Genomic DNA, 115,343 nt, shown 5'->3' on the forward strand with positions numbered 1-115,343 from the left:
GATTCCTTTCCATTCAAAGCTGATGCGGTTGTACCGTTCGGGAATGGTGCCTTCTTCTATCGATGCAGCGGTTTCAGGCAGTTCATGTTTGCTCTTGACTAAAAACGGGCATTCGCTCACCAGGTGGTCGGATTGCTGTTCGAGTGCCACTTTGGCCGAGAGAAACTCCTGAGCCAGCGCACCGGCTTCAGCGATGATGGCTTCCGTTTTCTCCAGTTCGGAATCCGCCTCTTTAAAGGACAGGCTTTCTATTCCGACGCGGGCGGGCATTTCATGATGTACAGATCCGCAGACCGGACAAGGCTCTCCGTCTTTGAGCTGCTTTGCCAGTTCGATTGCCAGCTGATCACGGTTTGCCTGTTCCCGTTTTGCCGCAATCTCTTCTTTTTTTTGAGATGCCACACGGATGGTCTCAGAGAGCGATCTGTCTGTTTCGCAAACGAGCGCGTACGCTCGTTCGACAGCGGCAAACAATGCCTCAATGCGTTCGGTTTCAGCTTTTACCTTTTGATCCACCGCTTGCTGTTCTTGCTGGAGCTCTTTAATCAGCGTCTCCTGCTGACCAAGCCGTTCCTTTTCTAAAGCGGCATCGTTGTTAAGCTGTTGAATGTGAAAAGCAAGCTGATTGGCATTTCGGCAGTTTTTACGCTCTTCGCTAGATACCTGGACAGATTTCAGCTCCGCTTTCAGCTGATTCTGCTTGGCTGTCCCGCGTTCAAGCAGACTTTTCACCTTGGCCAGCTCGTCTGCCGCATGCTTGATTTCCTCTTCTTTCAAACGCTGTTCGCGCTGCTTCTTCTCGGCCTCGGCCTGTGCGGCTAGCCGCTTGTTTTCAATTTCCTTCAAAGCGGTGAGCTGTTCTTCTTGCTTGAGAAGCTCCGGTTCCTTTTCATTTTTAAGACGCCTGAAATCCTCGTACTCGCGTTCTGTTTTTTTATGAAGCTCTTCATATTGTTCTAATTGTTCCCGCGCTTGTTTTTCTTCCCGGTGTGCGCGTTCGGCATCTTCCCGCGCTGCCAGCAAGGCGTCTGCATAAGGCTTGAGCGTATTTGCCGTTTCGGCGAGGTGCAGGCGGCTTTCTTTTTCCTGAATCTGTTCCTGTTTCTTTAAAAGCTCCGCCTCTTTTTTCAGATAGCTTTCTTTTTCCTGCTGCAGGTTCCAAATCTCCTGATACTCCGCAAAGCGCTGCGCTTCTGCGTCTCGTTCGCGCTTCTTGCTTTGCAAAAGGCTTTCAGCTTCTTCGAGATGCTGTTCCGCCTGTTTCAGCGCCTCTTCCCCCGCATCGCCCAATCCAGCCTGCTCGGCAAGCATCTCATTTTTTCTGGCCTGCGCTGTTTGCGCCTGTTTCTTCAGTTTTTTGACGAGCCTGTCCCCGTATTGTTCGAGGTTGAACAGGCGCTGAAGCATCTGCCGCCGCTCCGCTCCTTTTAAGGAAAGAAATTCGGCGAATTTACCTTGCGGCAGGACGACTGCCCTTGTAAAATCGTCGATCGTCAAGCCCAGCAGCTCTTCGATTTTCCGGTTTACTTCATTCGCTTTATCGGCCAGAACGATTTGTTCCTCTTTCATTTCAATGAAGCGGCAGATCGATGTTTTGACCTTGACGGCATCTGTCCGCTTAAAGACCCGTTCCACTTTATAAGCCGTCTCATGGCCTGTCTGCAGCTTAAACGTAAACGATACGGCAAGCTCATCTTCGGCATGATTCAAAATACCGTGCGTATTATTGGCGGCCCGCTCCACCTTCCCGTACAAAGCGAGAGTCATCGCGTCAAGAATCGACGACTTGCCGCTTCCGGTCGGCCCGAAGATACCGAATACACCGGCATCGCACAGGCGCTCAAAATCGATCACCTGCTCCTGCCTGAAACTGTGCAGCCCCTTAATAGACAGAGAAATCGGCTTCATGTTTCATCACCCTCTTCCTGTTCCGATCCTGCGGCGAGCTCCAGAAACAGTTTGACGGTTTCCTCATCGGGAACCGCTCCACCGGTTTGTCTTTCATAAAACGCTATAAACCGTTCTTCAATCGGAACGTTTCTGGACCGGATCTTCTCTTCATCCGAGGCGGCTTCCTCAAAAACCGGACGAATATGGATGATGCCTTGATGCGCTTTTCTCAAACGGTGAATTTCTTCAATCGACAGCTGGTCTGTCAGATGGATTTCAAGGTCGATCCACGCGTTTTTGTCCCGCTCTTCCTCCAGCCAGCTGTATACTTGGGACATCCCTTTTTCCGCCTTCCATTTAACGAGCGGTTTTCCACTCGTCAAATGGACCTCTTCCCATGATGCCGTTTGACCGGGTGCGGCTTCGACAATGGAGACCGATTTTGCGTATCCCGCTTCAGAAAAGCTGTAGGCAAGCGGTGAACCTGAATATCTGGCAAGCGTGCGGGCCCGTTTGATCGTCTGCGGGCGATGAAGATGCCCGAGCGCCACATAGGCGGCGTTTTCCGGCAGGCTTTCCGCAGCCACCGTATATGCGCCTCCGACTTCGATCGGCCGCTCAGAATCCGTCTGGCTGCCGCCCGCCACATAAATATGGCTTGCCGCAATCTGCACCGCATCCTTTCTCGCCTTGCCGCACATACGCTGAAAGGTCTGCTTGATTTTCTCATCATACTGGTCGCGCAGCAGTTTTTCGTCAAATGTTTCCGACAGCACTTCATTCAGTCTGGACTCGGAAGGATAGGCGAGCGCTGCGACTGACAGGATCTCCCCACTAGAAGCGACTTCTATTTCAACTGGCTCAGTCTTCGGGTACCCGATCAAGTGGATGCCATGGTCTGTCGTTAACGGAGAGGCCGCGGAAAGGCGGTCCGGATTATCATGGTTGCCGGCAATCACGACGACCGGACGGTTTCCTTTGTCAGACAAGGCGGAGAGGCTTTCATAAAAAAGCTGTTCAGCCAGTGCAGGCGGATTCACTGTGTCAAATGCGTCTCCGGCCATGATAACGGCGTCGATCTTTTCATCTTTTACGATCCTTGTGAGCTCTTCAAGAAAGTCCGCCTGTTCTTTCAGGCGGCTTCTCCCTTCAAGCGTTTTTCCTAAATGCCAGTCCGCTGTATGTAAAATTCGCATGTGTGCCTCACCTCTCTTTTCATTAAAGCTCCCCCCGAAATCGTCAGGGGGACGCCGGTTTCATATTAAAATAAGAGCACATGTCCTCCGTCAAAAAAGTACAGTGCACGCCCTTTGAGCGGCATTTTAATCATCGTTTCAACGGCTCGTGCATAAAGCTGAATTTGTGTTTCGTAACGCTTCCTTAAAATCGGTTCGGCCCCTTCGAATCCGTTTCGGTACTTTCCGTGTATCCGGTCGGTTTTGTAATCAAGAAGGTAAAAACCGTCCTCCGTCTCGAATAAACAATCGATAATTCCCTGTATCAATACAGTTTCGTCGGCTGACTCAAGATCAGGATAAACCTCTTTGGCGGACAGCGTCATGTTAAAGGGAACTTCCCGTTCGACGCGGCGGGCGCCGAGAAGCTTTTGTCCGATTTCCGTATCAAAGAATGCGAGAATATCGTCTTCCTCAATCGCTGCCCGCTGGTCTTCTGTTAATAGCTCTTTCTCAACAAGCCTGTCTAGGAGGCGGCTGAGCTCATTCATTTCAAGCGCACGGGTCAGCGGAATATGCTGCATGACGGTGTGCATCGCCGTCCCTCGTTCGGCCGCGGTCAGGCCTTTTGCCATCATAAAGGACGGCCGTTTAAACAGGAGAGCATCCTTAGTTGGGCGAATCAGCGAGCGGTCGCCGTACTCATACTCCTTCTGCCTTTTCATTTCTGAGACAGACTGTTTTGTTCGGACTTTGGCGGCGTCTTTGTATGGATATGACCATGTCAGCCTTTCTCTGACTTGTTGCTCATACTCAAACGAACCATCGATCGGAAGCCCCATTTGAATTTGGGAGAGCCGGCCGTGTCTTTCTTCACCGGCCTGATCAATATCTTCTGCTTGAAGATCCGCGGCCGACAGCCAGCTGACCTGAAAGCGCGCCGGATGTTCACGGATCTCATCAATCACCAGCGGCGCGCCGGATTCATCCATATCTCTGTGTCTCATCAAAGCAGGTCCGATGAAATCCAGGTAAGATTTCGCCTGAAACCGTTCATAATCCGGAAGCAGCCACTCAGACCCCGCCGCTTGTGACCGCCAGTCGGCAAGCAGCTTTTCTTTATCCTTAGCCGTCCCGACCAGGTACAGCTTTTCCTTGGCCCGGGTAAGAGCGACATACAAGACGCGCAGCTCCTCTGATAAAAGCTCGCGGCGGAGCTTTTTCTTCATCGCGATCAGCGGCAGCGTCGGATAGCTGATCCGCCACTTCGGATGAATAAACTTCGTTCCGAAACCGAGTTCTTTATCCAGCAGATAAGACTTGTTCAAGTCCATCATATTAAAATTCCGTCCGAGACCGGCGGTAAATACGACAGGAAATTCAAGCCCTTTGCTTGAGTGGATCGTCATCAGCCGAACAACGTCTTCCTGTTCGCTCAGAGCTCTTGCCGTTCCGAGATCATCACCCCGCTCCTGCATCCGCTCAATAAACCTTAAAAAGCGGAACAAACCGCGGAACGATGTCGCTTCATAGGATCTTGCCCTGTCGTAAAGCGCGCGCAAATTGGCCTGTCGCTGTTTTCCGCCCGGCATTCCGCCGACATAATCCAAATACTTCGTATCCCGGTAGATTTCCCAGATCAGCTCTGCCACAGAGTGGTTTTTCGCATACGCTCTCCACTTTTTGAGCAGGGCGTCAAAGCGGCGAAGCTTTTCGCTGAGCCTTTCATCGCCATCTGCTGCAGCAAGGTATGCTTTCATCGCTTCGTAAAACGGCGCTTTTTTATCCTTGATTCTGATCAAGGAAAGCTCATTTTCATCAAGACCTACAACAGGCGATCTGAGAACGGACGCAAGCGGGATGTCCTGATAAGCATTATCGATGATTTTTAATAAAGACAGTGTGACCGATACTTCTGTCGCTTCAAAATAACCCGTTGAGAGGTTCGCGTATACCGGGATCCCCTGCTGTTTAAACTCGTCCATAATTTGCGGCGCCCAAGGCATCGACCGCAAAAGCACCACGATATCACGGTACTGGATGTTCCGTGACGCTTTCGCTTTGGCATCATATACTTGAAATTTTTCTGTTATCAGCCTGCGGATTTGTCCGGCCATCGCTCTTGCTTCAAGCTGGACCGCCTCAAGCTCTTCAGCCTCTTCATCCTGCGCGCCGCTCTGGTTTTCGATGAGCAGAAGCTCCGTTATTGTCGCTTTGTTCGACGGATAAGACGCGCCAAGCTTCAATTCGGCCTGTTCGTCATATTCGACTTCCCCGACCTTTTCTCCCATGAGCTGCTTGAATAAAAAGTTCGTGCTGTCCAAAATATCTGAACGGCTTCTGAAGTTTTTATTTAAATCGATTTTTTGACCGGAACCCGAGCCATTGTCTGTAAAGCGTTTATATTTCGAGAGGAACAAAAGCGGTTCTGCCAGGCGGAACCGGTAAATCGACTGCTTGACATCGCCCACCATAAACAGGTTCCCCTCATGCTCCTCTTTGGCGACGAGCTTTAAAATCGCTTCCTGGACCAAGTTCGTATCCTGATATTCATCAACAAGCACTTCATGGAACTGATGGCGGTAAAACTTCGCCGCTTCGCTCGGCACGGCTTCGCCGGCTTGGTTTTTCCCGGATAAAATCGCAAGGCAGTCGTGTTCAAGGTCTGAGAAATCGACGATCGCTTTTTCCTTTTTCGCGTCCGCAAACCGCTTGCCATACTCCAACACGAGCTGGACGAGCGTCTGAATGACCGGCTTCATTTCCCTCAAGCTCTCAAGGTGCTGCTCGGGAGTTCGCATAAAATAATCGCTTTTCAGCTTTTCAAGTTGCTTTTTCGCGCTGTTGCGGAGATCTGCGGCCTCATCAACCAATCGAGGATCGTACGCATCTCCTTTGCACGGCTTCAATCTTTGAAACGAAACGGCCGGTACAAGCTCGTACAGAGCCGAAAAATCATTCTGCTGCTGAATCAGCCTGTCAATCTGCGCTAAATCATCGAGGAAATTTTCGGCGCGCGGCGCAGGCCCCCTTGGCTGCTTTGTCAAATCAAGCGCACGCGTCAGCTTTTGCCGCATCCCCTCCAGAACGAGTGCGATGTCTTCTTTAATGTAAGAATAAAACGGCAGAGCCTCAACTTTCGTATCTGAAGCCGCGTCATACAGATCAACAAATGTGTGAAGCCAGCCTTCCGGATCGGGATGCGAACGGGAAAACTCGTAGACCCGCTTGACGAGATGCTGCAAATCGAGGTCATGACGGTCTGTCGTATATCTGTCCACAAGTTCAAAAAAGGCCGGATCTTGCTTTTTGTATTCTTCTTCAAACAGCTCGTCCAGCACCTCATCGCCAAGCAGCTCGCCTTCCGTCTGATCGGCGATCCGGAAAGCCGGATCAACATCGATCAAATAATAGTATTTGCGGATGACTTGAAGACAGAATGAGTGCAATGTTGATATGCTCGCTTTGTTTAATAAAGCAAGCTGTCTGCGCAAATGAAGCGATCCCGGATTTTCGGCAAGCTCTTTTTCGAGCGCTTCGCCGATCCTGTGCTTCATTTCAGCCGCAGATGCATTCGTAAAGGTGACGACAAGCAGCCTGTCGACATCTACGGGATGTTCCTGATCCGTTATTTTCCGAATGATCCGCTCAACCAGCACGGCCGTTTTTCCGGAGCCGGCCGCTGCCGCAACTAAAATGTCCCGGCCGGATGAGACAATCGCCTTCCATTGGTCATCAGTCCAATTGCTGCCCTTCGGTTTAGAAATCTCCATCTGTCTCATCCTCCTTTTTCAGCCGCTCCAAAATCACGTTGTCTTTTTCGGGTTTTAATATCCGGTATTCGTTTTCCTCAAGCGATTCGTCAAACTGGCAGAATGACCGGTACGAACAATATGTGCACGGTGTCCGGTCTTTTAGCTTGTAAGGCTCGATCGACACTTTACCGTCTGTGATCTCCTCGCCGGCCTTCTGAAATGTCCGGCGGATATGGCGCCTTAATACATGAAAATCCTCTTCTGCAATAACGTCAGAGTCCGAACGGAGCGAGCCGTCTTTTTTTAAGCCTGCGCTGATCATGTTCGACCTGCCTTGTTCCAGCGTGGTATCCATCAGCTTGACCGCTTCCTGGTCTCCCAAGAGCAGCCCTTTCATCTTGAACTTTTTGAAAATCTCTTTTTCTATTTCATCAAGGCCGAGCGGCACTGAAGCCTGGATCATCGGATCGTGCACATGAAAATAAAGCACGCCTGCAGGGGATGCCTCCATGCCGAGCCAATCGGTTGAATGTGTGATCGACAAATCGAGATATGTCAGCATTTGCAGGGCGAGGCCGTAATACACCTCGGCCAAATCGAGGCCTTTATCGCTTGATTTATAGTCGACAATCCTAAGCAGCAGCCCTTTTGAGCTCTCCGCTTTATCCACTCTGTCGATCCGGCCGACAAGCTCCATTGTGCAGCCGTTCTTCAAGGTAAAACGCATTGGAGGAAGCGGACCTTTCCCCCCGAATCCGAGCTCGATGCCGACGGGGGCAAACCCGCTTGCTTTTGCATGCTCGCTTAAAATGCCCGATACCCTGGCAATGATTTTTTGCAGCTTCTGCTTCACGTAATGATGACGGTTCGAACTGAGCAAAATCTCTTTTTGCAGCTTTGGCGCGAGCCGTTCAACTGCATCGCTTGACAAAGTCTCGCATTGGGCTTTCGTTAAGTCGCGCCAATCCAGTTTAAGCTCGTGAAGCCGATCTGAAATCAGCTTCAGCGCCGAGTGGAACAGCTGACCGATATCCGGAGCTTCAAGCTTGAAAAATTGACGTTCCTTCAGCTTTAAACCGTGCGAAGCAAAATGGGAAAACGGACAGGCTTTGAACGTCTCCATCCGCGACACGCTTCCCTGAATGTGCTCCCCATATAAATCGCGGCTCACATGCCGGTTCAAGTTTTCGACCTTGTTTCTGAAAAACAGGCTGGACAGGATATTTTGAGAAAAGATGCGGTCAGGCTCATTCATTAAAAAGTTGTATGTACTCCACCATACATCGCTGATCGCATACTGCCTCGTCCAAATGCCGAGCTGCCCTGCCAAATGGCTCAAGGCGGCGCCTTTATTCACGAGAAATTCAAGCTGGGCTTCGTCGTCCAGCTGCTCGGGTTCATGAATCAGCATCTTCTCTTCGCCGTCCGGGAACAGCTCATTCAGCCGTTTCACTACTGTTGAAGGAAGCAGCGTCTTCCCTTCCGAATCTGCGATCGGATAGGAGACATAGAGCTTTTCAGACGGGCTGGAAAGCGTCATATAGATCAGAAAATTCTCATCCAAGAGCTGCTCTCGACCCGTCGCAGCCAGCTGTGCGCCGTTTCGTTTCAGCCACTCCCGGTCATCGTCTGAAAGCACGCCGTCGTCCGCAGGCCTCGCCGGAAGTATACCGTCGTTTACACCGATGAGAAATGTGCATTTCGTGCCGTACATCCTTGAAAGGTCCATATTGCCGATAAACACTTGATCAAGAGCGGGCGGAATCAGCGCGAATTTCAAAGACTCCAAGCCGGTTTCAATCATTTGCTGAAATAAAGCAAACGATATCCGCTCTGTGCCCATCATTTCAACAAACTCGTCCAACAGTTGAATAACGGCATCCCATACTTGCTCATGCTGGCGCGACTCTGCAATCCTACCGCTTTCTTCGGCCAGCCGCCTTTCCTGTTCAAGCTTCATCGGAACATCGGCTTCTTCAAGATAAAGGTAAACGGCTTCGGCCATTTCCCTGACGGTTTCAGCTTTTTTCAAGCGCTTCTGCAGCCTGTGGATCGGTGGAACGATCCAGCCCTTTAGTTCATTGAGCATATTTTCCGTTTCAATCTCTTTGTCTGTCTTGGCAAAATCCTCATCCAGTGAAGCGTACCTTCTGTAAACAAACGGATCTTTGCTTGTCCATCTGTCTCCTTTAATGCCATACGCAATACAGTAGTTTTCAAGCTGGTCAATCTGTTCGCGCAGCCGTTCCTTCGGCTGTCCTTCCGGGAATAAAAGTTCCGTTTTGACACAGCGGAACACCGCTTCATACCGCCAGTTTCCTTTAATGATATCAAGCGTCGAACGGATCAGCTCAATGAGCGGATGATTTTGCATCGATTCCTTGCCGTCTATGAAAAAAGGAAGTTCACAGTCTTTAAAAACTTCTTTTATCGTATCTTTATAATCTTCAACATTGCGGGCAATAACGGCGATATCCCTAAGCCTGAAGCGGCCCTGGCGAATTAAAGAATGAATCTCGCGCGCAATTCCTTCAATCTCGGTTCTTCTGTTCGACGCCTGCATGATGCGGAGCGATTCCGTCGGTCCGCGATACGGTTTTGCAGGACGCTCGTCAAAATAGCGTTCAAGGTGCCGGAGCTCCGAATGTTGCTGGTGCCGTTTCGTTTCTTCCAGCCGCACTTCTGACGGATCAAGGCCAAGTTCCTTCGCCTTCTGGTAAAGGTCATAGTACGCCTTCCCGGTCATTCTGAACAGATGGAGATCATTCGGGCTGTTTGCCGTAAACGGCTTATCCGCCGTCAGCGAAAACGTGATCTCTTCGGCATGTACCATCAGCTGTTCTAGTACGCTCATCTCCTGAGGCGTGAATTGGTGAAATCCGTCAACGTAAACGGCAGCGTTTCTAATCTCTTCCGCATACGGAATCTGTTCGGCTAAAAGGGTCAAATAATCTTCAGATTGAACATATTGATTCTCCAGATTTTCCTCAAGCTTGCTGTACAAAATATATAAGTCGTGCAATTTATCGGAAAGAATCCGTTCATCTTCGTATTCCGACTTGCCTGTCCCTTCCATCATATCCCGGATGCTTTGAGGCGGCAGACAGTGCCGTTTAAATTCGGTCAGCATCCGTTCCACCTGCTCCGTAAATCCGCTTTTATCGCTTGCGTTTTGATAGACTTTAAACTCGCCCTTATGCTCTTCAATCAGTCTCCGCAGCAGCATCTGAATGCCCGTTCCCGTCAAGAACGGCCGGTTCATGCCTCCGGTGTGTTGGAGCACTCGCCAGGCAAGCCGTGAAAAACTGTACACTTGGGCGCGGATGGTGCCGCCCAAATCTGGTGTTTTGCTAAGCTCGTATTCCATTAAAAACGTCATTTGATCCGGGACTAGAAAAATGATCGGTTTTCCGAGCGGTTCATCGCGAAGTTTTTCTCTGATTTCATTCAGGATAAAGGTCGTTTTCCCACTCCCGGATCTGCCTGATAAAAATACTGCTCCCACTAAGCCCGTCTCCTTTCTGTTTCTTACTCTTTATTCTATCGAAACATCCGCAAAATAACCATTCTCCAAAACTGTGAAAAAACCGTATGAGCACTTGCACCCCATACGGCTATTTTTGCTTGAACTGCACAAAAAACAGCATCAAAAACGAGATGATCGCGATAGAGGCGACCCACATCCATGCCAGCGTCATATTGCCCGAATCGATCGCCAAGTATATCGCCGTCGGCACCGTCTGCGTCACCCCCGGGATAATGCCCGCAAACATCAGCGTTGCGCCAAACTCGCCAAGCGCCCTCGCAAAGCTGAGCACAATCCCCGTCATGATTCCATTGGATGCAAGGGGAACGGTGACAAAGAGGAACACCCTCCATTCGTTTGCTCCGTCAACCCTCGCTGCATCCTCGATGTCGCGGTCGACAGCCAGAAATCCGGATTTTGCAGACTGATACATTAACGGGAACGCGACAACCGCCGCGGCGATCACAGCTGCCCACCAGGTAAAAATAACCGGCGCTTGAAACACGTTTTCAATCAAGCGTCCGATCACGCTCTGCCTTCCGAAGATCACAATTAAAAAAAATCCGACAACGGTCGGCGGCAGAACGAGCGGCAGCATCATCACCGTCTCGATAATGGACTTGCCTTTAAAGTTTCTGTTCGCCAGGAGCCTCGCTGCAGCAGTTCCAAGCAAAACGGCGATGATGCCCGCTGCGGCTGATACTTGGATGGAAATTTCAATTGGGGATAAGAACTCCTCAAGCATAACGGCGGTCAGCCCTTCTTAAATCCGTACTTTTCCATCGCCTTGACGGCTTGGTCGCTTTGCAGGAATTGATAAAATTCCTCAGACTGTTCCCTGTGCTTTGTATTTTTCACAATTCCGAGCGGATAGACAATCGGTGTATGCAGATCGCTTTTCGCCGTCTCTACGGTCTCGACCTGATCTGATGAAAGGGCGTCCGTCCGGTAAACGATTCCGGCATCCGCGTTGCCTGTTTCGATATAAGAAAGGACCTGCCTTACATCTTTGCTGTAGACGACTTTAGATTGCACTTTAGACCATACGTCAAGGTTCGTCAACGTTTCTTTTGCGTATTTTCCGGCTGGCACTGATTCAGGTTTGCCGATCGCAATTTTTTCGACTTTGTCATCCGCCAAATCCTTGAAGCTGTTGACATGCTGACTTTTTCCTTTCGGCACGATCAGCGCCAGACTGTTTTCGACCAGCTTGACAGAGTCTTTTTTGTCAATTAAACCTTGATCAACTACTCTATTAAATTTGTCTTCAGCAGCAGAAAAAAACAAATCAGCAGGAGCGCCCTGTTCGATCTGCTGCTGCAATGCACCCGATGAACCAAAATTAAACTTTATGGAGACATTCGGATGATCTTTCTCATATACGGAGGAAAGTTCCGCTAATACATCTTTGAGACTCGCAGCCGCGGAAACCGTAATTTGAACTTTTTCAGACTTCCCCTTGGCTGATCCCCCTTTTTCCGCCTGGCAGCCGGCGAACAACACAACCGACATCAAGACGGCCACGGCCGTCAATATTACCTTTTTCAATAGTCTCACTCCATTTTGATATGTATATCACCAATTCGGCACTAACAACCATTTTACGTCAAACTTCATTTTTTTAAAATAGATTGTACTCACCGCACATCATTTTGACACATGTTCGAGGCTCAAACTTTACCATAGGCACATGCAAGCCATCACATACATATAATGGCAGGACGTCAAATATAAAGTGTTGAGGTGAAAAACATGTGGTATGTTCAGCCGTATCTTCCCGCATATCCCGCCAGGCAAAACGACAGGCTGGTCAAAGATCTTGAAAAAGCGATAAACGGAGAGCACAGCGCGGTCGTCTGCTACCAAAAAATCGCCCAAAAGGCGCCGGATTCCGAAACAAAAAAGCAGATTTTAGAAATCAGAGAAGATGAAATCCGCCACTTTAATGTGTTCCTAACATTTTATACGTCTCTTACCGGCCGAAAGCCTGACATTTCCATTACGGAACCTTGTCCGGAACAGTATCGAAACGCGCTGGAGTCCGCATTTAAAGACGAACAAGAAACGGTTGATTTTTATTTGGACATCGCAGACTATGTGAAAGACCGGGCGATACGGGAGGCGTTCAAGCGCGCGGCAGCTGACGAACAAAACCATGCAGTCTGGTTTTTATACTTCTTGTCAAAGAGGTGATCCCGTTCCTCCCGCCTTGATCAATATACCCTTATAGGGTATATTTTTTAAGTAGCGGACTTTTATTTTGACTAAAGAGGTGCTAAAACATTGAACGTGCTGCTTGTAGATGATGAAATCCGGATGCTCGATCTGCTGGAGCTTTATTTAGAACATTATTCATGCACAAAAGCCGCCACCGGAAAAGAAGCCCTGGATTTAATAAAAATGAGCCATTTTGATCTTGTTATTCTCGATATTATGATGCCTGAGATGGACGGATGGATGATTTGCCAAGAGATCCGAAGATTGACAAGCGTTCCGATTATCATGCTCACCGCTAAAAACGGGCAGGATGACATTGTGCGCGGACTGAACTGCGGCGCAGACGATTATTTAACAAAACCGTTCAGCGAAAAAGTGCTGCTTGCCAGAATAGAAGCCGTCCTGCGCAGAACCCGCCGGTTTCATGAAATCCGGTTCCGCGGTTTAATCTGGAATAAACAGCATCATACCTTGCATGTCAATCAACGGGAAATCGGCATTACGCCAAGTGAATTCGATCTGCTCGGAACGCTCTTAAACCACACGGATCAAGCGCTTTCGAGAGACCAATTGATTGAGAACATCTGGGGGTTCAACTCTGATATCGAGGCCCGAACCATCGATTCGCACATGAGAAATTTGCGAAACCGATTGAAAAAAGCGGGCTTTCCGGTTGAAGATCATCTCCGGACCGTCTACGGCGTCGGCTACAAATGGACAAGCAAAGTAACCGGCGCATGAAAAAGATTTCATTTAAGCTCGCAGGTTCATTTTTCATTTTAATCCTTTTCATCGAAGCCATCCTTTTTGCGGCGCTGTATACAACGATTATCAACACAAGAATAAACGAAGAAATCCGCGCGCTCCAACTAAGGGGCAACAGCCACAGAGACGTCCTCGAAAAACATTTTGACAAAAGGACGATAGACCACGTCACCCTGATGGAAACCGAAGCCCGGACAAACGTGATCATAACGGACCAAAATAGACGCGTATTGGCGCAGTCTGCCCCGGGAGACATGACGGAACACCTTCATTTCGAAGAAAAAAACATCCCGAGGAAAGGGACCGCTTTATCGTCCCATTGGAATACATCAAAGTACATTTGTACGATCAGTCCGATCATGAACGGGCGGAAAACGGCCGGCTACGTCTTCATGTATTTGGAGACCTCCTCGATAAAATCCTTGGTGACAAGCATTACGAAGCGGTTTTTCCTCAGCTTCGGCTTAACCGGCGTCTTAACGGCCGCAGCTATTCTTTGGTTCAGCCGTGTATTAGCGAAGCCGATTATTAAACTGAAGGAGGCAACCGAAGGCATCAAAAACGGTCAAGCTTCGATTCCGCTTGATATCAAAAGGAACGATGAACTCGGCGAGCTCGCCGCATCGATCGAAAGCCTTTCTTCAAATCTCAGCAGGCTTCAAAAAGAACGAAACGATTTTCTGTCAAGCGTCGCTCATGAGCTGCGGACTCCGATCACATATATAAAAGGTTACACAGATGTCGCGATGAGAGATAAACTCGATCCACAAGCCAGAAATCAGTATTTGTCGATCATCAAAGAGGAAGCGGACAATTTAAACACCCTTGTTGACGATTTATTTTTGCTGACAAAACTGAAACAGCCGGGATTTCAAATCAGTAAGAAACAGGTTCACCTGCACACATTCATAAAAAAAGAAGTTCAGAAAGCGGCGGTCGCTTTTTCAGAAAAACGAATCAGCCTTTCATTCGACATCCCGACGGCTCTTTATGTCTCAGTCGATGAAGTCCGTTTTTCACAAGTGGTCTCAAATTTGCTGAACAACGCCCGCCAATACTCCGATCCTGATTCAACAGCGGTCGTCACCGCAGCAAAAGCAGAGGACCAGGTCAAGATTACGGTAGCGGACGAAGGCTGCGGCATTCCGGAAGAAGAACGGGATTATATTTTTGAGCGCTTTTACCGGGTCGATAAGTCGAGATCCAGACAAACCGGCGGTACCGGGCTGGGCCTGGCCATCGTGAAAGAAATCATCGAGCTTCACGGCGGGCAGATTGCAGTGAAAAACAGAACCCCGAAAGGAAGCGAATTTATCATCACGCTGCCTTCTAATGTGTAACAAATGTCGAGATGTCTGCACCAGTTTTGCACATTTCCCGGGTATACTACTCAGTAATCTGAACCAAAAAGGAGGAAAACACCATGAAATTGAAATCCGGTTTACTTTTTGTCATGCTTGTTTTCGCGCTTCCGCTCGCAGCATGCCAAAATTCCGGCTCGGGAAACACGGGCGGACATGAGGAGCATCATACGAAGAATCATTCGGAGATGAAAGAAAAAGACGCCGCTTCTCTTCCGAATGATTTCAATAAGCGGGCGGAAGAAGGGCTTCTGGTGAAAAACACAAAGAACACGACAAGACTTGACGCAAATACACCGGAAGAAATGAGCATCAAAACCTCTCAAACGATATGGCCGGCCACTCATAAACAAAACAGGCCGGGCGCAGTGATTTTAGTTTCGGGCGGATCATGGCAGGCAACTCTTGCATCAGCTGATCTGATCCATCACCCGAATAACGGACCTGTTTTAATCGCAGAAAAAGGGAAAATCTCCGGGCAGATTCAGAATGAAATCAAGCGCTTGAACCCGACGGGCACTTCAGACGGAACGCAAATCATGGCTGTCGGAGAGTTCGAGTCAAAAGCGCTTCAAGCTTTGAACTCTTTTAAAATAAAAGAGCTGAAAGGGAAGAACGAGGCTGATCTGGCAAAAGAGATTGACAAAGAATACGCGGATGCAGCCGATGAGTATCCGAAAAGCGTTATCATCGGATCATCTGAGGAAGATGCGGAACTTTATTCGCTCCCGGCTGTAAACTGGATCGCCCACATGCCTGAGCCGATCCTGTACGTGAACAAAAAAGGCATTCCCGAAGAGACGGCCGCAGCATTAAAGAAAAGGGACGGCAAAGCAAACATCTATATTCTCGGCCCTAAAAAAGCCGTTTCAGAAAAAACGGAGGATGCATTAAAGGAATATGGAACAGTCAAAAGAATTTCCGGAGATACGCCTGTCGCAAATTCGATTGCGTTTGCGAAATTCAGCGATAAAAACACCGGTTTTGGGTGGGGAATCACAGATCCGGGACACGGACTGTCGTTCGCATCAACGGCCGCGCCCGAGCTGGCGCTTGCCGGAGCGCCATTTTCCCATTTGGGAAAACACGCTCCTCTGCTTTTACTCAAAAATGGACAGGCAGACAGTACGATGTACAGCTATTTATCCGAGATCGAGCCTTCTTTTCGGGACAGACCGCAGGACGGCCCTTATAACCATGCATTCATTCTCGGATCAGAAAATGAGATTTCATTTCGAACGCAAGGCGTTCTTGATGACATATTGGAAATTAAGTCAGTGGATGGAGGACATTCCGGTCATTAAGAAACACAATGGAGGGGCTCTTACAGAAGAGCCTCTTTTTTGTACCAGATGCCGTAAAAATCAATCCATCCTTCTTCGTTAAGCACAATGCCTTGAATGGCTACCCCGCTTTAACGCGAATATTGTTTTGATATAGCGGAATCGTGTAAACCTCTTCTGCCAAGGCGCGGTCCGCCTCACACAGAAGGCTGATCCGCTTGGAATGCTCATCAATGAAACGAAGCTGATCCCTCATCAAGGCGGACTTCCTCTGCCATTCCCCCGGCATATGGACGTGTAAAAAGCTGTTTTCCGTTAAAAGGAGGTGAAGCCAGCTCATTTCTTCCGAACGTCCGAATGTCGCACTGTCGTGAATCAAATCGGCTTTTGCGATCACTTCTTCCTTCATGAGCTCATCCGCTTTCATATAACAAACCTCTAGTGCGATGCCGTACCGCCTGCACCTCTTTTGGATCCATGACGCATCCTCCCGGTGATCCGGTTCGGAAAACGTATAAAGCCGAAGCGGATCGCCTTTGTAATGGCCTTCCATAAGCAGCTTGCCGATGTCGTCGTCCCCGTATTCAGGCGGAAGATCCCGGTTTAGAAAGCCTCCCGCCGGAGCCGTCCGTTGTCCGGCTAATTCACTGACCATATGTGAAGGGGAAATGATTTGCCGCAAAGCCTTCCTGAACGCCTTATGCTTGAGAGGCCCCGATTTGTTTGCATTCACCGAGATGTACTGAACATTCCTTTCCTCGTGCCATTCATCGAAAACCTGACTTTGTTCTTCTTTTTCCATATAAAAACCGTAGTCGACAAGAGAAAAATTGCCATCCATATACCATAGTTCGATCCGGTCTAAAAAAGCCCGCCCTTGAAAATATCGCTCATGCGCTTCAAGCGCGAGAATCCGGTCATCCCGGCGGACAAGTCTGAAAGGACCCGTCCCGATCAACAGTCCGTCATTCTGATGGCGGTTTAAAATAGACAGCCTTTCATCGCAAAGATGATGCAAAAACAGCGAGTTTTTTGCCTTTAAACAAATATCAAAACTATATTCATCCCTGACCGCAACATTTCCGATATCCTCTGCGAGCCATTTGCATTTATTTTCATCATCCAGCATAAAACGCTCAAACGAGTATTTAACATCCTCAGCTGTCAATGTTGTGCCATCATGGAAATAGATCCCTTTCCTCAAATAGAACGTCCACGTTTTTTGGTCGGCGTCACATTCCCAGTGGTGGGCAAGATGCGGCATAAAACCTCCTTCCTTTTCATTAAAACGGATCAATGTATCACATACCTGCTTAACGACATGGCTCTCTGAACGCAGATAAATACGGCACGTATCAAGACGCTTAAAATGCTCTGGCTCCATCGCGGTCATGAGCCTCAGCACATCTTTTTGCTTGCTGCCCTCCGATTCGGTCTGAAAGCCGAAAACGCGCTCAAGCCACTCTTTATATGACGGCAATGCGTCCGGACACGAATGCTGATATGCTTCGAGAAGGTGTCTCGCCCGGTCGATTTTACCTTCTTTCGTATCATTTTTCGCCGTTTCAAGCAGCAGTTCACAAGGTTCTTTTAAAAAGCGGATTTCTGATTTGTTTCCTCTCCCCCTTCCCCTTTTCCAAGCAATCCACTGCAAACCTTCAAGTTTCGCTAAAATCAGTTTTGCGTTCCTCGGTGTGCAATACAGAATATCCGCGATTTCACTGACTGAAATCTCTTCTGCCTCCCCTTCGCTTTCGCATTTAATTCCCGCGGTAAGTTCCATGTAATGTTCGATCGATTTCATCTCCGTTATCCCCCTCTTTATAAAAGGGGAAATTTCTCCCCTGGTTTTCTGTCCTTTTTACTGATGATTTTCCATTTTACACTAATTGCACTGCTATGTTGAAGGAGGATATGAAATGAACCGTTTAAAACAAAGGTACGGTTCTCCCGTGCTGATTTGCTTCTTCGGAGAGTTCCTGACCGGAATAACGGGAGCCATGCTGGCCCCTTTCCTCCTTTTTTATCTGTATGATGTGCTTGGAACCGGCATATTGCCGGTGATGCTCGTCATCGGAGCAAGACCGCTGACCGAGGTCGCGGTGACGCTTGCCGCAGGTGGACTGACGGATCGGATCGGAAGACGGAAGGTGATCCTGGCGGCGCTCGCCTTTCAGACCGTCTCTGCCGCCGGTTTTATGATGGCAGATCACATTTGGCTGTTCGCTCTTTTTTATGTGCTGAACGGCATTGGGGGAGCTTTGTACATCCCTGCGCAGCGGGCCCAAATAACGGACAGCACCGAAAGCGGGCGTCGCTCTGAAGCGTTCGCTGTCCTTCATGCCATTGAAGGGTTGGGCGCAGCGGTCGGTCCGGCCGCCGGACTTGCAGTCTATTCCTATCAGCCAAGCCTGATGTTCGGCTTTCAGGCATGTGCGTTTTTTCTGTATTGGCTTGCTGTTTATTTTAAAATGCCCGAGGTATGGCGGTCAAAAAGGCAAAAGGAGATTTTGGAGAGGGAAAAACTTCTTTCCGCAAAAAAGGTATTTTTTCAGCACCGTCCGGTTCTGTCCTTGATGTTCTTGTCGGTCCCCGTCAGCCTGTTCTATGCTCAACTGGAGTCAAACTACCGCCTTTATCTCGAAACTCTTTTTGAAGATTTCCTATTCACCTTGACTGTTTATACAGTGTGCCGCGCCCTTCTTAGCATTACGATGCAAATTCCGCTTGTCAAATGGACGGAAGGACTGAACATCCAAACGGTCGTTTCCATATCATATGTATGCTACGCTGTGGCAGCGATTGGTTTCGCTTTTTCATCATCGATCTTTTGGCTGCTCTCGACTGCCGTTTTATTTACGGCGGCAGAAAGCATGCTGCTGAATCACATGCAAACCTTTGTCTCGCGCCTTGCTCCCGATCATATGCGGGGCAGATATTTTGCATTTTTCGGCCTGCATTGGGATATTTCCCGGACAATCGGTCCTTTTTTAGGCGGGATGATGTTCATCAAGTTCGGCGGGGCAGCGCTATTTCTTGCTATTGCAGGAATCGTGGCTGCCGGCGGACTTGCACAATACCGAACAGTATTAACATTATCTTCCTGGCTAAGAAAAAACTAATTCTTTATAGTACCTGGTACTAGAACAAAGTGCTATAATAGAAACAGTTTTTATTCGGGAGGCAAGGAGGCATTATGATTACATTAAAAAAACAAACGATCGGCGGGCTTTTAAAATCAACCGCCGGCCGGTTTCCGAATCATGAAGCGGTTGTATATTCTGAGCTCGATTTAAGATATTCGTATCAGGAGCTTGTTGAAGAAACCTCTAAAATTGCAAAAGGGCTGCTCGCGCTCGGCATTCAAAAAGGAGAGCATGTCGCCATCTGGGCATCCAATATACCGGAATGGATTCTGCTCCAGTTTGCGACGGCAAGAATCGGCGCTGTGCTCGTCACCGTCAATACAAGCTATCAGGCGAGAGAACTTGAGTACTTATTGGAACATTCCGATTCCACCACCCTCTTTCTAATGGACGGCTACAAAGGGACATCCTATATCGATATGGTCGACGAGATCATAAAAAATCCGGAAAAGCTGCCGAAGCTGAAAAATCTCGTCTACCTTGGCAAGAATAAAGTCCCTGAACATATGACGGCTTTTGCCGACATCGCCAAACTGGGCGAAACGGTCTCTGATGCCGACCTTTTCGAAAGAGAGCAATCACTCACACACGATGATGTGATCAATATGCAGTATACGTCGGGAACAACAGGCTTTCCAAAAGGTGTTATGCTGACTCACTACAATATCGTCAATAATGCGGCGATCGTTGCCGACAGAATGGGGCTGACGAGCGAAGACAGGCTGTGCATTCCGGTTCCTCTGTTTCACTGCTTCGGCTGTGTGCTAAGCACGCTTGCCTGTGTCGCGTCAGGCGCGGCCATGCTGCCGATCATCGAATTCAAACCGGACATCGTCCTGCAAACGGTCGAAAAAGAGCGATGTACAGGACTGCAGGGTGTGCCGACAATGTTTATCGCCGAGCTCACCCACCCCGATTTTGCAAACTATGACCTATCTTCATTGCGGACCGGGATCATGGCAGGCTCCCCGTGTCCTAAAGAAGTGATGAAAAAAGTGATGAAGCAAATGAATATGACGGATATCACAATCGCATACGGACAAACGGAGTCTTCACCCGTGATTACGCAGACAACGGTCACCGACACGATCGAACGCCGCGTTGAAACCGTCGGTAAAGTGCATCCGCATGTAGAAATGAAAATTGTGGATCCTGACACGGGGGAAACGCTCGGCCCGGACGAGCAAGGTGAACTGTGCACAAGAGGATACCTCGTCATGAAGGGATACTATAAAATGGACGAAGCCACCAAAAAGGTCATTGATGAAGACGGCTGGCTCCATACCGGCGATTTGGCCGAAATGGACCGGGACGGATACGTGAGGATTACCGGCCGCTTAAAAGATATGATCGTCCGCGGCGGTGAAAACATATACCCGCGTGAAATAGAGGAATTCCTTTATGAACATGAGGATATTGTCGATGTACAGGTTGTCGGCGTTCCTGATGAAAAATACGGGGAAAAAACGGCGGCCTTTATTAAATGCAAACCGGGCAAAAAGCTGACGCTTGAAGATGTCAGAGATTTTTGCAAAGGACAGCTTTCATATTACAAAATTCCGGAGTACGTATTTCTGATCGACGAATACCCGCTGACCGCTTCCGGAAAAGTCCAAAAGTATGTGCTTCGCGACCGCGCAGAAGAGCTGCTTGCGAGCCCTGTGCAGTAAACAAAAAGCCGAAAATACCAATCGTATTTTCGGCTTTTTGCTGTTTAAAATACTTTTTTACTGTCGCGCTCTTCCTTCAAAATTTCGACAGCTTCGCGGAAGCGCTGTGAATGAACGATTTCCCTTTCCCGTAAAAATGCCAGCCCGTCATTTAAATCCGGATCATCCGACATGTCAATCAGCCATTGATACGTAGCCCTCGCTTTTTCTTCAGCCGCTATATCTTCATATAAATCGGCAATCGGATCGCCTTTTGCCTGGATGTATGTAGCGGTGAACGGAACGCCGGCAGCGTTATGGTAAAACAGGGCTTTGTCATGGTCTGCGTAATGATCGCCGAGCCCGGCTTCCTTCATCTGTTCGGGTGTCGCGTCTTTTGTTAATTTATATACCATCGTCGCAATCATTTCAAGGTGAGCAAACTCTTCCGTACCGATGTCCGTCAGCAGTCCGACGACTTTGTCAGGAATGCTGTAGCGCTGGTTCAAATAGCGAAGCGCCGCAGCCAATTCGCCGTCCGCTCCGCCGTATTGCTCAATCAAAAATTTGGCAAGTCTCGGATTGCATTCTCTCACCCTAACAGGATACTGCAGTTTTTTCTCATAAAGCCACATGAACCTGACTCCCTTCCTCTATTAAACTTGCCACGGCCAGGGACTTTTTTTCCAGCTCCAATAGGATTCCGTCTGATCCGGGCTCCCTTGCGTCAAAGGGCCGTATTTTGATTCAAACTTCGCTTTCAGTTTTCTTGAATATCCGGCATACTGGTTGTATTGTCTGATGGCGTCGGTATCATCGGGATGTGTATCAAGGTAAAGCATCAGCTCAACGATGACAAAATCGACGGCCTGAATTTCATGGAGCCTTTGATAATAGTCTTGCGGTAAAGAGTTCGTCACCCCCCTTACCTCCCATCTTCATACGGATTTTCATAATGATCGTAAAATACGGGCCAAAGCGTCCCTTTTTGCAGCGCCTCCATCGGGGAAAACTGCGGAAGGCCGCGGGGCTGAAAACCTAGATATAGATTTGGAGGGGTTCTGTAATATCTTTTACCGATCGGAGGACACGGATCAAAAGCGCTGTGAAACGGACGATACGATTTGACTTTGGTGAATGATTCCTTGGAATGTTTCATATCGGTTCACCTCTATTTGTGATCGAATCTAATTTAATGTATTCATATGTTCCATCTGTTATGTTCAAAATGAACGATCAGTTTTTCTTATTAATCTTTTAAATAAATTCGTATTTTACCAATCACTAAAATTATTATATAGTGATATATAGAAATACTTTACTTAGTGAACAAAATGATTGCAGTAATCAGGAAGAAGGTTTTTCATTTGAGGGAAAAAAGAGATTTCCTTCGGGATATATTATTGATATTAATCAGCAGTTTTGGGGGATTTCTTCTCTCTTTGACCGGCATGACGATCGGCTGGATGGTCGGCACAATGACAGCAGCCGCTTGTCTGTCGCTGTTTCGCCCGTCACCGTTAAAGGCTGCTGTCAGACAAAACGGCATCCATCATGGCTGGCTTCAGTTCGGCCAAATGCTATTGGGAATTGAGCTCGGCCAGAAAATCAACATGTCCGTGATTTCGATCTTTAAGGAAAATTGGCTGATTGTCGGCGTCATGCTCCTCCTTTCCGTCGTGTTCGCCATGCTGTCAGGCTTTGTCTTGTGGCGGTTCAGCAAGACCGATATGCTGACGAGTTTTGTGGGAACGGCCCCCGGCGGGCTTTCCGCGATGCCGGGCATCGCTCAGGAAGTGGGAACGAACACGGCAATCGTCAGTCTCGTGCAGATGATACGTGTGCTTCTGGTCGTCATGACCGTTCCCTTTTTCGTTTTTTTCATAAATGCGAAGCAGCCTGACGCCCATGCTGCCGGCAGTCAAGTGATCGCCGCGGGAACATCGGCATTTGAAGCGCCTCATCTCGCTTGGACTGCGCTGATCGTGCTGGGCGGATTCGGGGTATGCAAAGCGATGAAAGCACTGCGGTTTCCGGCGCCATGGCTGCTCGGAAGCATGACCGGTGCGGCCGTTCTGCAAATCGCAGGCGCTTCAATGACCGGGCTCAGCGCAACAGCCTGGTGGCCCCACGGCTTTTCAGTGCTGTCGCAAATTTGTCTCGGCGCGACGATCGGTTCAAAAATCAGCAAAGAAATGTTTATCGGCGTCAGAAAAACGCTGATCGTCGCACTTGCCAGCTCCGTCGGACTGATCATTGCGATGATTTTAAGCGCCGCCGTCACCGCTAAAGCGGCAGGCATTTCGCTGACAACGGCCATATTGGCATTTGCTCCGGGGGGAATCGCGGAAATGGCGACAACATCTGTCACGCTTCACGCCGACTCTACGTTCGTCGTCGCCGTCCAAGTGTTGAGGGTGGTGCTCGTGATCGCAATGCTTCCTCCATTCTTCCGATTGCTTCATCAAAAGTCGGAAAAATATTCACACCCCCGCCTGAAAAAAGCCCGAGCTGAAGGCTGATCCCTTCGCTCGGGCTTTATTTTTTTATTCAAATTCCGGCAGCCAGTCGCCGTGTGCTTCGATCAATTCATCGCACATGCTTACGATATCATCCATCGATAATTCCGCAGCGGTATGCGGATCAAGCAATGCAGCATGGTAAATGTGCTCTTTTCTTTTTGTTATTGCCGCTTCAATCGTTAACAGCTGTGTATTGATATTGGTGCGGTTTAAAGCCGCCAGCTGTTCAGGCAGCTCGCCCGCGGCGCACGGAGTGATCCGGTTCCGCTCAGCGACGCACGTCACTTCAACGACGGCTTTTTCCGGAAGGTTTGTAATCAATCCTTTATTCAAGACATTTCCGCCGAATGTAAACGGCTGTCCGGTTTCCATCGCTTCGATGATTCTTGAGCCGTATTCGTTTGACCGCTCGTGGGTTAAATGCCGGTTGCCGACGATTTCGCCGCGCATCTTTTCCCAGTTTTGAATCTGCTTCTCGCACCTTCTCAAATATTCGTCAATCGGAATATTCAGCTCTTCAATCAGTTCGGGATAACGGCTTTTGATAAAATAAGGGTGGTACTCCGCGTTATGTTCGGACGATTCGGTCACATAGTAGCCGAATTTATCCATCAGTTCAAACCTGACCATGTCACCATGTTTCGTTTTCTGTTTTTCTTTTGCCCGTTTTTTAATTTCTGGATACAAGTCTTTTCCGTCTTGCTTTACTTCAAGAAGCCAAGCCATATGATTGATGCCGGCGATTCTTTCTTCGATTCGTTCATGCTTCATGCCGAGGGATTTGAAAAGGTCTTTTGTGCATACTTGTACGCTGTGGCAAAGACCGACCGTTTTCACGTCCGTGTATCGAAGCAGCGCACCGGTTAAAGAAGCCATCGGGTTTGTGTAATTTAAGAGCCAGGCGTCGGGCGCCGCGCATTCGATGTCTTTTGCCATATCCAACAAAACGGGAATCGTCCGCAGCGCCCTGAATATCCCGCCGATTCCGACCGTATCGGCAATCGTCTGTTTGAGGCCGTACTTTTTCGGGATCTCAAAATCGATGACTGTGCCCGGTTTATAGCCGCCGACCTGAATGGCATTGATCACATATTTCGCCCCCGCCAAAGCTTCTTTTCTATCGTCATAAGCACGGATCGATACCGTGTTATTATAGCGGTTTTTTAAATGCTCGAGCATTTCTTTAGATTCTTTGAGACGCTGCGGATCGATATCATACAAAGCAAATTCAAATCCGTTGACCGCCGGAACCATCAGGCAGTCCCCCAGCACATTTTTCGCAAAAATCGTGCTTCCAGCTCCGATAAAAGCAATTTTAGTCATTCATATCTTCCTTTCCCCGAGAAATTTCCGCTAACCTTTTAGCGCTCCTGCTGATAATCCTTTTATAAAGTACTTTTGCAGGAATAAAAATAGAATCGTCATCGGCAGCATCGCCATCAGCGAAGCCGCAGCCACCAAGTGCAGGTTGTTCGCATTTTGCCCAAAGAAGCCGGCAATCGCCACAGTCAAAGTCTGCACACTTTTGTCTTGAAGGAAAAAGATCGAAAACTGATAGTCGTTCCAAATGAATACACAGGCAATAATGCATATCGTCGCAGTCACCGGTTTTAATAAAGGAAAGACGATTCTGAAGAAAATGCCCGCCGTGCTCGCCCCGTCGATTCTTGCCGCCTCTTCAAGCTCTTTCGGAATCGTCGAGCGGATAAATCCGGCATACAAAAAAATCGTCAAGGGCATATAAGCCGCCGTATTATTCAATATCGCGATTTCGAGCGTATTCAGCATGCCGAGCTCCACCACCATTTTGTATAAAGGAACCATGGATGTCAGCGGCGGAATGATCATAATGCCGATAAACAGGAAGTAAACGGCTTGATTGAGCTTTGTTCTGCGCCTGGCGAGCGGATAGGCCGCCAGAGAGCCGATCACAATCAACAGAGCCGCCGAAGCAAAAGTGATCACAGCGGTATTGAAAAACGAGCCGGCCAGACCTGCTTTATCCCATGCTTCTGCGAAATTACCGAGGCTGATTTCGTCAGGAAACTTCCATTTCGAGCTGAAATCCCCCTTTGCTTTCAGCGCGGTCGTCAGCAAAATATAAAATGGAATCAGGTGAAAAACGGTAATACATACGGCCAGCGCCGTCCACAGCGCCCGCTTCTTTTTCTCTTGGCGATTCATCTAGGCTTCGACCTCCTTGCGCTTAAAATAAATAAGAGCCGTAAAGCTGATCAGCAGTATCAACGCCGCCATGAAAACCCCCTGAGCGGCTGCATAACCTGCATCCTGCCTTTTAAAATACAAATCGTACATAAAAGTCGACATCGATTGCGAAGCATTTCCCGGACCGCCGCCTGTCAGCGCTAAAATGACATCAAACAGCTTCAGTCCGCCGATGATATTGATGACCATATTGATTGTGACAGAAGGCATCAACAGCGGCAGCGTAATCTTCCAAAACTGCTGAAAACCGCTTGCCCCGTCGATTTGCGCCGCTTCATAAAAATCTTTCGGAATGCTTCCGAGACCAGCTAAATAAATGACCATCGCAATACCGATAAACTGGTATGAATTGACAAATACGATGATCCACGGATTGATTTCCGGGCTGCTCAAGGCGTTTACAGGACCTGCCCCGAATAATTTCAGCACATCGTTCAAGGCGCCTCCTTCATAGGTGAAGAAAAAATACCAGATATACCCCATGATCAGCGGGCTGATGATGACGGGCAAATAGACAACCGTACGTGTCAGCGCTTTCATTCTGATGCTTTTAAACAGCAGGAGGGCATAGAGAAGACCGATGACATTTTGCAAAATCGTACTGCCCAGTCCATACAGCAGGGTGTTTCTGACGACAAGCCATGTGGCCGGGTCGGCCAGCATCCGTTTATATTGGACAAAGCCGATCCAGTCATACGACTGTGAAAAACCGTTCCAGTTCGTAAACGTGATTTTTATGCCGCTCGCAAACGGATAAATCATAAAGATGGATACAAGCGCCAAGGCGGGAAGATACATCCACCAGAGCGATCCGTTTTTCTTCACAAATCCCCTTTTACTTTCCGCAATAGTCAGACTTTTTCCTTTAGCTAATTCGCTCATCATTTCACCCTTCTTTTTTCATCATGATGATAACGACCCTTTCTATTGTTCTTGTAATCTGCTGTATTCCTGTTTCATTTTTTCCGATACCTGCTTCGGCGTTAACGTGCCGGCCAAAAGTTCCTGTCCCGTCGTCCCCATGACGTCCCACATTCCGCTCGGGAGGTAAACACGGTCAAAGTACGGTTCGATTTCGATTTCTTTATATTGATCATAAAACTTAGAATAGTAGTTTTCTGCTTCTGTGTTGGTTAACGCTTGAGGAAATGAGGTGGCTTTGGCGATCTTTTTCGCATATTTGGGCTGTGCGGCGAATTCAATAAACCGCTTTGCTTCTTCGAGGTGTTCTGAGTCTTTCCAGACAGCAACGGTATGGCGCTCTCCTCCAATCCAGCTCGGTTTGTCGCCTTCAAAAACGGCTGGCGTCGGCATCACGCCTAACTGGATATCGGGGTTGACTTCTCTCGTATCAGGGCCGATCGATGTGACCGAGAGGGTAAAGCCGATTTTTCCTTGTGCCATTAATTCGACCAATTGCGACGGTTTTGCCGTTAGGACATCTTTATTGATCAATTGCTTTTCCTGCATTTCTTTAAAGGTTTCTGCGAGAAGTGTGTAGGCGGACCAGTCGAATGTGCCGTTTTCCAAAGCTTTTTTTTCATTGCGGCGATCATCTGTGATGAGAAGCGGGGTGGCAAACTGATCATAAAACTGAGCTAAAGCGCCTTTATCTGAACCGGCGAACCAAAAAGGAATGACATTCCCATTGCTTTTTTCTTTGATCGTTTCCAGCGCGTGCATCAGTTTGTCCAACGTGTGCGGAGGCTTGAGACCGTATTTCTTCAACAAACCGGCATTGTAGACGATCCCGTCTTTTGCCTGATTGAAAGGGTAGGCATATACTTTGCCTTTTTCATCCTTCAAAATCGGATCGAGGTTTGGATCGAGATGCTTCACCCAATCCATGTCTTTTAAATCTGCGGTGTATTCCCCGTAGCGGATTTTTGCCCAGCCGTGCGTATCGAACAAGTCAGGCATGTCATTTGCCGCCATTTTGACGCGCAGCATATTTTCATAGTCCGGGCCGGGGAAGCTGATATCGATTTTGATGCCTTCATTTTCTTTTTCAAAATCATCTGCGATGCTTCTGAGCGTGTTTTTTTCACTGTCGTTTGTCATTGTCGAAAACATTGTAAGTGTGACCTCTCCGTTCTTTCCGGCATTCTTTCCCGAGCAGCCCGCTGCTAGTGCAGGCAAAATGATCAGGAGAATAAAAGAGAAAATGATTTTTTTCATCAATTTCACTCCAATTATGAAATTTTGGGCGGTGGATAATGCGCTTTCATCATTTACTATAATTTAGTAAACCTGTTTGCCTCACCTCCTTGAAAAGCGCCTGATCCTTACCATTAGCTCCGCTTGCTGAATCCGCAGCTTTCCCGAATAATCAGCTCTGAAGGTACGGTCACTTTCAGCGGGAGTTCCCGTCCTTTCATTCTGTCGAGCAGCAGTTTCACACCCGTCCGGCCCATCTCTTCTGTATGAACCTTTACGGTAGTCAATGGCGGATTAGCAAATTCGGATGCTTCAATGCCGTTGAAGCTGACGATGGCAACATCTTCGGGAACCTTGAGTCCCGATTCTCGAAGAGCCCGGAGCGCGCCGATGGCCATTGAATCGCTGGCGATAAAAAAAGCTTCGGGAACGTTTTTCTCAAGAAGCGCTTTTTTCATCAGCTCATAGCCTTGCTGCATCGAATACTCGCCGACATAAATGTGCTTCGCGTTTTCCGAACCGGCCATCTCCAGAAACGCAGTCAGCCGTTTGTCTTCGATTTCAATGGCGCTTGTCTCCTGATCGCTGATTCGAAAGTGCTCTTTTTCTCTTCCGCCGATATAACCGAGCCTTGTATAGCCGAGCGATTTCAAATGGTTCAGCGCCCTCCCCGTCGCCTTCTCAAAATCGACGACAACCGAGTCGCGCAGTTCTTCATTGTCTGTATGGTTGATGTACACGACGTTGTTGAGCGCCCCCATGCACTGCTGCAAGCCGGCAAAATCGATCCTTCCGATGACGATTAAGCCGTCGACATCGCCTGCAGGCTGATTTGAGCGGATGCTGCTCAGCTGAAAAAACTTCGTAATAAACGCTCCTCTATCAAAACACTCGCTTTCAATTCCTTGCCTGATGGAATAAAAGTATGGATCGTTCAGCTCTTCTTCCTGTGATTGGCAGACAACAATGCCGATTCGCGGGCTTTCCCCGCTTTCTGTGGCATATACGTCGCGGCGCCTGCGCGTGCTTTTATAGCCGAGCCGGTCTGCTATATCCAAAATCCGCTGCCTTGTTTCAGGAGCCACTGCTAATGACTGGTCATGGTTCAAAACCCTTGAAACCGTTGTGCTTGATACTTTAGCCTGAAGCGCAATTTCTTTAATCGTCGCCATTTTCATCCCGTCCTGTCTTTAGAATCCATATTCACTAAACTTTACTAAAGACATCATAACAAACAAAGAAAAAGTTTTCAATATTTTAAAAAAATCAGAAATTAGATTTCTCTACAAAAAAACCCGCCCCTTAGCTCAGGAGCGGATGTTCAAAATTCATTCCGGGTATCCGATTTAACCGACCATCTTTTCAGCAATCTGCATGTCGCCGGATGGCGAATGAGTTTCTGCCGCAAACCATCCCGAACATACGACGGCAGCAATCGCAGCAACAATGAACAGTTTTTTCATCACATTCCCTCCACTTTTTTCATTTTTTCTTCCGCTTTAATCGCTTCCAAAAAGAAATGTGCGGCCTCTTTATAAAGAGACTTTGATCTGTAAACATTGGCCGTTAAGAGTGAAAGTTCTCTGGCACTGTCGTAATGCTTTGCTTGAAAGAGGATTTCTATGTTGTCTTTGCAGTCTTTAACCGCCTGTTCACCACCTCCAGCATAAGCCGCATATAAAATATCGATTTTAGCGTCAAATATTTCATTCGCCGCAGATTGCGACCTTTCCTTCCCTTCTTTGTAAAAGGCTGCGGCGCGTTCATAGTCTCCGGTTTTAAACAGCTCTTTGATCATTAAAAACACGGCATTGAAATAATAATCCGATGCAGCATATGCATGATCATTCAAAACGATGTCTAAAAATTGAATGCTCTTGTCCGATTTGTCCATCGCCGCATAAAGCAAGGCAAAATTATGAAGGAGCTGCATTTCTTTAAAATGGTCGCCGGCTTTTCTGACAGTATGGATTGCTTCTGTTAAATATTCTTCCGCCTCTGTATATTTCCCCATCTCGGTATAATTTCCGGCCATTGTAATATAAGTTGAGACAAGGTTCATGTCATGGTCGCCATGTCCTTTGAAAATTTCCATCGCCTGCCGGGTATGGTTTAAAGAGACGATATTCTGGCCCAAGTAATAGTAGAGCTTTCCGACTTTATCGTGAAATTGGGCAACTTCAATTTCATCATGTACATGAGCAAGCTTCTTCTCGGCAATTTTATAGAAGCTGATTGCCTGCTCATAATTTTTTTTATACACTTCATAAGCTCCTGAAAACAGGTAGTAGTAATAGGATGTCATATGTGATGCAGCACTGTCGCCGGCCGTTACGTCGTGCTGCTCTATCTTTTTGCCTCTCGCATCGTAGAGCATAATTTTATGCCGCAGTTCCAGCAAGGAATAGTAGATCAAAACTTCCTGATCTTCCTCCATGTCTGCCAGCAGCGGTTTGATTTGTTCAAACAGCCTGATCGACTGTTCAGCATCGCTTCTTCTAATTGCGCGGTACCATGTATTGAGCATGTTGGCGACTTCTTCCGCGGCGATTTTGTTCATATGGAGCTCCTTTCTGCCGATATTCAATTTTTTTGTATTTTATTCATTTCTTATCATACTATATTTTTCCCCTTATATAAATTAATAGTAATAGTTCATTTTGCACAGTTTTTTTGAATCCCCCACTGTTCCCGCTCCTTTATTAGGTCAAATGACTCTTCAAGAGATGAGAAACCGGGACTGATAAGACAGCAAAAAGCACCCTTGCTGAAAGGGTGCTTTCATACACTACTGCTTCAATATGAATACGAACTTATATAGGCATAAGCGAGGGTTCCGCTTGATGGATGATAATATTTCCACATCGCATATGAAGAACGCTGATCGAGAACATAAACCATCGATTTGTCTGACCAGGGAGCACTTTTCCGTTTCCTCCAGCTGAGCTGCAGCTCAGTTCTTTTCCGTCTGTGTTTCTTTTCACATATGCATTTGCCTCCAAGCCTGAGGGCGCTGCTTTTCCCAGCGTCATTTTAGCCCATGCTGTTTTGCAGACGTTGCTGAATTTTAAAACCGCGCTCCCGAATTGTTTATTATTTGCATCTATCAGTCTGGCTGTCGCCTTTGTTATGCCGCTTAGCGCAATTACAGTGAAGAAGTCATAAGCTTTTACTGACTAATGATCTTTAGCTGCTTTATCTACAGAGGGCAAATTACTTTCATCTATTAAATATGTTGCAATCAATGCGATGACTAACAGAGCTGCCGCAAAATAAAATCCTATATTCATACTTCCTGTATTGTCTGTAAGCCAGCCCGTAATATATGGAGCTAAAATGGAACCTAACATTCCAACAAAGTTGTAGAATCCAAATGCTGTACTTAATGACTGCTTTGGTGCATTATTTGCTACAACAGCAATTAAAACGGGATTAACGCTAATTTTCCCTACAATTCCATACACAATTAGTGTTATATACAGAATTGGTAAGCTATCAAAGTAAACAATTGCAGCTGTTGATAAAATACCAAACGGTAACATCATGAGCAATACAGGTTTACGCCGGCCTAACTTATCTGACAGCCAACTAAAAAATAATGAACCTGGAATCGCTGCCCATGGAACAAGTGATGCAACAAAGGCGATATTTCCTCCGGTTAAACCGCGTGCTGTTTCTAAATAGTATGGTAACCAAGTAATAATCATAAAGAATCCGTAAATAGAGCAGAAAATAATAATATATGCCAAAATTAAGTTTCTATTAAATAAAGATGAAAACTTAAACGGTTCAGCGGTACTTTTAACCACTTTATCAGTTTTGGGCTTGTCTTTAATGACAATTGCCATTGCAATACCGATAAGTACAACCGGCACTCCGATGATAAAAAATGGAATTCTCCATCCGAATCCCCATTCTCCTACCACATAACTGGAGATATAATAGCCAATTGAAGTACCAAAAGCCATCCCTGCATTAATTACAGCACTACCTAATGTTAAACGGTTCTTCGGGATCATTTCGGATGATATTCCATATTGCGGCCCATAATATACTCCCTGAGCCATACCAACCATAAGCCATGCAGCGATAAATAGAAAAACTGTAGGCATCATTCCTGTAACTGCTGCGAGCGACCCAAATAGAATAACACCCGGAACCAACACGCGTTTTTTTCCAATTTTATCTCCTAATATTCCTGCAGGAACGTTCATACTTGCATAACCGATGAAAAATATACTCATAATTAAGCCAAGTTGTGCCTTGCTTAATGAAAACGCTGATTCAATATCCCCCATAATCGGGTTTAATATTGTTCGCGTTGCATAAAGAGCTACCCAACCGAAGAAAAATACGATAACAACTTTAACCCAATAGGGAATCAGTGGTTGTTTTCCTTTATCACCAACTGATCCCGTCTCTTTTGTCATCAAACTTCCTCCTTCAACTTTTAAATGATCCATTATTCCCCACTCATCCTTGACTTTCGATTTAGACTTCATAGATTGTTTCTTTTCGAAATCTGTCTGCGCAGCATTAAGAGAAAGTTTTAAAGTAAATGACACATCAAATGCGGTCGCATCTGGAAAAAGGAGGAATTTTGTCTTTTATCCTCCTTATGAACAACACGGATTGTCTTATTTTGTTATGCGCGTCCCCGCTTTTCCATCTAGCGCAGCTACCGCTTGATCCAATGAACAGATCATTGCCTCTTTACCTGACTTTGCAAATTCTATAGCCGCTTGGATCTTTGGCAGCATACTGCCAGCAGGAAATTGCCCTTCTGCCACATATTGTTCTGCTTCTTCTACTGTTATTCGGCTTAGTTTTTGCTCATTTTCTTTGCCAAAATTGATAAATACATTTGGTACGTCAGTCAACATCATGAAAACATCGGCATTTACTTGTTGTGCAAGCTTTAATCCTGAACGATCTTTGTCTATTACTGCTTCAAGTCCGTGTAATAGACCGCTGTCGTCACGATATACAGGTATACCGCCGCCAGAGGAGATAACAATCGTTTCATCAATTAAACGCCGAATCTCTTCTATCCCATGATCACTTTCGGTTCCGGGGAAGGCACAACTCGTCTGTAGCCTCGCCCTGCATCTTCTGACATCGTAAACCCTTTCTCTTCTAATTGCTTCGCCTCTTCCTCTGAATAAAATACTCCTATTGGTTTCGTTGGTTTTTCAAATGCTATGTCATCCTTGTCAACTTCAACCATTGTTAGAAATGTAGCTACATTCGCAGCAATGCCCCGTTCTTTAATATGGTTTTTTAAAGATTTCTCCAGCATATAACCAATGAATCCCTGTGATTCTGCATTACAAGCATAGATTGGCAGTGGTTCAACGACATTTTTGGCAGCTTCGTTTTGAGCAATAATATTCCCCACTTGCGGACCATTGCCATGTGTAATCACAATTTTATGTCCTGCTTCTTTGATTTCAATCATATGACGTGTTGCAGAGATTACATTTTTGAGTTGATTGGCATAAGTTGCTTCTTGTTTTGGCTGTAAAATTGCATTACCTCCTAGTGCCAGTACTACTCTTTTCCCCATTTCTTTCACTCCTTTGTTAAAGCCATATAAATTCCGTATAAAGTATCCATCCCAGAAGAAGAACCTACTTTTATAAGGCTTTTCATACTTTTCAAAGATGGATCATGTTGTAATCTTGTAATTTTCGAACTAAATAAACCTTCTAAAGCACAAGTTAAAAAGCGCGTGCTAACAAGGGTTGTTAAGGGTTTTCTAATGAGATTCCCCAATGTTTCGAGGTGGTTTTGTGCGATAAAAGAGTTGATGAAATGTCCATATAATATACCGACCAGTATATCGTCACCTGTTGGGGTTAAACCTTGGCCTCGTCCGATAAAGTAACGAAACTCCTCTTCTAAATTTTCAGTTGGATCGTGTAATTTATTTATCAAGTCCGACACATGAACTGATTCAAAATCAGTAGATTCATACGATTTAAATGAAATCTGTTGCATGTTTTCTTTTAATTTATTGATGTTTGCATGTTTAAAATCCGTATATAACGGAAGTATTTTGGCATTAAAATTGAGTTTAAAGCAGTTATGGGAAAGATGGTTATTGCGAACGTGTAATGAATCTCCCACCTCAAGACCTGCTTTTAATGTTTGCTTCGTTTGTGAACCAAGCAAAATTCCAAATGGAAAGGTCCCATTTTCATTTGTGCCGATAAATATCAATTCATCATTCTGATCAACAATATTTATACCTTTTTCAAAAATGCTGTGCACAGTAAATGTTTTTCCCTCAATTAATAGCTGAAGTGCGATTGAACCAATCGCACTTGCCTGTAAAATCATCCTTGAAAACCCAGTTTTTCAGCATATGCTGTGATTGCTTTCTCAAAACATTCGATTGGAGGATGAACTGTACCAGCACCAATTTGCCCATATCCGGCAATTTTATGTGCAATGCCTGTGTTGATTACCGGCGTGATGCCTGTTTCAACAACTTTACGTGCATCAATACCTAAACACGCACCTTTGAAGTCCCACGTCGGAATCACAAAGTTCGGATTTTCTCCAACACAGATCTCAGCCATTTGATTGCTTGTTTCAAGCGCATCATTAAATCCGCCTGTTCCAACAAAACGTGTTACTGCAGGGGCAGCAATCATTGCTACACCGCCAACACCGATTGTTTCTGTAATCGCTGAATCTCCGATATCTGTGTTTGCATCTTCCGCTGAGTAGCCGGTAAAATATAACCCTTGTGGTGTATGAACAGGTGCTGTAAACCACTCATCTCCCATACCTGCAATACGGATGCCAAAGTTTTCACCGTTTCGGCACATTGCGGTAACGACTGTACCATGTTTGATTGTACGCGCTGCATCCATCATTGCTTTTCCTGTCGCCATGGCAATGTTTAAGAAAAATTGGTCTGTATCAGCTAAAAATTGGATCACTTCTGTTCTTTGTTCGTTTTCAACAACATCTAATGCTGCAATTATTGGAGCAACTTCTTTTAAAAACACCAATGACGCTGCAATATTGCGCTGGTGAAATTCATCCCCCATTGCTATAGCTTTAGCCATCAATACATTAACATTTAAGCCTCCATCAATTTTTCTTAATGCCTTACTTAACACCGGACCCAACACATCTTTCATCCAGTGCAGGCGATTGATTACCTGCTCATGATAAGCACCGAAGCGTAATACTGCACCGATGCCTTCGTTCATTTGACAGTACGCCTCGTTGCCGCTCTCTTTGTTCACCACAACAAGAACCGGCATATTAGGTGATGTAATGCCTCCCATTGGTCCAACTGCATTCACATGATGACATGGAATAAATGTAATCTTATTGTTTTCAAGCAGTTCACGCGCTCCCTCTTCATCTTCTGCCCATCCTTCAAAAAGAATCGCTCCAACACAAGAGCCTTGCATAGGATCTGTCATATTTTCATATTTAATTGGAGGCCCGGCATGTAATAACACGTAATCTTCCAATTCAGGAATCACAGACTTGGCAGGTACAACATCCGTTAAGAATGGTTCAGCTGCTATGATCTTCTGGATAACAGCTTCGTTCGCTTCATTTATTGTTTTGTACCCCATTAGATTGTCTCTCCTTCATAGTAGTTTAGAAATTGAAGTACTTTCATTAACTTTTCATCACCGCCAGCAATTGGCCGCCAGTTAAATTGAACACACTCTGATCCGCTGTTCTGAACAGCTGCTGTAAAACTTTTCAGCCCAATATTGATGACACTTGGCTTCTTATTAATTAAGGACACAATTTTTTCGTCTACTGTTAAGTCTTCTTGGGTATGTTCAAATTTTTGTATATCAAGGACTGGCTGTTCCACTTTTCCTCGTGCCAGTTTAATCGCGGTACGAACCATTTGGTCGTTTGTCTCACAAATGATTGCACCACTTTCTTTTAAGGTTTCAATTTGCTTTTCATAACCTTGAGGATCTTTAGTTGTACCTACAACTGTTACAAGAACTGCAAGTTCGCGGCCTCCCTGATGTGCATTGGCTAACATACGTTTAATGGCTGGTGCTAATTCACTTGCCATATCATCATGACTGCCATAGCCAATAACGTTATCAATCATGATGACTGCTGTTTCAGGATCGTTTCCCGATGTTTCAAGCATTTCGATACGCTTTTCAGGATCAATCATCGGGTGCGGCTTCCCTTGGGTATAAATATCATCGCCTAAGTCAATAATTTCATGATGTTTTGTTTTTAGGATATAGGCTTCTTTCTTCTCTTCAAGTACTTCCTCTTTAAATGCCTCTTTCAATAACATAGCTGCTTCAGATGCCAAAGTACCACCTGAGTAATAACCTTTAATACCAACTTGTGAATCTTTTAACGACACATTTACATCTTCAGCCAATGTCGGTTTAAAATTCGGTTTGTCACCATTGGATAATTGAACAGATACAACCGCTGCTTCTTCAAGTGTATACGCATGATAAATATTTTCTTCCTGATAAGTTGGTTGATCTCCTAAAAATAACGTAACAACCGGTTTTTCAATATTTCTTAATACGTTTAATACTTTTTGCTGCACTTCCTCTGCAGGCGGTTTAGAAATTACTGTAATCACTTTTACTTTTGGATCTTGGTTCAATGCTTTGATACTATCTAAAACCGTGATAGCACCAACCTCTGTCGATAAATCCCGACCACCTGTACCAATTGCGTTTGTTACACCTTTACCATAACGGTCAATGATGCTTGTCACTTCCTGAATCCCTGTACCTGATGCACCCACAACGCCAATATCTCCTTCATTCACGATATTTGTAAATGCAAGTGGCACGCCATGGATAATTCCGGTCCCGCAGTCTGGTCCCATTACTAATAATCCTTTTTCATGCGCCTTTTGTTTCAACTTAACCTCATCTTCTTTAGATACATTGTCGCTGAATACAAATACATGTAACCCTTCATTCAATGCATTTTCCGCTTCCATTGCTGCATACTGACCAGGAATGGAGATCAATGCCAAATTAGGGTTGTTCGCAAGCTCCATTGCGCGCTTCCAGTTATGTGCTTCTTGGCCTTTAGATGCGTCTTGTGAAGCGGCATCACCTTTTAAAGCTGCTTCTACTTCTTCTTTCACTGCCGCTACTTTTTCTTCTTGATTTGTATCTATAACGATAACAATGTCATTTGGATTTGCTTTTTCCAATTCATCTGTGCCTAAACCCGAAGATTTAAAAATATCTTTGTTAGCTGGTGTTCCCATCATGATCGATACTTTGTTTACACCATCTATTGCAGATAACTTGTTTGATAAAAGCATTAACACGATAGAATCTTGATAGGTGTTTTCTTTTATAATTGTGTATAACATAATGATCCTCCATTTTGTTATTCTGCAAATCTATTCTTTCCATGATAGCGATTGTAATGAACATCGCCTGAAACGAGGTAGTTATAAATATCGTCTACAATTTCAATTCCTTCTTTATCATATTTGGCACTTCTTAATTTACCGCGCTCACCCGGATAATAAATTTCTCCATAGCCTTCAGCTGCCGGTTGTGCTTTTAATTCATCGAGCATCGTCGAAATCTGTTGTTTAAAAGCAGTTAAATCTGTGAAGTATGCGGGATTGATAACAATATGAATTTGCCCTAAATCGCGGCCTTTTGTCAGATCTTGATACATGGAGGATACATGTACGCCATGAGGTACTCCAAGAAGACTGCCCGATAAAATATCCACCATCATCATCAATCCATAACCTTTTGGACCAGCAATTGGCACAAGTGCATGAACATCTCTTGCATTCGTTGTTGGTGCACCGGCTGCATCTACTGCCCATGTTTCCGGGATCGATTCATTTTTACTTCTGGCATCCAATACTTTTCCCCATGCCTGAACAGTTGTCGCCATATCAAATGTGATTATGCGTTCATCAGCCGATGGTACACTATAAGCAATCGGATTGGTGCCAAAGTATGGTTCTGTTCCTCCAAACGGTACGACCATTGGATCTGATTGGCACATACTTAAAGCAACCATGTCCTGTTCTGCTGCCATTTCAACAAAGTAACCCAATGCACCACTATGCGAAATATTCTTCATGCCTACAACAGCCACACCTGAATTTTTTGCCATTTCGATTGCTTTTTCCATCGCTTGTTTTGCTGCTTGGTGACCTGGACCATTATCTCCGCTAAAGACAGCGGATGCAGGTCCTGTTTGTTCAAATGTGTAGTTTGGGTTTGCTGTAATACCGCCTTTTGCGATTCGTTCGGCATAGTATTCCACACGTACTGCTCCATGGGAATGGATCCCTCTATGATCGGCGAATGTCAATACATCTGAAACATCGTGTGCGGCTCCTTCATTTAATCCAGCTTTGATTAGCTTCTGTTTGATTAAATGAAACAGCTCCTGCTTAGATACTCGCATCTGATCCTCCCCCCTTCCATTACATAATTAGTAAATGTTGTCTGACTCTAAATAATCTAAAATTTCCTTTGTAACTGGGATACCTGTTTTTTTATACTGTTTCATCACATCTATTTGAATTTCACCGGGATAATACACTTTGTCAAATCCTTCAGCAGGCGGGTTATCATGTAATTCTTCAACCATTTGAGATATTTTTTCCAGGAATTGCTCCTTCCCGCCAAAGTATTCAGGATTGATCACGAGATGAAGCTGCCCTAAGCGACGGTACTCTGATAAATCTTTATACATGGAAGTGACATGCTTGCCAAATGGCAAGCCGAGTAAACTCCCCGATAAAATATCCACCATCATCATTAACCCGTATCCTTTAGGCCCAGCCATTGGTAATAATGCATTTACCTTAAACGGGTCTGTTGTTGGTGCTCCATTTTTATCAACTGCCCATGAGTCTGGAATAGATTTGTTTTTACTTCTTGCATCTAAGATTTTCCCCCAGGCTTGTACCGTTGTTGCCATATCAAACAGTATTGGACTGCCATCTTTTCGAGGCGCACTAAAAGCAATTGGGTTGGTGCCAAAGTACGGTTCGGTACCGCCAAATGGCACAACCATGGGATCAGATTGACATACTGTTAATGCCACCATACCTTCTAATGCTGCTTGACGTGCATAATAACCAATCGCACCACTGTGTCCCATTTCTTTTACACCGACAACACCGATACCTGATGTTTTTGCTAATTCGATTGCCTTTTTCATTGCTTGATAACTCACATAATGTCCTAACGCATTATCTCCATGGTAAATCCCTGATGCTGGACCCGTTTTTACGAAGCTTAAGTCGGGGTTCAGGTTATATCCACCCTTTAATGTACGTTCGGAGTAGTATTGCATTCTCACTGCACCATGTGAGTGAACACCTCGTTCATCTGCAAAGATGAGTAAGTCAGCTGTTTTATCCGCATGTTCTTCAGGTAAGCCTGCTTTCACTAATTTATCTTTCATTAGCTGCCGGAGACGATTACTTTCTACATACACTAATGGTTCACTCATTAAAATTGCCCCTCTTTATAGATTAATATCTCTATTCGCATCCTTTGAATAAATATACGAGAATGGTTCATCTAAACCAATTGCATAGGTTGCTTGCGGCGTATAAGCTCCCATAAAAATATAGTCACCTTTGTCAACTGGCATCCACTCGTTGTCTAAGTTGTAAACACCTCGTCCACTTAATATATAAGCACCATGTTCTTGAACGTGCGTTTCAATGTAACCATGCGAAGCACCCGGCTTAAATGAAAGAATATGAATGTTCATGTCATATGCGATTTCTTTTGGCAGTAAATCTTGAATTAATACTTCTTTCATCCCTTCATAGGGTTCTTGTTTGATGTTATTCACATTACCTGTAACAATTTCTGGCGTATGTCCTTTAAGCGGCTGATAACGCTTTTTGTATAAAAACAAACGGCTGTCCTCACCATTATTATGATTATCAAACGTCAATTGTAAGTGTGGAGGTACATATAAGAATCCGCCTTTTGCCAATTCGTATTTTTTACCATCCGCAAAAGCGTTGATTTTACCATATTCAACGTACACAAATGATTGGATACCATCACCGGCAAAACCGGTTTTGTTTCCGCCCTTGTTTTTAACTGTTACCAAATAATCTACAAACCTTGCACCTAAACGCGGGGATCCTAAAATGGTTACATCACAATCTTCAAAGCCAGGTACAACATTATTAACCAAGCCATCGGGTGTAATTACCGCATAATTATCCTTTTTTATTACTGAACGTGTTTCTAATAAACCTTCTCTGTATCCTTGATTATGATTTAAGTAACTCATGAGTATCTGGCTCCTTTTCATTATTATTCCTTATAAGCTAGTTCAAACAATACATCTTTCAATACTTCAATCCCCTTCACAAGGTCTTCTATCTTCGTTTCTTCATTGGTATTGTGGCTGATTCCGCCAATAGAAGGTACAAACAACATTGCTGTAGGGACAAAATCCGCAAAAATTTGTGCATCATGACCTGCACCAGATGGCATCAATTTATAGCTGTCCCCCACATTATCCTTAGCTGCTTGTTCAATTATTTGAATGATTTCTTTATCCATCAATGACGGTGCTTCATCCATCCATAAATTAATGTCATAAGCCATGCTGTTTGCTTCTGCCACCGCTTTAACTTTATCTTCAATTTCTCTCGCAAAATCATTTAATAGTTGTTGATCAATATGACGACAGTCTATCGAAAAGGTAATTTCTCCAGGGACGACATTTACCGTGTTTGGAACAGGAGTGACATGTCCAAACGTTAATACAAGAGGCTCTCCAATTTCTCTAGCTCGTTTCGTTAAGTCTGTTACAATCTCACTATATGCAACAACTGTATCTCTTCGTAATGACATCGGTGTTGTGCCAGCATGGTTTGCTTCACCTTTCAAGTTAACTGAGTAACGTTTTTGACCGACAATCCCAGTTACAACACCAATCGCTTTATTTTCCGTCTCTAATACTTTCCCTTGTTCAATATGTACTTCAATAAATGCTTTAATATCGTCACGAACATCATCTGTTTTACGGTAATCAAAACCGGATTCATGCATAGCATCTTCGAATTTAATTCCTTCAGCATCTTCTATTGTGTCAACATCCTCTTTTTTGGCTAGGTTAAAAAAGTTTTTACTTCCCCAAAATGTATATGGAAATCGGCTTCCTTCTTCTTCTGCGAGCGATAATACTTCTATTGTTCGTAATGGTTGACCATATTTTTCTTTTAAATATTTCACAGCAACCAGTGCAGATAAGATACCGAATTGTCCATCTAGATGACCGCCTTCAACAACTGTGTCGATATGTGATCCTGTTAAAATAGTTTCTTCAGAATATTTACTTCCAACAAGACGACCAGATAAGTTCCCAACATCATCAAAGCTTACTTCTAAACCTTCTTCCTTGAATGTTGCTTCCAGTTCGCGAACTGCATCAATCCATTCAGGAGAGTATAACAGCCGCGTAATTCCCCCTTTTTCTAAACCGCCAAATCTTGTGAATTTCTTATCCAACGTTTCAAAGGTTGATTGAATATCCATTCTTTTTCTCCCCCTCTCTTTTATTTACTTTCATCATAGAACCCTATTTACAACCATTCATTGACATAACCAACAATAATGAAAAAACATTTTATGCACTTTTAACAAAGACACCTTTTAATCAATTTACGGTATCTAAATAATGGGCTAATGCCAGATATAAAAAGAAACTGTTGGCTTTCGATTACATAAAAAAATACGCTTTATAACAAATTAAATTTGCATTGAATTTCTCCTAAAGAAAATCGCAGATCGCTCGCTTCAAAAGAGCGAAACTTCTCTTTTACCAATCAAATAAATAAGGTGCAAATAAAAAAATGACCCTATAAATCAATAAAAAACATTGATTTATAGGGTCATTTATCTGTTTCATTACATCATAAATGATATGCCAAGAGTCAGGATACATATTGATTAACAACTGCTGCTGTAATAGCGAAAGATTGTGATGAAGTCAACTTTGCCATGCTCACTTCAGCTGTATTAGCTGCCATAAGAAATGCTGATGACACACTGAATTTGCGAGTGTAACACAATCTCAGGTCGCCTTCACACCTTCCTATGCCTCAAATTCCTGACGGGATAGCTAGTCCGTCACTTAAGGAATAAATCTTCCTACTTTTTCATTTAAAATCCCTTTTTCTTTATCATAGATTTCGACACCGCGAAGGATTGTTTTCACTACCTGAGCACCAATTTTGCGGCCAATATACGGACTAATTTTGTGTCGATATGCTAAGTCCTCAGCCTTTAATTCATAAGGTGCATCTTTCTTAATAAATACGAAATCCGCATCTTTCCCTACTGCAATACTGCCTTTTGATGATAGATTAAAACGTTTCGCAGGGTTTGTAGCAATAATGTCTGCAAATTTGGATAATGACATATTACGTTTTTGCACACCCTCATCAAATAATACGTCAACATTATTTTGTACACCTGCGATACCCCCCCAAGCTTCAAATGCATTATCCGTAGCTTTTAAGTCTGGGGTACATGGTGAATGGTCTGATGTTACGAATGAAATATCTCCGTTTAATACCCGATTCCACATGCCTTCTAAGCGTGATTGTTCACGGATTGGCGGAGAACATTTTACAACTGGTCCGATATGATCCAGTTCTTCTTTATAGAAATATAAATAGTGTGTACATGTTTCGCATGTAATATCGACCCCTTCCTGTTGTGCTTTGACAATTTCATCTACGCCCTCTTCACAAGCTATATGAACGATGTGTACACGACATCCCGTTTCTTTCGCAAATAGAATTATTTTTCTAATCGGTTCTACTTCAGTAAATACGGGTCGAGAATCTACATAAGCACGTAATGAGGTTTCACCATTTTTAGATGCTATTTCCCCTAACTTGTCCGTAATTGCAGCATTTTCAGCGTGTACAGATAATATTTTGCCTGTCTTCGCAATTTGTTTCATACCTTCGTAGAGGGAATAGTCGTCCACATTCATGAAATCTCCTTCTATAGAACGGTCACCACATGTTGCTAAAAAACATTTATATGCAACAACACCATTGTTATCTAACTCTTGAATACCCCCATCCAAGTTAAATGGTACTAAACCGCCGTAACTCGCAACGTCTACAGATAATTTTCCTTTTCCAGCTTTAAATTTTTCTTGAATAGATTCCTCATCTACCGTTGCTGGCACTTGATTTAATGGCATTTCGATGATCGTTGTGACACCGCCTTTTGCAGAGGCACGTGTTCCTGTGTCATAGCCTTCCCATTCATCACGATAGCCGCCGCCCGGCTCTGTGATATGAACATGTGCATCAACCATACCCGGAGATACAATCGATCCTTTTGCATCGATAATTTTTGCACTTGTACCCAAATCCTGACCGATTGCTGCGATTTTGCCATCTTTAATCCCTACTTCGACTTCTTGTTCACCATTTTCCAGAATGACTAATCCATTTTTGATAATTGAATCAAAATTCATTAAAATCATCCTCCTCTTTTAATGGTTGGATATAAAATACTGCCTTTCGCAACCGCCAGCATTAATCCCCCGGGTAGCCAAACCACCAAAAATGCAAATCATTAAATTTAAGATAGCACTTATTTAATGTTTCACCGATAGCAAAGTTAATGATCAAGAATAATAAATGGCAACCCCGCCCCACTATCAATGAAAACGGGACGCCATATTTTGAACCTGTGTATCCGTTTGCAACAAGTCATAAGGCTATCCGACAAGTGATATCGTTGCTTGAAATGGTGATGTAAAACATCACCAACAGCTATATAATCCGGAATATTATGCACTAGTCCCACCCCCAACGTTAAAAAAAGTAAATGAGGATGAAATTCTTTGTTCAAGTGATCTTCGGCATGATATCTTTGTTATAATCACACTTTTCAAAAAACGAAGAATCATGTTCAAGCATTAATGATTCTCCTTTAATATTTTTAACTAAAGGATTATACGTATAATTACCTTCAAAAACAGTGTACGATCAGATTGAAAAGTTATCCTTGTAACATCTGACATATTTCATTTTTATTTTATCTTTTTCTAACAAAGATAAGGAGGCAGCCTTTATGACAACATTAAAAGAAATATTATCTGTACTACAATTTTCAGATTTAACATTGCTAAATGAGCAGGGCGATTTGGAACGAGTGGTAGAAATGGTTGATATTACAGAAACGCCTGATATTAAAAATTTTACAACGCCGCACTCACTTATCGTCACAACAGGAATGAGCTATCAGGATGATCAATCCGGACTAATCAGTCTTATTAGTGAGTTAAATGATATACAAGTTGCTGGTCTAGGTATCAAGCTATCCCGATTTTTAAAAAAATTAGATGATGAGGTTATTGCATTTGCAAACAAATTAAAATTCCCAATTATTGAAATTCCGGAAAGTTGGAATTTAGGATCCATTACTCATCATATATCGTCATTTATCCTGGATGAAGAAACAGAAAAATTACACTTCGCATTAGATATCCAACAAGAGTTAAATGCTATGCTTATGCAAGGGTTAAGCCTGAACATGATGATTGAACGTTTAAGTAGACTTATAAAGGTTCCTGTCATGCTGCTAAATTCTTTTCATCAAGTTGAGTCAGCGAGTCATCACTTTCATCAACACTCAGAACATGTTCAAAAAAACCTCAATTATTTCCGAAGATATTTAAATTCAGAGCAAATCGAACCAAATCACAATGGTGTTTTCCAGGAAGAATATGCTATATTTAAGGTTCCTGCATTTAAATATTTTCCGTATTATCTAATGATTTCAAATGTTAATTTGCTCAACTATCCGTTTAGTTTATTAACAATAGAACAAGCAGTTAACACACTTAGTCTCGCAATTTATAAAAATAGTAAAATCAAAGAAGCAGAGCAGCAGGATACGAACCATTTTTTTACATCTCTGATGTCCGAACATCCTGATAACCTTGTTTCACTAACACAACACACCGACCTTTTAAAAAAATATCACATTCAACCCTCTAAATTCTACCAAGTGATGATTTGCGGGATAGACAAAGAAAAGAATGTAGAAAATAGCGCCTACTTAAATGAGCGATATCAGATGACTTTTGAGTGGTTAACGCATAAGTTTACTGGGATTGACCCTTCCATTAGTATATATATGTCTCAGGGTGAACGCAGATTTACGATACTTTTACAAAGAAGACATCATTATTATTTGGAATACTGCAGATATATCCAAAAAGAGTATCAGCTATTTTTTAATAGCTCCCTTTCATTTGGCATTGGTAATGAGGTCTCCGAGCTTTCACAATTACCACTGTCTTTTTTCGAAGCGAATGAAGCTTATGATAATAAATATGAACAAGGCGAAATAGAATTTGTAGAGCCCTATAAATCTAAAAGCGTAGAAGAATTATTACAACTCATTCCAACGAATAAATTAAAACCATTTATCATTTATACACTCGGTCCATTAGCTTATCCCCAAACAACGAAGGAAAAAGAACTAAGGTTTACGTTAAATGTCTATATGGCAAACCAATGTGATCTTACAAAGACCTCAGAGGATATTTTCATTCACCGTAATACTGTGAAATATCGTATTAAAAAATGCGAAGAAATATTAGGTCAATCTGTAGAATCTCCTGATACATCCCTGAGCATTCGATTGGCATTATTTGCTTCAGAGAAAATATCGTTGTAAATCAAAAGTAGAACCACCGGAAGTTTTCTTTTCTATTTATTTAGTTAGCTACTGTTTTATTCTGTCTTAACATAACCACAAGGAAAAATAGCAACGCTGCTGCTGCGAGAAGGATGGTTGCAATATAGAATGCTAATACTTGCGAGCCGGTTACATCACCAATATAACCAGTAAGTGTTGGTGCAATAACAGATGAGCTCATTCCAAAGAAGTTAAAGAGAGTTAATGCTCTGGCCACTCTATCTCCTGATACGGAATCAGATACATAGGTTATTAAAACTGGATCAATCGCAAGTTTACCTAATAAGCCATATAAAATTAATGCAATATACAGCACTGCAGGATTTGGTGCAAATACTGTCAAACTAATTGTGATTGCCGCAGCAATTAATAGAAATAAAATTAAACGCAGACGCAAATGTGCATGTTTGTCTATGTATTTAGTAAATATCAAAGCACCAGGCACTGCAGTGACTGCAACTAGTGCAGCTACATATCCTACTGAGCCTTGAGCAAATCCTTTTTCTGCTACAAGGAAGGATGGCAGCCAAGTGACAATCATATAATAGCCATAGCATGTTGCAAAATACACAAAATATACAACTAATTGTCTTGGAGAAAATAAGCTTTCATTTAGAATCTCTGTGCTTTGTACGGCGTCTTTCTTCTCTTCAGCCACTTCCTTGTCTGATGTTTTATCTTGTTTAATAAACAACACAAACACAAATGTTACAGCTACGATAACGATAGCTGTTATAAAAAGCATATAATTCCATTGAATTTCAAAACCGCCTACTAAAACCGATGATCCGATTAGTCCAATTACCATTCCTAATGCTGAACCGCTATTTATTATCGCATTGGAAAAGCTTTTTTTATCTTTTGGCGTATGTTTGGCTGATAAGGAAAAGGCTGCACCGTAATATGAACCAGTCGAAATACCAGCCAATAACGAACCAATGTATACTTGCATGATAGTTGAACTTGTGCCAATTACAAATGCAGCCAGCGCAAAGACGATAAATGCAGGAATTAACACCTTTTTCTGTCCAAATTTATCGACAAGTGCTCCTGACGGAATTTGCATACCCGTATAGGCAAAGAAATAAATAGAAGCAACCAACCCCATTTGTGTATCACTAATATGTCCTAATGATTCTTGAATCTGTGGATATATTGGCGTAAGGATTGTACGGTAAATCCAAATAGCTACCCACCCTAAACACAATGCAATAATGATCTTTTTGTAATAATCGGGGTCATGTTTCTTTGTTTTTTCCACGGTATGACACGCTCCCTTTTTATTATTTAATTAAATTGTAGGTTATAAGCCAGTCAATAACATTGTTCACTTTCAACAAAAACAAAAGTAACATTATACATTTTAGACAAAAGGTATCTGCTTAAAAATATCAATGAAAGATTCATCGATAGAAGCTAGTCCTATTTTTCCCAGCTCTCCCATTTCTATAAAAGCAATCAGGTAAAAAAGATGGCTCTTTTTTTAAACAAACCTACAATTTATTAAAAAAAGCACTTCCCAAATAAACAGGAAGGCTCCCCAAACGTTGATATAGCAGCGTTCTTAACATTTCAAGAACGGAGTTGCACGACGGGCGCCCTTAAGATCGTCTTTCTTTCTCTTTGAAAATTCAAAAATTCTCCGATATATATAGCGAATGCCGCTAAATAAGGAGGAGAGCCGGATGAGAAAGTTATGGAAAATCGCGGTGTCCGCTGCAATGTTCGTCGGTTTTTCCGCAAATTCACCCCGCATTCAAGCGGAAAGCAATAAGCAGGAAAACGAAGTCATTGTCGTATATAAAAATGCCAGCGGAAAAGAAAACGTCATCGAACAAGCAGACACGGTAGAACACGTTTACCGGCACATTCCCGCAGCTGCTGTTACTGCGGACGACAAAACAGTGCGGGAACTTGAACAAGATCCCGACGTCCTGTATGTCGAAGACAACCTCCCGGTAGCTGCTGCCGACAGCACCGTTCTAAAAGCTGTCTCCAGCAGCACAGCGCAAACCGCCTCCGCGTTTTCACAGTGGAACATCAAGCCGATTCAAGCCGCACTGGCTTGGAATAAAGGTTTGACAGGGAAACAGGTGAAAATTGCGGTTATTGACAGCGGGATTTCCCCCCATGAAGAGCTGTCAATCGCAGGCGGTGCATCGATGGTCGGCTATACCGCTTCATACCGTGATGATAACGGCCACGGAACACATGTTGCCGGAATCATCGGAGCGAAGCATAACGGACGGGGGATCGACGGTCTCGCGCCCGGCGCGCAGCTGTATGCCGTAAAAGCGCTGGACCGGAATGGTTCGGGGGATCTGAAAGGCATCTTACAAGGCATCGATTGGTCGATCCAGCACGGAATCGATATCATCAATATGAGCCTCGTCGTTTCAGGCGACAGTCAAGTTCTCCACGATGCAGTAGATAGAGCATACAAACGGGGAATGATTTTAGTCGGTGCAAGCGGAAATGCCGGAAACGGAAAATCCGTTTATTACCCGGCCGCCTACAGCAGCGTCATTGCCGTCTCGGCCACCAACGAAAAAAATCAGATCGCCTCATTTTCCAACACCGGCAGCGCCGTCGAGTTTGCCGCTCCCGGCACATCGATTATCAGTACATCTTCCGACCGCGGCTATGCAATCGGAAGCGGCACTTCACAGGCAACGCCGCACGTCACCGGAATGTTTGCTCTTTTGAAACAGCTGTACCCAACCGCTTCAAATCCTGAGCTGCGCAAGAAAATGCAGATTTATACAAGCGACTTGGGCGCTCCCGGCCGTGATCATTTGTTCGGCTATGGATTAATCCGCTTCAAAGAGATCACACAGCCGTTGGAGAAAGCGCAAAAAGCAGTCGGACAAGCGGAAAAGACAAAGAAAAAAGCGGACATTCAAACCGCGCAAAAAGCGATCGAACCGCTGCCTGCAAACGCCGATAAAACCGCTTTGAAAAAGAGGCTCGATGCTGTTAAAGAGCAGCTTAAAAAGACAGCCGAAAGCAAAGTAAAACTCGCAGAGAAGCAAAAAAAGAAAACCAATGCCGACGCAGCCCAAAAAGCGGTCAATGAACTCGACAGCGGTACTTTCAAAACGAATTTGCAAAAACGGATCAATGCGGTCCGCTCAAGCCTCTTGAACACCGCAAAGCAGGCCGTTGCAAAAGCTGAAAAAGCGGCCACAGACTCAAACCTCGACAAAGCGCAAAAAGCGATTAATGAGCTGCCTGCCGGAAAAGACAAATCAAATCTGCAAAAAAAGCTGAACACCGCGAAAAAGCAAGCCGCGTCAGCCTATAACAAAAAAGTGGCAGCGGCGAAAGCCAAAGTTAAAACGGCCGAACAAAAGAGAACGAAAAAAACAAAATCGGCAGCGCAATCAGCGGTCAGCAAGCTGAAAGCATCCGCCGAAAAAACGAAGCTGCAAAAACGAATCAATGCGATCAAACTGAAATAGCAAGAAAAGCCCGGAATCCCGGGCTTTTCTTGCGAATACGTCTTTTTTGATGCTGTTCTGCTCGGACACGACAATTGCGACATCGTATTCCTTTCGGCCGGGCGCTTGCTTTCCGCCGCATTCTCCAATCACTTTTTATCAATTCTTTCCGTCACAATCCCGACGATGTCCCGGTCTGAAACAAAGCCGAAATGGCGGCTGTCAAAGCTGTGGATCCGGTTGTCCCCGAGGACGAAGTACTCATTTTCAGGCACCTTTTCCTCTCCGGTCACTTCCTTCAGCGTAAAATCCCCTGTCAAGTCCCCTCCGGCAGTGACGGCCTTTAAATCGTCCAGATAAGGCTCTTTGATCTTTTCTTCGTTGATATACAGCTGATCATCTTCATACCGGAGGGTTTCGCCCGGAAGCCCGATCACCCTTTTAATGAATATATCTTTGTCAGGTCCTTTAAACAGCACGATGTCAAATCGGCTGATTGTTTTAAAGTGGTGGGCGAACCTGTTGATCAAAAGTTCGTTGCCCTCCTGAAAGGTCGGATTCATGCTGACGCCTTCTACTTTATATTCAATGAAAACGGCATTTTTGACCTGAATTCCGACGACGATGACAAGCAGCACCCCGGCTATGACCAAAAAACGCTTTTTCAATTCTGTGTCCCCCTAGTCTTTCTCTCTCTGGCTGAATCTCACGTTCAGACGATGTTCAACCCGTTTTCCGGCGTACCATAAGATCAGCATGACGATGATCACGGCAGCTGTCCGCAAAGGCTGGGTAAAAAGCGCCTTCAGATCATGGCCGACAAAGCTCACCATAAAAATCATCACGAACTTGCCGCAAAGCACCGCCAGTGAAAAAGGCAGCAGGCTGACTCTCGAAAGTCCTGCCACAACATTTACCGCTGCCGAAGGCGTGAATGGAAAGCAAAGCAGGAGAAACAGCGGACCGAAGCCCCGTTTTTCCACCCAGATCATCAGTTTTTTTACGGATGGATGCCTGCGGATAAAACCGAGTGCTCTTTGCTGGCCGAAATGGCGGATAAAAAGAAAAACTGCTATAGAGCCTAAAGATGCCCCGATCCACGTCAACAAGAACCCCTGCCATAAACCGAACGAATTTACATTGGCGACAACAAACACGAGCAGGGGTAAAAACGGGAGCAGCGCTTCAATAAACGGCAGCAGAACGGCTACAAAAGGACCAAAAGCTCTGTAGCTCTGAAAAAACTCTGTTAAATTCTCTTCTGTAAAATAGCTGAATAATTGCTCCAACATTGATTCTCCTCAGGGCGGTTGTCTACTTCTATTCTACACTTTAAATCAAAAACTTTAAATCATCCGTCTCGGTGTTTTCTGTATTAGTCTGAAACAACTTGATCATTTTAGTCATTTTTTCCCGTTCTTGATTAAAAGGCCGTCTTTCGTGTAAAATAAAAACAGAACAAACGTTCCTTATCAACAAAAGAAATGAGGAGAAAAGCCATGACAAGAATTCCCGCTGAAGCCAGGGATATGATTGAAAAGGCGATTTACCTCCCGATGACCGTCAGCATATTAAACCGGGACATGAAAATCATCCAGCAGGGGCCATTCAAGCTGAAAGACCCCTATCAGCGTCTGATCGAACAGGCGTTAAAGCTTGCCCAGCGCGATCTGTACGACGTGAAAAATGAACTGCGCCGGCGGAAAATCAAGGTGCACGAAGTGTCACGGGACGAAGCCTTTACGATGTACTCCTTTATATATGAAGGATACGAAGAAGAGCATAACTATTTTAATCCCCGCATCCGCAATCAGGTATCCGCGCTTCTTGAGCACTATTTATTCAAAGCCGCTCCCGATCAATAGCGCTTTTTCAGCTCCCTGAGGATGAATTCGTATATCAGCTGATTCCTGTCTTCCTTCGGATAGAGCATAAATTCCTGTTTCTTCTGCATGGCGTTTCCTTCAATCCGGTCGATAAATTTTGTTCTCAGCCATGCCGTTCGGTAAACCTGGTTTTCAAAAGATGTGATGGATACGGGCAGCTCCAGCGTTTCCCCGTTGACAAACGTGACAAACGTGTTGTCATACTTTGCCGCGCAAAACTCGTGAACATGCGCATGGGAAAGCCACCCGCACTGAGGACGAGTTGAGGAAAATGTGGGAAAAAGAAAAATATTGTTTGAGTGATCCACCATGATCGGCGGTTTATGGGAAACTTTAATGACCTCATATGTGCCCGCTTTTCTCCCCGCATAGCTCGACCCGAAATAGCGACAGCTTCTTTCGATGATCTGAAACGGCTTCATATTGACGAGGAAAGTCCTGTCGGTCTCGAGTATTTTTGAGGCGGGTTTCTCCCCCTCTCCCAGAGGCAGGACAGCCATTGTCGAACTGTTTACTTCATACGTATCTTTTGTCATATCCTCTGTGCTCATCTTGATCCTCCTAATCGTTAGTAAATTTATACTATTAATCTAACATTATCCTTTACAAAACGACAGGATTTTTTCCAATTAATTTGAAAATATGTTTTTAAAATGCAATTTTTATATTTTGTTCGATTAAATCCGTGTTTCTTTGTCCAAATATACAAACTTTTATTCTCATAAACACGCTCCTTCGAATAATTATCTAAAAATTATAAATACTTATTGATTTTTTGTTGCGTAATCCATATACTATAAAAAAGGCATCAGGGGGAATCTTTATGAAAGAGAAAAAGTCGTACGCTGAGCTCATGAAGTCCCGCAATACCCAAAAGGTGAAAGAACTTGATGTAACCATCACGGATATCTACATTCAAATGGTCCTTGATGAATCGCTTTTTAAACGGCGTTTGCACACGCTGAACAAGAAGATTAATGAAGCATTAGACAAAGGAGATAAGCAATCTTTCCTTGAGCTTTCAAGAGAATATACAGCGCTGAAAAAGCACGCATAACGGCCAATCCCTCCCGGATTGGCTTTTTTACGCGGAAAAAGCCGGCTTATGAAATAGTCCCGGCCTTTTTATCCGTTAATAATCGTTCCGCCGTTGACATGGAGCACTTGGCCCGTCATGTAGGAAGAATCGTCGCTGGCTAGAAACAAATAGCTCGGCGCCACTTCAGCAGGCTGTCCGGGCCGTTCCATCGGCGTTGTTGAACCGAATATTTCGACCTCTCTCTCCGTAAACGTCGACGGGATCAGCGGCGTCCAAATCGGACCCGGTGCCACCCCGTTCACACGGATGCCCTGATCGACGAGCGACAAAGCGAGCGAACGCGTAAATGATGTAATCGCTCCTTTCGTCGAAGAATAATCGATCAGCCTTTCATTGCCGGCATAAGCCGTAATCGAAGTGGTATTGATGATTGAGCTGCCTTTTTTCAAATGCGGCAGCACAGCTTTTGTCAAATAAAACATTGAAAAAATATTCGTCTGAAACGTTCGGATCAGCTGATGGCTTGTAATTTTTTCGATTCCCTTTTGCGGATGCTGTTCAGCCGCATTATTGACGAGTATATCGATCGTTGGGAATGCTTCCTTTGCCTGGCGCACAATATCGTTGCAAAAAGCCTCGTCTCCGATGTCTCCTGCGATCAGCTTGCATCCGACCCCTTCTTTTTCCACATACCCCTTTGTTTCTTCTGCATCGCGGTGTTCATTTAAGTAGACAATGACAATGTTCGCGCCTTCCTTCGCAAACAAAACGGATACGGCACGGCCGATTCCGCTGTCTCCTCCCGTAATAATCGCGGTTTTCCCGGCCAGTTTCCGCTCTCGTTTCGGCCGGTCAAAAACGGGCCGGGGATCCATCAAATACTCCAATCCCGGACGCTGTGTTTGGTGCTGGGGAGGCAGTACTTTCTTCGGCTGCTTGCTCAAAACGATTCCCTCCTTCACATCGATTCAACCTTACTATTTTATGAAAACGCCCCTTTTTTATGACAAGCCGTTTCACATGCATGAATATTTCTCAATTGGGAAAATTTAAGAACAAAACAGATGGATGATGGAGGGAACTTTGTGAGCAATCAAGAACAAAAACTGCCGGACTCGCCTGAATCGTATTGGAGAAACAGTACAGATCTTCCTAAGTTCGAAGAACTGTCTGAAGATGTCAAAACAGATGTCGCCGTCATCGGCGGCGGCATGACCGGACTGACGACTGCTTATTTACTGACGAAAAAAGGCTACAGCGTCATCTTGATCGAATCCGGGCGGATACTCGACGGAACAACCGGCTATACGACAGCCAAAATCACCGCACAGCATGATCTGATCTATGATGAGCTGATCGGGCACATCGGAATGCCAAATGCGAGACTGTATTATGAAGCAAACCTCAAGGCGCTGTCCTTTATCAAAAACCTCGTGCTTGAGCAAAAGATTCCGTGCGATTTTGAAGAACAGGACGCATGCATTTACACAACTGAAGAACAATCGGTACAAAAAATCAGAAAGGAATATGAGGCATATCAAAAGCTCGGGATTGACAGGGAATTCATCAAAGATCTCCCCGTTCCAATCGATATGAAAGCAGGACTTGTTATGAAAAACCAGGCCCAGTTTCATCCGCTCCACTATTTGAAACACCTTGCAGAGGCCGTCCTGGAAGCCGGCGGAAAAATTTACGAAAACACGGCGGCTAAAGAAATCAAAGAAGGCGACCGGCCAAAAGTGCTGACAAGAAACGGGCATCAAATCTTCAGCGATTATGTCGCGTGCTGCACGCACTTTCCGTTTCATGATAAAAAAGGCTTCTATTTTGCAAGGCTTGAGCCGAGCCGGTCATACGTGCTCGCCGTCAAGCCGAAAACGCCGTATCCAGGCGGCATGTATTTAAGTATAGATCAGCCTTCACGCTCGCTCCGTTCGGTGACGATTGACGGAGAAGAAATGGTTCTTGTCGGCGGTGAAAGCCACAAAACCGGCCAGGGAGAGGATACAATCAAGCATTATCAGGCGCTTGAATCATTTGCAGAAGGCGTGTTCGGCATTGAATCGATCCCTTACCGCTGGTCAGCGCAAGATTTAATCACGCTTGACAAAATTCCGTATATCGGGCCGATCTATCCGAAAGAAAAGCGCATTCTCGTCGCCACCGGCTTTCGGAAATGGGGCATGACAACAAGCACCCTCGCCGCGCAGTTGATGACAGACCATATCGCAGGCGAAGACAATCCTTATCAAGCCGTCTTTCAACCGGCCCGTTTCCACCCGGATCCAAGCATCAAAAAAGTCATTTCCTATAACGCGGATGTTGCAAAACACTTTGCCGAAGGAAAACTCGAACAGCCGATCAGGAAGCCGGAAGACCTTGTCAACGGAGAAGGTGCGGTCGTATCACATGCCGGGAAACGTGCGGGTGCTTATCGCGATGAAAAAGGCGAGCTTCATCTGGTTGACACAACATGCACCCATATGGGCTGCGAAGTCGAGTGGAACGACGGAGAAAAGACGTGGGACTGTCCGTGCCACGGCTCAAGGTTTTCGGTCGACGGCGATGTCATCGAGGGTCCTGCCGTAGAACCTTTGAAAGATCCGGAAAGCTGAGGTGTACAAGTTAAAAAGTAATGAAAAATTGCCGATAAAAAGATAAATGCTGGAAATTTCATAAAAACGGCAGTTTTATCATTAACGATTACAGGGGGATACGATCGTGTTATTCAAAAAGGATAGAAAGACAGAACGATCATTCTTTGCTGAAGAAGGTCCTGACCAAACAAAAAGAATCAGGCTCAATCAGCACGCAGAATTTAAAAAACAGCTGGCAATGGTCGATTTGACGGATGAGGATCTTTGGGTGCTGAGCAGGCTGAAGCCTTTAGTCACTGAACATATCGAAACCATCGTCACCCGGTTTTACCAAAACCTTGAGCATGAAAACTCTTTGATGGAGATCATCCATGACCACAGCTCAGTTGACCGTCTCAAAAAGACATTGACGATCCACATCCAGGAAATGTTTTCAGGTGTCATCGACGAAGCCTTTTTAGAAAAAAGGATCCGGATCGCCCACGTTCATCTTCGGATTGGGCTCTTGCCAAAGTGGTATCTGGGGGCATTTCAAGATCTCCTTCTTTCCATGCTGTCAATCTTTGAAAACGCATTATCCGATGAGGAATACAGGCGGTCAGTCAAAGCCGTCACCAAAATTCTCAACATCGAACAGCAGATCGTCCTCGAGGCCTTTGAAGACGAGCATGCAAGGCTCCGCAGACTTGATGAAGAGAGCAAAAATGACCTTCACCGGCAAATCAAAGATACTTCCGGTTCTTTGGCCGCTTTATTTGCCGAAACAACGGGCGCTGTACAGGAATTGGTCGACAAATCGTCCGAAATCGCCGAAACGTCAAGAGCCGGAACGAAGACAGCTGTTTCTGTCGAACAAAAATCGATCGGCGGAAAAAAGGAGCTTGAGGAGCAGGAACACCAGCTGAATCAAATGGGAAGCAGCATGACGCAAATCGAGCAGGAAATTAAAAAGCTGGAAGAAATCGCGCTGCAGATCGAAAAGATTTTCGGAATCGTAACAGGCATTGCCGAGCAGACGAATTTACTTTCGCTCAACGCCTCGATCGAATCTGCAAGAGCGGGGGAGCACGGCAAAGGGTTCGCAGTCGTCGCAAACGAAGTCAGAAAGCTGTCCGATGATACGAAAAAAACCGTCTCCACCGTATCTGAGCTCGTCAATAACACAAACGCGCAAATCTCGATCGTCACGAAGCATATTACAGATGTAAACCAGCTCGTGAACGAAAGCAAAGACAAGATGTCGGAGATCAATCATCTATTCGATGATATCGTCTCCAATATGAAAACGAGCAAAGAGCAAAGCGGCCGAATCGAAGGCGATCTGCAGGCATTTTTAAGCGGCCTTCAAGATGTGAATGCCGCCGTGTCACAAGTCGCGGTTTCAGTCGATTCTCTCGTAGAGCTGACAAAAAAATAAGCTGCTACCGTACACAGGTCAATTCATGACCTGTGTATTTTGCTTTTGAAACCTGATTCTATTACGTTATTTGAAAGTCTGCTATGCAAGTCAAAGATATATTCACAGCCATAATGGCAACGCTCAGTGATGTTTTCAATTCCGCAGAATCGGCGCTACGCTCCTGTTTGAAAAAATCGTGTAAATGTTGTTCTGTGCCAGTCATATTTCGTGGTTCTGTTTTTTAAATTTAGTATAATAGCCATATCACCGAAAAACGCGAAAGCCGACATCGAAAGGAGATTTTTCAGAATGACTGCGATTTGTTTGATCCGGCATGGCGAGACAGACTGGAATGCTTTAGGAAAACTGCAGGGAAGAACCGATATCCCTTTAAATGAAACCGGTCAAAAACAGGCAAAAGAAACCGGGGCGTTTTTGAAAGGGTCCGACTGGGACGTCATCATTACAAGCCCTTTAAGAAGAGCGAAAGAAACCGCTGAAATCATCAATCAATACCTGGGACTTGAAATCATTGAAATGGAAGATTTCATCGAAAGGAATTACGGAGATGCAGAAGGGATGCCATTCGAAGAAAGAACGAGGCTCTACCCCGATAAAGAATATCCGAATCAGGAATCAAAAGAAGCGCTTGCCGAACGGCTGATGGCCGGCGTTCAAAAGGTCAGCGAGCGGTATCCGGACAAAAAAGTGCTGATCGTCGCACACGGAGCCGCGATACACGCCCTTCTGTCAAAAATCTCAAACGGCGACATCAACCTGGAAAATACGAAGCTCGTCAATGCGTGCCTAAGCAACATCAAATTCCATGAAAATAAATGGCATGTGAAGGATTACAATCTTTCACACCATTTGTCAAATTAAAAAAAGACGGCAAGGTTGATGCCGTCTTTTTTATGCTCTCCCCCGCCTCGCTTCGCGGCGCAGTAAATAGATAAAATACGGACCGCCGATAATGGCTGCGATCAATCCAGCCGGTATTTCAAGCGGCGGCACAAGGCCTCTTCCGGCGGCATCGGCTATCAAAAGAACGATGCCGCCGACGAGAGCTGAAACGGGAATCAAGATCCTCGTTTCAGCCCCTGCCAGCTTTCTTGCGATATGGGGCGCCATCAGCCCGATAAAACCGATTGTTCCCACGGCGGTCACAGCCGCAGCTGTCAGCAGGACCGCACCGGCAAGCAGCAGAAATCGCGTTCTTTCGAGCCGGATGCCGAGGCCGACGGCAATCCCGTCCCCTGATTTGATGATATCGAGCGGTTTTGCCGCAAACCATATCGGAGGAATGACCAGACAGCACCATATGAAAAGAGACAGTACATCATCCCAGTCTCTCCCCCACAGACTTCCATTCAGCCAAATTAATGCGTTGTTGACATTCGGGCTCCCCCTTGAAATGAGTAGCTGAATACCCGAATGGCAAAAAGCATTGACCGCGATCCCGACAAGCGCCAGCCGCACAGGAGAAATCCCGTTTCGATAAGCCAATAAATAGACGAGAGCCGCAGCCAAAACGCTTCCTGAAAAGGCGGCGCCTGTCAGCAGAAGCGGACTTTGCTGTGAAAACAAGACCGTAACGATCACAGCGCCCAATCCCGCTCCTCCTGTAATGCCAAGCGTGTCAGGGGCGGCCAGCGGATTTTTCATCAGCGATTGTGCGACTACACCTGCGATTGAAAGCGCCCCTCCGGCAAGCACAGCGAGAAGGATGCGCGGCATTCGAAATTCCATCACCAAGAAGCGGACTCCTGCATCCCCTTGCCCTGCCAGTGATTTCATTACGTCCCACAGTCCGATGTTTTCATCGCCGATCGCCAAATTGAGTACAATGAGCATCAACAAACAGGCGCATAACGCAGAGAGGACAAGCGCCGATTGCCCGCGCCGTCTTTTCATTTTTCTTTCCGCATTGTTCATCATGCCGCCCCCTTTTTCCGTCTTCTCGCCAAATAGATGAAAAACGGCGTCCCGATCATTGCCGTGACAACTCCGACCGGCGTTTGGTACGGAAAATAGACAAAGCGGGACAGAATATCAGCAAACAGCAAAAGAACGGCTCCAAGCAATGCCGAATACGGAATCACGAACCGATAGTCAGCCCCCATCAGATACCGGATCATATGAGGAACCATCAAACCGATGAAACCAATCGGTCCGGCAGCGGACACCGATGCTCCTGCCAGCGCGACAACAGTGAAAGCGATGAACAATCTGCTGAGCCATACATTTTGTCCCAGCCCATGTGAAACATCATCTCCGAGACTCATAACGGAAGCCGCCCTCCCTAAGGCCAAAGCCGCCAACAAACCCGCAATGCTTACCGGAATCAACAAATGAAGCTTATCCCACGAGCTCCCCGCTAAAGAACCGGAAAGCCAAAACAATAGCGTTTCCGTCGACTCTTCATGAAAAATGAGCAGCATTTGCGTCATCGAAGCAATGATCGCCTGAATGACGACACCGATCAAGGCAAAGCTGATATCCCTGTCGTGTTCACTGAATACTGAGGCAACCGCGTACACGACCAGCGCGGCCGCGGCACCGCCGGCAAAAGCGGCTCCCATCGCTGTCTGGGGAGCGGCAAGCGCAGGAAACATCACCGTCAAACATACGACAGCAAGAGAGGCCCCTGCATTGATTCCGAAGATGCTCGGAGATGCCAGCGCATTTCTTGTCACCGCCTGCATCAGTGCGCCCGCGGCCCCTAGATTCGCGCCGATGAATGCGGCGGCCAAGGCGCGCGGAATTCGGATGGACTGAATAATCGCGTGCAATTTTGAACCGTCGTACATAAACACAGCTGCCCAAATGTCGGGCAGCGCAATCGTTGACGAACCGATTGAAACAGAAAGCGCAAAACCCACGAGCAAAAGAAAAACAAAAATGAGCGGTGCAAAACGTTTCATATATATCAAAACAGGTCACTCCTTTAGAAAAAAACAAGCGCATGCTTTTGTAAAAAGCATGCGTCAGATTGTTGACAAAATCCCAAAATGGCTCTTAGTTTTGGGATTTTGTCATCCTTTCAGCGTGACCCTCAACCCTTGCAGTCTAGGAAGGCCGAGCATCGGAGCTGACTTTCACAGGAGGTGATGACGGCGGCGTTCAGGCAGGACGTCTGGGCAGTTAGCCGCCGATCCTATCTCTATTCGTGAGCACCGACGCGCAGGCCTGACAACGAATGCGAGGGTTTGTCGACACGCTGGCGCATGCTTTTGTAAAAAGCATGCGTCATCCCATCCAGCAAGCCGGCAGGCTCTTAAGATTTCTTTTGATCCTCAGACAGAAGATGCTGACCGATTTCATCTATCAGCGCATCTGCTCCGTCAATACTGCGGCGGAGCGACCAGGCGAATCTGTCGGCTTCATAAACCTTGCCGTTTTTGACAGCGCTGAGCTTTTTCCAAAGAGGGTCTTTTTCAATGGGTCTTTTCCCGTCTTCATCGACTTTATCTTTTTCTCCCGTCATCAGGACAATGGTGTCGGGGTCTTTCTCAAGCAGCTGCTCAAGCGTCATTTTAATATTGACGGATTCACCGTTTTCGCCATCGCCTTTGCTGCTGTCTCTGACACCGTATGTATAGCCGATTTTCGTCAGAAGCTGAGACGTGAAAAAGTTTTCGTCGCGCACAGTGATTGCTTCATTTGTGTTTCCGAGCAGAAGAATGCTCTGTTTCCGGCTCCCGAATTTCTGTTTCAATTCATTCAGCTTTTGTTTATGTTCAGCCAACTTTTTCTCCATTGCGCTTTCTTTGCCGACGGCTTTCGCAATCGTAAGAGACGCGTCAAGCGTGTCCTGATAATCTGCATTCAAGTTTTTCAGCGCGATTGTCGGCGCAATTTTCGCCAGCTTATCATAGACACCGCTGTGCCTGCTCGAATCGGCAATTATTAAATCGGGCTTTAAAGAAGCAATTTTTTCAAAACTTGGCTGGGCGCGCGAACCGACTGAAGTATACCCTTTGATTTTTTCTCTGACATTCTCGTTAATAAACTTAGGTTTGCCGTCGTCCGCAATCCCGACAGGCTTAATGCCCGCATCAAGGAGCGCATCAATAAAACCCAATTCAAGAACCACAACTTTTTTCGGATTGTTCTTTACTTTCGTTTCTCCTAAGTCGTGCTTAACTGTCACGGAATCCTGACTGAAGGTTTTTGTACTTTCGCTTCCCCCCGAGCAGGCTGTCAACACTGATATCATCAATAGGAATAAAATAGCAAAATACTTGTGCTTCATATGTATCTCCTTTTCTGGTAGTAGACGAAATTATTATAGCAACACTTCATACCAATGACAACGATAATCATTATCATTATAAAAAAAGAAAGGAGCCTCCTTCTCCTTTCTACACCCGTTCATTCACGGAATCCCCCGCTTTGCTTTCTCTGCTGAGGGAAAGAATGATGACCGTGATGATCACCATTACCGTACCGGCACCTTGAAAGGCATTGAACGGCACACCCAGCCAGACCGCCGACGACAAAACAGCCGCTAGCGGTTCGGCGCAGCTCAGGCAGCTCGTTTCTTTTGCGGAAAGATAAGAAAGGCTGCCGATGTATAGGGCAAACGCCAAAGCTGTGCCGCACAATACAACAAACAGAATGGCTGCCGCCTCCCCTGCCCCAATGTGCGAAAGGTCAAACCGAAACGGCGGAAACAAAAAAGAAATTCCGGCCCCTCCGACGAGCATACCCCATCCCGTAACCGTCAAAGCACCGAACGATTGAATTAATCCTCCTGCAAAAACCGTATAGAAAGCAAGCGCTCCACCGGACAAAATGCCCCAAACGGCGGCCTCGGCCGGAATATACAAACTGTCCGGCCTTCCGCCTGTCAAAAGAAGAAACACGCCGAAAAGCGCCAATAAAGTAAGTACGGCATCTTTCCACTTAGGCGGAAGTTCTTTTTTAACATATAGGTAAAACAATACGAAAAAAGGCGCCAAGTATTGAAGAATTGCAGCAGCCGCGGCATTACCCTTTTCGATTGAAGCAAAAAACGTATATTGAACAGCAAGCATTCCAAAAATGGAAAATACTAAAATCGAACAAATATCTGTTTTTTTCTTCCATATCTTACACACATGTTGAAAACCGTTTTTCATTGAAACATATAACAAGAGAATGACTCCCGATGCCAGAAGCCTGACAGAGACAAGCGAGCCGGCTTCAACCGCTCCCCTTTCAAATATGTACTGTGCAGCGCTTCCCGATAATCCCCACAATGAAGCCCCTGCAAGCACCATCAATACACCTTTCACATGAGCTGATTTCATATCTTTCACCCGTTTCTGTATGCGATATATTGCATATTTTAATAGATGATCGACAAGGCCGCAACCTCCTTCGGCAAAAAATGATCTCATAAAATAAATGAATAGTATTTTCATAAAATGAATCAGATGGAGCAATCTCCTGTCATTCGCGGCCCTCGGGACCTCTTTCCCTGCCAGGCTGAAGCGGTCTATTCATACTTTCGAACTGAACATTTTTCTAAAACAGTTATTAATAACCAAAAAATTTTAAATTGGTCCTCCAAAAAAATAGGCCTACCATATAATTCATTTTTTTTCTATAATAAATTAACAGAATAATTGGAATAGATTATATTATCCTTCTATTTAAATTATTCTGAATAAAGAGGAGGAGAGTGAGTAATGATGAGGAAAAAGAGTTTTTGGCTTGGGATGCTGACGGCCTTCATGCTCGTGTTCACGATGGCATTCAGCGATTCCGCTTCTGCTGCTCAACCGGCGAAAAATGTTGAAAAGGATTATATTGTCGGATTTAAGTCAGGAGTGAAAACCGCATCTGTCAAAAAGGACATCATCAAAGAGAGCGGCGGAAAAGTGGACAAGCAGTTTAGAATCATCAACGCGGCAAAAGCGAAGCTAGACAAAGAAGCGCTTAAGGAAGTCAAAAATGATCCGGATGTCGCTTATGTGGAAGAGGATCATGTGGCCCATGCCTTGGCGCAAACCGTTCCTTACGGCATTCCTCTCATTAAAGCGGACAAAGTGCAGGCTCAAGGCTTTAAGGGAGCGAATGTAAAAGTAGCCGTCCTGGATACAGGAATCCAAGCTTCTCATCCGGACTTGAACGTAGTCGGCGGAGCAAGCTTTGTGGCTGGCGAAGCTTATAACACCGACGGCAACGGACACGGCACACATGTTGCCGGTACAGTAGCTGCGCTTGACAATACAACGGGTGTATTAGGCGTTGCGCCAAGCGTATCCTTGTACGCGGTTAAAGTACTGAATTCAAGCGGAAGCGGATCATACAGCGGCATTGTAAGCGGAATCGAGTGGGCGACAACAAACGGCATGGATGTTATCAATATGAGCCTTGGGGGAGCATCAGGCTCGACAGCGATGAAACAGGCAGTCGACAATGCATATGCAAAAGGGGTTGTCGTTGTAGCTGCAGCAGGGAACAGCGGATCTTCAGGAAACACGAATACAATTGGCTATCCTGCGAAATACGATTCTGTCATCGCTGTTGGTGCGGTAGACTCTAACAGCAACAGAGCTTCATTTTCCAGTGTGGGAGCAGAGCTTGAAGTCATGGCTCCTGGCGCAGGCGTATACAGCACTTACCCAACGAACACTTATGCAACATTGAACGGAACGTCAATGGCTTCTCCTCATGTAGCGGGAGCAGCAGCTTTGATCTTGTCAAAACATCCGAACCTTTCAGCTTCACAAGTCCGCAACCGTCTCTCCAGCACGGCGACTTATTTGGGAAGCTCCTTCTACTATGGGAAAGGTCTGATCAATGTCGAAGCTGCCGCTCAATAACATATTCTAACAAATAGCATATAGAAAAAGCTAGTGTTTTTAGCACTAGCTTTTTCTTCATTCTGATGAGGGTTGTTCAATATTTTGAATCCGTTCCATGATCGTCGGATGGCCGTATTTAAAAATCTTGACGAGAAACGGCGGGTTTGCCTCGCTCAGCCCGGCTTTTGAGAGCTCTTGAAACGTCGAAACCGCTGCATCGCTGTTTTGCGTCAGTTCAATCGCATACTGGTCAGCAGCTTTTTCCTGATGCCTCGAAACTGCGTTCGTAAATGGAGACGACGCGAAAGAGATAACCCCCATCAGCATCAGAAGAAGCGGAAGTGCGGCTAGATCGGATTTTCCCGCAATATGAAGGCTTCTTCCATAGCGGCCGATGATCCGCTTGTACAGCTTGTCGATCACATAAAAGACAGCAAGGGATAAAAGCAGATACCCGCCGAGTCCTATGTAAACATGCTTCATCACATAATGTCCCATTTCGTGCGCCATGATGAATAAAATTTCCGGCTCATCCAGCTTGTTCAGCGTGGTATCCCAGAGCACAATCCTTTTATTGGCGCCGATTCCTGTTACATAGGCATTTAACGCATTCGTTTTTTCAGACATGTTCACTTCATAGACGTGATTCGCAGGAATATCCGCCTGATCGGCCAGCTTCAGAATGCTTTGTTCAAGATCTTTATTTTTCAGCGGATAAAAGTCATTGTATAAAGGATCAATGACAACCGGCTGGAGAAAAAATAAAAACAGCGTAACCGGAACCGTCAGACACCAGGCATAAAACCACCAGCGTTTTTCATGCTTTTTGATCAAATAGTAAAAGACGATCACCGCCGCAGCCGTTATCGGAAAACTGATCCAGAAGTCGATCACCTGGTCTTTGATCCAGCTCGCGGTTGTCTGGGTTGATATGCCGTAGTCAAGCGAATATTGATAGCTGATCCAGTCAAGCGGCAAAGAAACGATCGTGACGATCAGAAACAAAGCAAAAACATATGCCGTGATTTGAATGCTTCTCCTCTTCGAGGTCTGCTCCGCCCAATTTTTCATTTTCCTGGATAAACCGGCAATCAACAATATAAAAAATAAAAACCATTCAAACGGAATCCGGATAAAAAACATAAAGTCCTTTATTTTCGAGTACTCTTCCGTCAGCATGAGTTCTCTTTCGTTCATAAATGCCGCCGGGTCTGCGCTTGTCCCTTTCAGCGCCTCAGGAACGGAGGGTTCACCGGCCATAAAGAGATACCAATAGAAAAAAAGGCCGTACAGCACATACAGGAGACCGGCTCCCGCGATCCATTTCCGCATGGCGAATCACTTCCTCTCACATAGCAGTTACTTCTATTGTAAGCTTTTCATGCGAAAGTTAGAACCAAGCCTTACAATGAGAGCAAGAGGCCGGCGCCTGCGAGCGTCAAAATCGTCCCCATCACGACGACTATGACGCTTGCTCCAAAATAGGAAAATAAAAATGCGATAAGAGCGCCGGCAAGTCCGTAGAGCATACCGCTTTGCACGAAAAAAACTCCCGGAAAAATGAGAGCCCCTAAGACGGCGTACGGCACATTTTTCAGCACGCGCTCCAAAAATCCGGGAAGCTTCAGGCTTTCAAAAGCAATGAGCGGCACCATCCGCGGCACATATGTAACGGCAGCCATGCCGATAATCATCCAGATGATCGGGCTAAACATAGTTTCTCTTCCCCTCTGTTCTAAATTGGTACAGCCATTCAATCAGGACGGCGGATAAAAGCGTAGCGCAGACGATCGACCATCCTGCCGACAATATTCCGTTCATTTGGAAAACGGTATTGAATAACGCAGCCGCCCCCGCCAGCAGCAGGACTTTTCGCTGTTTTTTCAAAGGCGGCACCAACAATCCGATAAACATGGCATAAAGGGCGATGCTCATGCTTTCCTGGAGAACAGCCGGCATGGCGGCCCCTGCAAAATGCCCGGCCGCACTCCAAAAAACCCAGCTTACATATCCGATCGAACCGAGGCCGATCATATACCCGGTCGTTAGCTTTTCCTTTCTTAGAGCAGCGACGGCAAACGATTCATCTGTCACCGCGAAAAATGAGTAAAACGCTTTTTTCCAAGGCGAATCTTTTTCTACCAATTGATTCAAAGTCGCCGAAAATAAAAAATGTCTGATATTCACAATGAACGTCGTCATAACGATTTCGATGATTCCCGTCTGAACGGCGAGCATGCTTAAAGACATATACTGGGACGCTCCTCCGAAAACAAGGGCGCTCATCAAAAACGTTTCAAAAAGCGACAGCCCCGTTGTTTTCGCCAAAAGCCCGAATGTCAAAGCGACCGGAATGTAGCCGACGGCAAGGGAAACCCCTGAACGAAGCCCGTCTAGAAAGTTGAGTGAATCGTGCTTTTCCATCTTGACACCTCTTTACGGATAATAAATGAGTGTATAACATGATGCCGTTTGTTCCGTGTTGTTTTCGTACGTATGCACGGTGTTTGCGGTGAAATGCATCGCATCGCCTTCGTTCAGGCTGCAGGTGTAATCACACGCCGTCACCGCGATCGCTCCTCTAGAGACGAGCACATACTCTTCAATCCCTCCGTGGTGAGGCTCTGATTCGTGTACACAGCCGGGCGCAAGTTCAATATAAAAGATTTCAAACTTCTTTTTCTGGTCGAAGGGAAAATGCGGAAATGCCGCGTATTTTTCTTCTCCGGCCAAAACGGGCGTTTTCTCATGCTTTCTGACGACCGTCGGCTCCCCCGCGGGCTTTTCTGCCAAGGAAGTAAATGATACTTGCAGCCCGTTTGCGATCTTCCACAAAGTTGTGATCGTCGGACTTGAAGAGCCTTTTTCAATTTGCGCGAGCATGCCTTTGCTGACGCCAGTCATCGATGACAATTGATCAAGACTGTAATTGCGGACTTTTCGCAGCCTCTTTATGTTTTCTGCGACTTGTTTTTCAATCGAATTCATCTTCTGCCTCCTCTCAATAAATTGAACATTTGTATAATTTATTGAACATTATAGCATAATTTTTTAGGATGAAAAGCCATTAAACGGAGAAAATAAATAGCCTGAGGTGATCATTCTGAAAAAAATAATGGGGATCATACTTTTTTTCGGTATTTTATCTATCACTGTCTTTTATGTATTCCACTTGATGGCGGAGCCTTTCGACTCAAGAAATGCCGAAGAAATCATCTTGAAGCAGGCAGATGACAGCGAAAAAACGGTCAGCATCAAAGATAGGCACAACATAGGCGTTCTGCTTGATACATTTAACAAAGGGAAAAGAATGAAAGAAAAGTCGGCGCATAGCCTGCCTTCTCCGGCGTATCACGGATACATCAGCATGACCGACACACATCGCGTTCACTTCACCGTCTGGCTGAAGAAAGATGAAGCCGTCATCCTGAAAGAAGAGGAGGGCACATATTTTGTTCTCCGACAAAAGGAAAAAGACGCTCTTCTCAGAGAACTGCAGAAAAGGGACGCGGCAGGCGTCCCTTTTAACGTGTCAAGATTGATTTGTCAAAATGTCTTTTAAAGCGCGCCTTAAAATTTTGCCGGTCGAATTTTTCGGTATTTCATCCATGAAGACGATTGCCGCCGGGCGCTTGTATTTGGCAAGATGCTTTTTGCAATGCGACAAGACATCATCCTCTGTCAGCGTTTTATTCTTCGGAACGACATAGCACTGGACGGCTTCTCCCGTATTCGGGTCTGGCACTCCGATCACCACCGCTTCTGCGATTTCCGGATGAAGGTAGAGCACTTCTTCGATCTCCCTCGGATAGACATTATAGCCGCCGACGATAATCATGTCTTTTTTTCTGTCGACGATATAAAAATAACCGTCTTCATCCCGTTTTGCCAAATCACCTGTATACAGCCATCCGTCTTTAATCGTATGGGCCGTTTCTTCCGGCATGTTGTAGTACCCTTTCATAACATTCGGCCCTTTAACGATCAACTCCCCGACTTGACCGGCAGGCAGCTCTTCCCCGATTTCATTGACGACTTTGTTTTTCACATTGAGAATGTTCGTGCCGATCGATCCTGGCTTGCGGCCGGTGCTGAACGGGTTAAAGCATGTAACAGGAGAAGCCTCCGACAAACCGTAGCCTTCTAAAACGAGAACGCCGAATCTTTCTTCAAAACTTTTCAGGAGAGCAACAGGCATGGCTGCTCCGCCTGAGATGCAAATCCTGATGGATCGAAAACCGGTTTCATCCGCCCCTTCATACTGGTACAGGTAATTGTACATTGTCGGCACGCCTGAGAAGATCGTCGCCTGATGCTTTTTAATCAGCTTGAAAACTTCGGCGGGGCTGAATTTCGGCACGATCAAAATCGCTGCGCCGTTCATGAGCGGCGCATTCATGCAGACCGTTAAACAAAAAACGTGGAACATCGGCAGGGCGGCGACGACAAGGTCAGATTCATTCATTGTTAGATAGCGGGCTGTATCATTTGCATTCGAAAATAGATTTTGATGTGTGAGCATCGCCCCTTTTGGTCTTCCCGTAGTTCCTGACGTATAAAGGATGGCGGCCGTATCTTCGGCGTCGATTTCAGGAAACGGCCGGACAGGAGGTTTCATAATGTTTGTAAACGATTTCAATTTCATCTTAACCTCAGTGCTTTCCGGTTCGCGAAGCGGCTCTCCCGTTTCGCAAAGCACGACGCAGCTGACTTTCGGAAGGGATTCATGCACCTTTTCGTAAAGCGGAAGCAGCTGTCCCAGAGCCACGATCACTTTTGCGTCGCCATTTGTCAGCATATAGCCGATCTCAGTCGGCGTATAGGCCGGATTGATCGGTATGACAACGGCTCCGGCCTTCAGCGCACCGTAAAACGCAATCACAAAATGCGGGGTATTGCCGAGAAGCAAAGCAACATGATCTCCCTTTTCCACCCCGATTTCGCGCAGACCTTCTGCAAAGCAATCAATTTTCTGCTGTAATCCCCCGTATGTTTCCGTCTGTTCCCCAAAAATATAAGCGGTTCTGTCAGGCTTTGATTGAGCTGTTTCCCCTAATTTTGAAACTAAATTCATTCTCCCACCCCTTAAAAATGAATGAATGACCATTCATTTTGTGATAATCAAAATCTATTCCCATTATAGTAAATGAACAGAAAACACTCAAGGGCTGTTGGGAAATATCTTCCATTCCTCTCAAGTTAAAAAGGAGCCGCGGAAACCGCAGCCTCTCTTTTAGTAGACAAGATCCAAAAATTCTTCTTTTTGAATATTGCCGAAGTAATGCTTGATGTCGACGCCTTGAAGGGCTTCTTCAATCGCTTTTCTTTCATACTGTACGCCTGTCAGCTTCTCTTCAATATCGCTGACATCGCCGACTCCGAAAAAGTCACCGAATATTTTGCACTCGCAGATCACGCCTTTTTGCACTTCCAGGCGGATGTCGACCGATCCCGCTTGAAATCGTTTTGAATGCTGAAGATTGAATTTCGGAGACTTCCCATAGTTCCAATCCCAGTTTTGATAGCGTTCCTTTGAAATTTGATTGATGATTTTCCAGTCTTTTTCAGTCAGCTTATACTCCGGTATTTCCCCTTCGGTATCAAAAATATAGCGGAGAAGCATGCTTCGGAATTCCACTGTCGTCATCTTCTGATCGAGAAATTCGCTGATATTGGCTACCCGGCTCCTGATCGATTTGATGCCTTTTGATTCGATTTTATCTTTTTTTACTTTTAAAGCCGATACGACATGTTCTATCTCAGAATCGAACAACAGCGTGCCATGGCTGAACATTCTCCCTTTCGTTGAGAACTGGGCGTTTCCCGAAATTTTCCGGCCGTTTGCCATCAAGTCGTTTCGGCCGCTCAGCTCCGCATCGACGCCAAGCCGCTTTAAAGCGGCCACAACGGGCTCCGTAAACTTCTTAAAATTATGGAAGCTGTTGCCGTCGTCTTTCGTAATAAAGCTGAAGTTCAAGTTCCCGAGGTCATGGTAGACAGCTCCGCCGCCTGACAGCCTGCGAACGACAATGATCCCGTTTTCATCCACATACTTTGTGTTGATTTCCTCAATCGTATTTTGGTTTTTGCCAATGATGATCGACGGCTGGTTGATATAAAACAGCAGATACGTCTCTTCAGGATCGAGGTGCTTTAAGCAGTACTCCTCAATCGCCAAGTTGATCCTCGGATCTGTAATATTTTGATTATCGATAAACAGCATGTTTGTCAGTTCCTCCTTCTATTCTCCCCACACATAACCGGTGTGCGCCAGATCAACCGCGCCTTTATAAATGGTTTTGGCCTCTTCTGCTAGTTTTTGATGTTCCCCGAAATGCGGGAGGTGTGTCAAGAGCAGATGTCCCGCACCCGCTTCTGCAGCGATGCGTCCCGCTTCGAGGCTGTTCATATGACCGGCGCTTCTCCCATCCTGATCCGCATAAAAATTGCACTCCGAGATCAATAGATCGGCTCCTGCGCTGAACGGGATGAAAGCTTCCTGAAAGCTCGAATCGGCTGTATAAACGACAGAATGAACACCGTCCGTCACCCTCATAGCAAAGCAGTCAACAGGATGAACCGTCTTTAAAAACGTGAACGTAAACGGTCCGATTGCCAAAGACTCTTTCGGATCATAGGCCAATCCAGCGGTATGCGTTTTATATGTAAGCTTTGAAAACTGCTCTTCATCAAAAGGATGTCCATATATCGGAAGGGCATTCGCTCCCTTGCCGAGGAATGAGCCGACCAGTTTGGCAAATTGCAAAGGGCCGACATCCGCAATATGGTCATGATGATAATGGGATAATATAACGGCATCAAGCTCCTCAACGGGCAGAAACAGCTGAAGCTTCGATAAAACGGCACTGCCGCAGTCGATTAAAACGGAATAATCCCCGGATTGAAAGAGATAGCCTGAAGTCGCTTCATTTGCAGCCGGAAATCCTCCGCAGCAGCCGATGACTGTCATCTTCATATATACACACCTCTTTTTTGTGTCTATCGTCCCCCTATTCAATATACCCATTTTTCTTAAAAATTGCATGTTTTATATTTTGTCATAAAACAGACATTGATTTCCTGGATACTGTTATAATACAATGATGACAACAAACGAATTGGGGGAATCAACATGCTCGCTAAAATCACCGAGTTCTTCAGAAATTTGCCTTCCAAAAAATGTTCAAAATGCGGCCACGATATTGATGAGCAGCACGAATGCTACGGAAACACTTGCTCTAAATGCTTAAATGTAAAAGATATATAGACGTCATTAAAAAATGCCCCGGCGGATCTCCCCGGGGCGTTTTTTTGTCATAAAGTTAGTTATAAAGAGAGAGATTCTTGTCAAAATTCATTATTTTAATAACTTTTTACTATTTCACTTAGGGAAATATACACCGATGAACGTCCCGATTTGAATTTAAGCTGGGATAATCATCTCATATTTGAATTTTCAATATATTCAGACGTTATTTTTTTAATGGACGAGTTGCATTTTCTTTCGCTATACTTAATTTACGATCTCAAGTTTAATATTCTAGTATAAAATTAAGATTGCGTTGGGAGGGCATCTATGAAAAGACTTAAATTCGGATTAGCCACACAAATTTTCCTGGGGCTGATTTTAGGTGTTGCAGCAGGAGCGATTTGGTTCGGAAACCCTGCAGTCGCAACGTATCTGCAGCCCGTCGGTGATTTGTTCTTAAGATTAATCAAAATGATTGTGATTCCTATTGTCGTTTCAAGCTTGATTGTCGGGGTTGCAGGGGCCGGCAGCGGCAAAAAGGTCGGCAGGCTCGGTTTTCGGACGATTCTGTACTTTGAAATCATTACGACTTTTGCGATCGTGCTCGGACTTCTCCTTGGAAACATCGTTCAACCTGGACACGGCGTAAACTTTTCTGGTGCTGAAAAACAGGATATCAGCCAATATGTAGAAACAGAAAAAGAGGCAAGCACCAAATCTGTCGCAGACACGTTCCTGCACATTGTGCCGACAAACTTTTTCCAATCGCTCGCTGAAGGCGATCTGCTTGCGATCATTTGCTTCACTGTTCTGTTCGCACTCGGAGTGTCAGCCATAGGCGAAAAAGGCAAGCCTGTGCTTTCCTTTTTTGAGGCAACGTCTCAAGCCATGTTCCACGTCGTGAACATCGTCATGAAATTCGCGCCGTTCGGCGTTTTTGCTTTAATTGGTGTAACGGTTTCAAAATTTGGTTTTTCTTCGCTTTTATCATTGGGAAAGCTCGTTTTGCTTGTCTATCTTGCTCTTGCTTTCTTCCTGATCGTCATTTTTGGGATCGTCGGCAAGCTGTGCGGTATCAATATATTTAAATTTTTGGCCTATATGAAAGATGAGCTTCTTCTTGCATACAGTACATCAAGCTCTGAAACTGTGCTTCCGCGCGTCATGGAAAAAATGGAGAAAATCGGCTGTCCGAAAGGCATTGTGTCGTTTGTCATTCCGATCGGCTACACATTTAACCTTGACGGCTCTGTCCTGTATCAGGCAATCGCGGCGCTGTTTCTGGCGCAGGTCTACGGCATCGATCTGTCCATTGGGCAGCAGCTCACGCTCATCCTTGTCCTGATGGTCACTTCTAAAGGAATGGCTGCCGTTCCCGGCACATCATTCGTCGTTCTTCTCGCGACTCTGGGCACGATCGGCGTTCCTGCTGAAGGGCTGGCCTTCATTGCCGGAGTCGACCGGATTATGGATATGGCGAGAACGGTCGTCAACCTGACCGGAAACGCTCTTGCCGCTGTGGTCATGTCAAAATGGGAAGGTGAATATGACGCCGTTAAAGGACAGACCGTCTTAAATCAAAGGGAGCCGGCAGATATGAAAATGTCCGGCTGACAGCCCGCAAAAAAACGTATGTTTCCCGCTTTTGGAGAAACATACGTTTTTTTAAAAATATGCAATTTGCTCAAGAAACCTGTCCAAACAACTTCCTTTCGTTTACATACGATGTACTGTAGTTAAATTAGAAAAGAAAACTGGAGGGAAGTTTAATGTATTTTTACCATGACCATTGCAAGAAAGATTATGACTTTGACTACCACAAGAAAGACCACGACTGCAAGAAATACTACTACTACTATTATTACTACTATTATCCATGCTATAAGAAGTATGATTATGACTATGACTACAAGAAGTTTGACCACTTTGATCACTGCAAAAAGAAAAAACACTATGATTACTGGTAAGTAAACGCCATCCTCTACGGATGGATGACTTCCACTCTTTTTTTACTCCCAAGGGACCGGGGTCCTTTGGGAGCTTTTTTATGCCATGTCAGACAGGACATAATGATACAGCAGCTTTGCCGTCTGCTCCAGGGACGACTGATGCGTCCTTTCAAACGCGTGGGATGCGTCAATTCCCGGGCCGATCAGCCCGTGGACGATATCATGGCCCGCTCTGATGGCTGCTGAAGCATCTGAGCCGTAGTACGGGTAAATATCAAGCTTATAACCGATTCCGTGTGTTTCACAAAGGGCTGTCAGACGCTTGCGAAGCCCGTAGTGATATGGCCCGCTGGCATCCTTCACACAAATGGATACCGTATATTCGTCGGTTGACTGCCCATCGCCGATCGCTCCCATATCAACAGCCAAATATTCCACCGTTTCAGGCGGGATATTGGAGTTGCCGCCATAACCGATTTCTTCATTATTGGAAATTAAAAAATGTGTTGTGTAAGGCAGTGTCATCCCTTCTGTGTTGATCGTTCTGATCAGCTCAATAAGGAGGGCGACGCTTGCTTTATCATCAAGATGACGCGATTTGATAAACCCGCTCGGTGTGATCTCAACGCGCGGGTCGAAGGAGATAAAATCACCGACATTGATGCCGAGCGCCCGGGTTTCTTCTTCACTGCGGACCGGTTCGTCAATGCGGACCTCCATATTCTTCTGGTTCCGCTCGGCTTTTCCGGCGTCTTTGTAAACATGCACTGATGTCTGATGCATTAAGATCGTGCCGGTGTAAGTTTTCCCTGATGCTGTTTCAATTTTGCAATACTCGCCTTCAATCGAGTTGTAATTGAACCCCCCGATTAAGTCAATTTTCAGCCTTCCGTTCGGCTTAATCTCTTTCACCATCGCTCCGAGGGTATCGACATGAGCGGTGAGCATCCGGTGCCGGGCTTTGTCGCGGCCCGGTATCGTCGCGATCAGGCCGCCCTTACGGTTAAACTTTGTTTCGACTCCTTCTTCCTGTAATAGGCGATTGATATAGTCTATGATGTCATACGTATTTCCGGTAGGGCTCGGGATGGAGACGAGCTCCTTGATGAGCTCCAGCGTTTTCTGTCCTGACATTGTTCATTCCTCCCAACTTGTGATGTTTATAGTATACATCAGATCAATATTTTAGTACCAGATACTAATACTAGGTGTTATAATAAAAAAAAGGAGAGTGAACTTCATGAAAACTTTATCAAAAGCGCGAATTTCCGCCATCGGCACCTATGTTCCCGAAAAGCGCATGACAAACAAAGACTTTGAAAAAATCGTCGATACTTCTGATGAATGGATCGTTCAGCGGACAGGAATGAAAGAAAGGCGAATCGCAGGAAGTCACGAATTCACATCAGATCTTTGCATAAAGGCCGTTGAAAATCTACAAAGCAGATACAACGGCACGCTGGACGATATTGACATGATCATCGTCTCTACCACAACGGCGGACTATGCTTTTCCAAGCACGGCATGCCAGGTTCAGGAGCACTTCGGATGGAAAGAAGTCGGCGCGGTGGATGTAAATGCGACTTGCGCGGGATTAACATACGGATTGCATATCGCCAACGGCCTGATCACTTCCGGACTGCATAAAAAAATTCTTGTGATCAGCGGTGAAACCTTATCCAAAACAACCGACTACACAGACCGCGCGTCTTGCATTTTGTTCGGCGACGGCGCGGGCGCCCTGCTTGTCGAACGGGACGACAATTCCCCAAGCTTTATTACTTTTACCCAGGATACGAAAGGTGACGGAGCCCGCCATTTATACAGAACCGGCTTGCGCAGCGACCTTAAAGGGGAGCCGCTCTCAGGTGAAGGAAAAATGGTTCAAAACGGCCGCGAAGTGTATAAATGGGCGGTCAGATCCATTCCCGAAGGCGTCAAAAAGCTGCTTATCCAAGCTGAAATGGAGCTGAAAGATATCGATTGGTTCGTCCCGCACAGCGCGAATTTGCGAATGGTCGAATCAATTTGCGAAAAAACCGGAATTTCACTCGAAAAAGCGCTGACGAGCGTCGAATGGTTTGGCAACACCTCATCCGTATCAATCGTTCTCGCCCTTGATGAAGCCGTCAAAAACGGAAAGTTGAAAGAGGGCGATAACTTGATTCTGTTCGGTTTCGGCGGGGGTCTTACATATACGGGACTGATTGTAAAATGGGGCGCGCCAGCTTCCTGATTTCAAAAAAAAAACATCTTTTCTTGCCCTTGCCGGGCTTGAAAAGATGTTTTTTCTTTTATGCGTGCTGCTCTTCAACTTTTCCTTTTCTCAGCAGCACTTTAAAATAAATCAGCGTCAAGGCCATCATGACGATCGCAACACCGCCGAGCACGGCAGCCTGCTCCCACATATACGCGTAGTCTCCGCTTGAAATCACCGCTCTGTATCCCGCAATGCTGTAGGTCATCGGCAGTGCGGAATGGATGACTTGGAAGAACTTAGGAACAAGTGCAAGAGGGAATGTTCCTCCGCTTCCTCCAAGCTGAAGCACGAGCAGAATGACGGCAATGAAACGTCCCGGATTTCCCATGGTCGCAGCCAAAAATTGAATGATCGCAAGACATGTAATGCTCATGATCATACTGAACACATAAAATCTCCAGACGCTTTGCACTTCAAGCCCGATGCCAGAGAGAATGATCGTGCAGGCGATCGCCGCTTGAAGAATCCCCACTGCAAAAAGTACGCTGAATTTACTCATAAACCAGCCGAAAGCTGATTCAGGCCGGACGGCCGGCTCTTTCACATCAAAGACGACGGTGATCATTAATGCACCGACAAATAAGCCGAGCGACAAAATATACGGGGTTAATCCTGTTCCGTAGTTGGAAACCGGATCGATTTTATCGCCTTTCACATCGACGGGATCTGAGAACATATTGTAGTTTTCGTCTCCCGCTTGAATATCGCCGGTCTGATCAGCAGCGTCAGACAGCTTGTCAAACAGCTCCCCGCTTCCGTCAGACAGCTTGCCAAGACCTTCATCAAGAGATTTAGCCCCTTCTGCAAGCTTGGAAGAACCGTCCTTCAGTTTATCAGCCGCGCTTTGCAGATCGCCGAACTTCCCGACTAACGTCTGGCTGCCTTCGGCGATTTTGGATGATCCGCTTTTCGCCTCCGCGAATTTTTCGTTGTAAGCACCCAAACCGTTTGTCAGCGCATCGAGCCCTTGCTGAATCTTTTGCGATCCTTTATAAAGCTTGTTCACATCCGAAGGAACTCGCTTCAATTCCTCAAGCTTCTGTTTCAGCCCGGATAAATCGGGAAGTTCGCTTACATCGGGAATTTGCGCTTTCAACTTGTCAAACTCAGGCAGCTTCACCGTTCCCATTTTTTCATCGACTTGTTTCATAAGCGCGGCTTTCTGTTCTTGTGTCAGCATGTTGCTGGATTCAATAATTTGTTTGACTTCACTATGCTGGTTTTTCAATGCCGCTTCAAGCTCATCAATATTTTTTGAAATCTGACTGATTTCTTTTTTCGCCTTTTCGGCGTTTGAAAGCGCCGTTTCAAGCTGCTGAATCTTTTCATTTGAAATGGCTTCTTCGAGTTTGCTTATCATCTGCGCTTTTTCATTCATCTGCTCCAATCCCGCCACAATCTGAGGCATGCCTTGTTGGAGCTGTTGAGCACCGCTGTGCAGCTGGCCGCTTTTTTCTAAAAATTGCGCAAGCCCTGAATCAAGTTCATGAATTTTGTCATTCAGCGTATTGAATGCCGCGCCGAACTTCTCCATTCCGTCTTTGTTGAACTGAATTTGGCTTTTCGCGAGCTTTTCAAGGTTCTTTTTCAGCTTTTCGCTTCCTTCTTTCGCATCTTTCAGTCCTTTATCCAGTTTTCCGGCACCTTCGCTGGCTTCACCGAGACCTTTTGCGATTTTGCCGAAATTGTCAAAGATGACTTCAGCATATTGCTCCGTGATTTCAGAACCGACTGAATGCTGAAGCTGTTCAATCGCTTTATCGCTGATCTGGGCGCCGACATAGTTTCGTCCGGCGTTAGTATGATAAATCAGATTCAGCTTTTTCGGATGTTTATCCATCACCGTGCTGGCATCCTTCGAAAAGTTTTCAGGAATTTCTACAACCATGTAGTATTCCTCATTTTGCAAGCCTCTCAGCGCTTTTTCCTTCGTCGTAAAATGCCAGTCGAATTTATCGTTTTTTTTCAGTTCTTTGACAAGGTCGTCGCCGATGTGAAGGTCTTTTCCTTCATATGTCGTTCCCTTGTCGGAATTCACAACCGCTACAGGGAGCTGATCGACGTTTCCGTATGGGTCCCAGTACGCCGCCAAAAATATGCTGCTGTAAATCAGCGGTATAAAGAGAACCCCGATCACGGATATCAGTAGTTTTTTATTGGTTATCAGTTCTCTCCACTGGTTTTTGAAAACATTCATGTTGATACGCCTCCTAGTTAGTAGCCGCTCTCTATGCGGATAAGCACCCCTTTAAACAAAGAAAGGATAATCTAACGAGATAATCCTTTTAAAATATACATTTTCAGCATCTCTGCCAACTCTTCATCTTTCAGCGGTTCATGGTTTTTTTCCCAGTCAAAGATGAGCGCAATGTAAAGCTTGAAGATGACAAACGCGTTCAGCTCGGGATCACACGGTCTAATATCGTCATTTTTAATCGCTTCTTTAATCTTTCTCTTAATATAGCTGATGACCATGCGTTCCAGCTTTTCAATCACTTCGCGGGCCGCCGGTGTGCCGAGCTCCGCACCTTCCTGAAAGATCTTAATGGTCAGCTGGTGCTTCTTCCTGTATTCCAATATCGCCATCATCGCGCGATGGGCATTTTCGTGAAAAGGCAGATCAGGATCAATCGCTTGATCAGCCGTTTGCTTCATTTCAATCAGAAGCGAAGAAAAAATGTCGTCGAACAGTTCCTCTTTATTCTTGAAAAAAGTATAAATCGTACCTTTGCCGACATTGGCAAGCTTCGCCACCAGATCCATCGTCGTCGCTTTGTAGCCGAATTGTGTAAACGATTTTGTCGCCGCTTCTAAAATCAGTGCTTTTCGATCTTTGCTCACGGTTTCTCACCCCGAAATTGACTATTTGAACATTTTGGTCAGTAAGTACAAAAAGTAATGTAACACACCTGAATATAAAATGCAATAATTTAAATGTTATCTTTTCCATAAACAAACTTTAAAATGATGAAAGCTGTAAAAAGAGTGAAATAAAAAAAGCCGCCGAATGGATTCGGACAGCTTTATTTGCTCTTCTTTATTCGAAAAGGTGTGAGAGTACATCGGCTACGGCCTGCTTGCCTTGGTCAATGCAATCCGGAATGCCGACCCCTTCAAAAGAGGCCCCCGTCATGAAAACGCCCGGATATGACGCCTGTAACCCTTCCCTGATCTCTTTCATTCTTTTCTTATGGCCGACATGGTATTGCGGCATCGCTTCATGCCACCTTGTGATGCAGGTCATTTCCGGCTCGCCGTCGATCTTCATAATCCGCCTTAAATCGTCGAGGACGATTTTCACCATCTCGTTATCCGACTGTTCGACAACGGACTCATCGCCGGCTTTCCCCACATAAGCCCTTAACAGGACTTTTCCTTCAGGCGTTGTACTCGGCCATTTTTTGTTTGTCCAAGTGCACGCCGTAATCGAAAAATCGCTGTTTCTTGAAATGACAAAGCCTGTTCCTTGATGCTCCATTTGGACGGCTTCTTCCGGAAATCCGAGCGCCACATTGGCGACAGATGTTGACACCATATCTTCTAAACCCTTCAGCCAATCCGCTTTTGGAAACATCGCGGCAGCTGCTTTATGGGGAGCGGTGACCACGGCCGAATCGGCGTGAAGCACCTTGCCGTTGTCAAGCTTCATGCTGTAGCCCGAGCCCGCGCGATCAATGCTGACGACCTTTGTGCCTTTATAAACCTTTGTGATATCGAGCTGCTTTTCCAGTTCTTCAACAATCGTCTGCAGGCCGGTTTTCACCGTCTGGAACTGGCCTTTCTTTTTGTTCGCAGGCTTTTTGGCGCTCTGGGCGCCGCGCGATTTTTTCATCCCGATGATCAAGCTTCTGTACTTCTGTTCTGTCTGGTAGAATTGCGGGAAAGTCGACATCAGACTGAGGCGATCAATGTCCCCGGCATAAATGCCTGACAAAAGCGGTTCGATCAGGTTCTCCACCACTTCACCGCCGACGCGCCTTCTGAAAAATTCTCCGAGCGACTGGTCTTCCTGCGGCTTGCTCGCTGGAAGCAGCAAATCCATTCCGGCTCTCAACTTCCCCGGCAAGGAAAACAAGCCGGTTGTCAGAAAAGGTCCGATTTTTGTCGGCACCCCCATCACGGCTCCTTCCGGAATCGGATAGAGCGTTTCGCTGACAAGAACATAAGACTGGCCTGTCGCGTTGTTCACGAGCAAGTGCTCCAGCCCGAGATCCTTCACGAGCTGAGGTGCGCTTTGCTTCCGTTCCAAAAATGAATCCGGCCCCCGTTCAATCACATAGCCGTCTTTGTGTACCGTCTGTATCTTTCCGCCCAGTCTCGGACTTGCTTCAACAAGCGTGACTTCGGCCGGGAGATCGTTCTTTTTGATTTCCTTCTCCAAGTAGAAGGCGGCGGCCAATCCGGTAATACCGCCGCCGATGATGACAATCTGCCTGCGTTCTCCACTCATTTACAATCGCCTTCTTTACTGTTCTTTCTCCAATTGTTTTAATACAACATCCGCTAAAGCATCGATAAACTCATGTTTTGCGTTAGGCATTTCAGGTCTGTAATAGCTTGCTCCGATATCGTCCGTGACGACTTTGCATTCATAGTCGTTGTCATAAAGGACTTCCAGATGGTCGGCTACGAAGCCGACGGGAGCATAAACAAAAGCGCTGTACCCTTTTTGCTCTGACAAGTCGCGGGTCAAATCCTGAACATCCGGCCCAAGCCACGGATCAGGGGTGTTTCCTTCGCTTTGCCAGCCGACGGCGTAATCTTTTACACCCGCCGCTTCGGCAATCAGCTTCGCTGATTCTTTAAGCTGTTCAGGATATGGATCACCCATTTCGACGATCTTTTCGGGAAGGCTGTGCGCCGATACAATCAAGACGGCGTTTTCCCTTTCTTCCGAAGGCATTTCGTCATAGGTTTTTCTCACCTGATCCGCCCAATATGCGATGAATTTCGGCTCATCATACCAGCTGTTGATCGATGTGATCGACAACCCGCCGAGCTTTTCAGCCTCGTCTTTCGCCCGCTTGTTGTACGACTGTACGCTGAAGGTGGAGAAATGGGGCGCGAGCACGATGCTGACGGCTTCTGTAATCCCGTCTTTATGCATCTCCTGAACGGCATCCTCAATGAAAGGTTCGATATGTTTGAGACCGATATATGACTTGAATACCACATCATCCTGAAGCTCGTTTAAGCGTTTTTCCAGCTGCTTCGTCTGCTCTTGCGTGATCTTTGCAAGCGGAGAAATTCCGCCGATTGCCTTATAGCGGTCTTTTAAGTCCTGAAGCATGTCAGGCTCAGGCTTCCTGCCTCTTCTGATGTGTGTATAATAACGTTCAATGTCTTCCTCTTTGTACGGCGTCCCATACGCCATAACAAGAAGCCCCATTTTCTTTTTACCCAACGTGAACACCTCTTTAAAGATCATGATCTATACGTATTTTGACAGTTTATATTGAAAAGACCAACTGAAATGCTCATGTCATCAGGCTCGATTTTTTTGAGGCGGAATACTCATGAACAAATGCCGTCAATTTTTTCAGTGTGTCAGGACTGACTTCGGGAAAAATCCCGTGACCGAGGTTGAAAATAAACCGGTCCGTCTGCATGCCCTGATCGAGAATGGCTTTCGTCCTCTCTTCAATGACTTCCCACGGGGCAAGCAGGATCGAAGGATCCAAATTCCCCTGAAGCGTTTTTGTCAGCCCTTTATCCCTGGCTTCCTGCACGCTCATCCGCCAGTCCAGCCCGACGACGTCGAGGTCAAGATCGTGCCATTCAGTCGCGAGGTGGCTTGCGCCGACCCCGAACATAATCAGCGGCACGCCTTCTTTTTTCAGCTCTTTGAAAAGAATGTCCATCGTCGGCTTGATATAGCGGCAGTAATCACCGGCATTCAGCGCGCCGACCCAGGAATCGAACACTTGAATGGCTTTGGCGCCGGAGCGGATTTGGGCTTTGACGTATACAGCCGCCATCTTCCCGAGCTTTTTCATCAAGAGGTCCCATGCAGCAGGCTGGCCGTACATAAACGCTTTTGTTTTATTGTAGTTTTTGGACGGGCCGCCTTCGATCATATAGCTGGCCAGTGTAAACGGCGCCCCTGTAAAACCGATCAGCGGAACGTTCAGCTGTTCTTCTGTCAAAATCCTGATCGTCTCCAGCACATATGGAATATGCTCCTCCGGCTCGAGTTCGCCGAGTTTTTCAACATCTGCGAGAGATGTGATCGGCTGATCGATGACAGGACCGATGCCGTTTTTAATTTCGACGTCAACGCCAATACCTGGAAGCGGTGTCATTATGTCTTTATAAAGTATTGCCGCATCGACACCGTACTGTTCGACGGGGAGCCTTGTCACGTAAGCGCACAGTTCGGGCTGATGCGTAATTTCGAACAGTCCGTATTTTTCCTTGAGCGCTCTGTACTCAGGCTGTGATCTTCCAGCCTGCCTCATGTACCATACCGGTACATGGGGGGCTTTTTCTCCTCGGCATGCTTTTAAGAATGTGTCATTAAAAGCCTTGTCGTTTTTCATCATGATATCCACCTTTCAAGCTGCAACCATACGTTCGCAAAATTACTCCTTCCAATATACCGTTTTTTTATTGAACGGTATACTCATGAGACTTATTGTTCAAGAAATTGATGAATTTCGGGTACCTAATGACCCGAAGGAAACACTTTCGGTTCGACATAATCAGTCCCTTTCCCCTCTGTTTTCGTCTGCGGATTGTATGGAACAATTTTATAGGAAGCATTGGAAAAGATGTTTGCATAAGGGATTGAATAGCTTCCTTTCCCCTTAACCGTATCAATGAGCGTTTCTTTTCCGTTTTTCCTTTCATATATTCGGTATTCAACTCTTTTATCCTCTTGTTCATGCCATTTTAATGACACCGTAATCAGCCCCATCGGCGTAAAGGAATAGTCTGCTTTAACACTTTCCAAATCTTCGAGGCGGATCGGCCTGTCCAGATCTTTTACACCTTCAGGCGCCTTAAATCGTTCAGGCTTATGGTTGGAGCGTTTTAAAATGTCTTTAAACAGCCTTGTCGGATAAGCGCTGCCGCCTTTTAAATAATGGGATTCATCCGTTTTATCGTAGCCCATCCAGACAGCTCCCGTCACTTCGGGCGTATACCCCGCAAACCAGGCATCTTTTGTTCCGCCCTCTTTTCCGGTATACGTGGTCGAACCCGTTTTTCCAGCAATCTCTCCGGAAAAATCACCTGCTTTTCCCGTTCCGCTCTTCACGACCTCCTCTAGCATTCGCGTCATGTTCCAAGCTGTTTGTTTGCTGAATACCTTTTCTGATTTTTCCTCGTGGCGGAATATGACATCCCCGTTTTCGTCCGTGATTTTTTTAATAAAGAACGGCTCGGTGTATTGTCCTGAATTTGCGAAGGTCCGGTATGCCCCGGCAATCTCAAGCGGCGACACTCCTTTCTCTAAGCCGCCCAGCCCCAATGCCAGGCCCTCATCCGGCACGTTCATGCCCAAGCGGCTGAGATAAGGCTTCACCGTTTCGATTCCGATCTCATTTAACGTCCATACGGCAGGCGCGTTTTTGCTGTAGGTCAGCGCATCCACCATTGAGACCTTGCCCTCGTACTGGCCGTCATAGTTTTTCGGCGAGTAGCCGCCGTATGACAGCTGTTTATCTTCAAGCATGGAGTACGGCTTGAACCGCTTTTCTTCAAGAGCGGGGCCGTAAACGGCAAGCGGTTTAAAAGTCGAACCCGGCTGACGCGGGGCTGTTGCCCTGTTGTAGCCTTTCGGAGCGTATTGTCGACCTCCGAGAGCGGCTACTACGCCGCCTGTCCGGTTATCGATAAAAACGGCGCTCCCTTCAGCTTTATTGTCTGTTCCGGGAAAATAGCCGTCCTGCTTCATCAACGTGTAAGCCGCTTTTTGTATCGAAACGTCAAGCGGAACACTGATCGTGTATCCGCCTTGAAGAAGCTGTTCACTCGAAATCGAATATTTGTCTTCCGCTTCTTTCATGACCAGATCAATATAGCTGTCAAGCCACGGATTTTTTGATTTTTCTTTCACATGGAGACCCAATGTGCTGCCTTGGGCTCTGACGGTTTCCTTTGAGCTGATATATCCCTGCTCATTCATCATGCCGAGAATGACATTGCGCCGCTCACGGCTTTTGTCCGGATTGAGAATGGGCGAATACGTGGACGGCGCTTTAGGAATGGAAGCAAGCACCGCTCCCTCACTGACCGTCAAGTCTTTCACATCTTTGCTAAAAAAGTAGTTTGCAGCCGCCTGGATTCCATAGACGCCGTGCCCGAAATAAAGCTGGTTCAAATACATTTCCAAAAGCTTGTCTTTGCTGTAGTCCCGCTCCAAGTTGATCGCGATAATGACTTCTTTCGTTTTTCTTAAAAACGTTTTGTCGTGTGTTAAAAAAGTGTTTTTTGCGAGCTGCTGGGTGATCGTGCTTCCACCTTCCACTTTCCCTCCCGCTAATATATCTTTATAGACCGCACGGCTCACCGATTTAAAATCGATGCCGTGGTGCTCATAAAAGCGCTTGTCTTCAACCGCGATAAAGGCATTTTTTACGCCGTCCGGCACCTCGGCAATTGAAACAGGTCTTCTGTTTTCGGTATAGAGGCTTGCGACTTCTTCTCCATTTTGGTCGACGATTTTAGAAGAAGCATGGAAAATCAGTTTCTTTTCATCAATCACATAATCCCCCAGAAACAAAATCGTAATATATCCGATTAACGATAAAAGGAATATCGCCGCTGTAATGATGATTGGAATGAAAAATCTCTTTCTCATATGGTCACCTCATTCCTTTCTATAGCTAGTATGGGAATTTTTTCTTTAAATTATGTTGCAGCATTTATAGCGGGTAATAGATAGAATTTTAAATCGTCCTTTTGTTATACTATCAAAAAAGGGGTGATGAAATTGAATTTTTACATTACATATGGAACTGTCGAGTTTTTAAAAAAGCTCGCCAAACAGCACGGTCTTGAAAACATGTTATTTATGAAAAGCCACGATTCCGCCATTCTCTTTCACGAAACCGATGGAGAAAGCGTCTTTCATTCTCCTCACCGCTACGAAATCATCGATCAGTCGGGAACTTTGGAACATTCCGGATTCGCCGTCCTCAACAACATCCCTGTCACACCGGAAGGAAGACCGCTTTTCGAAACCCGTTTTAAAAACAGAGCCGGAAAAATCGAAAATCAGCCCGGCTTTAAAGCCCTCAGGGTGCTGAGGCCGAAAGACAGCGATACGTATATCGTACTGACGCTGTGGGACACAGAACAGTCGTTTCAGGACTGGAAAAGCTCCAAACCGTTCGGCGAAGCCCATCAAAAGAAGGAATCTTCAGCTGGAATCAACCAAGGCGGAACGATTTTTTCCCGCCCATCCTATATTTCTTCGTATCATTCTGTCGAATAACTGCCTTTTAAGGCAGTTTTTTATTTCCGAGGAAATGAGCCCTTCCTTCACACTCTGACAGCCCAGGAATAAGCTGTATGAGGTTATGTTAACGGGGGGATCGGGAAATGGAAATTGAATTAACGTCCGTTCACTTTATATATTTGGGCTTTATCGCTGCAATTCTCGCATTTATGCTTCTTCGTCTTGATACCACCTTTATATCGCTTGCCGGGGTTTTTTTCATTTCATTAGCGGCTACCCATTCTGCCATTGCCTCTGTGATGGGCCTGTTCAACAGCTTAATCTACGCCGCCGGAGAACTTCTCCCGACCATTTTCATCATCTGCTTTACCGTTTCGATGAGCGAACTGCTGGCAAAGACCGGCGTTAATGAAGCAATGGTCACTCCGATCGCCAAATGGATGAAAGGTCCTGCCTTGGCCTATTGGATCACCGGAGCTTTAATGTTTATCATTTCTTCATTTTTTTGGCCCTCCCCGGCTGTCGCATTGATCGGCGCCGTCCTCCTGCCTGCCGCGCTGAAAGCCGGCCTCTCCCCGATAGCGGTAGCGTGCGCCATGAATTTATTCGGCCACGGTTTCGCTCTATCAGGCGATTACATCATCCAGGCGGCGCCTAAATTGACCGGAGATGCAGCCGGACTGTCCGTTGCAGAAGTGATGTCTGCAAGCGTTCCGCTCGTCCTGATCATGGGCTTTTCGACAACGGCGGCAGCCTTTTTTATGCTCAGGAAAGAGAAAGACAATCAAGCAGCCGCAAACAGTGAGCGGCTGCAAAGCGAGCCTGAATGGCTTCTTCCCCCAGCCCCAAGAAAATGGCTCGCACTGATGATTCCGGTCATTTTTTTAGGGGATATCGCCGCGATGCTGATCCTGGAATTGCAAGGAGACGAAGCGACGGCGCTTGTCGGAGGAACAGCTGTCTTCGTCATGATTCTCATTCATTTTATCGTCCACAAACACCGTCGTCTTGAGAAAATCACCGGTTATTTCATTCGCGGATTTCAGTTCGGCTTTAAAGTGTTTGCCCCCGTCATTCCGATCGCCGCCTTTTTTTACTTGGGCGACGCGGGTTTCGAAAAAGTACTGACAGCCGAGATACCCGGTTTTTCTAATAGGATCGTGCAGAACCTCGGTTCAGCTTTTGCCCACAGCGTCCCGCTCTCTCCAGAGCTCGCCGCAGTGGCGCTCACTGTCACGGGAGCGGTGACCGGTCTTGACGGCTCTGGTTTTTCAGGAATATCTCTAGCCGGATCAGCTGCTTCGATGTTTGCTGCGGCTGTTGACGGCAACCCGGCCGTTCTGACCGCACTCGGCCAAATCTCAGCCATTTGGGTCGGCGGCGGTACGCTTGTGCCATGGGCGCTCATTCCGGTAGCAGCGATTTGTAAAGTGGACCCGTTCGATCTTGCCAGAAAAAACTTTATTCCTGTAGCAGCCGGATTAACTGTCACAACGATTGCCGCCATTTTTCTTCTATAAAACGTGACAGCAAGGTTGAATAGCGGCTTCAGTTGTCATAAAATTATAAAAACTTGTCATTCCTAAAAGGAGGAATTTTTTTGAGCGCATCCGCATTCATCCGACAAATTAATGAGCAGCTTGATGCACACTACGATGAAATGGTCAAATTGAGGCGTCATTTTCATCAGCACCCGGAGCTTTCTTTTCAAGAAAAGAAAACAGCCGCATTTATCGCTTCTTACTATGAAGCGCTCGGTATTCCTATCCGCACCAATGTCGGCGGGGGCGGTGTTCTCGCGCACATCGAAGGCGGATCGTCCGGCCCCGTCATTGCGCTTCGAGCCGATTTTGACGCGCTGCCCATTCATGATGAAAAAGATGTGCCTTACCGGTCGACGGTGCCGGGAGTGATGCATGCCTGCGGACACGACGGGCACACGGCCACCCTGCTCGTCCTCGCGAAAATTTTGAATGAACATGCCGACCGTTTAAAAGGAAAGATCGTCCTCATCCATCAGCACGCCGAGGAATATTCGCCGGGCGGAGCCAGGCCGATGATTGAAGACGGCTGTCTTGACGGTGTTGACGTGATTTTCGGAACCCATTTGTGGGCTACGGAGCCGACGGGAACCGTTCAATATCGAACAGGACCGATCATGGCCGCTGCGGACCGTTTTACGATTACGATTAAAGGCAAAGGCGGGCATGGCGCACAGCCTCATAAAACAAAAGACGCCGTGTTGATCGGATCGCAGATCGTCGCTTCACTCCAGCAGATTGTCAGCCGCAGGCTCGATCCGATTCAGCCGGCAGTCGTTTCGATAGGTTCATTTGTTGCCAAAAACTCCTTTAATGTAATCGCTGATAAAGCCGTTTTAATCGGGACGGCGCGTTCCTTCAATGATGAAATCCGCACCTTGATTGAAAACGAAATTGAACAGATTGCAAAAGGTATATGCGGCATGCATGGTGCTGACTGTGACTATTCCTTTGAAAGGGGCTATCCGCCTGTCTGCAATCATCCGGAAGAAACGGCTTTTCTCGCAAAAATCGCCAAACAGACAGAAGGCGTCGAAAACGTTGAGGAAAGCGGCATGCAAATGGGCGGGGAAGATTTCGCTTACTACCTAGAGCGCGTCAAAGGGACATTTTTCTTTACAGGCGCCCGTCCTGAAAATCCGGACGCGGTGTTTCCTCATCACCATCCGAAATTCGACCTTGATGAAAAAGCGCTGCTGATCGCAGCCAAGGTGCTGGCAAATGCCGCTGTCTCCTATCAGGAGAAAGAGCAGGCGCTCCGCGAAACGCCTGCAATGTAACAACCAAAAAAGCAAAAAACAGCCGGATCATCAATATCCGGCTGTCTCATGTATCAACCTCATATGGAAAACGTGTCTCGCTGTTTCCCCAAGATGCCCAAGCAGCTTATAGTTAGCCGTTCCGCCTATGACCGCGCCGAAGCCCGGCACAAGCTGAAACAGCTTTACAAGATCGAGATAGTCCCGGTATTCCTGCTGAAATGCCAGCCAATCGATTTCGCGCTTTTCGGTTTCCCAATGTTCAATCATACGGAAAATTTCTTTTCGGTGAGCTTCCCCTGAGAAGGCGAGCTGAAAAATATACAGAAGAAACATCCGCTCTTCTTTTTCCTTGATATCGTATCCGTAAATCGACGCCAATTCGAACAGGCATTTCATTTTGATGCCGAGCAAAAGCGGAAAGTCCGCCAGTCCGAGAAAAATCCCGCCTGCACCTGTTCCGATCCCTTCAACGGCAGCCGCCTTTTGATACTGGGCAATCGTCTTCTGAGCCAGCTCATCTTTTTCCCTTAGCGAAAGCGCGCCTGTTTTCTTGTCAAAAGTCGTCAAATTCGAGCCGAGCAAAGTGGCCTCGACCATCTTTTTAATGCTTTCTGTTATCGCTTTATGAACTTTGGCGGGAATGCGGGCGTTGATTTTCGACTGCACGCCTTTCGACATCCGCTCAGCCATCGACGGCTTTCTGAGAAACTTCATTTTCCAGCGGATCGCTTCCTCCAAATAAAGCTGGTTTTCATTCATGCGCCTCTCACCTCTTCTTTCATCATACTTGCTTAAAAAGAAAAGGATTCATGATCTCTTGGCATTTTTCTTCAATCTGCTGTTGAAATAAGGCTTCAAAATTACAAATATAAGCAATGCGGAGCCGGCCAGTCCGGCAAGCATCCCGGTCCACTGCATCATGGCTCCGGCAACGGCAGACAAAACAAGCGCCTGGACGCTCAGAACAATGTGAAGCAGACCGAAAAAGCTCTTCCGCTTTTCTGCAGCTTTGACGGGATAAAGCTCCTGCAAGGACAAATGTGAAAAATGATCAAACAGCGGCGTCAGCTGAATTCCTGTAATGAATACGGTAAAGACGATGAGCGCCGCAGAAACCCACTCATATGTCGAAAAATAAGCGATGATGATACCAAAAATTGCGGTCAGCCTGACGACGATACCGAAATAGTCGTTTGATCTGATAAAGGCCCTTCCGTACATATATGTAAATGTCCGGCGCTGTTCATACGGAATAAACCGGAGCATCCAATCGAGATATGCTCTTCTTTTCGCCTGCTTTCTAAGATGGGGAACGTCTGTGAATAGGTTCGCAATTCTGTAGAACCGCTGCTTTCTTCTGATTTCGTCTTCAATATGCAGCTCCCATTTAAACGATTTTTTCTTATCGATCATTTTAAAATACACATACAGAGCGGCCATGATCAGGTAGACAGCTGCTGCAAATCCGTATGAAGACGCTAAAGCGAAATAGATCGCGATCGTGTTGAGAAGCAGTCTGACAATCCAGTCGGTGACCCTCATGTTTTTTTCGCCGAAAAACGTCATCCGCCATTGCATCGCTGTGTTCCATCCTTTTAAGACGAGCAGCTGAATCAGCAAGATGAAGTACGCGGAAAATGCCTGGCCGCTCGCTTCAAAATAGAGCGGTGCCAAAGCGAGGGCCGCGGCGGCCAGCGGAAAAAGCTGCGTCAACAAACTGAATCGGAAAGCCTGCTGAAAATACGGCTCCATCTTTGCTTCGAGCGGCAGCAAAAAGACGAGATCCGCTTCTTTAATTAGCGTGCGGACGTATGAGCCTGTCAAAATGAACGAAAAGATGACGGCCATCACCCAATAGGCGGGAAAACCTTCGGGCATCTCTTTCAGCCATTTGCTGTACCAGCTCGCAGCTCCTGCAAGGAAAAAAATCATGACGATGACAAGGTGGTCATTCAGCATGTATTTCAAATATGATCTTGTTTCTTTGACATACTCCTCAATTCTTGTCTTCCAAATCCCCAGAATGCTATTCATAGCTCTCTTCCTTCGTCAGTTCAAGATACAGGTCGTCGAGGCTCGCTTCTTCCATCGAAAACTGCTCTCTGAGCTCATCAAGCGTTCCTTTCGCCCGCACTTCGCCGTTATGGAGAATAATGAAGGAGTCGCAATACCGCTCTGCCGTTGCCAAAATATGCGTCGACATCAAAACCGCCGCTCCGTTTTTCTTCGCTTCGTTCATCCGCTCGAGAAGGGCATTGATCGCCAGCGGATCAAGACCGAGAAACGGTTCGTCTATAATGTACAGGTCGGGTTCGACAAGGAAAGCGCACATGATCATAACCTTCTGCTTCATACCTTTTGAAAAATGGGCAGGGAACCATTTCAGGCGCTTCTCCATTCTGAATTCTTTCAAAAGCGGCGGAAGCCTTTTCTCGAACGTTTCCTTCGAAAGGCCATACGCCATCGCCGTCAGCTCCAAATGCTCCTTCAATGTCAGCTCTTCATATAAAATCGGCGTTTCCGGAATAAACGTAAATTGGGAACGATAGCTTTCCGGATCGTCCATGAACGTTTTGCCGTTCAATTCAACCGATCCTTTGTGCGGTTCCATTAAGCCGATGATATGCCGGATCGTCGTGCTTTTCCCCGCTCCGTTCAAACCGATCAGCCCGACGATCTGCTCCCGTTCAATCGCAAATGAAACATCGCGCAGCACCGGGTTTCTTGTATACCCTCCAGTTAACTCATTAACAGTCAGTAGTGACATACGTTCGTTCCTTTCCTGCATTTTTCTTAATAGTACCAAAAACAAGAATGTATTTGAAACGTTTTCCCTCCCGCTTTTCGGCCTTAAAATAAAACGAATAATCGAATGCGCATCAGGACATTCTAATTCTTGAAGAAGGGAAAGCTTATCAACTCTGGCGAATGAGGTGTTTGTCAAAGACAAAATCGGCAAGAGTTCCTGAGTATGAAACATGTCAAGCTTAGAAATTTCTTTCATCCACTGAATTGAGAAAGCACCTGCTTTATTTGACATCTCCGTCATATAAAAAAGGTGTGACGATCAAATGAGGTGTTTGTCGCAGGAAATGTATAGGCGTTACAAGCTTTCATTTTGACGAAAATGGGGTGCTTGCAAAAGGCAGTTAACGTTTCTTCGTTAAAGCGTACCTTCTTCAGGCAGGGTGAACGTTGGAGCCGTTCATCCTGTTTTTCGTGTTTTCGCGCAAATTGTGGTAATATGTTGCTTATACATAACCTTTCCCTGATGGAAAAAGGAGGAAAAGTATGAGCGACTGTATTTTCTGCAAAATCATAAACGGAGAAATCCCTTGTGCAAAGGTATTTGAAAATGAACATGTACTGGCTTTTCTCGACATCAGCCAAGTCACAAAAGGGCATACGCTTGTGATTCCAAAAGTTCATAAAACCAATATTTACGAAATGACACCTGATGTTTCAAGGGAATTTTTTGAAGCGGTTCCGAAAATCGCCCAAGCTATCAAAGACGAATACGAGCCGATCGGCTTAAACCTTCTGAATAACAATGGCGAAAAAGCGGGGCAGTCCGTCTTCCACTATCACATGCACATCATCCCCCGCTACGGCAAAGGAGACGGATTCGGAGCCGTCTGGAAAACACATGCGGACGACTATTCACCGGAAGACTTGCAGAACATTGCAGCTTCCATCAACAAGCACCTGTAATCGAGACATTGTCCAAGGGCGCCGGCAGCTGCCGGCGTCTTTTTTTCGTTCAAAAAAACTCCACATTTATCAGATCGCCCGGCACGACTAAATAGACTTTGTTCTATATTTCACACAATTCAAATTTTTTATGTATAACCGGAACCTTTTATGTTAGGATGGTTTTATATTTTTATACATGAACAGGGAGCGATTGTGATGATACGTACAACGAACTTTAACGCAGGACCGGCAGCACTGCCTTTAGAAGTACTGCAAAAGGCGAAAGACGAATTTCTTGATTTCAACGGTGCGGGGATGTCCGTGATGGAGCTGTCCCACCGCAGCAAAGAGTATGACGCCGTTCATCAAAAAGCGAAAGCTCTGTTAAAGGAACTGATGGACATACCTGATGATTATGAAGTCATGTTTCTGCAAGGCGGAGCAAGCCTTCAGTTCTCAATGATTCCGATGAACTTCCTCTCCAAAGACAAAACGGCGCACTTCATAATGACAGGCGCCTGGTCTGAAAAAGCGCTCGCCGAAGCGAAGCTCTTCGGAAACACATCGATCATCGCGTCCAGTAAAGAAGATACGTACAGCTATATTCCCGAAGTACCGGAGATTCCGCTAGACGGTGCTTACCTCCACCTGACTTCCAACAACACGATCTTCGGAACGCAGTGGCAAAAGTTCCCTGACGCTCCGATTCCGGTTGTCGCTGATATGTCCAGCGATATTTTAAGCAGAAAAATCGATGTTTCCCAATTTGACATCATCTATGCCGGCGCTCAGAAAAACCTCGGACCGTCAGGGGTGACCGTTGTCATCATGAAAAAAGACTGGCTCGGCAAAGAAAACGAGCAAGTTGCCAAAATCCTGAAGTACTCAACACATGCCAAAGCGGATTCTCTCTACAATACCCCTCCGACTTTTGCGATTTATATGCTGTCTCTCGTGCTGGAGTGGCTCAAGGAAAAAGGCGGCCTCGATGCCATTGAGAAACGCAATCGAGAAAAGGCCGGTATTTTATACAACGCGATCGACGAAAGCGGCGGATTCTACCGCGGCCATGCGAGAGAAGACAGCCGCTCAAACATGAACGTCACCTTTACGCTCAAAAATGATGAGCTGACAGCATCATTCATCGCAAAGGCAAAGGAAGAAAAAATGTCAGGGCTTGGCGGACACCGTTCGGTCGGAGGCTGCCGCGCTTCGATTTACAATGCCGTATCTGTTGAAGACTGCGAAAAGCTGGCGGCCTTTATGAAGAAATTCCGCGAAGAAAACTGATGGTTTATCCTGATGATGGAAGATGGCGAAAAAAGGCTTCCCCATTCCTTCGAAAGTTTGATATACTACTAGAAAGCTTTCGCAATAAATGACGAGCATATTATTGGAAAGCGTAAAAAGAGCCTAGATGAGGAGAGAATAGACATGAAAACAAAAGAATTAGTGGCTATGGCCCTGTTTGTCGCCATTGGAGCGGCGCTTCACGCTGTGATTCCGCCTTTTTTCTACGGAATGAAGCCGGATATGATGCTGATCATGATGTTTATGGGAATCCTTTTGTTCCCTAGATTGCAAAATGTTCTTGTCATCGGAATCGTGACAGGCGTTATTTCCGCGTTGACAACGGCTTTTCCGGGAGGACAGCTGCCCAACATCATCGACAAACCGCTAACAGCCTTGATGTTTTTCGGCGTATTTCTGCTTGTGAAAAAGCTGAACAGCAAAACGCTTGCCGCCGCCGGATTAACTGCTGCAGGAACGGTTCTTTCCGGAACCATTTTCCTTACGGCTGCGCTGTTCATCGTCGGCCTGCCTGGAAACCAGGGGTTCATTACCCTGTTTTCTGTTGTCGTTTTACCTGCTGCCTTGATCAACACGATCGCCATGGCGGTCATCTTCCCGATCGTGCAGTCGATCATGAAGCGCTCAAGGCTGATTGAACAAGTCAAATAAAACCAGAACCTCTTCTTGAAAAGGGTTATCCTTTTTTTGAAGAGGTTTTTTTCATTTTGATGGTCAAAAAAAGGGGAATCCGCCCGATATTTTATATAAGAAGCTGAATAAAAAAAAGGAGCAGGAGCGCCAATCCTGCGCTTCCCGTGCAAAAAAGCGCTTTTTGTTTAAGAATGCGTTTCGGCGGGTAAGATGCAGAATATCCGAGAAGCCTTAAATAATAAAAGGAGCCGGCGGTAAACACAGCGCTTAAAATTGTCAAAACAATGATAATGACAGACAACCCTCTCCCTCCTTTTTTTAAAAGTATGCTAAAATAAAGCAAGCTATGCAGAAGTTTCTAAGAAGAGAAACGGATGGCCCGGCTCGAACGCCAATATCTAATCATGAGAAGACGGGTGCCTGCCAAGCCTGATCTTTAAAAATATAACCGGGGTGATGTACATGTCAAAAGGCCGATCTTTAGCAGCTGGACTGATTGTAGGCGGTGTTATTGGCGGTGTTGCAGCATTGCTGACCGCGCCGACTTCAGGAAAAAACTTGAGAGGACAGCTAAAAGCCAACTGCGGTAAATGGGAAGACACCGTCAAAAGGCTGAAAAACGACGGAATCGCATTAAAAGAGCAATTCGTCAAAACCGCCATAGAAGGCGCGGAAATCATCAAAGACGTCGGCAGCGAACTGCAAACGTCCATCCAGGAATGGCGCGAGGAAATCAAACCTCACCAGCAGGACTTAAAAAAGGAAATCGCTGAGATTGAAGAAAAGATAAAACAGCTGGAGAAAACCTTACAAAACTAATATACTCAGCGAAAAAAATGAACCTTAAAAAAGGGGTGTGAATGGAAAATTTTCACGCTCTTTTTTTGGGTAAAATCCTGATTTCACACCGTAAAGCTGGATTTTTTAAAAATTTCGTAAATTTACATCTTTATTAATCTTTATTTTATTGGCATAATAGAAATTATAAGATAAAGAGAAGCAGGTGAAGTGAATGAATCGAGCGGAAGAGCCCTATACGGTGAAAGAAGCCCTTTTATTCAGTCAAAGAATGGCACAGCTTAGCAAGGCGCTTTGGAAGTCAATAGAAAAGGATTGGCAGCAGTGGATTAAACCTTATGATCTGAACATTAACGAGCATCATATTTTGTGGATCGCCTACCAGCTGAACGGTGCATCCATTTCGGAAATCGCCAAGTTCGGCGTCATGCACGTATCCACAGCGTTTAATTTTTCAAAAAAACTTGAGGAAAGAGGTTACCTGGAGTTTTCCAAAAAGTTGAATGACAAACGAAACACTTACATTCAGCTGACTCCGAAAGGTGAAGACGTTTTCCTTAAAATCCTCGAGTCTTACGATCCGACCCGGAATGCCGTCTTAAAAGGCGCTCAGCCCCTTCATCAGCTGTACGGGAAGTTTCCAGAAATCGTCGAGATGATGTCGATCATCCGCCATATTTACGGCGATGACTTCATGGAAATTTTCGAAAAATCGTTTTCAAACATCGAAAGTGAATTTACGAGCGAAGAGGGCAAAATGAAGAAAAAACAAGAAGCAAAAGAAGCCGGGGAATCGATAGAGATGGACAAACCGCTTGAGCCTCTTAAAAACTAAGCCAGATCGTATTGCCTGATAATGCTGATGAATTCGCTCATCAGCGGTTTGTACAGACCTTGTCTGTGAAGGGCGAAAATCGTTTCGTGCACTTCAAGTTTTTCATTTAACTGTCCCGCAAAAAGCGTGAGGAGATGATCGAACATCACATATCCTTGCGCTTTTTGTGCTTCAAGCTCCTTTGAGAGCTCTTCGCACAGCTTTTCCGTTTCCTTTGCTTCTTCCTCTGATAAGCCCTTTTCGATCAACATTTTATAATACGGATACTCTTTCATATCCGCATTGTTCAATAACAGTTTGATGTAATATTCCAGCCGCTCAAGGCGTTGCTCCATAGAGTTCATATTTGTCCCTTCTCTCCCTTTCTCTTATTTTAGCCGATATTCCCTTCTGATGAAAGTTCAACACGGGAGATTTCTGTTCCTTTTACACCCTTCTAAATTCTTTGGAAAATGACGAAATTTTTTTCGAAAAAGGGATTGATTTTTCTCATCCAGAGGAGTAAATTATTCTGAGGATTTCATATAACAGTTTGTTGAAACGGAAGGATGTCATTTATGAGTTGCTGGAAAACCATCAATCTCGTTAAAGATTATGGAGGCATGCGCATCGTGCTCACTGCCGTCAGTTTAATGATTTTATTTTTTATTCCCGAATATTTAGCGATGCAGCTGATTCATCCGCAAACTGTTCAGAGAGGCGATCATGCCCTTTTGTTTGCAGGACTATTGGTTGCGGCTATAATTGCCCATAAAATTCTTCATATCTTGCCGTTGATCAGCAAGAAAAAAATAGAAAAAAAGATTTATTGGTTGAAAATGAGAACATGGAGAGAAGTTCCAAAAAACACGATGCTTGTCTCTCTTCTCTGCCCTTTTTTCGTCATCACGCCTGCTTTATTTTACGCGGGGGCTGTGATGCCGAGCTTTGCTCATTATTTCTGCATCATTTCAAGTATTCATTTCGGCTATTGTCTGCCTGATTTTCTGTTTGCCTGGAAACTGATCAAAGCGCCTAAAAACTGCTATGTCGATCAGGAAGCCGACGATTTTGATATTTTAATACAAAAATAATCCAGCCGCTCGGCACTTGGAAAATCCTTTTTTTCAGTCTATTTTCTATCTTTTTTAATAAATATTTGGTAATGTAGTATGGAGCAGAAACAGAGAGGGGGATCTCCTATCATCCTTTTTTATTTCATCTTGTTTGCGGTTTTTACTGTCTTCAACATAAACAAGCTTACAAACTCTTTATGCCTTGTCAGAGAGATTCCTGAAGAACGGCAGGATAAGGTGTTTAGAATGATTAATGTGCTGATCTTAATTTTATTGATCTCATCATTCATTGAGATTTCCTTTACGGTGTAAAGAAAAAAAGGATAGCTGCCGATCGTATTGATCCGGCAGCTATCCTTTTGTTGATTAGCATATCCAAGAAGCACCAATAATAATTAATAAGATGAACAGTACCACAAGCAGCGCAAAGCCGCCAGCGAAACCTCCTGTATAACCGTCGCCCATATTGACACCTCCTCTGCCCCAGTCGTTACATTAGTGTATGCACGAATGTCATGAAACGATTAGGCTATCGTCCAAAAGAAAAGAACCGCCTGAAAAAATGACGGTTCTTTTCTCATTTTCTAAGGTTTTAGTACAGATAAGCTGCACCAACGATGATTAATAAAATGAACAACACGACCAATAAAGCAAAACCGCTTGAGTATCCTCCGCTCATGTTATTGACCTCCTTTTCTTGATCAATATATTTGTATGAGCGGAAAGAAAATTTGACTAGACGGATGCCCCTCTGTTGAAAATCTTTTTACAGCATGTCAGAATATGATATGATACAATTCAAAGGAAAGTTTAAACTGTTATGATTAGGAGTGTTTGCATTTATGAAGAAGATTGCAATTGCGGCGATTACAGCGACAAGTGTGCTGGCTCTCAGCGCATGCAGCGGAGGAGACTCTGAGGTTGTTGCAGAAACAAAAGCTGGAAATATTACAAAAGAAGACCTTTATCAAACATTAAAAGACAATGCCGGAGCGGACGCACTGAACATGCTCGTTCAGCAAAAAGTACTCGATGATAAATACAATGTCTCCGACAAAGAAATCGACAAAAAGCTGAACGAGTACAAAAAGTCGATGGGTGACCAGCTCAACCAGCTCATTGAGCAGAAAGGCGAAGACTTCGTCAAAGAACAGATCAAATACGAACTTCTCATGAAAAAAGCCGCAAAGGATAACATAAAAGTAACCGATGATGACGTAAAAGAATATTATGACGGCCTGAAAGGCAAAATCCACTTGAGCCACATTCTTGTGAAGGAAAAGAAAACGGCTGAAGAAGTTGAGAAAAAGCTGAAAAAAGGCGAAAAATTCGAAGACCTTGCAAAAGAGTATTCAACTGACGGAACAGCCGAAAAAGGCGGCGACCTCGGATGGGTCGGCAAGGAAGATAACATGGACAAGGATTTCGTCAAAGCTGCGTTTGCTTTGAAAACCGGCGAAATCAGCGGCCCTGTGAAATCGCAATTCGGCTATCACATCATTAAGAAAGACGAAGAGCGCGGCAAATATGAAGACATGAAAAAAGATCTCAAAAAAGAGGTCCAAGAACAAAAACAAAACGATCAAACTGAACTGCAATCTGTTATCGACAAACTTGTCAAAGATGCTGATCTAAAAGTAAAAGACAAAGAGTTGAAAAAACAAGTCGACCAGCGCCAAGCTCAGACAAGCAGCAGCAGCTGACGCCAAAAAAGCTGTCCTCCCCTCGCGGGGCCGGACAGCTTTTTTTATGCGATGGAATGACTATCAGCCGATTTTTCATGCTGTTCTTGATCTTCATCCAATGAACGCTTCATGCGCTGTGCTTTTTCTTTTTCCATCCGTTCGATATAAATGCGGCCTTCTTTTTCGATAAAAGCCTGATCGATCTTTTCCTCTTCCTTTGCCGTCGTCATCAGCTTATAGGCGCTGAAAATAATGCCGACGATGCAAAGGTACACCCACCACGGAAACAGCAGCACGGCTTTTCCCCCTTTTTTGAATAAACTGTATATCAGACATTATGCAAAAGGGAGACAAGTTATGACGCTTATTTGTGAAAAACAGGCTTGTAAAAGGAACGATTATCCAATGCAAAGACGCGTTCGGTATACTCTCCCGGCTTGACCCGTTCGAGCGCTCTGTCCATCATATTGATCTTCGCGTCAAGGTTGTCGATATAGTGAAGAATTTCCGCTTCCTTGACCATCGGCGGCTTTGGACTGCCCCATTCGGGTTTGCCGTGATGGCTTAAAATCAAATGCTGGAGAATCAGCACTTCTTCTGAATCAATTTGAAGCTCTTCGGCTGCTTTTGCAATTTCTGTCACCATAATCGAAATGTGCCCCAGCAGATTCCCTTCGACAGTATAGGTCGTGGACACCGGTCCGGATAGTTCTTTTACTTTTCCAAGGTCATGCAAAATAACACCTGCGTACAATAGGTCGCGATCGAGCGACGGATACAGGTCTGCGACCGATTTGGCCAGGTTCAGCATGGAGACAACATGGTATGCGAGACCTGATACGAACTCGTGGTGATTTTTCGTCGCAGCTGGATAATCAATGAATTCCTTGCCGTATTTTTTGACGAGGTGCCTCGTGATTCGCTGAATACTAGGGTTTTTCATTTCAAAAATATATTGAGTGACCGCATCCATCATTTCGTTTTTGGGAATCGGTGCAGTCTCAAGAAAGTCATCGATTTTGACATTGTCATTGTCGCCCGCAGGTCTGATGTTTCTCAGCTTCAGCTGATTCCGCCCGCGGTAATGATGAATGTCGCCGACCACTTTCACGATCGTCTGCGGGCCGTAGGTCACTTCGTCCTGCTGCTTGGCGTCCCACAGCTTTGCTTCTATATCTCCGGACTGATCCTGCAGCATCAGCGTTAAAAACGGTTTCCCGTTGCTTGCGATTCCTTTCGTTGACGATTTAATGAGCAAGTACAAATCCACCTGCTCGCCAACTTCGTGCAGCATGATACCTTTTGCCATGATAAAGCTCCCTCCGTTTTCCTACATAAAATCATTATAGCACACACTTTTATTTGTTAGTCATCTCCTTTCCTTCCACCTTTTTCATTCCGGAAGGCAGCAGAATCACATCTTCATCGCGGAAAGCTTCTCTTACATGTTCATGACACGTAAAATACAAGATTTGCTGATCTTCGCCTGAAAGCTTTTTTAAAATGTTCAGCACTTGTTTAAACCTCTCTTGGTCGAAGTGGACAAAGCTGTCATCCAGCTGGAACGGCAATTTGACATTCTTTTGATGGGAGAGGGCCAGAGCGAATCGGATCGCTAAATAGAGCTGTTCACAAGTCGCCTGAGACAGTTCGTGTGCGCAAAAAAGAGCTCCGTCTTTCCGCATGACCATCATGGAATCATCTGTTTCAGAAAAATAAATTTTTTCGTATTGTCCGGCAGTCAATGGGTTCAGTAATGTTTCAGCCGTCTGTAACAGCTTCGGAAGCCGAACCTTCTTATGTTCATCTATCTTGTTTTGGACCGCCTGCCGGATCAGCTTGACGGCTGCCCACTTTTTGGCCAATTCGGCGACCCGCTCTTTTTGCATCCCGGTCTGATAGGCAAGCTCCGATACCGCTCCTGATTCCTCAAGTCTGGCGAGCTCTGCATGGAAATTAGCCGCCGTCTGCCTTTCTTCTGTCAGCTGCTTTTCTATGCGCGCTCTTTTTTCCTGAGTCTCGGCCAGCTTTCCTTTCAGTTCTGCCAGAGAGTGGCCTGAGGCGAGCATAACGGCCTTCTCGTCCTGTCTGCCGAGCTCTCTTTTGAGCTGCCCGAGCCTAGCCGTTAGTTCTTTTCTGGCTTGATCGCGCTTCGCCAGTCCGACGAACATCTCACGGCCGTCCGCCCCTGCTTTTTGAAAGAGTTCGGCAATTTGAGATTGGAAGTATTCCACCTCTTTCGCCAGCTCTTTGATTTGTTCGGCCGCATGCTTTAAAGACACGTCTGCTTCCTGTTTTTGACGAAGTTTCTCTTTTTGGGACTCAAGCTCGCTTTTCAGCTGAAACACCTGCTCTTGGACGCTTCCGCCCGCAAGGCTGAGGGATGTGACAAGCTTTCTCAATCCCGCTTCAAAGGATGCTTTTTTAGCATGAAGGCGGCTCAGTTCCTTCTCGATATCCCGCTTTTTCAAAATTTCCTCTCTGAGTTCCTTAATCAAAGCGTACGCATCAGCTAAAAATGACGGGTCAATTGAAAGATTCAGCTCTTTTAAATAGCGCTCGGTCTTCTCCTGATACGGACGGATATCCTTTTCCCACTCTTCGAATTTTTGAATCGCTCTTTCATATTCCGCTTCTTTCTGTCTGAGCTCAGCTTGTTTGGCGATAAGGAGCTGCCGGGTTTGGTCGTCCTTCCACAGCTCCTCCCTTAAAGCGCTGTCGCTTACTCCGCCTTTTGAACCGCTGTGGTCAATATCATCCAGCTGTTTTTGAATAAAAGCCGCCGCCGCGGAAGGCTCAGGCTTTTTTAAAATAAAAGCGGCAAATATCAGCAAAATCGGCGCGAGCAAAGCGCCCGGGAACCACTCCTTGAAAAAGAGCGCCGCAAAAGCTGCCGCAAAAGCAGCGCAAAGCGCTCCCGCAAAAGCGGTCCTTCTTCTTTTCATCCGAACTTTTTGTTCTTGCTTCAGATAGGACAGCTGAAGGATCAGCTCTTCCCGCCTTCCGGCATGACCGCCGGCGGACGCAAGGCGGCCAAGGGTTTCTTCCTTTTGTTTTCGGACATCATCGGGCATCACTTCATTGCTGAGAGCGGCATGGGCCTGTTCCGCTTCCTCCAGATCAGCCCTCGCCTGCTCAAACCGCTCGTCGAGCGACCGCTTCAGTTCGCGCAGCTCTATGTATGCCTGAACGGTTTCCTGCAGTTTCCACTCGTATTCATACGCGGTGTCCGCATTGAGGATATCGCATTCCTCGATTTGCAGGCGGTCAAGCCCCGCTTGAACCCGTCCGTTTATCTGGTGAAGCTGTTCAGTCAAAGACGCGATTTTTTCGGTATACGACTGGTAAAACGGATACGCCGTTAAAAGCTCTTCCGCTTCGGCTTCGTGCTCGAGGAAGTCTTCAGCCGGTGCAAAAGCGGCGGCGCGCTGTTCCAAACCGCGCTTTTTTTCTTCCAGCGCCTTCAGCTGAGCCGCTTTTGGATGCAGGTGGGATTCGAGCTTTTCGAGCTCGAAAAGTCCGCCTTCGGGGAAACGGCTTTCTTCTGAGCCGCCGAGGGATGCGAGCTGCTCTTTTAGCTGGCGCATTTCCGCGGCCGCCGGCAGAATCTCAATGGCCTGCTCGATTTGTAAGACGAGATGCTCAAGATCTTTGAGCAGTTGTCCGCTTTCCTTTATCGACGCCTCAGCGCCTTTTTTTTCGTTTAAGAGACGGTAATAGCCGCCTTCCCGCGCTTTCGCCTTTTTCAAATCTTCAGAAAGCCTTTTTAACCGATCAAGCTCCTGGTTCAGCTCCGGCTTCCTTCCGTTCGGTTTAAACAGCTCTTCCTGCTTTTTCACGAGGCCGGCATCCAGCTTGGAAATCGCATCAGAGCCGAACAGACTTGAAAACAGCAGAAAACGGCCGATTTTGTCGCGGTTGAATTTATGGATTTCCTGAAGGCCGAACACGTCAAATGAGTAGATCGCTTTATACAGCTGCCTGTCGACGCCTGACAGCAGCTCATTTAAAAAACCTTCCGGCTTCGTGCTACCGTCTTCCAAGTAAACGGTGACCCGCTCGGGCTTTCCGGCCGTCCGTTCGATTCGGATCCGCCCGAAATCAGGGTGTCCGACCTCAAGCATCCCCCCGTAAATGACGCCCGTTTTCGGCTCGTACCGTTTCGTCTTCGGAAAACCGAACAGCACGCTTTCAATAAACGACATGAGCGTCGTTTTCCCGGCTTCATTGAGTCCGTAGATCAAATGCAGATTTGAAGGAGACAGGCGGAATGTCTGATTGGCGAATTTACCGTATCCGTATATATGTATCGCATGTATATTCACCCTGCATCCCCCCTTATCTTTTCAATGTCTTCAGTTCATGAAGCAGCAGTTTTTCAGCCTGCGTGCGAATGTCCCGGAAGTCTTCCTCATTAAACAGCTCTCCGTGTCTTCTAAAGACCGGATGCCGCTCCAAATCGTCAAGAATCAGGCTGAAATCTTGAAACTCATGGATTTCTTGCAAAAGCTCCTGGAAAAAAGCGTCCCGTTCGATTCCCGACAAGGCGGCATCGGTTTGATCTTCGATCGCGGTAAGCCAGATGAACGCGTCTTCCTCCCGTTCTTCTTCATGGAAGATGTCAAGGATCTCGTCCGCGATGCCGGCCTGTCCTTCCGCCAAATAAGAGGGTGTTTCTCCTGTCCATACCATCTTGACGCATGCGGGCTTGCCTCTTTTTCTGAAAGATTGAAAGGCATCGTGCATGAGGCTGATCAGCTCTGTCATCTGCTTTGTCCCGGAGATATCGATGCTGGCCGTTTCCCACAGGACATCCGATACGGCTTTAAATTCGAAGGACAGTTCTCCGCCGCAAACATTGACGAGATAGCAGCCTTTCTCCCCCGTTTCCTTCATATGGCGGGATTGCGTGTTTCCCGGATAAATCACCGCCGGATCGGCGGCTGAAATGACCTGTCTTTTATGTATATGTCCAAGCGCCCAATAATCCATCTGTCCGTTTTTTAAATCTTGAAGGGAGAAAGGACAGTACGGGTCATGGCCGCTCTCCCCGGAAAGCGTTCCATGAATCATGCCGATATGCAAGGGCGCGTCGGTCGTTTTTTTGATTTCAGCGGCCTTATTGGCATAAACTGAGCGCTCGGGATAGCTGTAGCCGTAGATGCTTGCGGCGAGCCGGCCGTCTTTGTAAAACGATTTTTCTTCAATGTCTTCCGCTGAAAAGATGTGGACGTTGTCCGGCCATTCAATCGGCGTCCAATCGCCGCCCAGATGATCGTGATTGCCAAAAATCACATAGACTTGGATATTGTTCTCTTTAAGCTTTAAAAATTGTTTTCTCAAAAACATCTGTGCTTTTAAACTGCGGTTTGCTTCGTCGAACAGGTCCCCGGCAAGCAAAATGAAGTCGGCCTGTTCATCAATGGCAAGCTTAAACACATTTTCAGCGCTTTTAAATGTGCTGTTTTTGATCCGCCGGTAAATCTCCTCGGGAAGCCGGCTGATGCCGTGAAACGGACTGTCCAGATGCAGATCTGCCGCATGAATGAAAGTGATGTTTGTCAATCTTCTGCTCCTTTTCATAAAACATTCTGCTCCCATTCTACCACGGGTTGAAAGCGAATGCACGTTCTACTATTTGCATGAAAAAAGCAGCTTATCTTTCAAGCTGCTTTTCTTTTTCATTATCGATCTTTTGACAGACGAAGCGCCTGTTTAATATTTTTCAATCCGCCGCCGCTTGTGTACATGAGCACGCCGCCTTTATACACCCTCGCCCCGATGACGGCGAGAATCACAATCGTGAGAGCGGTGATGCCGATGCCGAGAGCCGCTTCCCAAAACGGAATATCAAGCACGCCGACTCTGAGGAACATGATCATCGGCGCAAAAAACGGAATGAATGAAGTGACGGTAATAAACGTCGAATCCGGAGCATTCAGTCCGAACATGGCAATCATGAATCCGGCAACGACCAACAGGATCATCGGCGAAATCATCTGCTGAACATCTTCAATCCGGCTGACGACGCTTCCGAGAAATGCCGCAAGAGTTGCGTATAAGAAGTAGCCGAGCATCAAGAAAATGACCGCGTACACAAGCGTTGCAGTAGGTACGCCGGAAACATCAAAAAATCCTTTAACCAGCTCAGCCGCATCCCCTCCGCTTTCCTGGCTGGACTGAAGCGACAGATAGCCGGCAAGAAGGAGCGCGGCAAGCTGTGTCAGGCCCAACAGGGCGACGCCGAACAGTTTGGCGAACATTTGCTGGACAGGCGGCACGCTGGAAATTAAAATTTCCATTACGCGGGAAGACTTCTCCGTCGCTACTTCTGTCGCAATCATTGAAGCGTACATCAAAACGGAAAAATAGATGACAAACAGCACAACATACACAAGCCCTGTCGCCTTTTGAAGCTCTTCCTCGGTTTTCGCGCCTTCTTTCAAGGCAACACTGTTGACTTTTACCGGTGTAAACAGTTCACTCAGCTTTTCCTGAGGTACGTTCAATTCAGCCGTTCCAACGGCGATCTTTGCTTGCGAGAGCGCCTGTTCAATCGTGGAGACAGCTGTGGAATCAGCGATATCGAGCGCTTTATACGTTCCTTTCAGCACCCCTTTTTTATCTCTCTCCAGGATTAAAATGCCCTCGAGCTTTTCGTCTCTGACGTCTTTTTCAAGCTCTTTTTCCGGCTTATCCGCTTTTTGGACCTCCAGCGCTTCATCAGTATCGAGTGCTTTCACCTGCTGGGCAAACGTGTCGTACAGCTGATTTGAGCGATCAATGACAGCGATCTTGTCACCCTCTCCGCCGTCGTCAAACATGGAAATAATCGATCCCAAATTTGTGACGAGCACGACAAGCGCAAGCGTGATGGCTGTTGAAATGATGAACGACTTCGTTTTCAGCTTGCTGATATATGTATGAAAAAGAACAATCCAAAACTTATTCATAACGGGCACCTACCTTTTCGACGAAAATATCATGCAAAGAAGGCTCTTCAAGTTCAAACTTTCTGATAAACCCGCGTCCTTGCAGCATTGTAAACAGCTCTTGAGAGACTTCTTCATTCTCGACCTGCAGGCGGACTCCTTCGGAATGATCACGCCATTTGACGATGCCGTCCGCCTCTTTCAAGAAGCTCAAGTCGCCGTCCGCGTGAATCGTGACATTCTTTCTGCCGAAAGAACGTTTGATTTCTTTTAATTTCCCTTGAACGACAGGCGTCCCGCGCTGCAAAATACAGACGTGTTCGCACAGCTCTTCGACATGCTCCATTCTGTGGCTTGAAAATACAATCGAAGTGCCGTCGTCTTTCAAAGAAATGACCGCGTCTTTTAAAAGCTCGACATTCACCGGATCGAGACCGCTGAACGGCTCGTCGAGAATCAAAAGCTCCGGCTTGTGCAGCACGGCCGTGATGAATTGAATTTTTTGCTGGTTCCCTTTGGATAGCTCCTCAACCTTTTTGTCGGCGTATTCCGTAATATGGAACCGTTCGAGCCACTTCTCAATTTCCTTGAGCGCATTTTGCTTTGTCATGCCTTTCAGGCGGCCGAGGTATACGAGCTGATCTTTCACATTCAGCTTCGGATACAGTCCGCGCTCTTCGGGCAAATAGCCGATGCTGTTTGTGATACCGTAGTTAATCGGCTGTCCTTTCCATGTGACAGTACCCTCTGTCGCATTCAAAAGGCCTAATATCATTCGGAATGTCGTCGTTTTCCCTGCTCCGTTGGCGCCGAGCAGACCGAACATTTGCTTGTCTGGAATCTCCAGCGTCAGATCGTTTACAGCTGTAAATGAACCGAATCTTTTCGTGACGTGATCGATTTTGAGCATAATAACTCCTCCTTCCAATTTACAATCATACGTTAGTCATACCATTTTAAAAAGGATTTTTTTGATTTTTATATAATTTTAAACAAATAGATCATATTTTGAGAAAGGGGAAGAGAAATGGAAAATTATTATGTAACCGTTTTCGATACTAGTGGAGAAACGCTTTTGAATGAGCGATTTGAAGCGGCTGATGATGAAGAAGCGAAAGAGAAAGGAAGAGGAATGCTGAAGGAAAAGCAATTTTTGGAGCATACACACCGGATAGTACATTCGTCCGGTAAAATCATTGTTTTCCGCAGCTGACTAAAATACGGGGTAAGGCGGCGCTGTTAGGGAAAGTCTCCCGCTGCCGCCTGCCCTTTAATCCGCCAAACACTAGTGGATCATCATAACAATGAGCAGACCCATGTTGATGAAACAGAGTAAAAACGATAAGCAAGCGACGCCTTTATTTTTCCGCAGAAAATAAAGGCCATTGACCGCCAGCACACAGATGATGACGGCATCAAACAGTCGAAACAGCAGATCCTGCAAGCTGTAGGCCGGAGCAAAAAAACCAATCACAGAGACGATCAGGATGAAAAGGCAAGAAACTGTAATATACATCGTCCATTCTTTCGCTGCGTCAGCCCGCTTATTCTCAGATGAAATCATGTCCTTAAACTCGAGCCTCCTTGTCAGTCGTAATCATTTTGTCCGCGTACAAGGAAGGGGCTTTTCCCGCATCTGCCAAAAAGCCTGAAGACGTTAACACAACAGCCAGCGACACCGCGACGAACAACAGTTTAGCTTTCATACAACGCATCTCCCCTTTTGATTTTTCGTCTTGCCTGAGCGCACTTCTCATGGTAAAAAATGGCATCTTAAAGCCGCTACATTTGATTATAGTACTGGGCTGCGTCTAAAGCCAGCTCTTCAACAGCGTCATATAAATGGTTTGACTCCAAATAATCAAATCCGATTTCCACGGCTTTCGATCCCCGCTGTCCAAATACAGTCCGCACAGAATGTTAAGCTTTGCCGCGTGTTCCCCGAGCGATGCCGCGCTTCGGATGCCTTTTTCATAACAGTCGGCCGCTCCGACATGGTTTCCCTGTTTTAGACGGACGTACATCAAGTTGTACAGCACTTTTGGAATATATGATGAACTTTCCTGTTCAAAAATGGAAAGGGCGCTCTCCATATGATCTGAGGCTTCTCGGTACGATCCTTGGAAATAGCAATTTCCCAAATTAAAATGAGCGGCTGCCGTCAAATGGCTGTTTTTGATTTTCGTGGCGTCTTCAAGCGCGTTGGCCAGGCTTTTAAGCGCGGGTCCGTATGTCATCGATTCAACCCAATTGCCGGCAATGATAAAATCGCAGAAAATCTTTTTTTCTTTTAGCGTCTCATCCCGGTTGAAAATGTCGGAAGCGAGCGTCGCATAGTTGATCGATAAGTATCTCTGGCTGATATAGTAGTAGATTTCCGCCAGCTTATCATAAAATTCCGCTTTTTCAACCTCGTCTTCCAATGCGCTGACTTTTAGTTCAGCCGTTTTATAGCAGCCGATTGCTTTGACAAACCGCTTTTATTTGAACTCATACATCCCTTTAAAAAACCAGCAATAATAGTTTAGTAAACCTGTCATTTGGTCCTTTTTTTCTTCTAAGACGCGGAGGTTTTTTTCAATATTTTCAGTCTTTTGCGGTTTCAAATAGCTGAGCATCAGCTTATGCCTGAATTCAAGCAGCTAATAGTAGAGCAGGACGTCCTGATTTTCCTTCCGCTTTCAATGATTCACTGGCGGCGATCTGATGTTTCCGAATGGCGTTGTACCAATCATTCAGCTTACTAGCAACGTATTCAGATGGAATCTTCTGTTTCAATTTCGCCGCCTCCCAAGACTTCGTACAGATCTGTATCTTATGAATCATTTTATGGAAACTTAAATTTTTTTACAATTGCTTCTGCACATCATTTCCCAAGGTCAATTTCCTGCCGGACCGCTCTTGTTATACTTGCTGACGGTTAAATTGCGGCTGGCGCTTTTCTAAAAATGCGCGGATCCCTTCCTGATGGTCGCTTGTCAGCCTCATTTTCATCTGGGCCGTTTTCTCGAGTTCAAGCGTTTTCTGCAGCCTACCGCCATTCAGCGCCTGATAGATCTTTTTCGTTTCAATCATCGCTGCCAGCGGAGCGTGCAGAAGCTTTTCAAGATAGATGCGCGCAAAACGGCCGGAGTCCCCGCTGAATACGGCGTCTGCGATCCGAAGCTCGAGCGCTTCGGCCCCCGTCAATTTTTTCCCGCTCCAAATCAATTCTTTGGCCGCAGTTTCACCGATTCTCCGCTCTAAAAAGAAGTGTCCGCCTCCGTCGGGAACAAGCCCGATGCCGATAAAATTCATCGCCAGCTTCGCCTCTTTTTCGACCAGTACATGGTCGCAGCTGAGCGCGAGGCTCAATCCCAGACCCGCAGCCGCACCGTGGACAGCCGCTGTCGTCATCTTCGGCATGCTGTAAAGCTTCACCGCAATTTCAGAAATTGTGTCAATGACGCGGGCGGAGCTGTCTTGATCTCCGGAAGACAGCATCATCTTAATGTCTCCGCCTGCCGAAAATCCTTTGCCGCTGCCTCTCACAAGGAGAAGCAGCGATTCGCTTTCCTCTGCAACACGCAAAGCTTCATTCAGTTCTTCAAGCATTTTTTCATTCAAGGCATTGTACGCCTCAGAGCGATTCAGTACAATTTCAAAAATCCCGTCTTCGTCTTTCCATTTGATATATTCCATCTTGCACCTCCGTGAATACGATTTTGTAAGATATTAGCTTAATTAATTCCACCTTTTATTTTCAATACCTTTTTTCATGTGAAAATCAGCTGAATGATTTTCCATTTCAAGATCAATTGATACTGAAATAAGCCTTTTTAGTTGAATGATTTTCTTTGTTTAGATATAGTTATTTATAGAAAGCATGTGAGGAAAGGGGGATGGGCGTAATTAAATCATTTTTGACGTTGATGCTTAGTTTATGCATGTTAACAGTACCATTCGCCGATCAGGAGCAAAACCCTGTTTTTGATCCCGAAGCGGAATACCATATGTCTCTAAACACCTCAAAGTTTGAGACACATGCAGTGAACCCCTCCCCTTTTACAAAAAGCTTTCTTAATCATCCAGGAAGAGCCGCAAATATTTCTGTCTTTGACGCACGTTTCTACACTCATTTCATTCCTCGATTCGAGGTTCAATCAAATGAATTAATTCTAAAAAAAACTTGCGCTATTCCTGTGAAATACCAATCTAATTACCTCTCCTGATTTTCCCTTTTTCACCTGCATAACTTTTCAGCCGAATGGGGAAATTTATTTTGGAGGGATATGATTGAATATTAAAGAAAGTGATCTGCCGGGTATCGGCAAAAAATTTGAAATAGAAATGAGAAACCATGAAAAAATGACGATTGTCGTTCATGACGACGGAAGAAGAGAAATCTATCGGTTTGACGACGAAGATCCCGATGAAATCGTGACCAACATCTCGCTTGATGACAGCGAAGCAAGGCAGATCGCCGCCATCCTCGGCGGAATGGTCTATAAGCCGCAGGCGCTTGAATCGATTGAAATGGCGTTTAACGACCTGATCATCGAGTGGTTCAAAATCGAAAAAGGAGCAAATGCCGTCGGCAAAACTCTCGGTGAAATCGACGTCAGGCAAAACTACGGCGTCACTGTCATCGCGATCATTAAAAAGAATCAGGAAAAATTCTTGAATCCCGGGGCAGATTCCGTTCTTGATGAAAATGATACACTCGTCCTGTCCGGTGAAAGAAAAAACCTCAAGGAAATGAAGCAGGCTTTTCTTTCCCGAAAGGAAGGGTGATGCTCTTTGGATCATCTAGTATTTGAAGTCGGCACTGCACTCTTGCTTGTCGCGATTGCTGCCTTAATTGCGAATCGGATTAAATTCTCGATCATTCCCTTTTTAATTGTTCTCGGGATGATCGTAGGCCCGCACGCTCCGACGATCGGTATCATCAACTTGAAGTTTATCGAGAGCTCGGAGATCATCGCCTTTTTCGGCAGAATGGGCGTCTTGTTTTTACTCTTTTATCTCGGACTGGAATTTTCGATCGGAAAGCTTATTAAATCAGGACGGTCCATCGCCGTCGGAGGAAGCATTTATATTCTGATCAACTTCAGTTTAGGCCTCATGTTCGGGTTCATCGCGGGCTTCGAGTTTCTCGAAGTACTGATCATCGCCGGGGTTATTACGATTTCTTCGAGTGCGATTGTCGCCAAAGTACTTGTCGACCTAAAGAGGACAGCGAATCCGGAAACCGAACTGATTCTCGGAATCATTATGTTCGAAGATATTTTTCTCGCCGTTTATTTATCCGTCGTCTCGGGGCTCGTCCTTGGTGACTCAACTTCAGTCGGATCGGCGCTGCTTTCGATTTTGATCGCTTTTGGCTACATGATATTGTTCTTTATCGTTGCCAGGAAGCTGCCAAAATTGTTAAATCGGCTGTTTAATATCCGTTCAAACGAAGTCTTTATTATCGTGATTTTTGCGCTGCTGTTCTTTGTCGCCGGCTTTTCGGAAACGATTCACGTTGCCGAAGCAATCGGCGCCCTGCTTCTCGGACTCGTGTTTTCCGAGACAGAACATGCAAGCCAGATCGAGCATTTGGTTGTACCGTTTCGCGATTTCTTCGGTGCAATGTTTTTCTTCAGCTTCGGATTGAGCATCGACCCGTTTACACTGGGAGATGCGGTATGGCTTTCAATCGGCGCCGTCATCCTCACCTTGGCCGGGAACTTTATCGCCGGCATGATCGCAGGCAGAAGGGCCGGACTTTCTCATAAAGCTTCATCCAATATCGGCTTAACGATTGTCTCACGCGGCGAGTTTTCGATCATTGTCGCCAACCTCGGAATCGCCGGCGGACTTTCGGCCACATTAAAGCCGTTTGCCGCTTTGTACGTACTGATCCTGGCAATTTTGGGGCCGCTTTTGACAAAAGAATCAAAACGGATTTTTCATATACTGAACAAAATATTTAAGTGGAAAAAATCCGAAACAAAACAAAGAGGATGACAGAAAAGGAGACTTCGCCAGGATATTGGCGAAGTCTCCTTTCGTTTTGCCCAGGGACTGTCCCGTTTTAAACCGAACCTTTTAACTGCCTTTAGCATTCTTGTCAAAAAGCCCGGACAGGTAGCGAAGCTTTTCTTCTGTATAGTGTTCAAATCTGTCATTGTACGTTTTCGGGTCTTTCGGGTTAGAGAAATGTGTGATCTTTCCCGTTCCCGGATCGACGAATTTGCTCGCAGCTCCGCAGCCGATCCCGATAATCGTCTGTTTTTCCTCCATGATCATAATGTTATAGATGCTCTCCTGGCCGGGAAGGGAATAGCCTATATTCTCCAGGTTGCCGAGAATGTTTTTCTGCCTGTACAAATAGTAGGGATGGTAACCGTGCTGTTTCGTCCACGAGACAGCGTCATCCATCATCGCGACAATTTCCTCGCGGCCAGCCACCTTATACTTATGTTTGTTTTTCGTCATTTCAGACGCGCGCTTAAATGACAGCGTATGGACGGTCAATGATTCAGGCATTAATTTTTCGGTTTCGGAAAGAGAGTTTCTGAATTCTTTTACCCCTTCGCCCGGAAGGCCGATGATCAAATCCATATTGATGTTAGACATGCCGGCATTTCGCGACAGATGATACTTTTCGATCGTTTCTTCGACGGTATGGTGGCGTCCGATCGCTTTCAGCGTTTCATTCTCGTAAGACTGCGGATTAATGCTGATTCGGTCGATGTTCCATTTTTTTAAGACCGCGAGCTTTTCCTCTGTGATCGTATCGGGCCGTCCAGCCTCAACAGTGACCTCGCGGATGTTTTTCACATCGGGAAATGAACGGTACATTTCTTCATACAATAGATCCATTTCTTCAGCGGTAATGCTTGTGGGCGTTCCGCCGCCGAAATACACGGTCGTGATGCTGACATCGTTCTCCTTGAGCCATTCACCGATTTTTTGCATTTCATAGTGAAGCCCCCACAAAAATGAGCCGACCCGTCCGGCTTGTCCTCTGATCGCATACGCCGGGAACGTGCAGTAGGCGCACTTCGTGGGGCAGAACGGGATGCCGATGTAAATGCTGACCTCTTGGCCCAGCTCATACAAATCAGGTACAGCTTTCAGCTGACGGTCAATAATGTTTTGCATCAGTTCGATCTTTTCGTCGTGAATTAAATAATCCCGCTTCAGCTCGGCATGGGCCTCTTCCTTTGGCATGCCGCTCTCCAGCTTTTTGTGAAGCAGCTTTGTCGGACGGACACCGGTGAGAATCCCCCATTTCTGAATGATCCCGGTATGCTCCTGAAGCATGCTCAAAAAAACGTAGGAAACGGTATTCTTCACCTGCTTAAACGCTTCCTTTTCCGTCAGCTTGGGGTCAATGTTTTTCGCATATTCTGCTGTAATGTCCGTATCCTTTATCGCACCGGAAGCCTTGACGCCGTTTTCTTCCCGTTCATAGCCGAGAACGATCGCAAGGTCTGCCGGCGCTTCTTCGCCAAGAGCGACTTCGCTTTCCTCAAAGAATAAGTTCGCTATATGCTCAAGCGGTCTCTGGAACCTTTCGTCTTGGAGCCCTTCTATATAAATGCGCAATGTCATCACCTTTTTCGTTTCAAAACTTTCTTTAGTGTACAAAAATAAATGGGCAAAATCAATCCGGGAAACATACATTCCTTTAGGAGACCGATAAATGAATAATCCCCGCATTCCAGTTGAAGCGGGGATCTTATAAGAATCAGATTTTTTTAATATGGAATTTTTTAAGAAACCCTTTGCTTTGCTGCATTCTGAAGTATTCTTTAATCATATAGGCGACGCCCTGTTCATCATTGGAGCGCGTCACCCAATCCGCTTTTTGCTTAACCTCCTGAGGAGCATTGCCCATTGCGACTCCGAGCCCGGCAAGCTCGATCATCGGAAGGTCGTCGATATCATGGCCGATCGCAACGACATCTTCCATTTTTAATCCGAGGTCGGCGGCGAGCATCGTCAATCCCGCTTCTTTCGAAACTCCTTTATGGACAATCAGCATTTTTTCTCCCGCTTCAATGATGTCGACGAGAGGAAACGCATTTGTGATCGTCTGCCTGATTTCTTCGGACTGACCTGTTGAGCAATAAACCTCGATCACCGGCGCGCTGACCGGTTCATCCATCAGCATGTCGCTCAGCGAATCGACAAACTGGACGGGATAAAAAATCGGGTCAGACGGGTGAATCATCGTTTTCCCCAGCAGGTTTGAATTCGTTTTTTTCCGATTTCCAATCGAATATTTTTCATGGAGGATTCTGATATTGCAATCATAGCTTTCCAGTATTTGAACAAGGTTAAATGTCTGTTCTTCGGAAATCCTTTTTTCTAATAAAGGTTCGGCGATTTTGTCCGCTATAATCGCTCCGCTGTGCGTAATCAGCTTCGCATCCAGCTTTAAAGATTTGGCGATTTTTTGAGCGGAGCGGAAATGTCTGTTCGTCACAAGCGTAACATATACACCTTTCTTCTTTGCATATTCGATCGCTTCCTTCGTTGCGGGATGAAGCCGTCCGTTTGTCCGAAGCAGCGTTCCGTCTATATTCAGCGCAAGCATTTGTTTTGACACCAGGAGGTCCCCCTTCTTTGATGACTGAATCTGTTATAGAGGATATGTCCCGGTCCCTTTTTTTAGAACAGCCCTCTTGATGTACATACTAAAAAAAGCCTGTTTTCACAGACTTTTGACTTCGCATCTTGTGGATACGATCATGATTCTCCCTCATATTCAAAACAGTGAATTCAACGCCCCTTTCGTTCAATTCACCGTATATTGACAACCCCTTTATTTGACCAGCAGACGGTGCTTTCAATCTGTCAAATTCCTCTGTACCCCTTATCATTTTGCCGCCAGTCCGTTTTTCATGATCGTATCCCGGCAAAAATGAAAGCACTTACATTTAGTATTATCGCAACTATTTCACAAATTGACAAGTCTTTTTTAAATCTTTATGAACATTATTTGTTCACTTAGTGAAAAAATCCCCTCTTGTCAAGACAAGAGGGGATTTTTTATCAGCTCTCCGGATTTCCGTAAAGCTCTTCCAAAGGCTTCATAATGATTTTGTTTAAATCAGCAATCAGCATGCTCATCCGCTGTTCTGCTTCCATCAGCTGCGAGATTTTATCATGCTGCTGGACGAGCGCCACGGATTTTTGCGCTTGTTCGACTTCTTCCTGTGTGATGTCTTCGCCGTTCATCTGTTTTTGCTGAAGGTTCATTTGAATATCGCGAAAGTTATCAAACATCTTTTTAGCAGATGGGTCGCCATTCACCTCATCATAAAGATTTTTCAATCGGGAATATTCATCGCTTTGTCGCAAGGCTTGCCCCAAGTCATAAGCCGAGTCATGTAAATTGACCGTCATCCTGATCCGCTCCTTTCCTGCCTGTATTCTTCTTATGGAATCGGCACCACTCCACTATAACAAACTATGGAGCGTTTTTCACAGTTATACGATAATTCCGTTTGAACAGGCCGTCTTCAGCCTCAGATCAAAATCACAAAGATGGCTTGCACGGCTCCGATAATTCCGCCAAGCAGACCGCCTAAATACGTGATCATTTTGAACTCCCGCTTGGAAATGGACAGCACCATTTCTTCAAGACGTTCAACAGGGAAGTTGTCCACCTGTTCCTTGACGATTTGCTCGAGCTCCAGCTGCTTGAGCACTTGATCCAGGCGGCGGCCCGCCTCTTCGAGAAGCCGGTCGGCGATCTGCGGCAGGCGCAAAGCGATCTCCCGCTCAACACTGGCAATAGAGGAGCCGATCGTTTTTTCGAAAAACGGCTGAAGCGAGAATCGTTTCAAAAGCTTTTCCTTCAAATCGAAAATGAGAGATTTGAGATTCCATTTGTCATCCGCTTCCTTGAACGTATATTCTTTCAGCTTGTCCCATTCGTTTTCAAGCAGATCCGTTAAAAGACGCGCGGTCTCGCCGTTCTTTAAAAACTTCACAATCTCCGGCTGAACGCGGTCAACCAGACTGCTGTTGCCTAAAAACATCTGCACCATGCTGCCGAGCATGCCCCGTTCTTTCAAAAAATCGTCAATCATATGTCCGAGGCGTTCCTTTCCTTCGTCGCTTTCAAAGTAGGTGACAGCCCGGCTTAAAATATAGCCGGACACCATCGGAATTTTCTCTTTCAGCTTTTTCTGGGCCTCAAGAGGGATAAGCTCTTTGAGCGGTTCATTTTCATGTGCCTCTAACAATGCGGACAGCTTCTCATCCGTCCATCTGGATACCGCCCGATCCGCTTTTTGGGCGGGATTTGAAATTCCGATGCTTTCCAATGCTTCTTCAACGGTGGCCGTTGATTGCGAGAGGTGCGCCAAGATCCGCTCCCCAACCTGCACCGCCTGGCTTTTAACCGCATCGGATGCAAGCCTTTTTTTGATCCCTTCTGTTGTCAGCAGATGGCCTGTGACCATCTGTCCCATCTGTCTCGCCAATTCATCGCGCCTTTTCGGAATTAATCCGGGTGTAAAAGGAACCCTCTTTCCAAATATGTAGACCGCTTTATATGGGCGAAAAAGCATTTTAATCGCAAAATGGTTCGTTACAGCGCCGATAAGTGCACCGACTGCAATCATAACGGCAAAAACCCCAAATACATACATGTTCTTTTCAACTGCCTTCCTTTTTACCTGACATCTTAGCTGCACAGCGTGGGCCTTATGGTCGATCCTCACCGTCTTGCCTAACGTTATTATAGTAGCTGAATAAAAGACGGGCAAATAACGGAATGGAGCAAGCCGCTTCAAAATACAATGGGTCAGATGGCAATTGTATGAAGGGCGCTCTAAAATTTTTAATCATTTCCAATTTACAAAAGCCTATTTCTGCAATCTCAAGCGTATCATGAAACAGAAGTCTATATATTAAAGTTTGCCCGAAGTTTGACAGTCTCAGCCTGTTAAGCCTTGTTTTTCATGAAGGAGGTATAATCATGATGACGCTTGGATTTATGTCGCTGTCGCACGAACATGAAAAAGCCTATGCCGAAGAACTGGCCAAAATGGCTTCGGACTATGGAATCCGGTTTATCCGTTTCACGCCCCTGGATATTTCCCCCGGTTCCCTGCTTGTGAAAGGGCTCTCCTTTCACCCGAAGTCAGGACAGTGGAATGAAATTGAAAGAGAAATCCCGGAATTGATCTATGACCGCTGCTTTTACGGCAGAGATCAGCAATCGAAAAAAGCAAAACCGATTGTCGAATGGCTCAAAAAGTATCCTAAAACAACATTTTTAGGACTCGGACTTCCTGACAAATGGACGGTTTTCAAAGCATTGAATGCCGATCCCGTCATCAAGTCCTACCTTCCTGCCACATCGATTGCAGAAAACGCCCAGGATATCCTGCGCAAGCTTGCAAAAGAAAAAGCGTGCATCTTGAAGCCTGCATCCGGATCAGGAGGCCGCGGCATCATTCACCTCGAGCTTACGGGAAAAACGGTCAAGGCCGCCTACCAAACCGGAAAACACAAACAGCTGAAGTCATTTTCGAAACAGGCTTCATTTGAAACGTGGTGTCAGAAAGTTCTTCAGCACCGCTATTTGCTGCAATCGTTCCTCGATATTCAAGACAAAGACGGTTTTCCGTGCGATATCAGGCTGCTGCTTCAGAAAAACGGCAGTGGAGAATGGGAAACAGCCGGCAAAACGGTAAGGCGGAGCTATCAGCACGGACTGCTTGCAAACCTGGCCGGGGGCTCAGAGGCGGTGAGCTTTGACAGCTGGCTTTTATCCGTGCCGAAAAAGCGCCAGGCCGTCCTTCTCGATGATTTAGAGACAATGGCGCAGGCCGTACCCCTGGTGCTTGAATCAAATCACGGACCATTATTCGAGCTCGGCCTTGATATCTGCCTGACGAAAGACGGAAAAGTCTGGCTTCTGGATGTCAATTCAAAGCCCGGAAAGCACGCTTTTATTAAGCACTCTCCTGAAAAAAGGGAGCTTTTGTATAAAGGTCCTTTGGAGTACTGCTCATTCTTAACGGCTTCAGCCGGCGCGAAAGGGGCTGAGAAAAGATGACCGGTCAACCGCTGACCGTCGGCATCCACCAGACGAGCGAAAACACGATGCTCCTGCCCGCTTCTTTTAAACAGGACGGTTTGTTATTCGCGGCTTTCGGTACAAGTGTTGAAC

109 protein-coding genes and 2 pseudogenes (2 of these 111 cut by a window edge) are annotated in these 115,343 nt (G+C 45.8%); 38 read left to right on the forward strand and 73 right to left on the reverse strand.

The genetic code is table 11. The features are described 5' to 3' along the window. From sbcC to modA, 6 genes are all read right to left on the reverse strand, one after another. Positions 1 to 1,908, reverse strand: the 5' portion of a protein-coding gene (gene sbcC, locus ACH97_RS10300) for an exonuclease subunit SbcC (RefSeq protein WP_020450871.1). 1,485 nt of this gene lie to the left of the window's left edge; only the first 1,908 of its 3,393 coding nucleotides appear in the window; its start codon is at positions 1,906 to 1,908; the stop codon falls past the left edge of the window. Beyond that, on the reverse strand, positions 1,905 to 3,086 hold the full coding sequence (gene sbcD, locus ACH97_RS10305) for an exonuclease subunit SbcD (RefSeq protein ID WP_003180431.1): 1,182 nt from the start codon (positions 3,084 to 3,086) through the stop codon (positions 1,905 to 1,907). The genes sbcC and sbcD overlap by 4 nt, the downstream gene beginning before the upstream one ends. 65 nt (positions 3,087 to 3,151) lie before the next feature. Continuing rightward, positions 3,152 to 6,838, reverse strand: a complete 3,687-nt coding sequence (gene addA, locus ACH97_RS10310) for a helicase-exonuclease AddAB subunit AddA (RefSeq protein WP_020450870.1) — start codon at positions 6,836 to 6,838, stop codon at positions 3,152 to 3,154. Then, complete coding sequence (addB, locus tag ACH97_RS10315) at positions 6,825 to 10,325, reverse strand: helicase-exonuclease AddAB subunit AddB (RefSeq protein WP_048350703.1); 3,501 nt, start codon at positions 10,323 to 10,325, stop codon at positions 6,825 to 6,827. The genes addA and addB overlap by 14 nt, the downstream gene beginning before the upstream one ends. 109 nt (positions 10,326 to 10,434) lie before the next feature. Then, complete coding sequence (gene modB / locus ACH97_RS10320; protein WP_009328900.1) at positions 10,435 to 11,091, reverse strand: molybdate ABC transporter permease subunit; 657 nt, start codon at positions 11,089 to 11,091, stop codon at positions 10,435 to 10,437. A gap of 8 nt (positions 11,092 to 11,099) precedes the next feature. Next, positions 11,100 to 11,858, reverse strand: a complete 759-nt coding sequence (gene modA, locus ACH97_RS10325) for a molybdate ABC transporter substrate-binding protein (protein WP_048350708.1) — start codon at positions 11,856 to 11,858, stop codon at positions 11,100 to 11,102. Between the two features lie 240 nt (positions 11,859 to 12,098). On the opposite strand from modA, the gene ACH97_RS10330 reads away from it, so the two are divergent. From ACH97_RS10330 to ACH97_RS10345, 4 genes are all read left to right on the forward strand, one after another. After that, positions 12,099 to 12,539, forward strand: a complete 441-nt coding sequence (locus ACH97_RS10330) for a ferritin-like domain-containing protein (RefSeq protein ID WP_048350704.1) — start codon at positions 12,099 to 12,101, stop codon at positions 12,537 to 12,539. A gap of 123 nt (positions 12,540 to 12,662) precedes the next feature. Further along, complete coding sequence (locus ACH97_RS10335) at positions 12,663 to 13,304, forward strand: response regulator transcription factor (protein ID WP_048350709.1); 642 nt, start codon at positions 12,663 to 12,665, stop codon at positions 13,302 to 13,304. After that, the gene (locus ACH97_RS10340; protein ID WP_048350705.1) at positions 13,301 to 14,668 is read left to right on the forward strand and encodes a HAMP domain-containing sensor histidine kinase; all 1,368 of its coding nucleotides are present in this window, start codon (positions 13,301 to 13,303) and stop codon (positions 14,666 to 14,668) included. The genes ACH97_RS10335 and ACH97_RS10340 overlap by 4 nt, the downstream gene beginning before the upstream one ends. 83 nt (positions 14,669 to 14,751) lie before the next feature. Further along, the gene (locus tag ACH97_RS10345; protein ID WP_057957832.1) at positions 14,752 to 15,993 is read left to right on the forward strand and encodes a cell wall-binding repeat-containing protein; all 1,242 of its coding nucleotides are present in this window, start codon (positions 14,752 to 14,754) and stop codon (positions 15,991 to 15,993) included. Between the two features lie 100 nt (positions 15,994 to 16,093). Here ACH97_RS10345 and ACH97_RS10350 read toward each other — a convergent pair whose 3' ends face one another. Next, the gene (locus ACH97_RS10350; RefSeq protein ID WP_053073136.1) at positions 16,094 to 17,776 is read right to left on the reverse strand and encodes an ABC transporter substrate-binding protein; all 1,683 of its coding nucleotides are present in this window, start codon (positions 17,774 to 17,776) and stop codon (positions 16,094 to 16,096) included. A 115-nt stretch (positions 17,777 to 17,891) separates the two neighbouring features. Between ACH97_RS10350 and ACH97_RS22850 the strand changes: the two genes are divergently transcribed. Then, positions 17,892 to 19,094: an MDR family MFS transporter gene (locus tag ACH97_RS22850; protein ID WP_048350706.1), complete on the forward strand. Its 1,203-nt coding sequence runs from the start codon at positions 17,892 to 17,894 to the stop codon at positions 19,092 to 19,094. A gap of 74 nt (positions 19,095 to 19,168) precedes the next feature. Then, entirely contained in the window at positions 19,169 to 20,788 is a 1,620-nt protein-coding gene (locus ACH97_RS10360; RefSeq protein ID WP_057957833.1) for an AMP-binding protein, read from the forward strand. Positions 20,789 to 20,832: 44 nt separating this feature from the next. On the opposite strand, the gene ACH97_RS10365 is transcribed toward ACH97_RS10360, so the two are convergent. From ACH97_RS10365 to ACH97_RS10375, 3 genes are read right to left on the reverse strand one after another with little or no spacing between them, the layout of a single operon-like run. Next, positions 20,833 to 21,402 (reverse strand): manganese catalase family protein, encoded by a 570-nt coding sequence (locus ACH97_RS10365; protein ID WP_023856600.1) that lies wholly within the window; start codon positions 21,400 to 21,402, stop codon positions 20,833 to 20,835. A 21-nt stretch (positions 21,403 to 21,423) separates the two neighbouring features. Beyond that, complete coding sequence (locus ACH97_RS10370; protein ID WP_020450859.1) at positions 21,424 to 21,687, reverse strand: spore coat protein CotJB; 264 nt, start codon at positions 21,685 to 21,687, stop codon at positions 21,424 to 21,426. Between the two features lie 5 nt (positions 21,688 to 21,692). Continuing rightward, positions 21,693 to 21,926, reverse strand: coding sequence for a spore coat associated protein CotJA (locus ACH97_RS10375; RefSeq protein ID WP_020450858.1), 234 nt, complete (start codon positions 21,924 to 21,926; stop codon positions 21,693 to 21,695). A gap of 208 nt (positions 21,927 to 22,134) precedes the next feature. On the opposite strand from ACH97_RS10375, the gene ACH97_RS10380 reads away from it, so the two are divergent. Further along, a complete protein-coding gene (locus tag ACH97_RS10380; RefSeq protein ID WP_048350671.1) occupies positions 22,135 to 23,289 on the forward strand; it encodes an AbrB family transcriptional regulator in 1,155 nt (384 codons plus the stop codon). 24 nt (positions 23,290 to 23,313) lie between these two features. Here the strand turns inward: ACH97_RS10380 and melA are convergent, their stop codons facing one another. The 18 genes and pseudogenes from melA to allB all read right to left on the reverse strand — a co-directional run bounded on the left by melA (position 23,314) and on the right by allB (position 43,176). After that, the gene (gene melA, locus ACH97_RS10385; RefSeq protein WP_048350670.1) at positions 23,314 to 24,612 is read right to left on the reverse strand and encodes an alpha-galactosidase MelA; all 1,299 of its coding nucleotides are present in this window, start codon (positions 24,610 to 24,612) and stop codon (positions 23,314 to 23,316) included. Between the two features lie 30 nt (positions 24,613 to 24,642). After that, positions 24,643 to 25,473: a carbohydrate ABC transporter permease gene (locus ACH97_RS10390; RefSeq protein ID WP_048350669.1), complete on the reverse strand. Its 831-nt coding sequence runs from the start codon at positions 25,471 to 25,473 to the stop codon at positions 24,643 to 24,645. Further along, complete coding sequence (locus ACH97_RS10395) at positions 25,474 to 26,397, reverse strand: carbohydrate ABC transporter permease (protein ID WP_048350668.1); 924 nt, start codon at positions 26,395 to 26,397, stop codon at positions 25,474 to 25,476. A gap of 42 nt (positions 26,398 to 26,439) precedes the next feature. Continuing rightward, positions 26,440 to 27,693 (reverse strand): ABC transporter substrate-binding protein, encoded by a 1,254-nt coding sequence (locus ACH97_RS10400; protein ID WP_048350667.1) that lies wholly within the window; start codon positions 27,691 to 27,693, stop codon positions 26,440 to 26,442. Positions 27,694 to 27,806: 113 nt separating this feature from the next. Beyond that, the gene (locus ACH97_RS10405) at positions 27,807 to 28,844 is read right to left on the reverse strand and encodes a LacI family DNA-binding transcriptional regulator (RefSeq protein ID WP_048350666.1); all 1,038 of its coding nucleotides are present in this window, start codon (positions 28,842 to 28,844) and stop codon (positions 27,807 to 27,809) included. 174 nt (positions 28,845 to 29,018) lie between these two features. Continuing rightward, positions 29,019 to 29,135 carry a hypothetical protein gene (locus ACH97_RS10410; RefSeq protein WP_020450851.1) on the reverse strand — a complete coding sequence of 39 codons (117 nt, stop codon included), beginning with the start codon at positions 29,133 to 29,135 and terminating at the stop codon, positions 29,019 to 29,021. Next, positions 29,135 to 30,232 (reverse strand): Rap family tetratricopeptide repeat protein, encoded by a 1,098-nt coding sequence (locus ACH97_RS10415; protein WP_048350665.1) that lies wholly within the window; start codon positions 30,230 to 30,232, stop codon positions 29,135 to 29,137. Before ACH97_RS10415 ends, ACH97_RS10410 begins: the two co-directional genes overlap by 1 nt. Positions 30,233 to 30,485: 253 nt before the next feature. After that, positions 30,486 to 30,818: a DUF2690 domain-containing protein gene (locus ACH97_RS10420; RefSeq protein WP_338399916.1), complete on the reverse strand. Its 333-nt coding sequence runs from the start codon at positions 30,816 to 30,818 to the stop codon at positions 30,486 to 30,488. Between the two features lie 30 nt (positions 30,819 to 30,848). Further along, positions 30,849 to 32,102 carry an MFS transporter gene (locus tag ACH97_RS10425; RefSeq protein WP_057957834.1) on the reverse strand — a complete coding sequence of 418 codons (1,254 nt, stop codon included), beginning with the start codon at positions 32,100 to 32,102 and terminating at the stop codon, positions 30,849 to 30,851. Positions 32,103 to 32,309: 207 nt separating this feature from the next. Continuing rightward, positions 32,310 to 33,238 (reverse strand): annotated as a pseudogene (gene arcC, locus ACH97_RS10430) (carbamate kinase). Positions 33,239 to 33,243: 5 nt separating this feature from the next. Continuing rightward, on the reverse strand, positions 33,244 to 34,014 hold the full coding sequence (locus ACH97_RS10435; RefSeq protein WP_020450846.1) for an oxamate carbamoyltransferase subunit AllH family protein: 771 nt from the start codon (positions 34,012 to 34,014) through the stop codon (positions 33,244 to 33,246). Further along, the gene (locus ACH97_RS10440; RefSeq protein WP_020450845.1) at positions 34,011 to 35,276 is read right to left on the reverse strand and encodes a YlbE family protein; all 1,266 of its coding nucleotides are present in this window, start codon (positions 35,274 to 35,276) and stop codon (positions 34,011 to 34,013) included. Before ACH97_RS10440 ends, ACH97_RS10435 begins: the two co-directional genes overlap by 4 nt. After that, complete coding sequence (locus ACH97_RS10445) at positions 35,276 to 37,033, reverse strand: acyl-CoA synthetase FdrA (protein WP_020450844.1); 1,758 nt, start codon at positions 37,031 to 37,033, stop codon at positions 35,276 to 35,278. The genes ACH97_RS10440 and ACH97_RS10445 overlap by 1 nt, the downstream gene beginning before the upstream one ends. Before the next feature lie 17 nt (positions 37,034 to 37,050). Continuing rightward, positions 37,051 to 38,100, reverse strand: a complete 1,050-nt coding sequence (gene allD / locus ACH97_RS10450) for an ureidoglycolate dehydrogenase (protein WP_020450843.1) — start codon at positions 38,098 to 38,100, stop codon at positions 37,051 to 37,053. A 27-nt stretch (positions 38,101 to 38,127) separates the two neighbouring features. Further along, the gene (gene allD / locus ACH97_RS10455; RefSeq protein WP_020450842.1) at positions 38,128 to 39,156 is read right to left on the reverse strand and encodes an ureidoglycolate dehydrogenase; all 1,029 of its coding nucleotides are present in this window, start codon (positions 39,154 to 39,156) and stop codon (positions 38,128 to 38,130) included. Between the two features lie 15 nt (positions 39,157 to 39,171). After that, on the reverse strand, positions 39,172 to 39,960 hold the full coding sequence (gene allE, locus ACH97_RS10460; protein WP_020450841.1) for a (S)-ureidoglycine aminohydrolase: 789 nt from the start codon (positions 39,958 to 39,960) through the stop codon (positions 39,172 to 39,174). A gap of 23 nt (positions 39,961 to 39,983) precedes the next feature. Then, positions 39,984 to 41,213 (reverse strand): allantoate deiminase, encoded by a 1,230-nt coding sequence (gene allC, locus ACH97_RS10465; RefSeq protein ID WP_020450840.1) that lies wholly within the window; start codon positions 41,211 to 41,213, stop codon positions 39,984 to 39,986. A gap of 598 nt (positions 41,214 to 41,811) precedes the next feature. Continuing rightward, complete coding sequence (gene allB / locus ACH97_RS10470; protein WP_020450837.1) at positions 41,812 to 43,176, reverse strand: allantoinase AllB; 1,365 nt, start codon at positions 43,174 to 43,176, stop codon at positions 41,812 to 41,814. 602 nt (positions 43,177 to 43,778) lie between these two features. On the opposite strand from allB, the gene ACH97_RS10475 reads away from it, so the two are divergent. After that, the gene (locus ACH97_RS10475; RefSeq protein ID WP_020450835.1) at positions 43,779 to 45,392 is read left to right on the forward strand and encodes a PucR family transcriptional regulator; all 1,614 of its coding nucleotides are present in this window, start codon (positions 43,779 to 43,781) and stop codon (positions 45,390 to 45,392) included. A gap of 40 nt (positions 45,393 to 45,432) precedes the next feature. On the opposite strand, the gene ACH97_RS10480 is transcribed toward ACH97_RS10475, so the two are convergent. Continuing rightward, the gene (locus ACH97_RS10480; RefSeq protein ID WP_020450834.1) at positions 45,433 to 46,674 is read right to left on the reverse strand and encodes an MFS transporter; all 1,242 of its coding nucleotides are present in this window, start codon (positions 46,672 to 46,674) and stop codon (positions 45,433 to 45,435) included. A gap of 424 nt (positions 46,675 to 47,098) precedes the next feature. Here ACH97_RS10480 and ACH97_RS10485 point away from each other — a divergent pair, with 424 nt between their 5' ends. Next, positions 47,099 to 48,874 carry a S8 family peptidase gene (locus tag ACH97_RS10485; RefSeq protein ID WP_057957835.1) on the forward strand — a complete coding sequence of 592 codons (1,776 nt, stop codon included), beginning with the start codon at positions 47,099 to 47,101 and terminating at the stop codon, positions 48,872 to 48,874. Positions 48,875 to 49,002: 128 nt separating this feature from the next. Here ACH97_RS10485 and lepB read toward each other — a convergent pair whose 3' ends face one another. Both lepB and ACH97_RS10495 read right to left on the reverse strand, forming a co-directional pair. Next, a complete protein-coding gene (lepB, locus tag ACH97_RS10490; protein ID WP_020450832.1) occupies positions 49,003 to 49,521 on the reverse strand; it encodes a signal peptidase I in 519 nt (172 codons plus the stop codon). A gap of 12 nt (positions 49,522 to 49,533) precedes the next feature. Continuing rightward, a complete protein-coding gene (locus ACH97_RS10495; RefSeq protein WP_020450831.1) occupies positions 49,534 to 50,145 on the reverse strand; it encodes a TVP38/TMEM64 family protein in 612 nt (203 codons plus the stop codon). A 207-nt stretch (positions 50,146 to 50,352) separates the two neighbouring features. On the opposite strand from ACH97_RS10495, the gene ACH97_RS10500 reads away from it, so the two are divergent. Beyond that, a complete protein-coding gene (locus ACH97_RS10500; RefSeq protein ID WP_020450830.1) occupies positions 50,353 to 50,718 on the forward strand; it encodes a YhjD family protein in 366 nt (121 codons plus the stop codon). Here the strand turns inward: ACH97_RS10500 and ACH97_RS10505 are convergent. Next, complete coding sequence (locus ACH97_RS10505) at positions 50,712 to 51,290, reverse strand: competence protein ComK (RefSeq protein WP_020450829.1); 579 nt, start codon at positions 51,288 to 51,290, stop codon at positions 50,712 to 50,714. The genes ACH97_RS10500 and ACH97_RS10505 overlap by 7 nt on opposite strands. A 272-nt stretch (positions 51,291 to 51,562) precedes the next feature. On the opposite strand from ACH97_RS10505, the gene ACH97_RS10510 reads away from it, so the two are divergent. Then, on the forward strand, positions 51,563 to 51,796 hold the full coding sequence (locus tag ACH97_RS10510; RefSeq protein WP_020450828.1) for an IDEAL domain-containing protein: 234 nt from the start codon (positions 51,563 to 51,565) through the stop codon (positions 51,794 to 51,796). Between the two features lie 68 nt (positions 51,797 to 51,864). On the opposite strand, the gene ACH97_RS10515 is transcribed toward ACH97_RS10510, so the two are convergent. After that, positions 51,865 to 52,722: an SDR family oxidoreductase gene (locus ACH97_RS10515; RefSeq protein WP_020450827.1), complete on the reverse strand. Its 858-nt coding sequence runs from the start codon at positions 52,720 to 52,722 to the stop codon at positions 51,865 to 51,867. Between the two features lie 120 nt (positions 52,723 to 52,842). On the opposite strand from ACH97_RS10515, the gene ACH97_RS10520 reads away from it, so the two are divergent. From ACH97_RS10520 to ACH97_RS10530, 4 genes and pseudogenes are all read left to right on the forward strand, one after another. After that, entirely contained in the window at positions 52,843 to 54,393 is a 1,551-nt protein-coding gene (locus tag ACH97_RS10520; RefSeq protein ID WP_043054265.1) for an FAD-dependent oxidoreductase, read from the forward strand. Between the two features lie 106 nt (positions 54,394 to 54,499). Beyond that, a pseudogene (locus ACH97_RS24450) lies at positions 54,500 to 55,033 on the forward strand (protoglobin family protein); the annotation flags it as partial. Positions 55,034 to 55,297: 264 nt separating this feature from the next. Next, positions 55,298 to 55,792, forward strand: coding sequence for a methyl-accepting chemotaxis protein (locus ACH97_RS24455; RefSeq protein WP_237562672.1), 495 nt, complete (start codon positions 55,298 to 55,300; stop codon positions 55,790 to 55,792). A 291-nt stretch (positions 55,793 to 56,083) separates the two neighbouring features. Beyond that, entirely contained in the window at positions 56,084 to 56,656 is a 573-nt protein-coding gene (locus ACH97_RS10530) for a histidine phosphatase family protein (RefSeq protein ID WP_020450824.1), read from the forward strand. A 30-nt stretch (positions 56,657 to 56,686) separates the two neighbouring features. Here ACH97_RS10530 and ACH97_RS10535 read toward each other — a convergent pair whose 3' ends face one another. The 4 genes from ACH97_RS10535 to ACH97_RS10550 all read right to left on the reverse strand — a co-directional run bounded on the left by ACH97_RS10535 (position 56,687) and on the right by ACH97_RS10550 (position 61,068). Next, positions 56,687 to 57,709, reverse strand: a complete 1,023-nt coding sequence (locus ACH97_RS10535; protein ID WP_025811748.1) for a FecCD family ABC transporter permease — start codon at positions 57,707 to 57,709, stop codon at positions 56,687 to 56,689. Continuing rightward, the gene (locus tag ACH97_RS10540; RefSeq protein WP_020450822.1) at positions 57,709 to 58,707 is read right to left on the reverse strand and encodes a FecCD family ABC transporter permease; all 999 of its coding nucleotides are present in this window, start codon (positions 58,705 to 58,707) and stop codon (positions 57,709 to 57,711) included. The genes ACH97_RS10535 and ACH97_RS10540 overlap by 1 nt, the downstream gene beginning before the upstream one ends. A 344-nt stretch (positions 58,708 to 59,051) precedes the next feature. Next, on the reverse strand, positions 59,052 to 60,029 hold the full coding sequence (locus ACH97_RS10545; protein ID WP_020450821.1) for an ABC transporter substrate-binding protein: 978 nt from the start codon (positions 60,027 to 60,029) through the stop codon (positions 59,052 to 59,054). Positions 60,030 to 60,138: 109 nt separating this feature from the next. Beyond that, positions 60,139 to 61,068: a DMT family transporter gene (locus ACH97_RS10550; RefSeq protein WP_020450820.1), complete on the reverse strand. Its 930-nt coding sequence runs from the start codon at positions 61,066 to 61,068 to the stop codon at positions 60,139 to 60,141. Positions 61,069 to 61,452: 384 nt separating this feature from the next. Between ACH97_RS10550 and ACH97_RS10555 the strand changes: the two genes are divergently transcribed. Beyond that, on the forward strand, positions 61,453 to 62,589 hold the full coding sequence (locus tag ACH97_RS10555; protein ID WP_025811752.1) for a S8 family peptidase: 1,137 nt from the start codon (positions 61,453 to 61,455) through the stop codon (positions 62,587 to 62,589). Positions 62,590 to 62,646: 57 nt separating this feature from the next. Here ACH97_RS10555 and ACH97_RS10560 read toward each other — a convergent pair whose 3' ends face one another. From ACH97_RS10560 to ACH97_RS10575, 4 genes are all read right to left on the reverse strand, one after another. Further along, positions 62,647 to 63,903 (reverse strand): M48 family metallopeptidase, encoded by a 1,257-nt coding sequence (locus ACH97_RS10560; protein WP_020450818.1) that lies wholly within the window; start codon positions 63,901 to 63,903, stop codon positions 62,647 to 62,649. 71 nt (positions 63,904 to 63,974) lie between these two features. Then, on the reverse strand, positions 63,975 to 64,286 hold the full coding sequence (locus tag ACH97_RS10565) for an AzlD domain-containing protein (RefSeq protein WP_048350512.1): 312 nt from the start codon (positions 64,284 to 64,286) through the stop codon (positions 63,975 to 63,977). Beyond that, positions 64,279 to 64,995, reverse strand: a complete 717-nt coding sequence (locus ACH97_RS10570; RefSeq protein ID WP_003180314.1) for an AzlC family ABC transporter permease — start codon at positions 64,993 to 64,995, stop codon at positions 64,279 to 64,281. Before ACH97_RS10570 ends, ACH97_RS10565 begins: the two co-directional genes overlap by 8 nt. A gap of 12 nt (positions 64,996 to 65,007) precedes the next feature. Beyond that, on the reverse strand, positions 65,008 to 65,559 hold the full coding sequence (locus ACH97_RS10575) for a helix-turn-helix domain-containing protein (protein WP_003180313.1): 552 nt from the start codon (positions 65,557 to 65,559) through the stop codon (positions 65,008 to 65,010). A gap of 127 nt (positions 65,560 to 65,686) precedes the next feature. Here ACH97_RS10575 and ACH97_RS10580 point away from each other — a divergent pair, with 127 nt between their 5' ends. Continuing rightward, positions 65,687 to 66,133 (forward strand): YhfM domain-containing protein, encoded by a 447-nt coding sequence (locus ACH97_RS10580; protein WP_020450817.1) that lies wholly within the window; start codon positions 65,687 to 65,689, stop codon positions 66,131 to 66,133. Here ACH97_RS10580 and ACH97_RS10585 read toward each other — a convergent pair. The 3 genes from ACH97_RS10585 to ACH97_RS10595 form a co-directional block, all read right to left on the reverse strand. After that, a complete protein-coding gene (locus ACH97_RS10585; RefSeq protein ID WP_039072636.1) occupies positions 66,104 to 67,645 on the reverse strand; it encodes a fatty acid--CoA ligase family protein in 1,542 nt (513 codons plus the stop codon). The two genes, ACH97_RS10580 and ACH97_RS10585, sit on opposite strands and share 30 nt — an antisense overlap. A gap of 159 nt (positions 67,646 to 67,804) precedes the next feature. Then, on the reverse strand, positions 67,805 to 68,794 hold the full coding sequence (gene lplA, locus ACH97_RS10590; protein ID WP_020450815.1) for a lipoate--protein ligase: 990 nt from the start codon (positions 68,792 to 68,794) through the stop codon (positions 67,805 to 67,807). Positions 68,795 to 68,812: 18 nt separating this feature from the next. After that, positions 68,813 to 69,547 (reverse strand): MBL fold metallo-hydrolase, encoded by a 735-nt coding sequence (locus ACH97_RS10595; protein WP_048350511.1) that lies wholly within the window; start codon positions 69,545 to 69,547, stop codon positions 68,813 to 68,815. Between the two features lie 156 nt (positions 69,548 to 69,703). Between ACH97_RS10595 and yhfH the strand changes: the two genes are divergently transcribed. The 3 genes from yhfH (at position 69,704) to ACH97_RS10605 (ending at position 71,787) form a co-directional block, all read left to right on the forward strand. Next, entirely contained in the window at positions 69,704 to 69,838 is a 135-nt protein-coding gene (gene yhfH / locus ACH97_RS22855; RefSeq protein WP_003180302.1) for a protein YhfH, read from the forward strand. Between the two features lie 309 nt (positions 69,839 to 70,147). Continuing rightward, positions 70,148 to 71,434: a cation:dicarboxylate symporter family transporter gene (locus tag ACH97_RS10600; RefSeq protein WP_048350510.1), complete on the forward strand. Its 1,287-nt coding sequence runs from the start codon at positions 70,148 to 70,150 to the stop codon at positions 71,432 to 71,434. 155 nt (positions 71,435 to 71,589) lie between these two features. Beyond that, on the forward strand, positions 71,590 to 71,787 hold the full coding sequence (locus ACH97_RS10605) for a hypothetical protein (RefSeq protein ID WP_003180298.1): 198 nt from the start codon (positions 71,590 to 71,592) through the stop codon (positions 71,785 to 71,787). Between the two features lie 78 nt (positions 71,788 to 71,865). Here ACH97_RS10605 and ACH97_RS10610 read toward each other — a convergent pair whose 3' ends face one another. Further along, positions 71,866 to 72,903, reverse strand: a complete 1,038-nt coding sequence (locus ACH97_RS10610) for a M42 family metallopeptidase (RefSeq protein ID WP_048350509.1) — start codon at positions 72,901 to 72,903, stop codon at positions 71,866 to 71,868. A gap of 106 nt (positions 72,904 to 73,009) precedes the next feature. Here ACH97_RS10610 and ACH97_RS10615 point away from each other — a divergent pair, with 106 nt between their 5' ends. Then, positions 73,010 to 74,005, forward strand: coding sequence for a ketoacyl-ACP synthase III (locus tag ACH97_RS10615; RefSeq protein WP_023856568.1), 996 nt, complete (start codon positions 73,010 to 73,012; stop codon positions 74,003 to 74,005). A gap of 58 nt (positions 74,006 to 74,063) precedes the next feature. On the opposite strand, the gene ACH97_RS10620 is transcribed toward ACH97_RS10615, so the two are convergent. The 6 genes from ACH97_RS10620 to ACH97_RS10645 form a co-directional block, all read right to left on the reverse strand. Then, complete coding sequence (locus tag ACH97_RS10620) at positions 74,064 to 76,226, reverse strand: YhgE/Pip domain-containing protein (protein ID WP_020450811.1); 2,163 nt, start codon at positions 76,224 to 76,226, stop codon at positions 74,064 to 74,066. Between the two features lie 71 nt (positions 76,227 to 76,297). After that, positions 76,298 to 76,870 carry a TetR/AcrR family transcriptional regulator gene (locus ACH97_RS10625; protein ID WP_003180287.1) on the reverse strand — a complete coding sequence of 191 codons (573 nt, stop codon included), beginning with the start codon at positions 76,868 to 76,870 and terminating at the stop codon, positions 76,298 to 76,300. Positions 76,871 to 77,066: 196 nt separating this feature from the next. After that, positions 77,067 to 78,479: a protoporphyrinogen oxidase gene (hemY, locus tag ACH97_RS10630; protein WP_020450810.1), complete on the reverse strand. Its 1,413-nt coding sequence runs from the start codon at positions 78,477 to 78,479 to the stop codon at positions 77,067 to 77,069. 15 nt (positions 78,480 to 78,494) lie between these two features. Then, positions 78,495 to 79,433 (reverse strand): ferrochelatase, encoded by a 939-nt coding sequence (gene hemH / locus ACH97_RS10635; RefSeq protein WP_041817173.1) that lies wholly within the window; start codon positions 79,431 to 79,433, stop codon positions 78,495 to 78,497. Between the two features lie 73 nt (positions 79,434 to 79,506). Beyond that, on the reverse strand, positions 79,507 to 80,568 hold the full coding sequence (hemE, locus tag ACH97_RS10640) for a uroporphyrinogen decarboxylase (RefSeq protein ID WP_041817172.1): 1,062 nt from the start codon (positions 80,566 to 80,568) through the stop codon (positions 79,507 to 79,509). A 125-nt stretch (positions 80,569 to 80,693) separates the two neighbouring features. After that, on the reverse strand, positions 80,694 to 82,832 hold the full coding sequence (locus ACH97_RS10645) for a transglycosylase domain-containing protein (protein WP_020450807.1): 2,139 nt from the start codon (positions 82,830 to 82,832) through the stop codon (positions 80,694 to 80,696). 132 nt (positions 82,833 to 82,964) lie between these two features. On the opposite strand from ACH97_RS10645, the gene ACH97_RS10650 reads away from it, so the two are divergent. The 3 genes from ACH97_RS10650 to ACH97_RS10660 all read left to right on the forward strand — a co-directional run bounded on the left by ACH97_RS10650 (position 82,965) and on the right by ACH97_RS10660 (position 86,253). Next, complete coding sequence (locus tag ACH97_RS10650) at positions 82,965 to 83,468, forward strand: antibiotic biosynthesis monooxygenase family protein (RefSeq protein ID WP_020450806.1); 504 nt, start codon at positions 82,965 to 82,967, stop codon at positions 83,466 to 83,468. Between the two features lie 107 nt (positions 83,469 to 83,575). Then, the gene (locus ACH97_RS10655) at positions 83,576 to 84,952 is read left to right on the forward strand and encodes a membrane protein (RefSeq protein ID WP_048350508.1); all 1,377 of its coding nucleotides are present in this window, start codon (positions 83,576 to 83,578) and stop codon (positions 84,950 to 84,952) included. 140 nt (positions 84,953 to 85,092) lie between these two features. Next, the gene (locus ACH97_RS10660; protein WP_165583470.1) at positions 85,093 to 86,253 is read left to right on the forward strand and encodes a M20 family metallopeptidase; all 1,161 of its coding nucleotides are present in this window, start codon (positions 85,093 to 85,095) and stop codon (positions 86,251 to 86,253) included. A 30-nt stretch (positions 86,254 to 86,283) separates the two neighbouring features. Here ACH97_RS10660 and ACH97_RS10665 read toward each other — a convergent pair whose 3' ends face one another. Genes ACH97_RS10665 through ACH97_RS10675 form a run of 3 tightly spaced genes read right to left on the reverse strand, consistent with a single transcriptional unit; the run spans position 86,284 to position 89,002 of the window. After that, positions 86,284 to 86,994: an EcsC family protein gene (locus tag ACH97_RS10665; protein ID WP_003180270.1), complete on the reverse strand. Its 711-nt coding sequence runs from the start codon at positions 86,992 to 86,994 to the stop codon at positions 86,284 to 86,286. A 48-nt stretch (positions 86,995 to 87,042) separates the two neighbouring features. Further along, positions 87,043 to 88,269 carry an ABC transporter permease gene (locus ACH97_RS10670; RefSeq protein ID WP_020450803.1) on the reverse strand — a complete coding sequence of 409 codons (1,227 nt, stop codon included), beginning with the start codon at positions 88,267 to 88,269 and terminating at the stop codon, positions 87,043 to 87,045. Further along, positions 88,262 to 89,002, reverse strand: a complete 741-nt coding sequence (locus ACH97_RS10675) for an ABC transporter ATP-binding protein (protein WP_020450802.1) — start codon at positions 89,000 to 89,002, stop codon at positions 88,262 to 88,264. The genes ACH97_RS10670 and ACH97_RS10675 overlap by 8 nt, the downstream gene beginning before the upstream one ends. Positions 89,003 to 89,526: 524 nt before the next feature. Here ACH97_RS10675 and ACH97_RS10680 point away from each other — a divergent pair. From ACH97_RS10680 to ACH97_RS10690, 3 genes are all read left to right on the forward strand, one after another. Beyond that, positions 89,527 to 89,946: an HIT family protein gene (locus tag ACH97_RS10680; protein WP_020450801.1), complete on the forward strand. Its 420-nt coding sequence runs from the start codon at positions 89,527 to 89,529 to the stop codon at positions 89,944 to 89,946. A gap of 198 nt (positions 89,947 to 90,144) precedes the next feature. Further along, complete coding sequence (gene serC / locus ACH97_RS10685) at positions 90,145 to 91,218, forward strand: 3-phosphoserine/phosphohydroxythreonine transaminase (RefSeq protein ID WP_020450800.1); 1,074 nt, start codon at positions 90,145 to 90,147, stop codon at positions 91,216 to 91,218. Between the two features lie 144 nt (positions 91,219 to 91,362). After that, positions 91,363 to 91,890, forward strand: coding sequence for a tryptophan transporter (locus tag ACH97_RS10690; RefSeq protein ID WP_020450799.1), 528 nt, complete (start codon positions 91,363 to 91,365; stop codon positions 91,888 to 91,890). Between the two features lie 91 nt (positions 91,891 to 91,981). On the opposite strand, the gene yhzF is transcribed toward ACH97_RS10690, so the two are convergent. Continuing rightward, the gene (gene yhzF, locus ACH97_RS10695) at positions 91,982 to 92,173 is read right to left on the reverse strand and encodes a membrane protein YhzF (protein ID WP_020450798.1); all 192 of its coding nucleotides are present in this window, start codon (positions 92,171 to 92,173) and stop codon (positions 91,982 to 91,984) included. 161 nt (positions 92,174 to 92,334) lie between these two features. Between yhzF and ACH97_RS10700 the strand changes: the two genes are divergently transcribed. Together ACH97_RS10700 and ACH97_RS10705 are read left to right on the forward strand one after the other, a co-directional pair. Next, on the forward strand, positions 92,335 to 92,691 hold the full coding sequence (locus ACH97_RS10700) for a YtxH domain-containing protein (RefSeq protein ID WP_003180256.1): 357 nt from the start codon (positions 92,335 to 92,337) through the stop codon (positions 92,689 to 92,691). Between the two features lie 193 nt (positions 92,692 to 92,884). After that, on the forward strand, positions 92,885 to 93,505 hold the full coding sequence (locus tag ACH97_RS10705) for an HTH-type transcriptional regulator Hpr (protein WP_020450797.1): 621 nt from the start codon (positions 92,885 to 92,887) through the stop codon (positions 93,503 to 93,505). Here the strand turns inward: ACH97_RS10705 and ACH97_RS10710 are convergent. Continuing rightward, complete coding sequence (locus ACH97_RS10710; protein ID WP_020450796.1) at positions 93,502 to 93,849, reverse strand: YhaI family protein; 348 nt, start codon at positions 93,847 to 93,849, stop codon at positions 93,502 to 93,504. The genes ACH97_RS10705 and ACH97_RS10710 overlap by 4 nt on opposite strands. 213 nt (positions 93,850 to 94,062) lie before the next feature. On the opposite strand from ACH97_RS10710, the gene ACH97_RS10715 reads away from it, so the two are divergent. Next, the gene (locus ACH97_RS10715) at positions 94,063 to 94,578 is read left to right on the forward strand and encodes a DUF3267 domain-containing protein (RefSeq protein WP_020450795.1); all 516 of its coding nucleotides are present in this window, start codon (positions 94,063 to 94,065) and stop codon (positions 94,576 to 94,578) included. A 78-nt stretch (positions 94,579 to 94,656) separates the two neighbouring features. Continuing rightward, complete coding sequence (locus tag ACH97_RS10720) at positions 94,657 to 94,872, forward strand: hypothetical protein (RefSeq protein WP_003180249.1); 216 nt, start codon at positions 94,657 to 94,659, stop codon at positions 94,870 to 94,872. Positions 94,873 to 94,926: 54 nt separating this feature from the next. On the opposite strand, the gene ACH97_RS22865 is transcribed toward ACH97_RS10720, so the two are convergent. Continuing rightward, complete coding sequence (locus ACH97_RS22865) at positions 94,927 to 95,025, reverse strand: YjcZ family sporulation protein (protein WP_020450794.1); 99 nt, start codon at positions 95,023 to 95,025, stop codon at positions 94,927 to 94,929. Positions 95,026 to 95,152: 127 nt separating this feature from the next. Beyond that, on the reverse strand, positions 95,153 to 95,239 hold the full coding sequence (locus tag ACH97_RS22870; RefSeq protein ID WP_003180245.1) for a YjcZ family sporulation protein: 87 nt from the start codon (positions 95,237 to 95,239) through the stop codon (positions 95,153 to 95,155). 163 nt (positions 95,240 to 95,402) lie between these two features. Between ACH97_RS22870 and ACH97_RS10725 the strand changes: the two genes are divergently transcribed. Continuing rightward, positions 95,403 to 96,263, forward strand: a complete 861-nt coding sequence (locus tag ACH97_RS10725; protein ID WP_020450793.1) for a peptidylprolyl isomerase — start codon at positions 95,403 to 95,405, stop codon at positions 96,261 to 96,263. A 44-nt stretch (positions 96,264 to 96,307) separates the two neighbouring features. Here the strand turns inward: ACH97_RS10725 and ACH97_RS10730 are convergent, their stop codons facing one another. The 6 genes from ACH97_RS10730 to ACH97_RS10755 form a co-directional block, all read right to left on the reverse strand. Next, positions 96,308 to 96,541: a sporulation YhaL family protein gene (locus ACH97_RS10730; protein ID WP_020450792.1), complete on the reverse strand. Its 234-nt coding sequence runs from the start codon at positions 96,539 to 96,541 to the stop codon at positions 96,308 to 96,310. Positions 96,542 to 96,609: 68 nt separating this feature from the next. Further along, positions 96,610 to 97,554, reverse strand: coding sequence for a 3'-5' exoribonuclease YhaM (yhaM, locus tag ACH97_RS10735; RefSeq protein ID WP_020450791.1), 945 nt, complete (start codon positions 97,552 to 97,554; stop codon positions 96,610 to 96,612). Positions 97,555 to 97,603: 49 nt separating this feature from the next. After that, a complete protein-coding gene (locus ACH97_RS10740) occupies positions 97,604 to 100,570 on the reverse strand; it encodes an ATP-binding protein (protein WP_048350507.1) in 2,967 nt (988 codons plus the stop codon). Between the two features lie 13 nt (positions 100,571 to 100,583). Further along, the gene (locus ACH97_RS10745; protein ID WP_173636675.1) at positions 100,584 to 101,810 is read right to left on the reverse strand and encodes a metallophosphoesterase family protein; all 1,227 of its coding nucleotides are present in this window, start codon (positions 101,808 to 101,810) and stop codon (positions 100,584 to 100,586) included. 119 nt (positions 101,811 to 101,929) lie between these two features. Further along, on the reverse strand, positions 101,930 to 103,198 hold the full coding sequence (locus ACH97_RS10750; RefSeq protein ID WP_048350505.1) for an ABC transporter permease: 1,269 nt from the start codon (positions 103,196 to 103,198) through the stop codon (positions 101,930 to 101,932). Beyond that, a complete protein-coding gene (locus tag ACH97_RS10755) occupies positions 103,191 to 104,087 on the reverse strand; it encodes an ABC transporter ATP-binding protein (protein WP_048350504.1) in 897 nt (298 codons plus the stop codon). Before ACH97_RS10755 ends, ACH97_RS10750 begins: the two co-directional genes overlap by 8 nt. 117 nt (positions 104,088 to 104,204) lie before the next feature. Between ACH97_RS10755 and ACH97_RS10760 the strand changes: the two genes are divergently transcribed. Beyond that, positions 104,205 to 104,390, forward strand: coding sequence for a YhzD family protein (locus tag ACH97_RS10760; protein ID WP_048350503.1), 186 nt, complete (start codon positions 104,205 to 104,207; stop codon positions 104,388 to 104,390). 72 nt (positions 104,391 to 104,462) lie between these two features. Here the strand turns inward: ACH97_RS10760 and ACH97_RS10765 are convergent, their stop codons facing one another. From ACH97_RS10765 to ACH97_RS10775, 5 genes are all read right to left on the reverse strand, one after another. Beyond that, positions 104,463 to 104,741, reverse strand: coding sequence for a hypothetical protein (locus tag ACH97_RS10765; protein WP_048350502.1), 279 nt, complete (start codon positions 104,739 to 104,741; stop codon positions 104,463 to 104,465). 4 nt (positions 104,742 to 104,745) lie between these two features. Beyond that, positions 104,746 to 104,883, reverse strand: a complete 138-nt coding sequence (locus ACH97_RS23755; protein WP_167564567.1) for a hypothetical protein — start codon at positions 104,881 to 104,883, stop codon at positions 104,746 to 104,748. Between the two features lie 105 nt (positions 104,884 to 104,988). Beyond that, positions 104,989 to 105,600: a tetratricopeptide repeat protein gene (locus ACH97_RS24025; protein ID WP_241494247.1), complete on the reverse strand. Its 612-nt coding sequence runs from the start codon at positions 105,598 to 105,600 to the stop codon at positions 104,989 to 104,991. 211 nt (positions 105,601 to 105,811) lie between these two features. Then, the gene (locus ACH97_RS24030; protein ID WP_225315851.1) at positions 105,812 to 105,955 is read right to left on the reverse strand and encodes a response regulator aspartate phosphatase; all 144 of its coding nucleotides are present in this window, start codon (positions 105,953 to 105,955) and stop codon (positions 105,812 to 105,814) included. 126 nt (positions 105,956 to 106,081) lie between these two features. Further along, a complete protein-coding gene (locus tag ACH97_RS10775) occupies positions 106,082 to 106,858 on the reverse strand; it encodes an enoyl-CoA hydratase (RefSeq protein WP_016886160.1) in 777 nt (258 codons plus the stop codon). A gap of 200 nt (positions 106,859 to 107,058) precedes the next feature. On the opposite strand from ACH97_RS10775, the gene ACH97_RS10780 reads away from it, so the two are divergent. From ACH97_RS10780 to ACH97_RS10790, 3 genes are all read left to right on the forward strand, one after another. After that, complete coding sequence (locus ACH97_RS10780) at positions 107,059 to 107,388, forward strand: hypothetical protein (RefSeq protein ID WP_016886161.1); 330 nt, start codon at positions 107,059 to 107,061, stop codon at positions 107,386 to 107,388. A 64-nt stretch (positions 107,389 to 107,452) separates the two neighbouring features. Next, on the forward strand, positions 107,453 to 107,950 hold the full coding sequence (locus ACH97_RS10785; protein WP_003180220.1) for a cation:proton antiporter regulatory subunit: 498 nt from the start codon (positions 107,453 to 107,455) through the stop codon (positions 107,948 to 107,950). Positions 107,951 to 107,956: 6 nt separating this feature from the next. Continuing rightward, positions 107,957 to 109,168 (forward strand): cation:proton antiporter, encoded by a 1,212-nt coding sequence (locus tag ACH97_RS10790; protein ID WP_016886162.1) that lies wholly within the window; start codon positions 107,957 to 107,959, stop codon positions 109,166 to 109,168. Between the two features lie 81 nt (positions 109,169 to 109,249). Here the strand turns inward: ACH97_RS10790 and ACH97_RS10795 are convergent, their stop codons facing one another. The 4 genes from ACH97_RS10795 to ACH97_RS10815 form a co-directional block, all read right to left on the reverse strand. Then, positions 109,250 to 110,755, reverse strand: coding sequence for a coproporphyrinogen III oxidase (locus ACH97_RS10795; RefSeq protein WP_048350513.1), 1,506 nt, complete (start codon positions 110,753 to 110,755; stop codon positions 109,250 to 109,252). Positions 110,756 to 110,897: 142 nt separating this feature from the next. Further along, on the reverse strand, positions 110,898 to 111,761 hold the full coding sequence (locus tag ACH97_RS10800; protein WP_011197705.1) for a Cof-type HAD-IIB family hydrolase: 864 nt from the start codon (positions 111,759 to 111,761) through the stop codon (positions 110,898 to 110,900). Between the two features lie 446 nt (positions 111,762 to 112,207). Beyond that, positions 112,208 to 112,561, reverse strand: a complete 354-nt coding sequence (locus ACH97_RS10810) for a YlbF/YmcA family competence regulator (protein ID WP_048350501.1) — start codon at positions 112,559 to 112,561, stop codon at positions 112,208 to 112,210. Between the two features lie 122 nt (positions 112,562 to 112,683). After that, the gene (locus ACH97_RS10815) at positions 112,684 to 113,814 is read right to left on the reverse strand and encodes a DUF445 domain-containing protein (RefSeq protein WP_020450776.1); all 1,131 of its coding nucleotides are present in this window, start codon (positions 113,812 to 113,814) and stop codon (positions 112,684 to 112,686) included. Positions 113,815 to 114,143: 329 nt separating this feature from the next. Here ACH97_RS10815 and ACH97_RS10820 point away from each other — a divergent pair, with 329 nt between their 5' ends. Further along, positions 114,144 to 115,229, forward strand: coding sequence for a YheC/YheD family endospore coat-associated protein (locus ACH97_RS10820; protein ID WP_020450775.1), 1,086 nt, complete (start codon positions 114,144 to 114,146; stop codon positions 115,227 to 115,229). After that, on the forward strand, positions 115,226 to 115,343 hold the beginning of the coding sequence (locus tag ACH97_RS10825; RefSeq protein WP_020450774.1) for a YheC/YheD family endospore coat-associated protein. Its footprint extends 1,241 nt past the window's final position; 118 of the gene's 1,359 nt are visible here — the first part of the coding sequence; its start codon is at positions 115,226 to 115,228; its stop codon lies beyond the right edge, outside the window. Before ACH97_RS10820 ends, ACH97_RS10825 begins: the two co-directional genes overlap by 4 nt.

Origin of the sequence: Bacillus paralicheniformis, assembly GCF_001042485.2 — a bacterium.
GTDB lineage: Bacteria > Bacillota > Bacilli > Bacillales > Bacillaceae > Bacillus > Bacillus paralicheniformis.

What these genes read in the sequence shown, in the direction of transcription:
- sbcD (WP_003180431.1), bottom strand. Translation starts at nt 3,086, where the DNA reads ATGCGAATTTTACATACAGCGGACTGGCATTTAGGAAAAACGCTTGAA.
- addA (WP_020450870.1), bottom strand. Translation starts at nt 6,838, where the DNA reads ATGGAGATTTCTAAACCGAAGGGCAGCAATTGGACTGATGACCAATGG.
- modB (WP_009328900.1), bottom strand. Translation starts at nt 11,091, where the DNA reads ATGCTTGAGGAGTTCTTATCCCCAATTGAAATTTCCATCCAAGTATCA.
- modA (WP_048350708.1), bottom strand. Translation starts at nt 11,858, where the DNA reads ATGTCGGTTGTGTTGTTCGCCGGCTGCCAGGCGGAAAAAGGGGGATCA.
- ACH97_RS10330 (WP_048350704.1), top strand. Translation starts at nt 12,099, where the DNA reads ATGTGGTATGTTCAGCCGTATCTTCCCGCATATCCCGCCAGGCAAAAC.
- ACH97_RS10335 (WP_048350709.1), top strand. Translation starts at nt 12,663, where the DNA reads ATGCTCGATCTGCTGGAGCTTTATTTAGAACATTATTCATGCACAAAA.
- ACH97_RS10340 (WP_048350705.1), top strand. Translation starts at nt 13,301, where the DNA reads ATGAAAAAGATTTCATTTAAGCTCGCAGGTTCATTTTTCATTTTAATC.
- ACH97_RS10345 (WP_057957832.1), top strand. Translation starts at nt 14,752, where the DNA reads ATGAAATTGAAATCCGGTTTACTTTTTGTCATGCTTGTTTTCGCGCTT.
- ACH97_RS10350 (WP_053073136.1), bottom strand. Translation starts at nt 17,776, where the DNA reads ATGAAATCGATCGAACATTACATGGAACTTACCGCGGGAATTAAATGC.
- ACH97_RS22850 (WP_048350706.1), top strand. Translation starts at nt 17,892, where the DNA reads ATGAACCGTTTAAAACAAAGGTACGGTTCTCCCGTGCTGATTTGCTTC.
- ACH97_RS10360 (WP_057957833.1), top strand. Translation starts at nt 19,169, where the DNA reads ATGATTACATTAAAAAAACAAACGATCGGCGGGCTTTTAAAATCAACC.
- ACH97_RS10365 (WP_023856600.1), bottom strand. Translation starts at nt 21,402, where the DNA reads ATGTGGCTTTATGAGAAAAAACTGCAGTATCCTGTTAGGGTGAGAGAA.
- ACH97_RS10375 (WP_020450858.1), bottom strand. Translation starts at nt 21,926, where the DNA reads ATGAAACATTCCAAGGAATCATTCACCAAAGTCAAATCGTATCGTCCG.
- melA (WP_048350670.1), bottom strand. Translation starts at nt 24,612, where the DNA reads ATGACTAAAATTGCTTTTATCGGAGCTGGAAGCACGATTTTTGCGAAA.
- ACH97_RS10390 (WP_048350669.1), bottom strand. Translation starts at nt 25,473, where the DNA reads ATGAATCGCCAAGAGAAAAAGAAGCGGGCGCTGTGGACGGCGCTGGCC.
- ACH97_RS10395 (WP_048350668.1), bottom strand. Translation starts at nt 26,397, where the DNA reads ATGAGCGAATTAGCTAAAGGAAAAAGTCTGACTATTGCGGAAAGTAAA.
- ACH97_RS10400 (WP_048350667.1), bottom strand. Translation starts at nt 27,693, where the DNA reads ATGAAAAAAATCATTTTCTCTTTTATTCTCCTGATCATTTTGCCTGCA.
- ACH97_RS10405 (WP_048350666.1), bottom strand. Translation starts at nt 28,844, where the DNA reads ATGGCGACGATTAAAGAAATTGCGCTTCAGGCTAAAGTATCAAGCACA.
- ACH97_RS10410 (WP_020450851.1), bottom strand. Translation starts at nt 29,135, where the DNA reads ATGAAAAAACTGTTCATTGTTGCTGCGATTGCTGCCGTCGTATGTTCG.
- ACH97_RS10415 (WP_048350665.1), bottom strand. Translation starts at nt 30,232, where the DNA reads ATGAACAAAATCGCCGCGGAAGAAGTCGCCAACATGCTCAATACATGG.
- ACH97_RS10425 (WP_057957834.1), bottom strand. Translation starts at nt 32,102, where the DNA reads ATGACAAAAGAGACGGGATCAGTTGGTGATAAAGGAAAACAACCACTG.
- ACH97_RS10435 (WP_020450846.1), bottom strand. Translation starts at nt 34,014, where the DNA reads ATGATTTTACAGGCAAGTGCGATTGGTTCAATCGCACTTCAGCTATTA.
- ACH97_RS10440 (WP_020450845.1), bottom strand. Translation starts at nt 35,276, where the DNA reads ATGGGGTACAAAACAATAAATGAAGCGAACGAAGCTGTTATCCAGAAG.
- ACH97_RS10445 (WP_020450844.1), bottom strand. Translation starts at nt 37,033, where the DNA reads ATGTTATACACAATTATAAAAGAAAACACCTATCAAGATTCTATCGTG.
- allD (WP_020450843.1), bottom strand. Translation starts at nt 38,100, where the DNA reads ATGCGAGTATCTAAGCAGGAGCTGTTTCATTTAATCAAACAGAAGCTA.
- allD (WP_020450842.1), bottom strand. Translation starts at nt 39,156, where the DNA reads ATGAGTGAACCATTAGTGTATGTAGAAAGTAATCGTCTCCGGCAGCTA.
- allE (WP_020450841.1), bottom strand. Translation starts at nt 39,960, where the DNA reads ATGAGTTACTTAAATCATAATCAAGGATACAGAGAAGGTTTATTAGAA.
- allC (WP_020450840.1), bottom strand. Translation starts at nt 41,213, where the DNA reads ATGGATATTCAATCAACCTTTGAAACGTTGGATAAGAAATTCACAAGA.
- allB (WP_020450837.1), bottom strand. Translation starts at nt 43,176, where the DNA reads ATGAATTTTGATTCAATTATCAAAAATGGATTAGTCATTCTGGAAAAT.
- ACH97_RS10475 (WP_020450835.1), top strand. Translation starts at nt 43,779, where the DNA reads ATGACAACATTAAAAGAAATATTATCTGTACTACAATTTTCAGATTTA.
- ACH97_RS10485 (WP_057957835.1), top strand. Translation starts at nt 47,099, where the DNA reads ATGAGAAAGTTATGGAAAATCGCGGTGTCCGCTGCAATGTTCGTCGGT.
- ACH97_RS10495 (WP_020450831.1), bottom strand. Translation starts at nt 50,145, where the DNA reads ATGTTGGAGCAATTATTCAGCTATTTTACAGAAGAGAATTTAACAGAG.
- ACH97_RS10500 (WP_020450830.1), top strand. Translation starts at nt 50,353, where the DNA reads ATGACAAGAATTCCCGCTGAAGCCAGGGATATGATTGAAAAGGCGATT.
- ACH97_RS10505 (WP_020450829.1), bottom strand. Translation starts at nt 51,290, where the DNA reads ATGAGCACAGAGGATATGACAAAAGATACGTATGAAGTAAACAGTTCG.
- ACH97_RS10510 (WP_020450828.1), top strand. Translation starts at nt 51,563, where the DNA reads ATGAAAGAGAAAAAGTCGTACGCTGAGCTCATGAAGTCCCGCAATACC.
- ACH97_RS10520 (WP_043054265.1), top strand. Translation starts at nt 52,843, where the DNA reads ATGGATGATGGAGGGAACTTTGTGAGCAATCAAGAACAAAAACTGCCG.
- ACH97_RS24455 (WP_237562672.1), top strand. Translation starts at nt 55,298, where the DNA reads ATGACGCAAATCGAGCAGGAAATTAAAAAGCTGGAAGAAATCGCGCTG.
- ACH97_RS10530 (WP_020450824.1), top strand. Translation starts at nt 56,084, where the DNA reads ATGACTGCGATTTGTTTGATCCGGCATGGCGAGACAGACTGGAATGCT.
- ACH97_RS10535 (WP_025811748.1), bottom strand. Translation starts at nt 57,709, where the DNA reads ATGAACAATGCGGAAAGAAAAATGAAAAGACGGCGCGGGCAATCGGCG.
- ACH97_RS10545 (WP_020450821.1), bottom strand. Translation starts at nt 60,029, where the DNA reads ATGAAGCACAAGTATTTTGCTATTTTATTCCTATTGATGATATCAGTG.
- ACH97_RS10550 (WP_020450820.1), bottom strand. Translation starts at nt 61,068, where the DNA reads ATGAAATCAGCTCATGTGAAAGGTGTATTGATGGTGCTTGCAGGGGCT.
- ACH97_RS10555 (WP_025811752.1), top strand. Translation starts at nt 61,453, where the DNA reads ATGAGGAAAAAGAGTTTTTGGCTTGGGATGCTGACGGCCTTCATGCTC.
- ACH97_RS10560 (WP_020450818.1), bottom strand. Translation starts at nt 63,903, where the DNA reads ATGCGGAAATGGATCGCGGGAGCCGGTCTCCTGTATGTGCTGTACGGC.
- ACH97_RS10565 (WP_048350512.1), bottom strand. Translation starts at nt 64,286, where the DNA reads ATGTTTAGCCCGATCATCTGGATGATTATCGGCATGGCTGCCGTTACA.
- ACH97_RS10570 (WP_003180314.1), bottom strand. Translation starts at nt 64,995, where the DNA reads ATGGAAAAGCACGATTCACTCAACTTTCTAGACGGGCTTCGTTCAGGG.
- ACH97_RS10575 (WP_003180313.1), bottom strand. Translation starts at nt 65,559, where the DNA reads ATGAATTCGATTGAAAAACAAGTCGCAGAAAACATAAAGAGGCTGCGA.
- ACH97_RS10580 (WP_020450817.1), top strand. Translation starts at nt 65,687, where the DNA reads ATGGGGATCATACTTTTTTTCGGTATTTTATCTATCACTGTCTTTTAT.
- ACH97_RS10585 (WP_039072636.1), bottom strand. Translation starts at nt 67,645, where the DNA reads ATGAATTTAGTTTCAAAATTAGGGGAAACAGCTCAATCAAAGCCTGAC.
- lplA (WP_020450815.1), bottom strand. Translation starts at nt 68,794, where the DNA reads ATGCTGTTTATCGATAATCAAAATATTACAGATCCGAGGATCAACTTG.
- ACH97_RS10595 (WP_048350511.1), bottom strand. Translation starts at nt 69,547, where the DNA reads ATGAAGATGACAGTCATCGGCTGCTGCGGAGGATTTCCGGCTGCAAAT.
- yhfH (WP_003180302.1), top strand. Translation starts at nt 69,704, where the DNA reads ATGCTCGCTAAAATCACCGAGTTCTTCAGAAATTTGCCTTCCAAAAAA.
- ACH97_RS10600 (WP_048350510.1), top strand. Translation starts at nt 70,148, where the DNA reads ATGAAAAGACTTAAATTCGGATTAGCCACACAAATTTTCCTGGGGCTG.
- ACH97_RS10605 (WP_003180298.1), top strand. Translation starts at nt 71,590, where the DNA reads ATGTATTTTTACCATGACCATTGCAAGAAAGATTATGACTTTGACTAC.
- ACH97_RS10610 (WP_048350509.1), bottom strand. Translation starts at nt 72,903, where the DNA reads ATGTCAGGACAGAAAACGCTGGAGCTCATCAAGGAGCTCGTCTCCATC.
- ACH97_RS10615 (WP_023856568.1), top strand. Translation starts at nt 73,010, where the DNA reads ATGAAAACTTTATCAAAAGCGCGAATTTCCGCCATCGGCACCTATGTT.
- ACH97_RS10620 (WP_020450811.1), bottom strand. Translation starts at nt 76,226, where the DNA reads ATGAATGTTTTCAAAAACCAGTGGAGAGAACTGATAACCAATAAAAAA.
- hemY (WP_020450810.1), bottom strand. Translation starts at nt 78,479, where the DNA reads ATGAGTGGAGAACGCAGGCAGATTGTCATCATCGGCGGCGGTATTACC.
- hemE (WP_041817172.1), bottom strand. Translation starts at nt 80,568, where the DNA reads ATGAAAAACGACAAGGCTTTTAATGACACATTCTTAAAAGCATGCCGA.
- ACH97_RS10645 (WP_020450807.1), bottom strand. Translation starts at nt 82,832, where the DNA reads ATGAGAAAGAGATTTTTCATTCCAATCATCATTACAGCGGCGATATTC.
- ACH97_RS10655 (WP_048350508.1), top strand. Translation starts at nt 83,576, where the DNA reads ATGGAAATTGAATTAACGTCCGTTCACTTTATATATTTGGGCTTTATC.
- ACH97_RS10660 (WP_165583470.1), top strand. Translation starts at nt 85,093, where the DNA reads ATGGTCAAATTGAGGCGTCATTTTCATCAGCACCCGGAGCTTTCTTTT.
- ACH97_RS10665 (WP_003180270.1), bottom strand. Translation starts at nt 86,994, where the DNA reads ATGAATGAAAACCAGCTTTATTTGGAGGAAGCGATCCGCTGGAAAATG.
- ACH97_RS10670 (WP_020450803.1), bottom strand. Translation starts at nt 88,269, where the DNA reads ATGAATAGCATTCTGGGGATTTGGAAGACAAGAATTGAGGAGTATGTC.
- ACH97_RS10675 (WP_020450802.1), bottom strand. Translation starts at nt 89,002, where the DNA reads ATGTCACTACTGACTGTTAATGAGTTAACTGGAGGGTATACAAGAAAC.
- ACH97_RS10680 (WP_020450801.1), top strand. Translation starts at nt 89,527, where the DNA reads ATGAGCGACTGTATTTTCTGCAAAATCATAAACGGAGAAATCCCTTGT.
- serC (WP_020450800.1), top strand. Translation starts at nt 90,145, where the DNA reads ATGATACGTACAACGAACTTTAACGCAGGACCGGCAGCACTGCCTTTA.
- ACH97_RS10690 (WP_020450799.1), top strand. Translation starts at nt 91,363, where the DNA reads ATGAAAACAAAAGAATTAGTGGCTATGGCCCTGTTTGTCGCCATTGGA.
- ACH97_RS10700 (WP_003180256.1), top strand. Translation starts at nt 92,335, where the DNA reads ATGTCAAAAGGCCGATCTTTAGCAGCTGGACTGATTGTAGGCGGTGTT.
- ACH97_RS10705 (WP_020450797.1), top strand. Translation starts at nt 92,885, where the DNA reads ATGAATCGAGCGGAAGAGCCCTATACGGTGAAAGAAGCCCTTTTATTC.
- ACH97_RS10710 (WP_020450796.1), bottom strand. Translation starts at nt 93,849, where the DNA reads ATGAACTCTATGGAGCAACGCCTTGAGCGGCTGGAATATTACATCAAA.
- ACH97_RS10715 (WP_020450795.1), top strand. Translation starts at nt 94,063, where the DNA reads ATGAGTTGCTGGAAAACCATCAATCTCGTTAAAGATTATGGAGGCATG.
- ACH97_RS10720 (WP_003180249.1), top strand. Translation starts at nt 94,657, where the DNA reads ATGGAGCAGAAACAGAGAGGGGGATCTCCTATCATCCTTTTTTATTTC.
- ACH97_RS22865 (WP_020450794.1), bottom strand. Translation starts at nt 95,025, where the DNA reads ATGGGCGACGGTTATACAGGAGGTTTCGCTGGCGGCTTTGCGCTGCTT.
- ACH97_RS22870 (WP_003180245.1), bottom strand. Translation starts at nt 95,239, where the DNA reads ATGAGCGGAGGATACTCAAGCGGTTTTGCTTTATTGGTCGTGTTGTTC.
- ACH97_RS10725 (WP_020450793.1), top strand. Translation starts at nt 95,403, where the DNA reads ATGAAGAAGATTGCAATTGCGGCGATTACAGCGACAAGTGTGCTGGCT.
- yhaM (WP_020450791.1), bottom strand. Translation starts at nt 97,554, where the DNA reads ATGGCAAAAGGTATCATGCTGCACGAAGTTGGCGAGCAGGTGGATTTG.
- ACH97_RS10750 (WP_048350505.1), bottom strand. Translation starts at nt 103,198, where the DNA reads ATGAATAAGTTTTGGATTGTTCTTTTTCATACATATATCAGCAAGCTG.
- ACH97_RS10755 (WP_048350504.1), bottom strand. Translation starts at nt 104,087, where the DNA reads ATGCTCAAAATCGATCACGTCACGAAAAGATTCGGTTCATTTACAGCT.
- ACH97_RS10760 (WP_048350503.1), top strand. Translation starts at nt 104,205, where the DNA reads ATGGAAAATTATTATGTAACCGTTTTCGATACTAGTGGAGAAACGCTT.
- ACH97_RS10765 (WP_048350502.1), bottom strand. Translation starts at nt 104,741, where the DNA reads ATGATTTCATCTGAGAATAAGCGGGCTGACGCAGCGAAAGAATGGACG.
- ACH97_RS23755 (WP_167564567.1), bottom strand. Translation starts at nt 104,883, where the DNA reads ATGAAAGCTAAACTGTTGTTCGTCGCGGTGTCGCTGGCTGTTGTGTTA.
- ACH97_RS10775 (WP_016886160.1), bottom strand. Translation starts at nt 106,858, where the DNA reads ATGGAATATATCAAATGGAAAGACGAAGACGGGATTTTTGAAATTGTA.
- ACH97_RS10780 (WP_016886161.1), top strand. Translation starts at nt 107,059, where the DNA reads ATGGGCGTAATTAAATCATTTTTGACGTTGATGCTTAGTTTATGCATG.
- ACH97_RS10810 (WP_048350501.1), bottom strand. Translation starts at nt 112,561, where the DNA reads ATGACGGTCAATTTACATGACTCGGCTTATGACTTGGGGCAAGCCTTG.
- ACH97_RS10815 (WP_020450776.1), bottom strand. Translation starts at nt 113,814, where the DNA reads ATGTATGTATTTGGGGTTTTTGCCGTTATGATTGCAGTCGGTGCACTT.
- ACH97_RS10820 (WP_020450775.1), top strand. Translation starts at nt 114,144, where the DNA reads ATGATGACGCTTGGATTTATGTCGCTGTCGCACGAACATGAAAAAGCC.